This window comes from Commensalibacter sp. M0268, from assembly GCF_016101925.1.
GTDB lineage: Bacteria > Pseudomonadota > Alphaproteobacteria > Acetobacterales > Acetobacteraceae > Commensalibacter > Commensalibacter melissae.
Genome location: NZ_JACFPQ010000002.1, coordinates 1 through 115,343, shown reverse-complemented (window position 1 = coordinate 115,343; position 115,343 = coordinate 1). Strand labels below are relative to the sequence as shown.

Below are 115,343 nucleotides of genomic sequence, written 5' to 3'. Positions count from 1 at the left end.
AAAGACTAAATAATATACTTGCATATACATTCATAAATACATAAAAATCCGATAATATCTTAGTATTAAGAAGAATAGACAATAACATAAAAAATATAATTAAATTTATTTTTATAGTAGAAAGATTATTTATTCTTTCTTTGATTTTACCAAAATTTTTATTACTAGTAATTTTCCATGTTAATAATCCAAAGAATAAAGAATTTATTCTAAATAACCAAACATGATCAATAGTCCATAATTTATCCCATGAAAGCATTAAGGTTATAATTACCATTACTTTCCAAAAATATTTTCCAGAAAGATACAGTATAATTGGGAGTAAAATATAAAACTGAAATTCTAAACCTATTGACCACCAATAACCAAGACCATTTTCATATTGATAATTAAAAAAATTACCAATAAAGGTAATATTTGATAACACACTAGCTATAAGCCTATAATTATTCGGAAAAAGAGTATGTTTTAAGAAAAATACTCCAATAATTACTGTAAATATATTCCAAAATAAAACAGCAGGAAATAAACGCGATATGCGTTTTACGTAGAAATTATAAGCTGATTTCACGTCAAAATCTAAGATTGATATTTTTGCAATATATGTACTACCCATTAAAAATCCTGATATAACAAAAAATAAATCCACACCTCTACCAAAATCAAAAAGTTGATTGATATAAAGTATATATGGAAAAAAATAAGTGTGCGTTATAAGAACTAGAAAAATTGCTATACCACGTAAACATTCAATATTAAGATTTTTTCGCATAAAATTTCTTTGTCGAAATATAAGAATTAAATTATAACTAACTAACTATATTTTGTGGTCAGTTCAAGATATTAATAAGATTTTGCCAGCAACACGCGAGAGTAAGGTCAGTTGAATTGTTTCTTGAAATATCTAAGTAATCCAGTATTAATATTATCATCAACAGAAATACCATTTTTTTAAGACTCTGATATGATGTTCTTTTTAAGTGATTTTAGGAGCTATAATTGCATTTGCTCTTGGCGATGCTCAAGTAGGTTTAAAGGAGTTTTAAGACCGTCTATCGTCTCTTACTTATCTTGAACACGCCTTTTTTTTCAGCTTCTAGCTCGACTTTTACAAGTGATTATTTATGTTCTAGCTTTAAAAGACATTCATTGTCGTTTTTGTGAGCGACGCTGAATATAATAGGCTGTAACATTGTTGTGTTGCTGTCGCGCGACATTAATCAATATACTCGAATAAGCTCTGATATGTCTACTCCGACACGTCCTCCACTAGCGACGTATCTCTGTATGGTTCGTCGTGTTTTTTTGTTAATTTGGCAGCTTCGAAAATAGAAACAATCGGCATTTATTCGTTGTTTTCTTTTTGATATTTTTCTAACTTATTTATATAAACTGAAGGAGTATATAAAAGAATTATTAAAATAACAAAATTTATAACGATATACATAAATACAAGTAAAAAACACAAAAATAAATTTAACTTTTTTATTAAAACTTAAAATGATAAAATAAGTGAAACGTTTTATTTGAAAATAATTATCTTTTTGTAAATAAAAAAGCCAGCAATCACTTCATCATGCTGGCTTTTTTGCATTGAAAAGAAAACAAAGGAACGGTTAGCTTATAAATTTCATCAACTTTCAATTTTGGACATAAAATAATCCATAACCTGATTGTTTTCCGTCAATTCGGGATGAAAAGAACAAACTAGAATATTGCCCTGTTCCGCCATAACGATTTTTTTATCATATTCCGCCAGGACATTGACATCTTCACCAACTGAAGCAATATAGGGGGCGCGAATAAAAACGGAAGGAATATTTTTTCCTATATTCCCTATATCCAAATCAACTTCAAAACTGTCAATCTGACGACCGAAACCATTACGTGTTACGGCAATGTCGATCAAATTTAAAGGTTTTAATTTCTCTCCACCATCTGTAATAGAGGAACCACACAAAATTAAGCCTGCACAAGTACCAAAAACCGGATTTTTTCTTGCAAAATCACGTATTGGTTCATAAAGTCCAACTTCTTGTATCAAACGGCTGATTGCTGTTGATTCACCACCAGGTATAATCAATCCCTTCACCCGCTTAAGATCTTCTGCTGTTTTGATCTCAATTCCCAAAGCACCCAATCCCTGCAACTGGGCAATATGCTCACTCACTGCTCCTTGTAACGCAAGAACCCCAATTTTTTTATGCATAATGGTTCATATATACCTTTTTAATCAACATTATAAAAATTCCTATAAAGGGGAAATTCAAATTTCCCCTTTCCAAAACCTAGTGGGACCGTTCTTGCATTCGTTCATCCACTGATAATTTGCTCATTTCAATACCCTTCATTGGCACACCCAACCCCTTGGATAATTCGGCAATCAATCTGTAATCTTCATAATGAGTTGTGGCCTGAACAATTGCACGGGCAAATTTTTCGGGATTTTCTGATTTGAAGATACCGGATCCAACAAAAACGCCATCAGCACCCAATGACATCATCAAGGCCGCATCCGCAGGTGTTGCCACACCGCCCGCAGCAAAATTTACAACAGGTAATTTGCCAAGTTGTTTAACCTGTTTAACCAATTCGTAAGGTGCACCAAGATCACGTGCATATACCATCAATTCATCGTCTTTCAATCCCTTTACATGATGAATTTGTAACTGAACCTTGCGCATATGACGTACAGCTTCAACAATATTACCTGTGCCCGGTTCCCCTTTGGTCCTTAACATAGAGGCACCCTCTCCGATACGGCGCAATGCTTCACCTAAATCACGGCATCCACACACAAAAGGCACTGTATATTCACTTTTCAGCAAATGATATTCATCATCAGCAGGTGTAAGAACCTCGCTTTCATCAATATAATCAACACCCATCGCTTCAAGTACGCGAGCTTCGGCAATGTGACCAATCCGGGCTTTTGCCATTACAGGAATAGTCACCGCTTTCATAACAGCCTCAACAATAGTTGGATCAGCCATACGAGCCACCCCTCCAGCAGCACGGATATCAGAAGGAACCCGTTCCAGAGCCATCACGGCAACTGCACCCGCTGCTTCTGCTACCTTTGCCTGTTCTGCATTCACAACATCCATAATGACCCCACCCTTTTGCATTTGGGCCATACCACGTTTTACTCTTTCAGATCCTACTTTTTTATTCATTAATATATTCTCCGGTTTAAATTAAGATTATCATGCATAAACATTCAGGGAATTAAAACATCCAATTGGTATGATTCAAACCCATCCAATTTATATATAATCTTTAAATTTATAAGCTCACTTGAAAAGTGCCATGACTAATAACCAATGCCTGATCAACTGGAATTATAAATTTGACAAAAATTGTTCCATTTGTTGGAGGGATAGTAGTAGGATCGTTCGACGCCTTTACAACAAATACAATTGGCAATTTTGCAAGGGATATGTTTTATAATCAAGATCCTAGCTTAATAATATCCAATAATAGAAATAATTCCACAATGATTATGAAAAAATAAGATAGAAAAAATATATTTATATTATATCATGACTCTGTATTCAGGATTTGATCATCATGTGGACTTTGTCTTCCTCTTCCAATAAACCGTTATATCAGCAACTTATTCATCTTATTCAGCAAGCCATTATCAATGGTACCCTGGGTCCTGGTGAACGATTGCCTTCTGAAAGGCAGTTAAGCCATCTCCTGAACATCAATCGTTCAACTGTTATCCGTGCATTGAACGAATTGACAGATCGAAAATTATTAATTCGAAAAATAGGCAGTGGATCGTATGTAAATCCGCTCAAACATGAAATAAATCTTTATCCATCAATGAATTGGTATCCTGTCAAATCGGTATATACCCAATATCAGCGAGATCCCTATCAGATTCATATACAAGAATTACGTAAAAAGGCCCAAGAAAAGCATATCAACCTTATTGATATGGCAACTGGTGACCTTGCACCTTCCCTTTTACCAAAAATTGATCCTACCGATTTACCCTGGCAACATGTTCTATCGTTAGAACAAGATGATGAAACTACACTTCTAGGTCTTTATTCTTTTCGCCAGGCCGTTCAATATCATATGAAAAAACGTATAGGTATATCAGTTGACCTATCCGAAATTCTAATTACAACTGGAACTCAGCAGGCCCTTTTTTTATTGACTCAAACCTTGTTAGGGCCAGGCGATCATATTGCGATAGAAACCCCTTCCTCTTTTTTCCGACTTCCCATTTTTCAAGCTTCCGGTTTACGTGTTCATCCTGCTACACTGGATCAAAACGGGGTGAACCCAGAAATACTCCAGAAATTGATTCGTAAACATCCCGTAAAAATGATTTTTTTAAATCCAGTTTTTCAAAATCCAACCGGTTCAATCCTTTCATCTTTTCGTAAAAAAGAAATCCTACGGCTTTGTCATGATAATCAAATTCCTCTTATTGAAGATGATGCATATAGCCTACTTTCGTTTGATGAGAATACCGATTGTAGATCCATCAAAATGTATGACAAATACAAACAGGTTATATATCTTGGTTCTTTATCTAAATATATTGGTAAAGCAATCCGTGTTGGTTGGATTATAGCCCCTCGTCCCATTATCCATCAACTTGCCAATGTTAGACGTCAAATCGAGGGTGGAATAAGTGTTTTACCACAATTACTTGCCCAGTATTATTTAACCCATCAAATGGATAATCATTTCAATTTTTTACAGAAAAAACTTTCGAAAAAAGCAAAAAATCTATGTCATTGGTTAGATCAAAATTACCAATCTCTGTTCCAATTTCAACCTCCAAAAGGTGGACTTTATCTCTATTCAAAATGTCCTCCAGACAAAAACAAGGAATTGTTCACCCTTTTACAGAAATGGTTAAAACAAAAAATAATTATTGCAAAGGGTGAAGAATTTGGAGGGTCTCAAGGAGAGATACGATTTAATTTCTCTCATTTTTCTTCAAAAACAATCAAAAGATTAAAAAATTCATTGTGAAAAGGCAATATCAATTCTAACCTATTTTATACAAATCAAGTAATTTTATAAGGAAATAAACATGTTATTCAGTCACATCTGCGTCGGCACCAACAATATAGAAAAAGCAAAGAAATTCTATGATGCTATTTTCAAGGTTATGAATCTTTCCGATTCAGGATTTGATAAAAAGGGGCGCCCTTTTTATGCAAAGGATGGTCAAAAACTGATTATTTGCAAGCCAATCAACGGACAGGCTGCAACTTATTCCAATGGTGGAACTATCGGATTTCAAATGAACTCTCCCGAACAGGTCAATCAATTCCATGCCGCAGGAATAGCCAATGGTGGTGTGTCAATTGAGGACCCTCCAGGTTTACGCAAAGGAACAAATAAATATCTGGCTTATCTTCGTGATCCTGATGGAAACAAACTTTGCGCTTTTTATGAAGAATAGAATAGTTTCTTGAATGATTCAAAGTTTGTTACATATTATTTACAATCAATGTTCAATAATAATGAACATTGATCAAACATAAATCAATAATTTATTAATATTTTTAATAAACAGTTAATAGTACATTCCCATATCCCAATACATTTAAAATCAAAATATTTAAACTATATAATACATTGATCATTAATTTTTAATGGAAGCTAATCATCAATGTTCAATAACAATTTAACTTTAAAGGAATGTAAAAGATTAATAAGTCTGGTAACCAATTTAAATGTTAGAAACCGATCATTTGTAATCGCTATGATCCTTTGGTTTTTTTTGGGTTTCTTCGGGGTGCATCGTATCTATATCAACAAATTTTTTACCGGTATCCTGATGGCTTTCCTTATGGTTTTAGGATTAGTTACAAAAATATTCCTGATAGGTTATGTTTTTTGCGGAATTGTCTGGCTGTGGTGGATATATGATTTATTTATGCTCTTAATACAAACAAGCAAACCCAAAACCTTTTATCGAGCCTAACTATATTGACAGCTTTCTGAATTTATCTGCCAAAATTGCGCTGATTGCACGTCTCAAACCCAATATTCTGATTTGATGTGAGCGATACAAATATAAATGTGCAATTTTTGCAACCCACCCTCTTATTGCAATATGATGACCAAAAACACCAAAAGATTGATAACGTCCAACGCTGACAAGTGAACCATAATCTTTATAATCAAAAGGGTTGACCGAAGCAGGATCTTGAATCAGTTTTAAAAAATTACGACTTAAATAGTAGGCCTGTTGCGTAGCCACCTGCGAGGTTGGTGGTAAAGAGTTATCCTGAACAGAAGAGCAATCTCCCATTGCAAATACATAGGGAAACCCAATGACTTGTAATCGTGGGGTCACAACAATCTGGGATCGTTTGGAATATTCGACACCATCAATTTCCTGCAATAAATTATCACCTTTTATTCCGGTTGTCCAAGCAACCTGATCTGCAGGAATTACAGCACCATTTTCGAGATATACGTGATCCTTGGTTACTTCCTTTACGCGCGCTGATAACAAAGTATTTATGCCAATTTTATTCATGGTCACTTTGACAGCATTACCAATTTCTTTCTCAAAAGTGGGTAAGATCTGATCCCCCGATTGCACAACTGTCAAATGCAAATAATCGGTAAAATCATACCCAACATACTGTGAAGACTGTTTAAGCTGATAGATAATTTCACCGCTTAACTCAACTCCAGTCGCTCCGGCCCCAACAATGACAACATGATGCTTTTCCTTCAAAATTGCAGCTTGTATTATAAAATTCCTTAAATCATTGTAAAAATCAAGGGCATGATCCAGATCATCAATTGGATAGGCATATTCTTTTACACCTTTAATGTTAAAATCATTGGTTTTGCTGCCCATTGAAATAACCAAGTAATCAAATTCAATATTCCGTTCCGGAAGTATTTCTTTATTGGTTTTGTCATATAATGCGTCTAAAGTGATTTTTCTCTGTTTCAAGTCAATTTTTGAAACATTTCCCGGATTAAAGATATAACCATCACGTTTGGCCTGTGTAAGAAAGTTAATCCCCTGTTCATTGGGTTTCGCACTTCCTGCAGCAAATGTATGCAGCATCGGTTTCCAAATATGATATTCGCTTTTATCAATTAACATTAATTCATATTGTTCAGATTTCAATAAAGAGGATAATCGGGTCACGAATTCCATTCCCGCAATTCCACCTCCTAATACAACAATACGTTTTTTCTGCATTTTTACTTGCCCCTTTACGTGATCTTAATTGAATACTTATAAAGTTTATGATTTAAAAAAAACCGTACAATTGTTTAATTGATAAACTGAATTTTTATTTGAATTATTACTTTTCTTAAAACAACAACTTATTATTTGTTCTTTAATTATGACGTTACAATTTTTAAATAATTAGGTCAATTGCAAATAAAACTATATAATCATGACCTATTTCTATATTTATTTACATGACAATAAAAATCATGTCTCTTGATATTTTTCATTTTAAGAATGTTTTCTACACTTAAAGAAAACTTGTTTGAATATACAAACCTATTCTATAAAATAGATAATCTGAATTACAATTGATGTAGTTATATATTCATATCTTCATGCTACCTAAAAATTTTTCCAAACTTATTCAAAAAAAAGCGATTGAATTGGGATTTGATCAATGTGGCATTTGTGAAGCATCTCTACCACCAGAAAAAACGGTTTTGCTTAAAGAATTTATTTCTCTCAAACGGCATGGAACCATGCAGTGGTTGGAAGATCGTCTATATTATCGTTCCAGTCCCCACCATTTATGGCCGGAAGTGAAAACGGCAATTGTCTTGGGAGTAAATTATGGCCCCAGAGAAAATCCCCTGGAAAATCTTAAACATCCTGAATGTGCTAATGTATCTGTTTACGCCCGTAATCGGGACTATCATGATATAATCAAGGGATGGCTGAAACATTTAGCCCAATTTATATTAAAAGAGACAAAATATTATTCAAATAATGAACAGGTTAAGGTTTTTGTCGATACGGCACCTATCATGGAAAAACCTCTTGCGCAAAAGGCAGGTTTAGGTTGGCAGGGAAAACATACAAATCTGGTTTCCCGTCAATTTGGCAGTTGGCTTTTTTTAGGTGAGATATTGACCACCCTTCATATTCCCCCTCTACCTGCAAGCAAATCACATTGTGGTTCCTGTAAAAAATGCTTGGTTTCCTGTCCAACTCAAGCTTTTCCCGAGCCTTTTAAACTGGATGCAAAACGCTGTATTTCATATCTCACTATAGAATATGCCGGCAGTATCCCCATTGAATTTCGTAAGGCTATGCAAAATCGAATTTACGGTTGTGATGATTGTCTGGCTGTCTGTCCATGGAATAGTTTCGCCAGTCAAAGCCGTCACATCAAGTTACAGGCTCGAACCGAACTTGTTTCACCCCCACTTGCAAAATTTCTTCAATTCAATGAGGAAGATTTCAGAAGTTTTTTCACTGGATCTCCTGTAAAGCGTATTGGTCATTTACGATTTATCAGGAATATCCTGATTGCGGCAGGTAATTCAAATATAGAAAATCTTTTACCACTAATAATAAATTGGAAAAATCATGATAATGCTATTATCAAGGAAACAGCCCAATGGGCATTTGATCAATTTATGATATCCGTATAATTGCAAGCCAATCAAAAATCATGTCACGACATTATTTAAAAAAACGCAGTTTTCAAATTTCTGGCCATCGCACAAGCATCGCTCTGGAACAGGACTTTTGGGATATTTTAGATCAAATGGCGGTATCAAAAAATCTTACCCTGCTTCATTTGATTACTGAAATTGATGCAAAACGGTGTGCAAATCATCCGCTATCCTCTATGCTAAGATTAACAGCGTTACATTTTATATTAAAAAAAATATAGTTATTTGATTTTTCCAACTTTTTTTTCAATAAAAATCATTGACTGTAATTAAATAAATAGATTATCCCTCATATTACAGATAATATATGCCACGAAAACTTTTAAAATAAATTTGCCTTTTAACAAAAGAATAATAGAATGAAGCAAGTTTAATTCTATTATATTAATTCAATGCCTGTTTTTGGAAAAATTTTTGGAACAATCGCCGGCTTCGCAACAAGTGGTCCTCTTGGAGCATTACTAGGTGCTGCCATTGGTCATGCTGCAGATAAAAACAAGCTGTTAAATCCACCTTTGGGAGGATGGGTTGAACAATGGAAACATAAGATCTCTCCCGATCTTGTGGGTGCCAGCACCTATATTGCTGTGCAAATGGCCTCAAATGCCGGTAAAAAAGAGCAAGTTATGGCATTATGTCTCATCATTTTATCTGCCAAGCTTGCCAAATGTGATGGTCCGGTCAACCGAAGTGAGGTTGATTATTTTAAACATCATCTTCATATTCCACCACAGCAAGAAAAGCAAATAGGTATGCTTTTTGATCGGGCCCGTTCAAGAGTTGATGATTATCCAAAATTTGCAAAAATTCTTAAACACAATTTCCAAGAAGAAAAAGGCAAACTTGAAAATGTTTTTATCCTTCTATATATGCTGGCCCGTTCTGATTTAAAAAAATCGGAACCTCTTCATCCGCTTGAAGAAAAATATTTGCGACATATCCAGCATATATTCGGTCTCTCAGAACGAGTATGGGATTATGCAGCCCAAGGAGGCAGTCCCCGTTCTGTTTCTGACGAACCTGATGCATACGTAATACTTGGTGTTGATCCTAAAACGGATACCGAAACTATCCGCAACCGTTGGCGTGAACTTGTTCGCATCTATCATCCTGACCTTATTGCAGCAAAAGGGGGAAATCCACAGGAAATTGAAAAGGCAAACCAAAAAATCGTAAAAATTAATGCTGCATGGGATTATATTAAACATAATCGTGGAATTTAATTTCAACAATTTTCTATATAATCGTTTGGATCAGATTCTTAATTTTGAGACATGAGCATAACATAAAAGATCTTTCGTTATTTGTTGTTTTATTATCACAATCAGATCTTTCATGTCTCAATTTTAATTAATACAAATTCTTTTTTCTGTTGTTTAATGATGAATCTGCTATGTTCTGAATTGTTATTGCCTAAATTGTTATGATTATTTATTTAATTCATTTAAATTGTATGATCAAAATTTAAAATTGTTATAACGAATTAAAAGTTAACAAAGGTTGCCATGAATTTCACCCCATTTTCTTTCTTTAATTTTCCAAAATCATCCGAACTGAAAAAAAAGAATTTTTTATTACCTTGCTTAACTTTTCTGGGCTGTCTTGGCATTTTTCTGAATGGATGCAGTAATCCGCCACCAAAAGATCCTGAAGCCCTGGCTGAATATAAACATAATAATGACAAATATGAGCCAACCAATCGTAAAATGTACAATTTTACAATGAAAATGGATAAATATACGCTGAAACCTGTGGCCAAAGCGTATGTATGGGCGGTGCCAAAAGTGGTCCGGAAATCACTCAGCAATATGATACGCACCATGGATGAACCCGTTGTCTTTTTCTCAGATGTCGGGGCAGGTAAATCAAGACGCGCTGGAGATGCTTTTGCCCGTTGGTGTATAAACATGGTGGCCGGAATTGGAGGATTAATAGATGTAGCCGAAATGGCTGGATATAAACATCATGACACCACCCCCGGTATGACTCTGGCCAGTTGGGGCGTGAAATCAGGTCCCTATCTATTCGTTCCCTTCATGGGACCAACCTCTCTACGTGAAGGTGGAGGATCCATCATTGCGGTTGGTCTGTCACCATGGAATTATGTCCCAAGGGGATATGGCTTGATAACTTTTAACTGGGCATATAATATTTTAGGTGTAATAAGTTCGAGGGCTGATTATCTTGATGCGATGAATCAATTGCAACAGGATTCTTTGGATCCTTACGCAACCATACGAAGTGCCTATCAACAACAGCAAGACGCTGAAATCAAAGCACTTATCGAGGATCATAGAGCAACTGTCCCTGCATGGTATGTTAAATAATTTAGGAGCTATATTTTGAAAATTCACCCTTGTAAAATCTTTTTTCCTGCACTTGCGATTAGCGGTATTCTCCTTGCTGGGAACGTTGTTTCAAAACAAGCGATTTTCCCTCTTATAACCCAAGTTCATGCTTCAGAAGCCACCTATTCCGACAATCAGTTGAAAGAGTGGCTGCGATCCACCGGGAATGAAATGGTTGCCATTGTAAATGCAGATTATTCGAAGACTGAACAAAAAGAAAAATTTCTGCCTATTTTGAATAAATATGTTGATGTCGATGGTATCGCGAAATTCTGTCTGGGGCGTTTTTGGAGAGTCGCCACTTCAGACCAGCAACAAGAATATACCCAGCTTTTTCATCAGGTACTAGTTAATTCAATTACCAATCGGCTTGGAGAATATAAAGGGGTTTCGTTTACCATTGGCGAAATTACGTCAACAGAGGGAAACAAAAAATCCATTCAGACTACCTTGAAACGTCCAAAACAGCCAGATGTCGTCATTCAGTGGATTATTGAAATTAAAAATGGCTCCCCAATGGTTGTTGATATTATTGGTGAAAATGCGTCACTTGCCGTAACTCAAAGAGGAGATTACACATCTTTTATTGCACGTCATCAAAATGATGTATCCGCTTTGATTGCAGCTCTAAAACGCCAACTTCAAAACCACTCCTAAATTAAATTGACCATCATAAAATATTTTATGATGGCATAATAATTATCCTGCCAGTAATCATGATTAAAGAGCGTTTTTCAGATCATTTTATAAATGAACTTGAACAACTATTCACTTGGCGAAGGGATGTCAGGCATTTTAAACCAGATCCTATACCTGACGAAATAATGGATCAATTATTGTCTTTTGCATGTAAGGCACCTTCTGTTGGATTGAGTGAACCTTGGTACTTTATCAAAATTAACAGGCCCGAATTGCGACAGAAAATCCATAATGTTTTTAAAAAAAATAATTTACAGGCAAGCCGTGATTACAGTTCCGATAAACAAAAGCTTTACAATTCTTTAAAACTATCCGGAATGGATGACGCTCCACATCATATTGCTGTTTTTTCCGAACGCAATCCCGATCAGGGCAAAGGCCTGGGACGCAAGACAATGCCGCAAACCACCGCTTACTCAACTGTTATGGCCATATATAGCTTCTGGTTAGCTGCCAGAGCCTATGGTATAGGCGTTGGATGGGTTTCCATCATAACACCAAAGGATATACATAAGATTCTTGAAATACCGGAAACCCTTGAATTTATCGCTTACCTCTGTGTTGGATATCCACAAACGATCCGGGATAAACCAGAGCTTGAAGAAAAAGGTTGGGAAAAACGTAATTCGCAAAAAAATAAATGGATCATCAAATAGCAATTCAAGATTAAGAATTTCATGGAATTTTTTACGGTTTAATTAAAAAAACTTTTGAACAGACACTTTTTATGCTTTGCTATAATTTATGAGTTCTTGTTAAATAAATATTGCTTTTCTATATTTACCTTAAAAAAGAAACCATCTTGATATAAAATATAACCCTAAATAACAAGGGAATTAAGTTTATGAGTCATTCTTCAAATGAAGCGTCAACCATAACAACTCAAGACAATAAATTTACCAATTACCCTATTGCCTTAAGTGTTATTTCAATCGTGTTTTTCATGTGGGGTTTCTTAACCTGTCTAAACAACATTTTAATTCCACATCTCAAAACCGTCTTTAACCTTAATTACACACAAGCGATGCTGGTGCAATTCACGTTTTTTGGAGCATATTTTTTAATGTCTGTTCCAGGAGGCAAAATTGTATCCAGGCTTGGCTATAAAAAAGGAATCATTACCGGATTGATTATTGCCGCCATTGGAACATTTTTATTCTGGCCGGCAGCAACAATTGCCAATTACTACTTTTTCCTTCTTGCCCTATTTATTTTGGCAACCGGCATTACCATCCTGCAAGTTTCAGCCAATCCTTATGTCACACTTTTAGGGCCACAAAAAACAAGTTCTAGCCGCCTTAACATGGCCCAGGCCTTGAATGCCCTTGGAACGACTGTTGCTCCTTATCTTGGCAGTATTCTAATCTTAACCGGTGCCGCTTATACAATACCCAACAGGATTGCATCCGATCCACAGACCATCCAGTTAATTTCAACTCTTGAAAATAATCCAACAAATGATATAGAGGCAATTTTTGCAAAGGCCTCCAATGAAAATGTTGCTTATGCTTTGAAAAACATACCTCCTTATGTATACGAAAAGCTTCCGGATTCCCTAATCCAACAAGAATTACAAAAATTTTCACCCGAATTAATTGGAACAACACTAAACAATATACCAACTGAAAAAAAATTAAGCTTATTAAGTCATTTCACCGCTGAACAAATTGACCAAATTCCAACTGGATCCTTGGTTGAAGCTCTTGAAAGCTTTTCAACCCTGAAATTGCAACCAATTGATCAGGAAAATCTCACACAGCTCAAACAACATATTTCTGATTCAACCAATACTAAAATTGAACAGTATCGTAAAGAACAAGCTAAATCTGTTCAAACACCTTATGCAGTGCTTGGAATTATCCTTGTTTTACTGGCTGGCTTTGTAGCAATCTTTAAATTACCTACCAACAAAGACGACAATCAAAACCAACAGAAACAAAACTATAAACTTTCTGACGTGTTCAAACATCCTCATGCAGTCTTGGGCGCTATAGGAATCTTCTGTTATGTTGGTGCCGAAGTCGCATTGGGCAGTTTTATGATAAATTATCTGACCTTGCCAGAAATAGGCAGAATGTCTGAACAGCAAGCTGCACAATATGTTACTTTATTCTGGGGAGGCACCATGGTTGGCAGGATTGTTGGATCAGCCGTGATGGTCAAAAGTTCGCCAAGTAAAATGCTAAGTTGGTGTGCAATTATCAATCTCTGTCTTTTATTGACAACCATATTTAGCACAGGGTACGTTGCGGTTTATTCCATTGTGGCGATTGGGTTGTTCAACTCTATAATGTTCCCAACCATATTCTCACTTGGTATTGCAGAAATGGGCCCTCTAACAGAACAGGCATCGAGTTTGTTAGTTATGGCTATTGTTGGTGGTGCAGTCGTGCCGTTCATTCAGGGAATGCTAAGCGATGCCATTGGAATTCAGCATGCATTCTTTCTAACCCTGATTTGTTACGCATTTATTCTATATTACGGTGCCAAAGGTTCCAAACCAAAAAAGGTAACAGCATAATTTATTCATAAGTATAATTCTTTAAAAAATCTGAAATCTGGAATACGGATGTGCCTTTAACTGAAAAATTTTTTTTGTCCGTATTCTGGATTTTTCATGTCTGCATAAAAATTACAATATACATTGTATCTTTTTAAATTTTGGTTGAACTATACAGTCATTCTCTCTACGATAATACACTGACATAGGTTAGCATCTTGTATCCATGACGCATGAATTGCTCTTCAACATTCATGCCAATACTTCCAAGAATACGACGAGAGGCTATATTTCTTTCTTTGGTAACCGCCACTATCCGTTGATACCCACGCTCATGGGCGGCCAACAACACAGCAAATGCTGCCTCACGGGCATATCCTTTCCCTTGCGCCCATCCCCATAGTGCAAATCTCAATGCATGCCCACGGTTATCATTGCGCAAGTGTATCCCTGTTATTCCCAAAAATTGACCTGTTCTATTTTGAATATGCTTGCGGACAGTATATATGCCAATCCTATGTGATCCCCAATAAAGAATATCCTCAGCCATTTCCTTTTGCACTTGCCATGAAGATCGAACACCACCCAACATACTACTAAAGGTTAAAACATCCGTTTTTAAAGCCAAAATATCCGGCATATCCTGCCAATTTACCGGCGATAAAATCAAACGTGAAGTTCTTAAATCCAACCAGTTCACAGATATCAAAACTTACATAAAAAGCCCATCATGACAAAAATCATATGGGCTTTTTCAATTTAAATCAATAATAACCGAAATTATCGTGAAATTGGACGATATTTGATACGACTAGGTTCTGTTGCATCAGGACCCAGACGCCGTCGCTTATCCTCTTCATACGCTTCAAAATTGCCTTCAAACCATTCGACGTGGCTATCCCCTTCAAATGCAAGGATATGAGTTGCAAGACGATCCAGAAACCATCGGTCATGGCTGATGACTACAGCGCAACCGGGGAATTCCTCCAAAGCCTCTTCAAGAACACGCAAAGTGTCGAGATCAAGATCATTGGTTGGTTCATCCAGCAGGATTACATTGCTTTCCTGTTTTAACATTTTGGCAAGATGAACGCGGTTTCGTTCACCACCGGATAGAACACCAACCTTTTTCTGCTGATCCGAACCCTTGAAATTAAATGTTCCAACATAGGCTCTCGAAGGAATTGCCCGCTTACCCAGATAAAGGACATCCGTCCCACCGGAAATTTCTTCCCATACGGTTTTATTGGGATCCAATTCATGACGGGACTGGTCAACATATCCCAACTTTACCGTATCACCAATACGTATCTCACCTTCATCAGGTTTATCAGCACCTATAATCATTTTGAACAGGGTTGATTTACCCGCACCATTTGGACCGATTACTCCTACAATCCCTCCAGGAGGCAATTTGAAGTTCAATTTATCAATTAATAAACGGTCACCAAATCCTTTGCTGAGATTATCCGCTTCAATAACAACATTACCTAAACGGGGGCCAGGGGCAATATATATATCCGCAACACCTGTTGCCTTTTCCTGGCTTTGAGAAAGCATTTCCTCATATTTTGCAATACGGGCCTGGCTTTTCGCCTGACGTGCCTTTGGTGAGGAATTGATCCATTGCTGTTCTGCCGCCAGGGCCCGTTGACGTGCACTTTCCTCTTTTTCTTCCTGAGCCAGACGTTTGCGCTTTTGTTCAAGCCATGAAGAATAATTACCCTCGAATGGATAACCACGGCCACGCTCAATTTCCAAAATCCAGTTCGTAACGTTATCCAGGAAGTATCGATCATGGGTAATCAGAATAACGGTACCAGCATATTCCCGTAATGTCTGTTCTAACCATGCAACACTTTCCGCATCAAGATGATTTGTCGGCTCATCCAATAAAAGAATATCTGGTTTTTCCAGCAACAGACGACACAGAGCAACACGACGTCGCTCACCTCCTGATAATTTATCGACTCTTGCTTCAGCTGGTGGGCAACGCAACGCATCAAGGGCAATTTCAATTTGACGATCAAGTTCCCAACCATTACCGGCATCAATTTTTTCTTGCAGATCAGCCTGTTCTGCCAACAAGGCATTCATGGTGTCTTCATCCATCGGCTCGGCAAATTTCATTGAAATTTCGTTAAACCGATCAACAGCCTTTTTTAAAGGGCCAAAACCTTCGGCAACATTTTCACCAACCGTTTTAGTTTCATCCAGCTGCGGTTCTTGTTCTAAATATCCAACCCTGATTCCATCAGCTGCCCAGGCTTCCCCGCCAAATTCTTTATCCTTTCCTGCCATAATGCGTAATAGAGTTGATTTACCCGCACCATTGACCCCAAGAACACCAATCTTTACCCCAGGCAGAAAAGACAAAGTTATGCCTTTAAACACTTCACGACCACCGGGATAAGCCTTTGTCAAATCTTTCATCACATATACATATTGAGGCCCAGCCATCGTTAAGAAGCTCCTTATATCATCTATCTAGTATTAAATATTTAGGGGGAAGAACCTGAGACACTCACCGTTATCTTTTATTGCCCTCAGGCTGGATAAAAAGCGTCTGCGCCTGGCAGGACTCGAACCTGCAACCAGGCCGTTATGAGCGGTCGGCTCTAACCAATTGAGCTACAGGCGCGTTGACGCAGCTCATATTTGCCGCAAAACAATCATTTTTGCAAGCGTTTTCTTTACGTTTATCCGAAAAAACTTTGATTATTACCCATTCCATTCAATTTCATTTATCCATAATCCTGATATCATCAAAAGTTTTGGGATATATTTTTATAATTTTTCCAAAATGTTAGGATCAAGTCCAGATATGACTATCAGGTCATCCCTGTTTAGCAATTTAACCCGTTTCAATATTGATAAATCAACGGCAATTCGCTAGTATTTCTGTTTTAAATAATAATGGAACATGATTATGGATCTTTCTAAGATTGCACCGGGCAAAGACGTGCCTAATGATATTAATGTTGTTATTGAAATTCCCAAGGATTCAAAAGTAAAGTATGAAGTTGACAAAGAAAGCGGTGCTGTTTTTGTTGACCGTATTGTCTTTACCCCCATGGCTTATCCTGCTGCCTATGGATTTATTCCCAACACCCTTGCAGCTGATGGTGACCCTATTGACATGCTGGTTTTGATTCCGGAAGCGGTGGTTCCAGGTTGTGTTATTCGTTCCCGTCCAATCGGTGTTTTAAAAATGGAGGATGAATCAGGCATGGATGAAAAAGTGATCTGTGTTCCACACGATAAAATCCATCCTCTATACTCGAAAATTCATGAAGTTTCAGAGCTTCCAGAAATTACCCGCCAAGAAATCGAACATTTCTTTACCCATTATAAAGATTTGGAAAAGGGTAAATGGGTTAAAATCCAAGGCTGGGACAATAAGGCAAAAGCTTGTGAATTAATTGAAACCGCAATTAAAAAGTATAAAAAATAAATGCTATAAAGAGCGGCAATAATATTATTGCCGCTCTTTAATAGTAAAACGTAGATTTGATAAGTTATCTAGTAAAAATTAATTAGTAATTTTTTTATCCCATGCAGATTCTATCAATAAACGTTGTATAACCTTGTAAACTGGTTCATTAAATTTTTTAGCCATCGCCAAAATTATTTCTCTTGAACGTCTATCACAATTTAACATGCCACGTTTAGGATCTTTATTTCTTGTTCTTATACCTCTTAAGGCAATTTTAATTTGATCCAGAGGAACATTAAGTTTTTGAGATATTTTTTCAAACTCCAAGCAAAACGGTGGTAATCTCAAACGTCGAGCATGAATATATTGATCATGAGACAAACTTGTATGAGATCGATATTTTTCTGTGATTTTATTAACTTTTCCAGCATGAGATGGAATTGAAAGACTAAATCTCAATTGATTTTTATCATTTTTTTGCATTATTTACTCCTTTGCAAAAAATTAAAAAAAATAATTATTTTCAAATCACTCTTTACAATGGGTCTAAATAATGCAAAATAGGAACAATGGTTGTATAACTTTAACATTATGATAATGACATATAACCTTCTTATAAAGAGTGATAAATAATTAATAAATGTTAAATTAATATTAAGACTGCCCGTCACGTATTAATTTTTAACATTTATCACTCTTTTTTATATTAATTCCACCAAGTATGTCAATTGTTTTTCTATAGTAATGTCTATATTTAGTATGTTTTTTTTCAATATCATACTATATCAAGTGATTAATATGAAATTATGTAATATAAATTATATTTTTAATCCATTACCAATCAGATTGATGACCCAAAAGATAAAATATATCTTTACGAATTCTAATCAGTTCTTCCGAGTCTCTATGTCTTGGATAATCCATATTGAGCCGAAATTCACCTATGATATGTGCTGGACGTTGTCGCATGACAATGATGCGCGTTGCCAGTAACAATGCCTCCTCAATATCATGGGTTACCATAATTGCCGTGAATTTTCTTTGTTGCCATAAATGAACCAACTCATTTTGCATTGTAATGCGAGTCAGGCTGTCCAATTTTCCCAATGGTTCATCCAAAATAAGAATGCCTGGATCATTAACCAGGGCTCTGGCCAACGCCACCCTTTGTGCCATGCCACCCGATAATTGTCGAGGGTAGGCATTTTTAAAACTATTCAACCCGATCAGTTCAAGCATCAGTTGAACGGCATGATCGTTCTTTACCTTACGGATTTTGAAACCCAAATTGACATTATCCCAGACTGTCAACCATGGATATAGGGTCGGATCCTGAAAAACAACCACTCTTGATGGATCGGCCTCAGAAATTTCCTGTCCATTTGCCTGAATCGATCCATTCAAAGGTTGCTCAAGCCCCGCTATCATTCGTAACAATGTTGATTTACCACATCCTGATGGGCCCAGTATGACAACAAATTCCTGTGGTTCAATTGTCAGATTAATATCATCCAATACCGGTAAATCATCATTATCCAGACTATAACCATGACTTAAATGTGCAATGTCAATCCTTTGTTTTTCTGCCATACATCCCTACCATTTAATACTTTCTTTTTGCCAACGCAGTAAACGATTCCTAATTTTAAAAAGTAGAGTCATGAAGCTTGTGCACATTACCGCCATGATGATTAAAGCCGCATACATATTTGGATAGGCAGCCCATCCCTGCGCCCATTGCATATAGAACCCGAGACCTGCTTTAACCCCCAGGATTTCCGCTACGACAAGCATATAGAAACAGGAACCCAAAGCCATGAACATCCCTACAAAAACAAAAGGTAAAGCCGCAGGAATGGCAACATGACGAATCAAGAAGGATGAGCTTGCCCCCATCGTTCGGGCAACATCATAATATCCCGGATTGACCCCTGCGATTCCTGACCATGTCAATACTGCAACAGGAAAAGCGGCGGCAAATGCCATTAACAGTTCACCCGCCAACCAACTGGATGGTATAACGGCAAAAAGTAAAGGTAAAAAAGCTACAGGTGGCAAAGGTCCAAAAAACCTCAATACAGGATGGGCCCAATAGCCAAAACGTAAAGACCATCCCATTCCTATTCCGATTAAAAAGCCAATAAGACAACCAAAAATATATCCTCCCAACAGCAACGTTAGGGAATGTAACAGGGAATCCAGTAGACGATACCAATCTGTTATGAATACATCCAACAATTCCTGTGGTGCACCAAAAAAAGGACGCGGCAGTAATAACCACTTTGCCTGTACAATTTCCCATCCTCCTGTAATAAGAGCCAGAGCCAGCAACCATGGTCCATAATATCTAACTTTATTAAATGGAAGCGTTACTACACAAAAAACTGCTATAATGATACATAGACAGGCAAATTCAGTTGTTCTGGGAAAATCATCAGCATTTTTGATAAAATAGGTAAGAAAAGCAGTCCCAAACCACATTATAAAAGCTGCCAATTGCGGCCAATATGCCATTTTTACTTTTTGAATCATAAAGCAAAAATGTCCTCGGTAACTTTATCGGCATACGCATTTATATCGAGAGAAAGAGGAAAAACACCTATTTGTTTTAATTGCTGTGCATAAAAAGATACATTTTGCCGGAGATTGCTGCCAATAACCTGTTGATGAGTTCCTTCTGATTCAAGAATTTCAGTTAACTGCCCAACAGTTGCCTTGGGCGCATAGGGTTTAAAAATTTCAGCCGCCTCTTCCTTATTATGATGCACCCATTGACCTGCTTCCAGAATTGCCTGAGTAAGTGCCTTACCTACCAATGGATCTTTTCTTATCAATGACCCTCTTAAACCGACAACACAGCAGGCGATTTTTTCCCATACACCTGACATATTGGAATCTATAGTGACAAGATGATGTTCCTGCTTAAGTAAATAAGCCAAGGGATCATCCAGTCCTGCAGCCTGGACCGCCTGATGTTTTATAGCCAAAGGTAGAATGTCAGATGGAAACTGACGCCAATTTACGTCTTTTTCAGGATCTATCCCGATTTCCCTGAAACGCATGCTGAAAAAATTTTTTGCTGGTCCACCAATATCTCCAACACCGATTGTCTTACCTTTCAGATCTGCCAGATTCTTTATGGAACTTGTACCAGAAGCCAATAAATGCAAACAGCCAGAATGTAACCCCGCAACAAGTTTAACATCAAATCCCTGCTGTAAAGGTTTCAACCAACGCAGGGCCATACCTGACGCACCATCAGCCTTACCTGTCGACATTGTTTCCAGCATTTGGTCGACAGATCCTGCAAAATCAATAAAATTTACATCCAGATTATATTTACTAAAAAAACCCTTGGCTTGTGCAACTGGAAAGGCAACCGTACATATTGAATCCGCACTCCAAGCAAGTGTTATTTTTCTTGCAGCACCCTGAAGTTTTTGCACTGTTCCCAAATCAGGAAAATGACTATCTCCAGTTTGAGATTGCTCTTCAGCGAAGGCCTGATTTCCACAACGACCGGCGATTAAAGCGGCACCAGAAGCCATTAGAAAGGAACGCGTAAATTTACGACGGTTGATGCGATCAAAATCCATAAGGTTTTTCCTTATTATAAATCAGAGAATTTGGCAAAAAACGTATATATCAGTATTTTTCAATAAAATACAATTTTAATATAACTTAATTTAAAAAAAATTGTAATATACAATAATTTAACGTATTTAAATTCCCTTTTACGGATATGATCTACAGCTCCTCTCCAATCATGGCAGGGGATTTACCCAGACTTAGATCTGGCGTTCGATGATTTATAAGATCATCGATTAATGTATTATAATTATTTAAATAAATATCCATTGAAAGAGATCGTTCAGCCTCTTCCCGAGAAAAATGTCTGATTTTACTTGAAAGATCATTATTTTCAAGAACCTCCAAAACATTATCAGCAAGTTTTTCTTTATCAAAAAAAGGTGTCAGAATTCCAGTTTTCTGATGAACTATAAATTCTTTGACTGGGTCAGTATCACTTGCAATAATCGGACAACCCATCGCCATCGCTTCTCGTAAAGACCACGATAAGACAAAAGGATAGGTCATATACACATGCGCATCTGACCGTTTTAAAAGTTTGCAAAAAACGGGATAAGACAAAAGCCCGGCAAAATAAATTCTAGTGGGATCCAGCTGATTACCCAACTGTTGAAGAAAATAGTGTTTCCAGGTCAATTTACCGGGAAGCGCAGCACCATAACTGACTTGATCCCCACCAACTATAACGATTTTTGCGTCTGGACGTTCTTTTAAAATTTTGGGTAAGGAGCGCATAAGAATATGAAACCCTCGATAGGGTTCCAATCCACGGGCAACATAGGTGACCAATTTATCTTTGGGGTGGATGATGAAATCCTCGAATTTCATTGTATGATTATATATATCTGCATCAGGACTGCAAATCTTTAAATCAACCCCTTCTCTCAACACTGTAATTTGTCCACGCGCCCATTCAGGATAGGTTTTCCACTGAAACAACGTAGGGGTCTGTCCCCAACCTGGATTATTCGCAGAGATTAAATTAATGGTATTCTTGATTCTGACCCGTGACGGAAGCAGTTCATCAGATAAAAATTCCGGATCAAATTTAACATCCAATCCATCTGAATGATAATAGAACTCACAATATTTCAATATTGGAACATCAGGATAAATATCCTGAACATTCAACATCTCCCCCCATCCCTGATGACCAATAATGATATCAGGGACAAAACCTAGCTGTTTTAATTTTTTAAGAGTTTGGTAAACTTCCTCTCCTCTTTTAACGGCCTGATGCAATTCGTTCAAGGAAGAGTGCAATTCATTTACGGGATCAATTTTACCGTAAAAGACATTCCGAATTCCCCCAATTGTTCGCCTCGTCACTTGACTGACAAAAACAATTTCATTATCAGGCTTTCCCGCAAGATATTTTATTATATGTAAATACTGACCAGGGAAATTTTGATGTATGAATAAATATTTCACAATTTTAACGAGATAATTCAATAATTATTAATTAAACATAATTAATTTTGGTAATCAATATTGGTTAAAATCAGCTTTCAGTTTTTTTCTGATTAGATGAAGATTTATGTTTAGCATTTTTAACCTTGATATTAGTTCTTGGTTTTATACTCTTCACATTACTGGAACTAACATGAGTTTCAGGGACTTCCTTGCTATTTTTTCCCTTGTCATGATCAATCAAATCCAGGCTAAATGCCTCTAGAGGCGCAATGGTTTCCGATGAAAGAATGGTATCATCATCGACAGGACCTAATTTAGTTCCATCTATAAAGGTTGCTTTCACGGATAAGGTATATTTTTTCGCGGCATCACCATTCAATCTAACACGCAAACCGCACAAGGGAAGTGACATTCCTCTACTTCCACAAAATTCATTACCCTTATACCAGGGAGAAAACCACCCTTTTCCCAATACAGCCTGATATTCAATATCTTCTGGCTGTATACGATCATCTAATGACAAACCGAATCCTTCAATCCATGTTTTACTGTCTGGAATACCAATCCAATCTCCAAGTTCGACACTAACGTCACCAAGACGTTGAACATGGGCGACAACACGCATTTTGCCTTCTTTTTCAATTTCATTCTGTTGTTGAGCGACCGCACGCTTTGACTGTCTGGCTATTTTTTCATTGATACCCGAATTTTGATTGCCCAATCCATTTGTCAAATTATTTGAATTATCATTTTCAGAAGCATCATTAAGTCGAATAACCTGTAATTGAGGTGCGGGATAATTATTTGATGGATTCCGATAAACTGTTACAAGAACCAAACCAGCATCTCCCGAAATACGTACTAGAACAGCATTTTTTTCAGCGCCTAGCCACCCATCATTTTCAAAAGTCTTGATCTCAACTGTAGCGTTCTGTTTGAAGGGAGGAACAGAAATACGCAGGCCAGGCAAACCAAATTCATCAGCTGGAATTTGATTGGCAACATGATAAATACAATATAATCCAGTGTCCAAACTCATTAAATGACCATTTACATTTAAATCAATAATTCGTTGTTGATACTGATTATTATTTGATTGATCATCAGACTTTGACATTAATATATTTCCTTTTTAAAAGATGGCTAGGTATAGCAAAGTTAAAATAACTAAATAATATTTTATTAAAACTAATAAAAAATTAATAATTTCTCAAAACAAATTTTAATTTTTATTTAATGACCAACATATTTACATTCTTTTAATAAAAAATCATTCTGTTTGGCAATAGATAAATTTAACGAAATGACATTTCCTCGTCCAGTTCGCTTAATTCTTTCAGCAATAGCACCAATATCGTAACTTATTGTCCTCAATCCAGCCCGCCAAGCAATGCTTAGTGAATAACACCAGGTTTCCGGACAAATTGACGGAAAAAATGCAAGATCAGCCTTTTGTTCCCGCACCATGGAAATTGCCTCTTCCTCCTTATATTCTCCTGTTACAAATATGCGACCGGAACGCATTAGCAAATCATCATCCACGGAACGACCAACCAATACAAACTCAATCGGCAAATCACGCTTATCAGCATCTTGAAGTAAGGCAAGAATGACATCAAACCCTTTTTCCACTCCAATCGCACCTATTAAGCAAATACGGAAACGGTTTGAACTATTATCTCTAACTTTGATCTTTCCATTCAACTGGCAGGGTTTTTGAGAAAAGAATGTTAATTGTTTCATAGTGAGATCAGGACGATCGTCTTCGAGAAATTTTAACGCCAACTGTCCCAATTCTGGAAAATGTTTTGAAACACGTTTAAATGCATCATTGGAAGGCACATAAACAGCCCTTGCCTGTTTTAATTCCTTCCATGAATCATGCCACCATTTTTCCATATCAATGAAATTAGGGCTTTTTTCTTCCTTCCACAAACTATTTACACAATTTTGACAAATCTGCAAATCATTCGGATCGCCACAATAATGCATGGTTTCATTTAACAAAACGGTTCTCGGACAAAAAATCAGATAGTCATGAATATATACATCATAAGGTTTATTTATTTTAAGTAATAAATCTGTCATCAATTTATGATGTTTTTTCAAATGATGTATTTCACACGAATCTACAGAAAGAAATTGTAGAAAATTTAGGCATTTTTCTAATTCATGAGGAAAATAAAAAATTAGATTGGGAAAAATCAGGTTTATTTCTTTTTCCAAATTTCTTTTTGATTTAAATTGAATTTCAATCTGACAGCCATCCCCCAAAATTGTCGGTCTGATCAATACTGGAATAAAACCTTGGGAACGTAAAATATCTGTTCTTTCTTGAACCGCCCTTTCCACCCCTCCACCAAATTGATGCGTAACCAGTAAAACAAATTGATACTTCTCATGACGTTTCTTTTGAGCATCAAGCAGGATTTGAATTCTATATAGATCAATATTTCGACGGAATGGCAATAACGGATCATCACGTATGAAATCCTGTACCATTTCATCATATCCTGGATAAAGCCGATTGAGAATTTCCGTATTTCTTTTCCCTAATAGTTTTTTTGCATACGCAAATGAAACACCCCCTTTATGTCCTATAAAACAATCAGCTGCCAAAACATGTTTCCAACCCAAATGCCGTGCACGCATGCAAAAATCATTTTCCTCACCATATCCCTGGGCAAATAAATCCTCACGAAACAATCCTGTTTGCGCCAGACAGTCATGTCGGATAAACATGCAAAAACCATGTGCCGTAGGTATCTCTATTAATTGATGCTCGTTTATTTTTTTAAATATTTTTGAAAAATGAAAAATTGTTTGATTATCAGGCATCAAATTTTTCTTATCGTGATAAGGATAAGAATAAATACCCGCATCATTTGAAAAAGGAGTTACCGTTCCAATATTTTCTTCCTGATAAGCGGCCCGACAAAGCGTTTCGGTCCATTTCCCTCCTACAAAGGTATCACTATTTAACAAGATAATATCGTATCCAGGCCAAGCCTTCATACCACTGTTAACAGCAGTGGGAAAACCCTTATTTACCTTATGATTAATGCAAAAAACTTGCTGGTCATCTATGAATTTCTTTAATGAAACAACCAGTTCCAGATCAGGAGAAGCATCATTAACCAATTGAATCTTTACATTTTCCGGTACACTATTCAATACGCTCTGAAGTGCATCCAATGTTATCTGTTTTCCCTTATAAACAGGTATGACAATAACTATGCCCTCTGATGATTTTTTATCTATTACTGGGTCATATCCTTTATAAACTGCTTGAACAGGAAAAAAATGAGCTACATTTGAAATTTTAATATTTTTCTTATGATATGTAGGGGTTTGCATATGGATTAAAAAAGTTTTTGCCCTGAATTCCAAGCTAGGATCCAAAGGACTACCAATTAAATGACGCAAAAACTCATCTTGAACAGAATACATTCCGGCAGAAAAATCATGGATGGGAATTCTAAAAGATTTTGCCTGTAATAAAGGTGTTTCAAGAGTAACAACCTCAATATCATCCTTGGGTTGAAATTGATGATAAATCTTTCCCTTATAATCTTTTATAGTGATCAAAGGTATTCGACTGGGCTCGGCTGGACACCAAACCCACCCGATTAATGTTTCATTCTTAACTTCTACAAACCCAATTGTTAGATTAATTGACTCCAAATCAACAGGACTGCCTACAAAAGGAACACCATCTTGTTCAATACGTAATTTTTTATATTTTTTCTGCCAGCCTGAAGGCAGGATAATTTTTGGCTGATTTGTTTTAATAAATAATTGATTATCCAAATAAATACTGACTGGATAATCATTAAATGAATCTATCCATATTTCATTTAATGAGCCCTTGATACAACAACAGCCAACAATATTTGAAACCTGTTTCAAGAGATTAATAGTCAATAACCATGTTTCCGGGGATGGACTGTAATGAGAAAGAAAATAATTCAAAATTTCAATTAATTGTTTTGAGGATTTGCGAGAAGAATAAATAACTGCTTGTGCTATCCAGCCTTCATAGAAATCATATTGCTTCAATAAAGGCTGCAATAAATCATGGGCACCCTCTAAATTACCAGTTTTTAGATTTAAAACTGCCAAATCAAAGATAATGTTCGGATTGCCTCGTGTTAAATGATGCGCTCTACGCATCCATTGAAGTGCAATCTCAATTTGTCCATTTTGCTTAGCTTCTTGGGCATTTGAATATGCAATCTGTGCATTCTTTCTTAGTTTTTCGAGCCCTTCTGCTTTTTTTCTAGCGTAAACCACTAATTGTGCTTTATTTTTTCCTGACACAACGCCTCACAATTAAGCAATTAAATATAAATTAGCTATGTGTCTTGAAATATAAACAAACCAGGAGCCACTTCCACTTGTTTATTTTTAACAGGTTTCAAATCTTGCTGATTTATTTCCTCATCTAGTGCATTCAATACCAACCCTGCTTCTTTTTCCCCATTATCTTTTGCTTTTTCAAACCAATAACGCGCTTTAGCTATATCTTTATTTCCCGCTAAACCGTCATATAAATAACGTCCCAACATCAGCTGAGCTTTTGAATGACCCAATTCAGCAGCTTTTTCAAACCATTTTTGAGCTTCCTGCCTATTTTCTCTTAAATGATTTCCACCCCCATAAATTGCACCCAATGAAAACATGCCCGATGCATCACCTTTTTCAGCAGCCTTTTTAAAGAATTCTAAAGCTTCCTGAATATGAATTTTTCCATCTTCCGTTTTCCCTTCCGACAAAAGGGAAGCCCATAATAATTGCGCTTTGACTATCCCATGCTCCGCTGAAGACTTGATCCATTTACAAGCTTCTTTAAGATTTTTTTCCCCAGCAATTCCCTGCAACAACATGCGCCCATACCAATATTGAGCTTCTGCATCTTCATCACAACAGATTTGCAACCACTTTTTTGCTTCTTTTTCTTTGTTTAAATCAACTTCAGAATTTTTATTGTTTGTCAATGCCATAGCTAATTTTAGCATAATTTTCTTGTTGCCTTTTTCCGCTTGGGGACGCAAATAATTATCGACGACTTCTTCTACAGAAATATATTGAGAATTTGTAAGAGCGATTTCGGCAAGAATATCTAACGCTGGCAAATATCCTTTATCAGCAGCAAATTTATAAAGATCAATTGCCTTATCTACAGCCTTAACAACTCCTAAACCATTAAAATATAAATATCCCAAGGCAAAAGCGGCACCAACATGCTGTTTTTCTAAAAACGCAAACTGATACCATTTTATAGCCTCAGTATAATTAGGTGGTATATCCTTATTACCTGATGCCAGCATATCGGCCAATACCGAAGCAGCCTCTACATCCCCACCTATGGCAGCACGTCTTAACCAAGTTTCAGCTTCAACGAAATTCCGCTCAACCCCATTTCCTTTTCGTAAGGCAATGCCATATAATGCTTGCGCCTGTCGAATACCCAATTCCGCAGCCTGTTTATACAACTGAACAGCATATTCATGATTAATTTCAACCCCCTTTCCAGTTTCATACATAATAGCCAAGGTATAAATCGCCGTACCAAGTCCATTTTCAGCTGCAACTTGCAATAGTGCAGCCGCTTTGGAAAAATCATCCTGGGTTTTGCTAATTTTTAATAAAAATAATCCTTTCCCCATATAACCTTGCGGTGAACCTTGGGAAATTGACTTATCATACCATTTTATTATTTCATCAAATTGATTTTGTTCAGATGTGATTTCTGATAAGAGGTAAGCATAGAGGGCCTGACCATCAGCAGACCCATTTTCAGCTACTTTTTGAGCCCAATAACGAGCTTTTTCATAATCGGTTTTTAAGTCATCGGAAACTTTAGCCTGTTTTAGGGTAAATATATCATGTCCCGTTACTGCATTAAGTTCGGGAAGTCCACGCATATATAATAATGCAAGCATATATTCAGCGTCATTATAGCCAGCTGATGCTGCACTTTCAAACCATAAAGACGCTTCTTGCAGGCTAAAAGCAACTCCATGCCCATTTAAATAACATAAAGCCAGGTAATATTGAGCTTCAGGGGATTTTAAAGATGCGCCCTGTGAAAAACAATTATATGCTGAAACATATTCTTTTCTTTCATAATGTTTTTTCCCCTTATTCAAAAGTTTTTGAATTTTCTTTTTTCTGACTTTATTCAAGGGATTAAAAAAAACACGCATCATAAATTTCCCAATTCAATTTCACCTTATGTTTTACATTACTGTGGATCACGCATTCCTTCTGTTAACTTAGGTACAATACCATTCATTAAATACTGAGCCGCTGTCCTTTTACCAACATGAACATCAGCCGTAACAGTAAGTCCAGGGGTTGGATGAAAAAAATTCGGTATACTGTGCAAAGTGTATTTATTGATTTTCAATCTTACACGATAAAAAGGTTTTTCTCGAAATTGTAAAGGTGCTGCACCCCGACGATTACTCATATCCTGACCTGTATCACCAGGCTGAAAGACATCGGCACTAACATTTGTTACAACTGCTTCCGCTCCACCATATTGTGTATAGGGAAAAGTATCAAATTTTATAATCGCTTTATCACCCAACTTCATATATCCAACATCCGCATCTTGTACAGCAGCTTCAACCTCCAAACCTGTACCAACAGGTACTAGAGTCATAAACGGCATTCCAGAATTTAGTATAGAACCAACAGAACCTTTTGAAATTGATAGTACGATTGCATCCTGTTCGGCCCTCATCAAAACTTTTTTACGACGAAGTTTTGCCTTTTCATACTCTCCCTTATCTTTTGCCAATTGTCTTTGAATTAAAGTTAGATTTTTATAAACTTCACCCTTCCAACTTTCAATGTAGGCCTGTTTATCAGCCAATAAAGATGCTATTTTCTTTTGCGTGGCATTCGCTGATTGTTGTGCCGTTATTAATTTATCCTCAACATCCATTAAAGTATCTTGCGAACCCAAAGTTGATAAGCGACTTCCCACTTGTTGTTCCTGCAATTTTTTCCGCATCAAATGAATATCAGATGCAACTTGCAATCTCCCTTTCAATACAGCAGTAGTTGCAAGAAAGTTTTTAAGTTGAAACGATTGTTCGTTGATTTTCTGGTTGAAACCATCAACTTTCGCATCATACTCAAGTTTTCTTTTTATAAAACTATTCCCCTGTTCTACCGAATAAGGATTAGATGGGTCCACTGTATAGTTTTTATTAGCAGCTTCGGCCTGCAAACGGTCAAATTCAGCCTGTCCACTTTCAACTTGTAAACGTTGATTATCAATATCAGCCTGTTGAATTGTCGGATCCAAATGAGCCAAAACCTGTCCTTTCGTTACAAAATCCCCCTCTTTAACATCAATTGATTTAATAATACTCTCTTCCATTGGTTGGATTAACAAAGGTGGATCCACTGAAACCAGTCGACCTTGAGCTGAAACCACTTTGTCAAGTGGAAACACACATAATGCGATAATGGAAAAAAGCGCCAAAGCTCCAATAACCCAAGTAATATACTGGGCAGAAGCCGTTGGCGGCATATTGATAATAGCTGCAGTAGGTGAAGTAAACTCTAGTAAAGCTATCGGCATATCAGCTTGAGATTCTGTCTCATTATCTGCTGCAGGCAAATATCCTTCTGGTATGCTTGTCTGTTCATCAGTCGATGAAACATCTTTTTTTTCTGAAGTTTTTTTTATTTTTTTTTCAGTAGTATCTGTCAATTCATTAGAAATATTAGACTTTTCATTGTTATTTTCAGAATTCACATTTCCTGGCAACTGATTTTTATGATTATCATCCACCATTTTATGTTCCTTCCGTAATTACAGGTTTCTGGGCTTCATTCTTTTTTGAATGCTTTCTCTCATCAACATGTCGATTTTGCTGCAACCATAAAGTACGATAAATTTCGCAGGTTTCTAATAATTGTTCATGTGTTCCAATTGCCTGCATTTCACCCTGATCCATAACCAGTATTTGATCACAATTAACTAATGATGATAATCGATGTGAAACAATAACCATCGTTCTTCCCTTGGCAATTCGCTCCAAATTGGCATTAACCAACGCTTCACTTTCAGGATCAAGAGCGGATGTTGCCTCATCTAGAATCATTAGTTTTGGGTCTAGAATAACAGCTCTTGCAATTGCAAGACGTTGCCTTTGTCCTCCTGAAATATTCGTTGAACCCTCTTCGATAAAAGTGTCATATCCAGCGGGCATACGTTCTATAAATTCTTCAGCGCCAGCCATTCGTGCTGCCCAGATAACCTTTTCCATCGTCAATCCGGGACGTCCAGCGGTAATATTATCCCTAATTGTTCCACGAAACAAAAAGTTGTCCTGTAAAACAACACCAAAAGAGCGTCTTAAATGGGTAAGATTGATTTCACGCAAATCTACACCATCCAGCCTTAGAAAACCTTCATAATTTCGGCTAACGCCTTGTAAAAGACGCGTTATAGTGGATTTACCGGACCCACTTCGTCCCACCAAACCCAACATCGTACCTGCTGGAATTGAAAAATTTAAATCCTTTAACGCCCGACTACTTCCCCCAGGATATGTAAAATTAATATTTTCAAAGGATAGCGCACCAATAATCTTTGGTCTTAATCCTGTAGTCAACGCTTTTGTTTCCGTTGGATTATTTAATATTTCCCCCGCTTGAAATAATGAGGTTTCTACTTCTGTTATTACGGTCATTAATTTAGCCAACCCAACGAGAGGAGCCGCGACACGACCTCCCAGCATCATAAAAGCGACAATTGCACCGGCATCAACTCCCGCTGTTGGATTGGTTATACAAATAAAGGCACCAATAAGAATAATCCCTCGATTGATAAAGAAATCCAACGGCATAACCAATGTTTCAGGCCAATTTTGCATACGCGTTGTTGATAACCGCCATTTACAAACCTCAGCAACGATATTATCCCATTCACGACGACGGGAAGGTTCCAAAGCTAAAGTTTTAACAGTTCGTATACCCGCAACGGTTTCATACATTGCTGATCCACGTGTCATTTCCGCTTCAATACGGTTACTATAATAATATGTTAAGGGTTTAATAAAAATAACCACAATTAAACCGATCAAACCTGCCGCAACAACGGTCAGCCATGCTAAAATAACACTAATGTAAAATAAGAATGGTAAAATAACAACTAATGTAAACAAATCCAGGAAAGTTGTCATTAAACGGCCCGTGATAAAATCTCGCACCTGATATATCTGAGAAACCTTTCCGATCAAACGACCAGTCTGTTGTCGTTCAAAAAATTCCAATGGCAAAGAAAGCAAACGATTATAGGTATGAATTGAAATACGAGCATCCAAACGTGTTGCCATAACGTTGGTAATCTCTCGTCTGGCATAACTAATTAAAATTTCATAAAAACTTAAGACAATCAACAATCCACTAATCGATACCAGTGTCGCCATTGATTGAAAAGCAACCACCCGATTTACAACCTGCATCACTATAAAAGCAGGAAAAATTTGCAAAACGCTGATTATCATCGAACTTATTGAAATATCACGCAAGGAGGCACGTTCACGCAATACCATTTTGAAAAGCCATTTAAAATCAAGCTTATCTTCACTTTCAGACAGGTTTTTATTTTGCTTTACAAGAAGAATATCACCTGTCCATGCCTGCCTTAAACGGACTTCTTCAACAGGAATAGGAGGTTCACCCTCTCCCTTCAACGGATCTCTTAAAAAAACAATCCTTTTTTCAGGATTGACACCCACCATCAATCCTGCGGAACCATCCTTAAACATTAGTACTATGGGAGGTGAATTGTACAAGCGTATCAAATATCGCCATTTCAAACGCATCCCTTTAGCAATCAGCCCCTGACTATTCAGCCAGCGTGCCAAGGTTGCCGGGGATGGAGAGTCTTCACCAGGCTCAGCTGCAAAATCACGTATATCAAGATCAACCCCATGATATTTTGCAGCTGCCATTGTTGCCCGTAAACGAATCATCATTGGGGAAAGCTTCTGTGTTTTCCCTTGATTATTGCTTTGCCCTGCTCCTGACTGTATGGAGCCCTTATCTGGTTGATCCACCGATCATCCTTTATCAATTAAATTAACAAAATATTTTACAAATTTTTAATAAGAACAGCTTTTTTTAATATGCAGTCTTCATTATCATAAATTCATTTGACCATTAAAATAAACAATAAAATCATTTCCTTAATTAACTATATCAATTAATGTTTTGTAATTTTTCTGCCAAAATATCATTATCATTTTAATAATTCAATTCTTTTCATGCTGAATATGCAATAAATACTATAATAGATTTTACCCTATCATTCTTTTCACATATCTTCAAACCGGGCTTGGAGTATCAAAATTTATTAAATAATTAAAATGCAAAATGAAATCCCATTTTTTGTTTATTTATTTAATAAATTTCATTTTATTATAATTATGGTAGATATTTCAATTGAGTATCCTGATTTTAATAAATAAAAAATTCTAACATCAAGGTTTTCTATGTCCAAACAAAGTCAGCTTTTGAATCAACTTCATGAACAGATTCTTTTATGTGATGGAGGAATGGGATCCATCATTCAAGCACTTGATCTCGATATTAACAAAGATTTTTGGGGAAAGGAAAACTGTACAGAAATCCTTAATTTATCTAGACCCGATTTGATTAGGGATATTCATAAACGCTATTTTGCAGCAGGTGCAGATATGGTGGAAACAAATTCTTTCGGAGGATCTTCCATCACCCTATCCGAATTTGACCTTCAAGACCAAACAAGAGAAATCAACAAACGTGCCGCTGAAATTGCCAATGAAGCCGCAAATTCATTTGCTGATAAAAAAAGTAGATATATCCTTGGATCAATAGGACCCGGGACTAGACTACCCTCCTTGGGAAATATTGATTATGATTCACTTGAAGATGCAATTACAGAGCAATGTAGAGGTTTGATTGAAGGCGGTGTTCACGCTTTTTTAATTGAAACATGCCAAGATCCACTTCAAATCAAGGCTGCTGTAAACGCAACCAAGATAGCATTAAAAGAAGCTGACATTTTTTTACCAATCTTTGTACAAGTAACCATTGAGACAACAGGCACCCTTCTTGTTGGAAGTGATATCGCTGCCGCAGCGACCGTCATTGAAGCGTTGGATGTTCAAATGATGGGAATGAATTGCGGAACAGGTCCTCGGGAAATGGCCGAGGGTATCAAATGGCTTTCTCAATACTGGCCGCATTTAATTTCGATGCAACCTAACGCAGGATTGCCAGAACTCGTCAACGGTAAAACGCACTACCCACTCTCTCCAGAAGAAATGGCCGTTTGGATGTCCCGTTATATAAAAGAACAGAAAATAAATATGATCGGTGGTTGCTGTGGAACTAATCCTAATCATATTGCTGCATTTGATCAGATGCTCAAAAACGAAGCGGCTTTGGGGGGATGCTTCACAGACCGACCAGCCTGTATACCCAGAAGTTCAATATGGATTCCCTCGGTTTCAAGTCTTTTTACCCCCACACCTTTAAGACAGGAAAATAGTCTGTTTTCGATTGGGGAACGCTGTAATGCCAATGGCTCTAAGAAATGGCGTGATTTACAGGATCAACAAGATTGGGATGGATGCGTTACAATCGGTCGTGAGCAACTGAAAGAAGGATCAAACGCCCTGGATGTTTGTATGGCCTTTGTAGGTCATGATGAGAAAAAGGATATGAAGGAAATTATTCCTCGCCTCACGTCATCTATCAATGTTCCTCTCGTTATAGATTCTACTAGTACGGAAGTGATTGAAACTTGTCTTAAACTTCATGGTGGAAAACCCATCATTAATTCAATCAATTTTGAGGATGGTGAAGAAATAGCGGCTCATCGTTTAAAACTGGCCCGTAAATTTGGTGCCGCTGTTGTTGCATTAACCATTGATGAACAAGGAATGGCACGAACACCTGAAGACAAATTACGAATAACCCGCCGATTAGTTGATTTTGCCTGTAACAAATATGGCCTGCCCCACTCCGATTTGATGATTGACCCTCTTACCTTTACTATTGCCACTGGAGTAGAAGATGACCGTAAACTGGGTTTATGGACTTTACAAGGGATCAAAGCCATCCACGATGAATTTCCTGACATTCAAATCGTGCTCGGATTATCCAATATATCATTCGGACTTAATCCAGCCGCCAGAGCAGTTTTGAATTCTGTTTTTCTTTATCATGCCCAGAAAATGGGAATGACAGCTGCCATTGTTCATGTTTCTAAAATACGCCCCATGCACCTTTTGGACAAAGATGAAGTTAAAGTCATTGAAGATTTGATTTTTGATCGAAGAACTGATGATTATGACCCACTCAAAAAAGTTTTAGAAATTTTTGCCGATCGTAAAGCCACACAAGTGGCAACTCGCGCTGTTGCTACCACCATTGAAGAACAATTGCATAACCGAATTGTAGATGGAAATCGCAAAGATTTGGAGGATGATTTAAAAAAGGCGATGGAAACCTATGCCCCCCTGGAAATAATCAATTCCCTTTTACTTAATGGCATGAAAACGGTAGGGGAATTATTTGGATCTGGGAAAATGCAGCTTCCTTTTGTCTTGCAATCTGCCGAAACAATGAAGGCAGCCGTATCCTTTCTTGAACCTTTTATGGAAAAGAAAAATAATGAAACCAAAGGTACGATGATCTTGGCAACGGTGAAAGGGGATGTACATGATATTGGCAAAAATCTTGTCGATATCATTTTAAGCAACAACGGTTTCAAGGTTGTCAATCTAGGCATTAAAGTACCTGTAGCAGACATGATTAAGGCAGCAAAGGAACATAATGCTGACGCGATCGGCATGTCTGGATTATTGGTCAAATCAACTGTTATCATGAAAGAAAACCTTGAAGAAATGGCGCAACAAGGCCTCAGCATACCTGTTCTACTCGGAGGAGCAGCTTTAACACGTGCCTACGTTGAAGAAGATTGTGCGGAAATCTATAAAAAAAATAACGGGATGGTTGCCTATGCCAGGGATGCCTTTGATGGTTTGACACTTATGGAACAATTAACCCATGGTGATTTAGATAATTATCTTGCTGCCCAAAAAATCAAAAATAAAAAACCCAAACGTCCCGAAAAAAAGGAAAAAACCATTGTAGCTCCTTTTTCCATGGAAGAATCATCCTTGCGAAGAAATAAAATGACTTCTCACGAACCTCCCCTCAATCCACCATTTTGGGGGGCGCGAAAGTTAGAAACCAGTTTAAAAGCTGTTTTACCCTTCCTAAACGAACGTTCTTTATATCAATTGCAGTGGGGAATGAAAAAGCAGGGAAAAACGCTGGAAGAATTCCTGCAAGATGCGAAAACAAATTTACGACCAATCCTATATAAATTGATCCAACAATGTGAGCAGAAAAAAATCCTTCAACCACAAGCCGTTTATGGTTACTGGAAAGCCGCTGCGAGCGCTGAGGACCTAATCCTCTTCGATAGGGATGGGAAAACCGAATTGTGCCGATTTACCCTTCCAAGACAGCCTGGCAATCAACGCATTTGCATCACTGACTATATCCGGGATTATAATGATCCCATTCGTGACGTAATTGGCTTGCAAATTGTCACTGTAGGTCAAAAAGCTTCAGACACAGCCAGAATCTGGTTTGAAGAAAACCGTTACCAGGATTATTTATATTTGCATGGTTTATCTGTTGAAATAACCGAGGCAATGGCTGAATATACGCATCAACGAATGAGGGCAGAGCTAGGTTTCAGTAGTGAAGATGATCCTGATATGAACAAGCTGTTGATGCAAAATTACCGCGGGTCCAGATATTCGTTTGGCTATCCCGCTTGCCCTAATCTTGAGGATCAAAAATATATATTGAATCTTCTTGACGCAAAGCAGATTGGAATCTCCCTATCTGAAGAATGGCAATTGCATCCAGAGCAGTCAACGTCAGCTTTGGTAATTTTTCATCCTAAAGCAAAATATTTTATTGTATGACAATAAAAATATGAATTTTCATTGACGCAATAAACATTCACATTTAATTTAGGTGACAAAATTTAAATTAGGTTAAAAACTTTTTTAACTATGTCACTTAAAAATTTTATAATCTGCAGAACTGAAGAAGAATCTTCTTTATGCTATCTAAACCATCACCTCTATATGGTTCAGAAAAAAAACAATCACCACCCTGTTTATTTGTCCACAACTGATATGAAAACAGGATTCATCCATGATAAAAAAAACCTGTTTGATCATGTTATTATAAAACATCGATTTCCCGGAAATTACTCTTTTATTTCCCGACGATTAAACTGTTATTATTATAATATTCCCATTACAACACATCATCATCAAACATTATTTCAAACTGTACAGCTAAAAAATAAACAATGGAAGAAATTCAAGCTTCAAAAAGCATATAAAATAAAATTTGATATAAACCAATTCAACACTTTGATTAACAAAAAAATGAACAATTCTGTTAATCTGTATTGGTGGCGCAACAAACAGTTCACAAATATAGGTGATGAACTAAATTTATATATTATTGGATATTTAAGTAAAAAAATAATATGTAGAACCAATTTAAAAAACACAGACTTAATCGGAATAGGCAGCATTTTAAACTGGGCAACACCAAGAAACAGAATTTATCCTGTATGGGGGAGCGGAACTCTTTCACCTTCCTCATTACCTACTGAATTATTCAAGATTTCTTTATTACGTGGACCATTGACCCATGAATCCTTCACTTCACATAAATGTAAATTACCTTATGGGGATCCTGGATTAATATGTGACCGTATATATAACCCCAACAAAGAAAAAAAATATGACTGGGGTCTTATTGTTCATCACAGTCAATATAAAAAGAGCTGGGTAGAGCAAATATTACAAAATACACCCAACACTCTTTTTATTGATATCACCGATCCTGATATTAACGTTTTTATTGACCAGATAAAATCCTGCAAATATATTGCATCCAGCAGTTTACATGGACTTGTTATTGCAGACAGCTATCATATCCCAAATATTTGGTTGTGGGATAATAAATTGCATGATGGCGGAAAATGGAAATTCTTTGATTATTTCGCAGGCATACATCGTACAGAAATAAATTTTTATAACCCCGTTTTATTCAAAAATTTAAATCATATTCCGTTAAGACAACTTAATTTAAGCTATTTTGATAAACTCGAAAACACCAAGAACCAAATTATTGATAGTTTTCCGTTATAAATCATTCCATAATAAAATTTAAAATTAGCAAAACGGTATTTATTAAAAAATATAATCAATTATTCAATTCACAATAATAAATAATTAATTTAAATCTTATATTTATATTCAATAACATTGTGATAAGGTTAGAATAATTTATAATTTACATAACAATAACATAGTGATGGCTTTATCACCTTTTACTATTTAAAAAATTAATCCCTTACCACAATTTTTTTAAAACATATAATCCCTTATCATCCTCAACCCCAGTTTATCTTAATTTATCTAAGTGTTTTTCCAGATAAGGATAAAAGTCTGCATGTTTTAGCATTTTTGACTTTGTTTCATCCTTATAGGCTTGACCAAGTTTTTTCAATTCAACCCGATTTTCATGCGTTTGAGATTTATGATATTTTTTTAAAATATAATTCAATTCATCATCTTGTGAAAAATTGATATAATCATGATCCGATACTGACATATTTATATTCTCCTTTATATGGAAATAGTAATTGTTTCAATTTATGATATAAATGATGAAAAAGCAATTTTCTTCCTGAAAAATATCAAAAAAATCAATATATTATCAAAATATCCCAATTAACGAAAACCGATACCAATAATATTTCCAAAATTTAAATCCGACAGTTTCGAGAATTAAATTGGAAAGTTTAATTTCAAGCGCATAAAATTATGCTATATTCACCTTTTGACAAGGAATTTTTCAATTATTTATATAATTTTAATTTATAACTTTTTTTATTTAAAAAACTTTTTTCTTCTAACTTCAATAACTTAAAACTTTAAAAGAGGATATTCCTTGAATTTTGTTACTGTAATTGATCTTGCTGGTAGTGTCGCCCTGCTTTTATGGGGTGTTCATATGGTTCAAACCGGTGTGCAACGAGCGTTTGGCGCACGGTTAAATCATTTCCTGTCAACCATGTTACGAAACAGATTCCAATCTTTTATCGCAGGTGCAGGTATCACTGCAATCTTGCAATCCTCAACTGCAACGGGACTTATGATCACTGGATTTGCCGCCAATGGGGTAATCGGACTACCTTCTGCATTGGCGGTTATGCTGGGGGCAAATGTTGGAACCACCCTAATTGTCCAGCTATTATCATTTGACGTGTCCCGTATCGCACCCCTTTTTGTTTTGATAGGCGTCATCATGTTTCGCCGGGGTCTTAATCATATCCGTGATTTTGGACGCGTCTTCATCGGATTAGGCCTGATTCTGATCTCCCTACATCAATTTCTGGTAATCCTTCATCCCTATACCAACCAACCAGCGCTTCGTACAGTATTGGGCAACATTACAGATATGCCTTTTATTACAATTTTATTATCAATGATCCTGACCTGGATTATGCATTCTTCCGTGGCGATTGTATTGCTAATAGCGTCCTTCGCCTCTCACAATGTCATACCTGCTGAAACAGCCTTTATCATGGTTTTGGGCGCCAATATCGGTACCGCTCTCAATCCCGTGATAGAGGGAACAGGAAAAAACGTGATTGCCAAACGTTTACCTATGGGAAATTTAATAAACCGTGTTATCGGTGCGGCCATTGTCTTTATCTTTATTCATCCACTCACCCATTGGTTCACATATTACTATCCTGATATCAACCGATCTATCGCCAATTTTCACACATTATTTAATATTGCAACGGCACTTCTATTCTTGCCTTTCCTAACCCCCTACGCCAATTTACTAAAAAAAATATTTCCACGCACAAAAGAGGAAACTGTTCAGGATCCCTCAAAACCGGTCTATCTTGATAAATCCGTCATACAATCACCTATTCTTGCCCTTGGCAATGCAACCCGGGAATCATTGCGTTTATGTGATATTTTGGAAAAAATGCTGAATGGTGTTGACGATAGTTTTAAAAATCAAACACCTCAAATTGCCAGCGCCGCACGACGTTTTGATAATACGCTAGATAAATTAACAAACTCAATACAAAGTTACGTCACCGGTTTGGATCCCGAAGCTTTGAATCAAAATGAATTGAATCAGGTGGAAAAAATCCTAACCTTCTGTACACAAATTGCCAATGCGGGTGATGTCCTGGACAGGAATGTTCTTTCAACCGTACAGAAAATGGTTAAACAAAGAATCATTTTACCAAAACCCATGATGGATCCATTGCAAAAAATGATGCGACGCATCCATAAAAATCTGCATACAACAGCAACCTTGCTGATTAATGAAGACGAGAATATTGCCCGTAAACTTGCCGAAGAGAAGGATATATTCCGTGAAATTGAAAGCAAAGTTATCGCTATCTATTATGAAAATCTTCGACAAAGCACAGACAATAAAAAAAACCAGATTCAGTATGGTTCATTCATGATTGAATTGGCCCGTGATTTAAAACGTACAAACACTCATGTTGTAGCTTCAGCCGCCTACCCTGTTCTGGATCAGAATGGAATGCTATTACCCAGCCGTCTGCAACCTGAAGAAGATACAGAAAATTACGACAATGATCCAATCAAGATTTTACAACGTGAAGATAATATATTAACCCGTGATTGAAAAACTCTGAAAAATAATTTCTATTTATGATATAGTTCAACCATCTTCATAATTGAGATCCATGATTATCAAACAATTTACAGTTATTTGTTTTTTGTAATTAAAAATTATAAAAATATTTTTTATTTACCCATTGCGGTAAATGAATTGTTTATTTACTAATACCGCTTTATAATCTTATTAAAGGGAATAAGTTAATCAAGTGCTTAATTCTATGAACTGGATTGATCTTGTTTGTCTTGGTGTAATTATCCTTGGTGCCTTATCCGGTCTTACGCGAGGGTTTACTCGTGAATGTATAGGTCTATTTGGATGGATTATTGCAGCCAGCCTGGCCAATCGCTGGTATCCCGATCTTGCCCCCAAGCTATCGCCTTACGTAAACTCTGAAAATTTGGCAAATATTGCCTCCTTCATTGTTATATTTGCCTTGACCTGTATTGTCATTAATGCGCTGGCAAATGCCGTTGTCGGTCAAAATTCTGCACGAATCTCCCTTTTGGGTCGTCTGGACAGATTACTTGGTGCAATATGTGGTGGGGTTAAGGGATATGCAGGGTTGGCCATTCTCTATCTGATTGGCGGAATAATTTTTCCTGCCGCACAATGGCCTGAACCTCTTCAAGAAAGTCAAATGGTTCCCTATATATATCAGGGAGCTGTCCTGATTAATAATCTTCTCCCAAGCTCAATGCAACGGGATGTTGTTGTCCCCCAAACAAAGACACCAAGAGTATCAATACCTGACGGAACTGGATTACATAATGGAATATCTCATCAATCCTCTTCGACAGATCAATCGCATAATGATGAGCCTTCTACTGTTCAACCAGAGGGGGGGTATTCCTCAATTGCTCCCTCACAATAAACATGGCCATTTTTAACTCATAAAACCCTTATCTATTCATTTATTTTCGGAATTGCGATGAATAAATCTAGCGAATCAATATCCTATTCAACAATACATACATCCCCAGATCATGAAGATGATAAATTTCATGAGGAATGTGGCGTGGTAGGCGTCTGGACAACACAAGATGCCGCATCATTGACTGCATTGGGATTACATGCCTTACAACATAGAGGTCAGGAAGCGACAGGTATTGTTACTTACGATGGAAATTTTCATATTCATCGTGGTTTGGGGCTGGTCGGTGAAGTATTTGCCGATCCCCAGGTTATCGCCAAATTACCAGGTGGAATTGCGATTGGTCACAATCGCTATGCTACAACAGGTGCCACGCAGCTTCGTAATGTACAACCTTTATATGGTGATTTTGAATTTGGTGGATTTGCTGTTGCCCATAATGGAAATCTTACCAATGCACAACTCCTTAGACAATCCCTGGTACGCAGAGGATGCCTATTCCAATCCAGTACAGACAGCGAAGTCTTTATCCATTTGATTGCCATTTCCCTGTACAGCAATGTTATTGACCGCTTTATTGATGCCTTAAAACAGGTTCAGGGTGCATATTCTCTGGTGGCCCTTTCCAAGGATATGTTAATTGCCGCTCGTGATCCGTTAGGTGTTCGTCCCCTGATACTCGGCAAACTCAACCAGAATAAGGAAAAAGAATGCTGGGTTGTTGCCAGTGAAACCTGTGCACTTTCCAGCATGGGCGCGGAATTTGTCCGTGATATCGAGCCTGGTGAAGTCATCATCATTAATGATGAGGGTATCCGTTCCATTAAACCTTTTCATAATATTTCTCATCGCTTTTGCATTTTCGAATATGTTTATTTTGCCCGTCCCGATTCCATTATTGAAAATAAATCCGTATATATAGCACGTCAAAAAATTGGAGCCGAACTCGCGCTTGAAAATCCCGTTGCGGCAGATATTGTTGTTCCTGTTCCCGATTCCGGTGTGCCTGCTGCGCTCGGCTATGCAAAAGCCAGCAATATTCCATTTGAGTTAGGCATAATCCGTAGTCATTATATAGGAAGGACTTTTATTGAACCGACTGATCAAATCCGTAATCTTGGAGTAAAACTCAAACACTCCACAAACGGTTCAATTTTAAAAGACAAACGCGTCATTTTAATTGATGATTCCATCGTCCGTGGAACAACATCCAAAAAAATCGTTGAAATGGTCAGAGCTGCAGGAGCAGCCGAAGTTCATCTGCGTATTGCCTCTCCCCCCACACGGTTTTCCTGTTATTACGGAATTGATACTCCATCAAAAGAAAAACTACTGGCACACACACATGATATTGATGAAATGTGCAAATTGATTGGGGCAGATTCACTGGGATTCATTTCATGCAATGGATTATACAAAGCTCTGGAAGAAAAGGAAAGAAATTACGAAAAACCGCAATATTGTGATGCATGTTTTACAGGAGACTATCCTATTCAACTTACAGATCATGACATGAACCTAACACAAAATAAATAATGAAACTGTCATGTCATCCTTAGTTACTCTCCCTTTTAAAAACAAGGTAGCTTTCATTACTGGTGCAAGTCGTGGCATAGGTCAGGCTTGTGCCATAGCATTGGCCGAGGCTGGTGCACACTGCGTTCTCAGCGCAAGAACGCAGGGAGGATTAATACAGACAGATAATATAATCCGCCAAAAAGGTGGTAAAGCCACCTTATTTCCATTTGATTTGCAACCCAAAAATCCATTCGATACAACAATTGATAATATTGGCCCTTCCATTGCCCAGCAATTCCATCGACTTGACATTTTCATTCATGCAGCCTTTCATTACACGCCACTTACACCTGTTGACCAAATAACGGATCAAGACTGGTCAAAAAATATTTCCATCAATCTTACAAGCTGTATGAAACTTGTTCGAACTTTGTCCCCCTTGTTATGCGCCACACCAAATTCTCAAGCTCTTTTTCTTCAGGGGATAACGAAACCCGGTGCATTTTGGGGATCAGTCACCTCTGTTCAGGCAGCTATTCAAAATCTTATAAATTGTTGGAAAGAAGAAATAAAGGATATCTCTGCAGTTCATGTTCAAACCATTACCCCTCCGCCAACCAAAACCTTATTGAGACAATCCTTTTTTCCTGCGGAAGATAAAGATAAACTTAATTCGCCAGAAAAAACGGCAAAAATAATTCTTGCTTTTTTACTAAAAAAACAAAATCCATAACGTTAATAAGTCAAAATTAATTGATATAACCACTTTATTAAATTGATTTTTTTTATAATTTTCAATATAATGGTAAACTTACTTGAAATAATGGAATATTACGAATGTAAAAATCATATCCTGTGAAAGGAGGAAGGAGCATGTTAAAATTTAACCGTATCATTTATGGTATTTTGTTTAGCAGTATTATCGCTTGGACAATTTATATTCTCACTATTGATTTTTATGCCCTTACACTTTTAACCTATGGACCTCAATCTGTTACTACAGGCCCCATTCCTATAAAATTATCGCATCTTTCCTCTCTAACCTCGATAAATTTATTTACCTTGCTGATTATTACGTTATCAATTCTGTTTAGTAAAATAAAATGTCAAAACCTTTTTGACTGATATCTTATTAAAATTTAATAAAATATTTTGAGATAATACCACTGTACAAAATAACCGTAAAATCCTATCTAAATACACTGCCTAATCTTCAAATTATTCATCTATTTACTATGAAAAATTAAAATATTGTTGACTCTCATAAATGAACACAAAAGATTTGAAAAAATACACTTTTAAAAAATAACATGTTTAAATTGGCAAGTTAATTTTTATAGTGCAAATTTCTATATTAATAAAACATTTCACGAAACACTCAATACAAGCTTAGAGTTGTAAATTAATTAATAATTAAAGAATTGAATTGCATGTATATCTTATCTATCATTATACGGGCTGTAACTGCATAATTCTTTATCACTTTTATAACAATCATAATATAAACCGACTATTTTAAGGTTGATCTCTTTTTCCATTCATTTTACGATTATAGGCATATATTAATTTATTATACATTTTTTACATGTATATAATTTTATTATGAATTATTAACGTAAGGATAATCATGGATATCGAAAAATTTGCACTCCGTCGCTTTACCGCTAAAAGATATGATCCAACAAAAAAAATTCCTGATCATATTATAAATCAGTTAGTTGACCTTTTACGCTACACACCTACTTCAATTAATTCACAACCTTATCACTTCATTGTCGCTTCCACGGAAAATGGTATTAAGCGCGTTGCCTCATCAATGGTAAGGGAAGAATTCCTTTATAATAAACACAAGGTTGACCGTGCTTCACATACAATTGTTATTTGTTCAAAAACAGATATGGATGAAGCCTATATTCGCAAAATTATTGAACAAGAAATTAAGGATGGCCGTCATAACCCAAATTTAAACAAGGAAGAATTTATCAATCTTTATATCGGATATATGAATCTGCATAAAAAAATTCTAAAGGATCTTCCCAATTGGACAGCAAAACAAGGTTATATTGCTCTTGGAAACTTATTACTAGGTGCCTCGTTAGCAAATATAGATGCCAGTCCCATTGAAGGATTTGATGCAGATATTTTAGACAAAGAATTCCACCTAAAAGAAAAAGGATTTACAAGTATTCTTGTAATTACTTTGGGTTATCATGATAAAACTGATTATAACGCCAAACAACCTAAATCACGTTTCCCCAAAGAGGAACTCTTTACATTCTGTTAATCAGGATAACTGACTTTTAACGATTACAATATTGTGTAACAATAATAGGTTATTGATTCACCTTTTTGAACCATAAAATCGGTTCCCCATCTCTGGAAAACCTATCATACCGCCATTATGCCAATATAGTGCCAACGTTGAAAAAAACAGATTGGCATCTTGTTCATATTGGCAGTAGATTAAATCTGGAACTGTTTTTTTTTATCAAGGCAACAGCTGTTTCACTTAAAAGAAAAACTTGTCCTCATTGTGTCGAATTATGGCCTGAAGAAGCAAACAAACTAAAAATGGTCTTGAGTTCTATATACAACGTTAATCATCAATGTCAGTCGCCATTCAACTGGTCTATGCTGATTGAAAAGTTTCAACTCATATTCCATGGAAAATCCATAACCAAAGATATGCATCCTATTCTTCCATCTTGACCTATATGGCTGGCAAACCACTGTTCCTTCAGCCATTTTTTCTGGTTTCTCCTGTGCCAACGGGAACGACCATCAAGGGGTAATCAAAAAAACAAATCTGGATTTTATTAATTAATTAGCAACGAAAAAATAATCGGTTTGAATGACATCGACATTCATATGGTTAATGAATATTACTTCATGCTTTTCTTTTTCTACCATCTAATCTCAGATCAGATTAATAAAAAAAAACTCACTTAACCACATACATTTCCCTTTAAAGGTTTATTAAGCCGTAAGAAAGAAATTTCTACCAACATTCTTGTTTGGGCAAAAATTTCCGCTATTGATTAAGTCAAAATTGGATAAAATCTGGAAGAATACATCTTGTTCTGCAAGAAATCGGAAAAACTAGGTTTTACTGTTATTCACGTTTCATCTGCAATCTTGACCTTGGTCTGCTGATTCCTGCCAACCAGGTTTTAAGCTTTTTTGCAGAGAAAATAAAGCAACAAACAGACATTACAACTATTACTGTTGTTGTAATATCCTTTCCATTGAAAGCCAAAACTATTTTGACAAGTCATACAAGCTGATACCATTGCAACTGGAAGAACAATTATGCATAATCCATACTGATCATGAATTGCAGTAGAACAGTTGAACCGTAAGATTATAACAGACCTTCAATTTTTTCGGGCAATAACTGAACCCAAATTGCAGATATTCACAATTTAATTTTTAATAAAAGCGAACTAGACATATAATTATTTGGCACGCTTTTAATATTAGCTAATGAATTAAATTTTAGAATCATTAACTATTGGATGGTTTTACCATGATGCAAGCAGTTAGTTTTTTACAGGCCATCTGGGCAGCATTTAAACTTAATCCTGTCACCCTAGCGCGATATATCTTGCTTTTACCTTTTTGAACGACTTGTACCTGTTGCTTACCTGAAAAAAGAGAAGCTCGATTTTTTGCAATACCAATAGCATTTTTCGCCTGACTTGATGAAGCAAAAGCTCCGACCTGAATTCCCCAGTTTCCTGATAATAACGACACATTTTCTTTTTTAGTTAAATTCATACCTCTTTTACGATTATAATTTACAGAAGCCTCTGCAGCTGGAAATTGGTAGGAAATGGGTCTATAATATTGTTTCCGTTCTGATCTTGATGGCAAAGCTGCCGGAGCTGATGCAACCTGAACAGGCATTGGACGCGATTGCATTGCTGGTGCCTGGGTTGATTGATATCCCCTAGCCAACCATGCTGATTTAACATCTTGACGCGTAACGACTGATGGTGCAGTTGAAGAAGCAACTGGATGAGTGTCAAAATTCTTCCATTTAACTGGATAGGTTGATACAGCAGGCTGTGAAGGCAATGGTGATGCCATAGCAACTTGTGTCACTGCTGAGCCCGCTCCTTGTAAACTTTGCCTGTTCAAACTATCAGTTGTTGCAGAGCTTGTCCCATTAAGACTGGCCTGATTAAGCGTTTCTGTCGTCTGGCGATTTTGCCATGCATTCTGCACTGCCTGAGCTTGAGACGATAATGCCATTCTTTGAAATCCGGGTTGCGTTGCCGCAGCATATTGAACTGCACTGACACCCATACCATTTTCATGACCCTCTACCATCAAATCAGCTTGCGATTGTCGGTTTGGTTTTATACCCTGAATTTGAGGGCCAATTGAGGCAACATACCGTCGGGTTTCCAAAGGTAATGTACGATTATGTGTTAAGAAATCATCCAATCTGCCAGGGCCCCCATTATATGCAGCCAAAAAACCTGGAGAGCCATAAATATCATACATTTGACGAATATATGCCGTTCCAGCCATGATATTATCATGAGGATCATAAGCATCATCCCCTAGATTATAAGCAATTTTCATTTCATCATATGTTGGGGGCATTAACTGCATCAACCCCATCGCACCGGGACCAGAAGTTACCAATTGCCCATTATGGTATAAACTTCCACCAGACTCCTGCTGCATAACCGCCCGAATCCATATTTCAGGCACATCAAACCGAGCAGATGCCTCCTGAATATATGGCCCCCATGGATCCTCTGGAGGCCCTGGTGGAGTATAGTAAGAACGGGCATTCGCTTTATAATGCGCAACTTCCTGAGCAATAGGTATTTGTTGCTGACGGGGTGCATTGTTTGCACATGCAGCCAACATTCCAATAATACATCCGAGCACAACAAAACGAACCAGGGATAAATAAAGAGATTTATCATGAAGTTGTTTTTCGTTTTGTCTGGAAATAATAAACTTCATTGAACCAGATTTGAGTTTTTCGCCAGATCCTGTAAAATCTTCTGATCGCTTCATTATACCTTTACCCTTATCTACATTCCATAAAGAATTTATTTCCAAATAAATCCATTTTTTTCAGTGTTATCTTACGAAGCTGTTCGGATTGCAAAGACTTGTACGAATCAGATAAACACTTTAAGAATTCTATCTAAGGTGTACATTATAAAGCATTTATTTACAATAGAGTAAGAAAACTTATTATTAAAAGTATAAGAATAAAAAAATCCCCGTCATTTTTTGAAGAATAATTTGTGTATATTTTATTCTTTGTGATAAACCATGACTAAATATTTTATTTCAACAAGAATTGATGTCTAATCTTTAAAATGTCCACGCAAATACGAACCAGTAATCAGAATTTTTATTATCGACATTTACAATGTTGGATCGATATCAAAGAAAGTTTAAAATTGTGGAAACTGGCTTATTCAATGGCATGGCTAGATATCAAGTTACGTTATAAGGGTTCCCTTTTAGGGCCTATATGGATGACATTCTCATCAGCGACGATGATGTTGGCAATTGGTCTCATATACGGTTCCCTATTTAAAATCCATACAGAAACCTACCTACCTTATCTTTCTTTTTCCCTAATTTTTTGGCAAAATGGTATTGCCAATATGATTGTTGATGCATGTCAATGCTTTCTACAAACAGATACTTTCATCCACTCATTAAAGCTTCCTTTTTTCTTGCAAGCAATCCGTACTGTTATCAGGAATTTTCTGATTACCCTTTTAAACTGCATTACTCCCTTTCTTGTATTTATTTATTATCATAAATGGCCTGGGACGATTATTTTATTATCCATACCAGGATTTATTATTTGGATTATCAATAGTCTCGCCATCAGTATTTTACTGGGAAGTATTTGTGCACGTTTTCGGGACATTCCACAAATAATCAACAGTCTGATACAAATCGTATATTATATTACCCCGATCATGTGGATGCCATCTCAGATTCATAATTTTCAATCATTACTTTTGCTTAATCCAATATACAGCACGATGCAGATCATCAAGGGACCTATTCTAGGTGAAATCCCTACCATTTCTGTTTATCTAAGTGCTTTAGTTTATAGTTTTGTATTATGGGGACTTGCTTGGATAATGTTTATACGGTCGAGAACAAGGCTGGCTTTTTGGATATAAAATTTAAACTATTTATTTATAAGATATACAAAGCGATTGAACCATGAATATTAAAGAAAATTGTTCTATTTTTACTTTTCGCCCGCCTGGCATATTGAAAAGCTCAGTTAATCATTCAAAACGTTTGCGTCATCCCTTGATCCCGGCTTACGAAGGGCAAAATTTAAATGATTTAGGATTTGAGATTGATCCGCACAATAACAATTTAAATGATATTCTAACCTATAACCCTGAAGGAAATCTCTTTTTATCAATTCTTGAAAATGCTTATTTTATTGTTCAAGAGGGATTCGATGGTGTAGTTATAACAAATGATCTACAATTAATTGATGAAACTCTTCATTTTTGTAAAAATCAGTCTTTAGATCAAATAGAGATTGATTTGAATGATGCACAATTATTAGAAGAAATTTTTCTCGCTTTTGATCCCAAATGGATGCAATACGACCACTGGATGGGATATTGTCTGTCAAAATCTTATCTGGCAAATTTATATACACCTACAACAATGAAAATTGCCATTCCTGAATATAGAAACAATAATATATTCATTGGTAATTCAATATCTCGTGAATTATATGATAACACATTAGAAAAAGCTAAGCTAAACTCTCGTACAATATTTTTGAAGGACGGTATATATAAAGCGAAAAAACTAGCATTATTCCATCCAAACAGTCATTATCCTTACGATTATTTCAATTTTCATGACACTAGAAAAATCTTCAATTTCATTAACAAAAATTCCCGATATAAAAATAACCTTCCCACAAATTTCTTGATTGCAACGAACCAGAAAAATCAATCCTGTTTTTTTGATCATTTTCAATCAATCTTGACCCAGGCTTGTAATGAATTGAATTTACCCATTATCCATTTAGAGAATATGGACTGGGAATCACAAATCGCACTTTTTTCACAGGCTGAATTTATCATAGCCCCACATTGTCCTGAACTGATTAATCTATATTTCTGTCAAAAAGACACAACCTTATTGGAATTGACCTCTTTTAACAAAAATAAATCCAGCATATCATGCTGGCCTTTTTTAATAGCCTCCACAAACAATATCAACTACTGCTTTATTGACATGCTAAAAGAAAATATCAATATAGAATTTTTTAAAAATACTGTTCGTAATGTAAGAGCGTTATAAAATCCAATCAATGAATCAATCAAGTTTTATAAAATTAGAGGAACTTTCATTACAATTCCCTCTTTATCATAGCAATCATCGTTCCTTAAAAAAAACATTATTTTCTAAGGCAGGAAAGTTCATCTCTAAGCAACAATCCTTAAACCAGAAAACAGGTGCTGATATTCTGGTTGACAATGCTAACCGTATAACGGTTCAAGCATTGCGAAATATCAATCTATCAATAAAAGCGGGAGAGCGTGTTGGATTGATAGGCCACAATGGGGCAGGAAAATCAACCCTGCTCCGTGCAATCACTGGAATATACGAACCCAATTCTGGAAAAATCATTACTAACGGTAAAATAGAATCTTTATTGGATACAAATGCTGGCATGAACCGTATCCTCTCTGGTAGGGAAAATATTTATTTAAGGGGTAAACGTCTTAAATACAATAATGAACAGATCAAAGCCCTGGAAAAAGATGTTGAGGAATTCGCACAATTACATGAATTTCTCGATTTGCCAATCAAGACATATTCTGCAGGTATGATGATGCGATTAAGCTTTGGTCTGGCAACATCTGTAACCCCAGATATTTTGCTAATGGATGAATGGTTCATGGCTGGAGATAACAATTTTCAGGGTAAAGCAAGACAACGATTGGAAAATATAATCAATAAGGCAGAAATTGTTGTTTTAACAACACATTCCATGCCAATCATCAGGCAATGGTGTACCCGTGTAATATGGCTAAAAGCTGGAGAAATATACGCTGACGGATCAGTGGAAGAGACAGTCAGCCATTATGAAAAAAGCATGCGTGAAAATTCTTTCTAAAAACTCAACATGATATTATTTAACTATTGAATTATCACAACAATCATCGCATGATGGATCATATTCATAATATTATAAATATATAATAAAATGTCTCCTAATTCTAATTCAGAACAACCAACCCAACAGGAACAGCTCTATTCCCTTCTTCAAATTGTCATCTTGCTGACCGTAGGGGTTATAGCAGTCTGGCTTATTGGCGATTTGATGATGATTATTTTTGCGGCAACACTAACCGCCATAATTCTGAAGGGACTTGCAACGATCGTTCGCAAACATACACATCTTCCCCACTGGCTAGCTCTGACCATAGTTTTAATTTTAATTGTTGGCATTATTAGTGCAGTCATCCTAACCAGCGGACCGCAGATTAATGAACAAATTATCAAATTAAAACATGCTCTTGGAACTCAAGTCGGGACTTTCAGGGATCGTTTGCATAATAATCCCTTGGGAGACATGATTATGAATTATCTTCCCAATTCTATTGGCGGGGGTTCTAATAATAGCAATGCTCATTTTACCCTTGGCTCTAGAATTGCAGGTTCAATGACCGGTTTCATTACATCTGTATTTGGGGTTCTTGGCACCATATTTGTTGTATTCATAGCGGGTTTATATTTTGCTGCCTCACCAAATTTATACGGTAATGGCCTACTCCGTCTTTTCCCAGGTCGTCAACGTCCAAAAATCCGTAAGTTATTAATGGTTGGCGGACATGCCTTATGGTCCTGGACAGCTGGACAATCTCTGGACATGCTAGTCGTCGGGATTTGCTCTTTCATTGGTTTAAGCATTATTGGGGTACCCCTGGCCCTTGCATTGGGTTTTGTTGCCGGCATGGCGAATTTTATCCCTTATATCGGAGCAATCATAGGGGCTGTTCCTGCTGTTTTAATTGGTTTTTCTCAAGGGAATAAAGAAGGTATATTAGTCATAATCTTATATTGTATCATCCAGTTTTTAGAAGGAAATGTCTTATCACCTCTTATCCAAAAACATACTGTAAAAATGCCTCCTGCTATCACTATCTTATCTCAAACTGTTTTTGGTACAATTTTAGGCATGCCAGGACTGATCCTTGCTTCACCTCTGACAGCTGCAATACTAGCCATTATGGATGCCAGTACTCCGAAACTGAAATCAGATGAAGAACTGCCCCCCATTGAATGATTCAGCAATAAAACTGTAGAAGCATAAATAAAAATTTTATTTACTACTATTATTACTAAATATTCATTTATATGGATTAATGAAAAATTAAGTATTAATATCTTTACTACTAATATTTAAATAATAATTACGCGCAAAATATAAATCATGATAAACTTATTATTGATATTAATATTTAAGTCTTATAAGGAGGGATCATGACTAATCAACACGACACAATCAAAATCCACAATATTGATAAAACAATCGTTCGAATTGCTCTAGGAACATGGGCAATCGGCGGATCATCATGGGGAGGACCCGATGACGACAATGCTATCAAAACCATTCATGCAGCACTAGACAATGGTATCAATATGATTGATACAGCGCCAGTTTACGGTTTTGGCCATGCAGAAGAAGTCGTAGGTAAAGCCTTAAAAGGGAAAAGAGATAATATTGTATTGGCCACTAAAGTCGGATTAAATTGGGATAATTCTGGTAAAATGTTTAGAGATTCCAGCCCAAAACGTATTCAAAAAGAAATTGAGGATTCTTTACGCAGACTGAATACAGATTATATTGACCTTTATCAAATTCATTGGCCAGATGATAAAACCCCAATTAAAGAAACGGCACAGGCTATGGAAAAATTGAGAAAAGAGGGTAAGATCAAAGCAATCGGTGTCAGCAATTTTTCAACCAAACAAATTGAAGAATTCAGCCAATATGCCAATTTGGCCGCTATTCAACCTCCATATAACATGTTCGAAAGAAGTATCGAGAATGATATTCTTCCTTGCGCAGAAAAACATAAATTAGCCACCCTTTGTTACGGTTCAATTTGCCGTGGCTTGTTAAGTGGAAAAATGAACAAAGACACTAAATTCACGGGGGATGATTTGAGAAAATCTGATCCTAAATTTCAACCACCCCTTTTCGAACATTATTTGGCAGCGACTAGAGATTTGGAAGAATATGCACAAAAAAACTACAATAAAAGTTTGCTAGCCTTGGCTGTTCGCTGGGTCATTGATCGTTATAAAGGCAATATTGCACTTTGGGGAGCTAGAAAACCCCAACAGATAAATGGTGTTCAAGATGCCTTGGGCTGGCAATTGACAAAAGAGGACTATAAAGAACTTGATGAAATTCTTGCCAAACATATTAAGAAAAATATAGAACCTTCTTTTATGGCTCCACCAAGCCGATAAAATAAATTGGGGCGTTTATTCTATAATCATTAAATGGAATCAACGCTTCCAATTAATTCCTAATGAGAATTTTGTCCTAAATTAATAATCAAAACTCCTATAATTATAAATAATATTCCCATAATTGAAGTCATAGTTAATTTTTGTTGGTAAATCACCCATCCAATCATGCAAATTCCTACTGTTCCCACCCCAGACCAAATTGCATAGGCTATTCCAACAGGAATGATCCTTAATGCGATCGATAATGAATAAAATGATATGGCATATCCTATCAGGGAAACAATCGTAAATCCCAAATTTGTAAAACCATTTGATGCTTTTAAACTGCTTGTCGCAATAATTTCAATACAGATAGCCATTGTTAAATATAAATAAGGCATTAACAATCAAACCATTTCAACATATAATAAATTAGATTTTTTAAAGGAGGAAGATTATGGGTATTTTTGGCACTATGATTATTATTGACATTATCATTGGCCTGTTGATTTTATTTATATTGAAAATTATCGGCTCCACATTAAAAACCAAAAAAACAGTTGAAGAACGAATTTCCCAAGATACAAATGAATTCAATCAATTTTAATATTATTTTTCGTGAATATCAAATTGAATAGATGTATGATTATTAATAACCTTACCAATAATTGGTGTTATTGTTACTTTTATATTTGCTTTTTTATATTCTTTCGCAATTTTAAACATTGATTGCATTATTTTTGTTTCATTTACATTACTTCTTTGATGAAGTGGAATAACATGTAATAATTTTTCAGAACTTATTTTTTTATTTCCGGTTAATAAAATTGAATCTATAACAGGGTTGTCGTTATCTGATTTGTCAGGGTGAGATACAATTGAAGAAATAGTTTTTATAGAGATTTTCTGATGCTCAACCAAAGCCGAAACATTTGTTGATGGTAAAATAAAACTGAAACCTATAATAAACAAATAATAAAATTTATTGCGTATTCTATATATATTTTGCATAATCTTTCTCATTCCTTAAGCTAAAATCATTTATTTCAATATTTCATCAAAATAATCAGATATTTAAATCCACCCCCGCAATTCTTCATTAATCAAGCCCTCAAGCATATCAATTCCTATTTCCCCATCGTTTAGACAGGGGATATAAATGAATTTTTTACCTCCTTCTTTTAAAAATAAAGCTTTATATTGATGACCGATTTCTTCAATTGTCTCAAGACAATCTGTTATAAAACCAGGCGCCATAACCGCTATATTTCTTACACCTTCCGTGACAAGTTTTTTAATAACATCAGTGATATTAGGTTCTAGCCACTTGCCGGGCCCAAAACGGGACTGATAAACCAACGGCATATATCGCTCATCTTTATTCATCATTTTTCGCAATGCCGTGGCGGTCTTTTGACATTCCTGTTCATAGGGGTCTCCTCTATCGACATAGGTTTGCGGCAGACCATGAAAAGATAAAATTATACGTTCGGGTTGTTCGGATAATGAGTTTAAGGTCGTTTCAATTTGTTTATATAAAGCTTGAATATAAACTGGATGATCCGCAAACGAAAACATCGTGCGTATTGCAGGTTGTTTGCGATATTTCTGCAAAATTCTAAATAGCTTATCATTGACACTTGCCGTGGTTGTCGCACTGTATTGCGGGTATAAGGGCAAGAGAAATAAATGATAAAATTGTTTTTTTAAGAAATGACTGATTTTTTGCTCAATGGATGGTTTTCCATATGACATTGCCCAATCAATTAATACAGGTTTGTTCTTGAACCGTGATTGCAACTTTTGAATTTGACGTTCTGTAATCACACTTAATGGACTTTTATTTTCTTGGTTATCCCAAATCATTCGGTAAGGTTTTACAATCCGGAATGGTCGAACTGTTAGAATGATCCCCTGTAAAATAGGTTGCCAAATCAAAGGATTCATTTCTATAACACGTCGATCCGAGAGAAACTCTGATAAATAACGTCGTATTGCGCCATAAGACGCTGCTTCCGGTGTTCCCAGATTAACCAATAAAATCCCAATTTTTTTCGGGCTTACGACAGTTTGCATATTTAAAACCACCTGTATTTATGTATCAATCAAAGCCCAGTTGAACAAGTTTTTTCATCAATGAAGAAAATGGAAGAAATTGTATGTCATCGAAATCATACCATAACTCATCTCGATTTCTAAACGATAAATCAATTTTTTCTATTCTTTTATAAAGTCTTAATTTAAGCACAAAATGTGTAAAAACATGTTTAATGCAACCTTTGTCCTCAAATAATCCTTTCACCCCAACGCTTTCTTTTGCATTATCCAGTGATATTGGCTTTAAATCCCATTGAGTGCCTGGCAATTCCAAGGTTCCGCCCAGCAATCCCTTTGCTGAACGTTTCCTAAATAAAATCCTGCCTTCCCGATCCTGAATAAAAAAAGCAATTCCATATCTTACAGGTCTTGAAGATTTTACAACCTTTCTTGGCAATGTTTCAGCTATTCCCTTTTTATATCCCAAACATTGTCTAGACAAAGGGCATGATAAACAGGAAGGTTTTTTTGGTTTGCAAATTGTTGCTCCCACATCAAATAACGCTTGGGAAAAATCACCGGCTCTTTGTTTAGCTATAAGATCATCATTTAAATGACCAGCTTTTTCATCAAGATATTTTTTTGCTTTTGGTAACTCTGCGTCGATAGTAAATAAACGTGCTGTCAGACGTTCGACATTACCATCAATTGGCACTACAGGAACATTATAGGCAATTGACGCTATCGCTGCCGCTGTGTAATTTCCAACACCTGATAAAGCCTTTAGTTCCTTGACCGTATCAGGAACTTCGCCATTTTTACGCATAATTTCCTGAGCACAACGGTGCAAATTCCTGGCTCGACTATAATATCCCAGTCCAGTCCATAGTGACATGATCGTATCACGATCTGCATTTGCCAGAATATTAATAGTTGGAAAATGTTCTATAAAACGGTAAAAATATGGAATAACCGTTGCAACTTGGGTTTGCTGAAGCATAATTTCACTTAACAGCACATAATAAGGATTTGGTTTTTCATCTTTTTTTGCTCGCCAAGGAAGATCTCGCCGATTATGATCATACCATTCTAATAATGACTGCGCACAAAAACCCTGTTTTGACATAAAATGACAAATATTCCCAAACAAAACCAAAAAAAACGCAATTTATCACAAACTTCAAAAGAACAGAATTCTCGACATCCTGACAGGCGCACCTTTACAATGAGTCAAATTGGCGGTACTGTTCATAGCCTTACGAAACAGGCTTTTCGCCAAAAATCCCTTGCCCACAGTCAGATCAGCATTAATTGGGTCGATATTATCGGCCCTATATACGGCAATAGAACATCTCCACGTCACTTAGCCAACGGGACGTTAACCATTGCATGTTCTAATACAACAGCAACCGAACTTCAATATTTTTCTGAACGTCTTATTGAAAAAATCAATCTTTATTTTGGCCAGAAAATTGTGGCTCGTTTAAAATTTGTTTACCAACGATACAACACTTACCCTTTGACAAAATCTATAAATCATTCATCTTTGGTGGAACCTGTAGAAATTCCGATATTACCGCCTGGTCCCCTTCAAAACGCACTGTCACGATTGGGGGGGCACATACAAATAAAAAAGAAAGGAAAAAATTGATCCATGTATAACCATCATCAAAAAATTATTGAAAAAGCAAAGGATAAATCCCCACCTTATTGTGCTGTATGTTATCCATGCGAAGCAACTGCTATCGAATCAGGGCTTGAAGCCTTTGAACTTGGTTTACTCACCCCAATTTTTGTTGGTCCCAAAAAACAAATCAAGCTTATCGCCGAACAATATAGATTGGATCTGAAAAACCATCAAATTATTGAGGCATCTTCAGAATCTGAGGCCGCCACACATAGTGTAAAATTAATTCGCGAGCAAAAAGCGCATTTATTGATGAAAGGCAGTCTGCATACGGACATTCTCTTGAAAGCTGTAATCAATAAAGAGACCGGTTTAAGAACAGGTAAACGCATTACCCATGTTTTCCTAATGGATGGTCCCAATTGGCATACCCCTTACATGATTACAGATGCAGCCATTAATATTGCACCGGATCTTGTCACTAAAATGCATATTATTCAAAATGCCATAGATCTGCATCATGCTTTAGGATATGGCGTTCCCAAGGTTGCAATTCTTTCAGCCGTAGAAATGGTAAATCCAGATATTAGTTCTACTCTTGAAGCCGCAGCCTTGTGCAAAATGGCAGATCGAAAACAAATTGTTAATGGTATTATTGATGGACCTCTTGCATTAGATAATGCCATCAGCCCTGAGGCAGCGGCGATGAAAGGTCTTGATACACCCGTAACTGGAAAGGCCCAAATTCTGGTTGTTCCCAATCTAGAGGCAGGAAACATTTTTTTCAAATCTCTATCATTCATTGGACAGGCAGACAGTGCTGGAATAGTACTAGGTGCGAAGGCCCCAATCATTTTAACCAGTCGTGCCAGCAGTTTGGATAGTCGTCTTGTTTCCTGTGCTATGGCAAAATTATCCTATCATCATAGTTTAACTCATTAATCAAAATTCCTAAGGCAGTTTTATCACTGCCTTCTAATATGATCCCTAATTCAAGATTTTTATCGCCAATAATATTTTAAGGTGTAGATATCCGTAAAGTGATCTGACTTAGACAGGTATCTTATTATTTAATCCGAACATATTTTGAATGAAATTTATTTGTTCATTGATTATCCATTTTCCTTTAAAGCCCAATTCTTTTTTTATCCAGAGAATGGCCTCATATCCTCTGGGCGTTTTTCTTGCCGTATGGAAAGACTGAAAACATCCATTTTTTGGAATAACCCTCTTTAATCTGAAATGATCATTTTCTATTCCCCGTTGTAAGAATTTCTTTGTTTCATGAAAGCAATGATCAGGGAGTATATTCTTATTCTTCATGGTTTGTATGGTTTTTGGAAAAGTTAATGCTTTATCTGTGCTTATATAGGTTGGAACGAACATACTATCTTCTTTAAAGGCTTTTCTAAAGAAACGCTGAGCTGCTTTGATATATTCTCTTGGCAGTTAGCAAAAAGTCAATCGCAGTGCCATCTTTATCAATAGCTCTGTATAGATACTTCCACTGACCTTTTACTTTAATATAAGTCTCATCAACCTATTAAAATGACGGTCTTTAAAATCATCTTTAGATCTTAATATAAACTTCCTTATTAATTCAATAGACATAAATCGTTCTTAAACATGAATATTTAATTCATATCTATAACAGATTAAAATCCATACTCTAAATTTGCGACATAACCAGAAATTGTAATTTTAGTTATTGCTGTGGGAAAACGTGAAGATAAAAAAGTCTATGGAACAACCAATACTCAATTAAATAGTAAGTGAGAGTTATCTAAAAACTTATACGATATGAAGAATTTACGTAAACTCGTTTAATTAAATAGTTTATAAACTAAATTCTATTTTTAATTAAGTAGACGTTCTTTAAAAGAAATTATCATGCACATAAAAATGGCTAATTTACAAATTTAAATAGATGATGATTTTAGAAACCAAACCCAACAAATCGCACAAGATTTAGGGATTGAATTTACAACAGCGGTCAGAGTGTTTTTAAAGCAAATAGTTCATAATCATAGATTACCTTTTAAACCTGAGTTAGATCCATTTTATATGACACATAATAAAATAGCTTTGATGGATTCAATGCAACAATTAAATAAAGGTAAGCTTATTCAAAAATCATTAAAAGGTTTACAGGCTATGAAAAATAAATTTTGCTTTTACGACACAAAGTTGGAATGAATATATTGATTGGCAAACTCAAAATAAGAAAATCACTAAAAAAATTAATGAGCTTTTAAAAGATATATTTCGTCATCCATATGAAGACATAGAAAAGCCAGAAGCTCTCAAGAATAATTTATCAGGATATTGGAGCTGTCGTATTAATGATAAACATAGACTAGTGGATCAAATTATTGATAATCAATGTCAGATCATCCAATGTAAAGGGCACTATTATGATACATAATATTGTTTTATCAACAATAAATAAGACGATGGATTTATAGCATCGCCAATTAATTATAAAATTGTGACTTTGTTTTATAATATATTTAAATCTTTTAGATTTAAGTTTATATCATCTTTCAATAATGAATATAATAACTTGGTAAAATCACTCATAGCCTGCTTATCTTTTAACAATAATGAGGCAGCTTGTTGATGAGATATAAATGCTGTAAAAACAGCATTCTTTACAGAGGTTTGTAAATTACCTTTTAATGCTGTCTCTTCGCTATTATTTTTAATTTGAGCCATTACAACACTATCTTTACGCACAATAGAGATTAAATGGTTGATAAAAATAATATGCTCTGCACTCGTTGATATATCTCCAAAAATAGCAGAAATTTTATCTATAATTTCTTTCAGGTATATCAGATTTGAAGGTTGCTTTTCTTTATTGTTATTCGATATGATCGGCACCAATGGTGAAGATTGATCTTTTTCATCTTCCGTAGGATCTTCTTTTGTATTTTTAAAAATACCATACCCTGTTAACACTAATCCTGAGATATCAACCTCTTGCACTCCAAGACCATTTAAACGTTTAGCAACTAATTTACTAAAGGCTGCAAAGTTTTCTAATGCAGGATCACCAAAATCAATTAACTGAGCAACGTAAGTATAAATACGTCCAAATTTACCTAAATTACTTTTGAAATCTGTTAACTTTTGCAACTCTACATCTAATGATTTTCGTTCGAACTCCGCTTTATCAGCACCATCCTTATTGCCCTCTTTAACAGCATTGTCAAACTCATCCCTTAAAAAAGCTATATCTTCTTTAAGTTTTTTCAGTCTTTCATTATATAAACGTACAATATGATCTGTCGATTTAAATAAATCAGGATGTTTAATGGCAAAAAAATTATTGTTATTAATATCTTTTATTGTTTTAAACCGTGCAATTTTAAATTTTTCTAGATCGTCTTTGGTATAAAGATTAACCTCATCCAAGTGATCCTTAATTGTATAAACAATATTTGGATCTTGGATATTAAGTATTTCTGCCCCACTATCATATTTTTTAAAACACTTTTCTATCCACTCAGCATCATTAACAAAATCTATGATATAGATTTGATCCTTACCTGTTGTTGTGCGATTTAAACGGGATAAAGTCTGAACCACCTCAACTTCATTTGCAATTTTCTTATCAAGATACATGGCACAGAGTTTTGGTTGATCAAAGCCTGTTTGCAATTTATTTGCAACAACCATCAAGCGATATTCAGGACGATCAAAAGTAACTCTTAAATCTGAATTAGGAATATTGAGATTCATACTTGCTTCTGTAAATTCTGCATCTTCCCCCCCTATATTAAAAATTTCTCCACCTTGCACTTCCCCATCATCATCATGACTAATTTGCTTTCCTGTTAAACTACCAGAAAACGCAACCAACACATGATATTGACTATATTCTGGATTATCTTGGATATATTTATCTAAAGCGAGTTTATACCGTGCTGCTGCTGGGCGTGAGCTTGTCACAATCATTGCTTTTGCTTGCCCATTTAATAGATTTGCAACATTATTATGAAAATGTTCAATGATAAATTTTACTTTTTGCGTTACATTCGTCGCATGTAAGCTCATCCATTTTGCAAGGGCTTTTTTTGCAGCTTTACTATCAATACGTTTATCATCATCAATAGCATCCCCTCCTAGTCGATATGCTGTTTGATAAGAAACATATCCTTTTAGTACGTCTAAGATAAACCCTTCTTCAATAGCTTGACGCTGTGTATATAAATGGAATGATTGAGGAAGATTTGTGTCTGTTGCTGGCTGACCATTTTTAGTGCGACCAAATAACATTTTGGTAGAATGTTTGGGCGTTGCTGTAAATGCAAAATGACTAATAGATTTAGATTGCACTCTGGATTGTTGGATTTTCTCTAATAATTCTTCAATCGTTAAAGATTCCATATCCTTTTCAGATTTAAGGGCAAGCGTTGCTTGTAATTTTGATGCGGTTGCCCCTGTTTGTGAGGTATGCGCTTCATCAATCACAATGCCATAGTTACGATCACTCAAACTTGTGTTTGTTAAAATGGCTTCCATAACATGGGGAAAAGTTTGGATAGTGACAATAATAATCGGTTTATCAGATAATAACGCTTTTTCAAGCTGTTTGCTTTTAGACTTTCCTGCCTGTTCTTTACTGTCTCGATTAATTGCTGCAATTAAGCCCTGTTGATGGTCAATTTGTTGAATAGCCTCTTGTAATTGATTATCAAGAACTGTTCTATCAGTAACAACAATCACTGAATTATAAAAAGGGGTTCCATTCTTTTCACGCAGACGAATAAGCGAATGACATAACCAAGATATTGTTGAAGTTTTCCCAGAACCTGCACTATGCTCACATAAATAGTTTAATCCAACACCATTTTGTTTAACATCAGCAATTATTTTATTGACCGCATCAAACTGATGATAACGAGGAAAAATTAACCGTTCCTGCTTTTTCCAATTATTAAATAAATCAACTTTATTCTTCGTTTCAATGTAAACAAAATGATGAAATATACTTAACCAATAGTCCCTTTTGAGAATATAATCCCAGAAATAAGCGATGGGATAATCTTCACCTTTATCCGTCTCTGCTGGTTGGTTGCCTGCATGACCATGATTACCTCTATTAAAAGGTAAGAAAAATGTGCTTTCTCCACATAATTCTGTGGTCATAAAGATTAAAGATTCTGTTAAAGCAAAATGAACAATTGCGCCACGTCCTTTGGTAAGTAACGGTTCTTTACGTTTTGTTTTGGGATCAATGGGCTGACGATCATTCTTATACTGCCAAATCGCATCCTCTATGGTTTGATTAAATTCTGTTTTAATCTCAACCGTTGCCATTGGTAAGCCGTTAATAAAGAAAACAAGATCTATAATTCCTGAATCTTTTGAGGGATGGTATTTTAACTGTGGCACAACCCGCAAAATATTGGCCTGGTATTTATCAATTACGGTTTGGTTACGCTGATCCTCAGGGGCACTTTCGCTGATGTCAATGGTTCCTGCCCCTGCAATCTTAAATCCCTCACGAAAGACTTTCATTGTGCCTTTTGCATTTAACTCTGTATCCAAACGATCTAAAATGATTTTTTCAGTATTTGCACCATTTAAGTCAGATAGTTTTTGCCATTTTTGGGGTTGGCTTGCTTTGATCCATGCAAATAAATCCTCTGGATAAAGTGCATACTCCATATGATAGTGATTGCTTTGACCAACAACCCAACCATTTGCTTGCAGTTTATTGACAATATAGCTTTCAAGATGTTTTTCGTAATGATCTTGATCTGATAACATACTCATGCCACCAACTCCCTTACATCAATCTTACCTGTTACCGCATGAGAAATAACCGAAGCACGATATTCCTTTAATTTCTCAATTAAAAGGTTTTGTTTTTCAATCATGGCATCAATCTTGCCTGTTTCTTTGTCTAGATAACTAGCTATCTGATTTTGTTCTGATATAGATGGTAATGGAATTTTTATATCTGCTAATTCGCTCGATGTAATTGCTGGATAACTAATTCCCTTAGATTTTACAATTACCTCTGTGATAAACTGGTCAGAAAGAAAAGCATATTTAGTATAAAAAGGATTTATTATTGATTTAATAGGAGTTATTACAGCAAAACCTGTTGAACAAACTAAGTTTTTAGAAGGGTTTTCAATGTATGCAATAGCTTTTAAATATGTTCTAACAGTTGAGATAATAATATCATGATTTTTTATAATTCGTCTTGCTCGTGAGGGAGCATCCTTAAATAAGAATTTTTCAACTTTTTCTATACCCTTATTCAAAGAAACGCTTCCTATATCAACATAATCTATTTCTAAAAATAAATTTGTATTTTCAGTTAAAGATAATCTATTAATTTTTGAAAAATGCTTTATTGGTTTTAATCCCCAATGCGCAGGCACTTCTCCTAGCCACTCTATACCACTATTTTTCATGGGTGCATTAGGATCCAGCCCTTTAGTCACGACATGAGAAATAATAGATTTACGCTGTTCTTCCAATAGTTCAATTAACTTCTCTTGCTTGGCAATCAAGGTATCAATCTTGGCTGTTTCTTTATCTAGGTAATTAGCTATTTGGGTTTGTTCTGATAGTGGTAGAAAAACCAAATAAACATTTCTTGATGTATGCCATCTAAACTCAGTAGAACGCACACGAATGCCCTTGGCTAAACTATTTATAAATCCAACTCTAGCCATAACTCTAAAAAAATCAGCATAAAAATAATGATTTATTTGATTATTTTTTGAAAAACAAACCGTATAAACAGGTGTTGATTTGCCACTAGAATCAGACACACCTATTGCACCAGCAAAAGCATCCATCTCATGAATAACCAAATCGCCTTTATGAATATGTTGGTATCCATGTTCTTTTAATGAATTTGTAAAACCATCTGTACGTCTATTCTTTCGCAAAGTTACTTGTCCATCACGAAATGCCGTAATAATCTCATCATTTTCCAAAGCAAATTCTTGTCGATAATCAAAAATATATTTTGTTCTAACAGTTTCCCAATGCTCAGGCACTTCGCCCAACCATTCCACATCGCTATCTTTATATTTTGGATAGGCTTTGAATTGTGCCATTAAATCTCTCCCAACAGTTTTGCCACTTCTGTCGAAAGCTCTTTAATTTCAGCCATGATGTCATTGGGATGTCTTGGTTGTTCAAACACATAGAAATAACGATTAAAGTTGATCTCATAACCCACTACGCCCACTTGATTATCTTTGCTATCAATATAGCTTGTATCAATCACAGCATCAGGTGCATGGGGTAACACTTCTTTTTCCATATAGGCTTGGATATCTTGTTTTAATGGAATGTTTTCATAATCTGTTAAATCATTATCCATCTGCACGACATTATTAATTTCCACTATCTCAGCCTCAGGATTTTTTATTCCAAAAGCAGCAATCAAAGCGTTTTTAAGCCCTTTATTGACTTTCTTGACGGGGATCTTCTTTAAAAACTCATTCTCAAACCAAAGGTAATCTTTGTTTTGACCCAATTGTTGATCAATATAAACGGAAAGTTGTTTTTGATCCTCATCAGAAAGTTTTCCGTAATCTTTACTTTCTTTAAATAATGCAAGTTTTTCCTTATCAAATTGTAAATCAATACGTAAGGGTCTTAGAACCTTGACCTTACGATACCCAAAATCCGTATAATCAAAAATCTTGCTGACAGGACTTTCTTCAAAGTCAGCATAAATCCTTGTAATGTCATCAATTGCATTTTGATCAATAAATTTATTCTTATTCCCTTCATTCTTACGCATAGAAGCCCCCATATTGGTGGCATCAATCAGTTGAACTTTTCCTTTACGCTGTTCAGATTTGCGGTTTGAGATTAACCAAATATAGGTGCCAATTCCTGTTCTAAAGAAAATATTCGTAGGCAAGGCAATGATTGCTTCTAATAAATCATTCTCTAAAATAAAGCGTCTTATTTCTGATTCACCAGAACCTGCACCCCCATTAAATAAAGGTGATCCAGATAAAACAATTGCCCCTCTTCCCCCTCCATTATTGGGTAACTCCAACTTAGAAATAAGGTTTTGTAGGAATAACATCGAACCATCGCTGATTTTAGGCAATCCTGCACCAAAACGACCTAATAATCCTTTTTCATCATGTTCTTGTTGAACAAGATTGGCATCTTTTGCCCAGCTCATTCCAAAAGGAGGGTTAGAACATTGATAATGAAAATGCTGTCCCGAGAATTGATCGTTACTTAACGTGCTTCCTAATTTAATGTTTTTTGACAGGTCACGACTGGGATCAGTCTCAAGTTTTTTTAATAACATTGATCCAAGTGCCACAGCATGGGTTTCTGGTTGTATCTCTTGACCATAAGGAATTAATACAGGAGCAACCTCATAACGATCCTTATAACCTTCTACATAATTCATCATATCTGTTAAAAACCCACCTGTTCCACAGGTTTGGTCATAAATAGTGCGAATTAATCCCTGTTTTTGCTCAAACAATTCATTGTCAGGATCCAACAGTAACGTTGCTGCTAGATGGACAATATCACGAGGGGTCATAAAATCTTCTGACCCCGTTCCGACTTCGGCACCAAATCTTGCGATTAAATGTTCGTAGACATTACTCATTGTACGATCAGAAACAACATTTGGATGTAAATCTATCGCAGCAAAGTTATTGCAAATACGCAATAGTAATTTTTGTTTTGATAGTTTATTAATGGTTGTTGAAAAATCAAATTGTTCAAAGATGACACGCACATTATCAGAGAATTTAGCAATATAATCCTCCAGATTGGCTTTAGTTTTGGTTCCCCCCAAATTAGAAAGATTATAATTAGAAAGATTAAAAAATGGATTGCCACTGACATTTGTTAAAATATCATCCATATTTAACCCTTGATCTTTAAATTGGTCATAACTGTTAAGAACAGCGTCTTTTGTGGGTTCTAAAACACATTCTAACCGTCTTAATACGGTTAATGGTAAAATGATCCTTCCAAACTCTGTGTGAGAGAAATCTCCCCAAAGATCATCAGCATTTTTCCAGATAAAACTTGCTAATGTCGTATCAGAACCATTTTGTATAGAAGACATTTTTATAACCATATATAATGAAAATTAATTTTGTGCTTAAAATATTAACTTATTAAGAATATTGTAATTTAATTTATCCGTTTGGAATAATCATATACAGTTTTCTACAGTTAAACCTTTTACTCTTTTAAACTCTTTCACATTATTGGTAACCAACATTACATTCAATGCTAGAGCATAAGCAGCAATTAACATATCCAAACTCACGATAATTTTTCCTTTTGATTCTAACTGATGTCTTAATTCGGCGTAATATCCAATAAATTGCTCATCATAAGGAAATATCTCTAAAGGTACTAAAAACTTATTAAAAGCCTGTTTATTTCTTTGTGATCCAGATTTCTCAACACCAAAAGCTAGCTCTGAAGCCGTAATACTGGAAATTCCAAACTGTCCTAATTGAAACTGCCTAAACTTCTCAAAGACATAAGGTGGCTTATTATTAATAATAATATAAATACAAATATTGGTATCTAGTAAATAAATCACTTTAAATCCTCATGAATTTGATCTTCTTGAGGTTCTCTTATTAATTGGAAATCCCTTTCAAACTCATTGACAGCTTCCTGCATTAATAGCCACGGATTATATTTGGTGATAACAATACACCATTTCCAAATGCTTTTACGATGACTTCATCTTCATTAAACCGGAATTCTTCAGACAGTCTAACAGCTTGACTTCTTCCATTTTGAAATATTTTTGCTATCTGCATATTATTAATCCTCCATGATATATATATCAATAATTTATATTGTGAGTCACATTCTACTTACAACTAATAAAAAATCCTCATTCATAATGAGAGGGTTTTATTTATTGATTTTTCCTTGATTTTCCAAACACGCACATAAAGCCTTCAGAAAGCATCTCTGATGTGTGATAATATTTTCCTGTAGGTAATTTTAACAAGAAAAGTAGTTAACAATATTCTAGGGCAAATCTATGACTATTAAAATAGGTATTTATAGATTAATTTTATTAAATAATACTTTATAAAGATAATTAAATTATAGACTATATTCTATAAATACAAATCGTAACTACTACCATAAATAATGAATTTGTTAAGTAATTTTCTATCATTTATTTTAATAAGTTATTAATTTTTATATATTTTATCGATATAATATATAAAAATTAATCAGCCATAAATTTGGTTTGATTTTTTACTGAACAGACGATTATCAGCGTCCAGTATTATGGCTATAAAGATTAAAACATTACCCGCATAATTAATTAAATAAATTGACCAGATCCATGCGTTTACACTCGTTTTGTATTTAGTTTGTGTGATTTTATGCATTTGAAAGGAAATTAATGAAAATTATTATGATAAAAAAATATAATTTATATGAAGACTACTGCTTATATTGGTAAGAAGAGTGCTCAAACCTTTTATTATATAGCTGAGGTTGCAAAATATATTCGCTTACCTTTAAATCATTTTATTACGATTAATTTTAGTGAGGCAGATATTTTATCATTACAGATTAATGATGCTTTTCTTAAGCTTAAAAGGCAACTTACTCGATGGTTATTATTTTCATCCAAACATAAAGAAGCTATTGAACCCACTTTTGCTTGAGTTTTTGAGAACTGTATTAATGGAGAAAGTTGTGATGATATTGATAGTTATCATTATATCCATGTTCATTGGGCAATGCATATTCCAGAGGGATATGAAAATGATGTTTTTTTAAATAAAATTATTTTTAAAAAAAATAATCGTTATTAATGAGAGAACAGTTCATCTTGCAGATACTAAAAAACATCCAACGTTAAGTTATTTCCTTAAAGATTGTCATCCAAATTATATCGATATTTACGGTAGAGATAAAGATGCTATCTAACAAGGAATTATTCCTGGAGATAGAAGGTCAAGCACAACAAGAAATATTGGTCCAGAAGCAAGAAAGAGGATGAATAAGGATTTAGGGATTAAAAGAGGTTTTCCTAAAGATTTTTTAAGTGCTAGAAGGGCTTGGTTTATTTGGATAATATTAGTTCATTATATGATGTTATTAAAGAAATATATAATACTATAAAGTGTTAATGTCTTTTTTTTGTTTTAATGTTTTAAAATTTAACATTAACAGAAATCTATTAAATCTTTCGCTAGAGACGATTAATATTTTTTATGATAATTTTAAACCAAGGCAGACAACTTTAATATTGCTTTTCAAAAAATATAAATTCTTGTATAGAAAATAATGACCAATGTTACCAATTTCTGAAAAAAAATGGTAAGAAAATTATTATCCAGCCAAAAGTAAGTGTCTTGATATTGGTGTTGATGCTTTGGAACAAGCATATTTGTTTTCTTGTTCCTATTGAAAATCCTAATGGTTCAAATATCTAAGTTAATTAATGAATAGTTAAATCAATAATAATTCCATTCATTATATCAAACATGTTCAATTTATTTGCAAAGATCTGATAAATTTTATGAATTATTAAGGTAGAAATAACAAAAAATTTAATGTTATATTACATGTCAGGATTTATTGTTAACCTTTATTTTTTAAATTATACTATTACGGATTTTAACCGTAATAGTATATGAATTTCAAATTCTATACCAAATTTAATGATTATATAAATTTCATAAAAATTATCATCTATCTGGATTTAGCAGGTGATCCCCATTTGTTTCTTTCAAATTTGGTATTTTTCAACATCCATATTAGAAATAATATTGAACCAATCATGGGAACAAAACTTATTAGAAGCCACCAACCCGAATGATTTATATCATGCATACGTCGAACGGTTACTGCGAATGAGGGAATTATAAAAACAATGACTAGTAATGAACTTGTAATATTTGTCAATATGCTCATTGTATAGTCATCAAGATTTCCAGCCATAAAACCAACAACCAGAAGTACAAAAACATTAGTAAAAATAGTTAATAAAAACAAAATCAACATATAAAACCAATATTCTTTTCTTCTTGCCCTTCCAGAAAAATTAAAAAGATTTCTTAAGCATTTCCAGAACCATTGAAACATATTATAAGTTGACTCTGTTTGATATAATTCATGCATGTTTGGATCGAATTGATCACTATTTTGTTCATGACTTGAACCATTCTGACTATCAAGAGCAAAGAAAACTGATTTGGCTTGTCCTGAGGCATCAACCTCAAAATCTAGACGCTCCCCTTTGGTTGGAATACGATTTTCTTTCCATTCATTTCCAGAAAATTGGTAACGTTGACCATTATCTCCAACAATATAGCCTTTATTATCTTGCACTATATAATTTAGTAATTGACCCTGCATAATAATCTTTCTAAAATTTCGAACTTAAATAAATTTTATTATAATTTTGATATTATTTGACTTCCATGTTACTTTCAATATATTTAAAAAATTATTAAGATTATTGCCATTTATCAATAAGCTGTAAATGATGAAATTTGTACAGGATGCTTGATAACCTTTTTATTCCACAAAAAATCAAGAAATTGTTGATATTTTGCTTTATCATAGATAACTGGATCTGTCGGTAATAAATTTAGGGTCACATTCCAAGCGGTTTTATTTAAGGGCGTATTCAATTCAGGATGATCTTTAATTGTCTTGTTAAACACTTCTAGAGAATGGCTTTTCAAATATACATTCCCCTCTTTTAAGGCCTGCATAAAACGGATAATTCGTGAATCTTTTACAAGTTCAGGACGAGTTACAAAAATCATTTCATCATAAATTGGAACACCATAATCTTCTGGATTATAAATATTGAATTGATAATGCTTCTGTTCAAGATCAATCACTTCATAGTTCCGTGATGCACCGATAACTGCGTCAACTGCCCCAGTCATTAATGCTTGTTCTAGCTGAAAATTAACGTTGATGATCTGTACATCGGATAACTGAACGTTTGTCTTTTCCAACATTGTTTTCAAAATCGCATGATCATCCCCGGCAACGGAAACACCGATTTTTTTTCCTTTTAAATCTTGTAAGGTCTTGATATTCCGCGAGGTAATCAATGTATTTAAGGGCTGATTTAAAAGAGATCCAATTCGTATTAACGGAATATGATGGTCAATCATCATGCCCAATTGAATAGGATAGGAAATCGCAATATCTGCCTGTCCCGCAGCTACCAATCTTGGTGGTGTACCAGGATCAGCGGGAGAGATCATCTCAACCTGGAGATTGTAACGTTTGAAAGCTCCACTATATTGAGCAGCCAGCAAAGATTCATGACTTGCATTGAGAAACCAGTCCAAAATTACGGTGACTTTATCCTCTGCATTTACCTGGGAAATGGAACACAAAATCGCAAAAAAGATAAATATTTTTGAAATTCTTATCATCATCCTGACTTTCATAAAGCGGACGTTAGCGTTAACATTGTGGCAAATCCTCCACCAATGTTATAATAAGGTGATGAACCCTTGATTACAGTCCCATTTTTTCCAACCGTATTATGAGCATTTGATGTTGGAGTACCTATTCCTGACAGATGTTTTTGATCAGTTATATTTATAAAATTAAGCCTGATTTCTGGATATTTTGCAAAAGAAATAGAATCAAAACGGTATCCAAGTGCAAGATTGCCAGTTGCATAAGACCCCATTGCTTCATCATTCATGAAGGTGGCATATTGCTTGCCTACCATTTTCATATTTCCATTGGCAAAAAAATGACCATCATCATAGGTTAGCCCTATTGCAAACTGCCAGGATGGACTTCTTACCGCTTTTTTTCCTCTGGTAGGCAAATAATCTCCACGTGTTTTAAAATCATTATCCATGGTTGCATTTAAATACTCCCCTGATATATAGGGGCTAAAATGATGCCAGGGTTTCAACCCTAATTCAGCATCTATTCCACGTGAGGTCTGTCCACCCGCATTAATTGAAGATCCTATCCAGGCATTGTTTTGTCGTAAAACTGTTTTGATCATGCGATTGGTATAATTATAGTTAAAAAATGTAACGGAACCAACCAATCGTGGACCATTATAGCGATAGCCAATCTCTTCCTCGATAGAATATTCTGTTTTCAAATGATTTGTCCCCTTCTTTGTCAATGTTCCAGAATTTGGATCATAGGTATCAAACAACGTTGATTGATGGGGAACAGAAAAATTTGTACTTGCGCTGACAAAAAGCTGGTGTTCTTTTGTAAATTGATAAACCATGCCAATTCTGGGCAATGGTTTGGCAACATTGTTACCGGTACGATATTGAGGTCCTGGAATACGATTATATCCAGCCTGTGATAGCATAACTTGCTTAAATCCCACATCAATATGCAGTTTGTTATGAAGAAAATTCATGCGATCCCCGATAAATACCGCATTTACTTGCGTAATTATACTTGTATCCCTTGCATAAAGTGGTTGACCGTCTGGTAAACGGATCGTCTTGCCTTTCCCCCCCCACAAGTCCCATGGTTTGCCATTTTCTGAAACTGGCGTAAAAGGTTCATTTATCAAGTTGTCTGAATAATCATACCAATATCCCAAGTATAAATGATGATGTTTTAATCTTAAATGTAATTCTGGAGTAAAACCTGAACGATAAGTTCGCTGGAACCAATCTCCCATAACCATTCCCTGACCGTTAACAGCCCCTGGAATGGAAACGCTCCCTTCCACAGGAAGCGTACCCTGCCATAATCCATGATCGGAAAGCATAGCTCCATATGGCGTATTTCCATAACCATATTGAAAATAGGGAGTTACTGTAAATTGCAATTTATCTGTCAGCGTGAATTGTCCGGGAGTTGCAAGATAAATTTGCTGAAAGGTTTGCTGATATAATTTCCAGTAATTACTATTGTCTATTCCATTATGATACCATGTGCCTGAATAATTATTACCGTTTTTTATCCCGTTCATTTTCCATTCATGCTTAGTGGGCGTATAATAGCTGCTCATCAAAGAGCGGTTCCAGTTACCAAGCAATGAAACCCGATTGTCACTCCCCCATTCTTTGGTAAATTTAAAATCAACATGTTGACGATGGTCATATCCGGCTCCACGCCAATTGTCCCCATCCGTATAAGAATAGGAAATAAAACCCTTAATACCCGTTTTGCCAATTTTTCCGGTATCCATACGGGCAAAAATCTTACCCGTATGATAAGAACCATATGAAAACTGGGTCATTCCACCCATATGATCAGATGGTTCACGAAACTTGATGTTGACAATGCCACCGGCTGCATTAAAAACAGGACTGTCAAGATCGGGGCTTCCCTGACTTAAACCTACCGATTCAAGATTTTCCATATCAACAAACTGATTCAAATAGCCACCGCCATCGGACACATCATTTAAAGGCATTCCCTCTAGAACATATCCTATAGAATCAGAAGTCATTCCCCTTACCGTCATGTCCGTTTGTGTGGCAAGTCCGAAAGGGTCCGATCCCGACACATTTGCACCTGGCAATAGACTTATAAGATTGTAAACATTGGACGTGGGTGCCTGTTTGTGAATAAAATCCGAAGAAACGGTACTAAGGGATCGAACGGAATCTTCTGGTCTAATCAATCCCCCACCAGCTTGCTTACCAATATATCCATTGGCAGAAGGATAACCACGGAAAGTTCCCTTGACTATAATCTGCTCACCAGGATCAGACTGCATTTCCTGTCGCGTTATCGAATGAGTTTCTGGTTGAGATTGAGTGATATGAATATCTTTTGCCTGAATAGAGGAAAGCCTCCCCAAAATAGGTATGAACAGTAAAAGATAACGTACAAAAGCAAATAAAATTGATCGCATTAAGTTCCTCCCTTCGCTGGCATGACCCAGATCAGGTTCTACGGGTTTATTCTCAGCCCCTAACGGACACCCCGGTGATTTATAACAAAATGATTTTTATCAATTTTTTAATTAATTACAAGTCTTTTATATGACACTATCCTCTTTTAGCAGGAAAGGATGAGTTACATCCAGAAAAGCCTTGTTTTTATCTAAGGAATCAGCAATGACAGTCAAACAAGATACGGCGGCAATAATCTCCATACGAAGGGCAAGATTTTTTTCACTTTTTTCACGCTCTCTCAATCTTTTTACAACCGCATGACAAACCGCAACTGTCCGACCATATTTACCGCTATATTTGGAGATACGTCTTAAAACAATTCTCAATAAGATCTTTATATCTTCAGTCACAACATCATGATCGATCATGGAGTGCAAACGAAGTATATTCAATCCGATCATCATCACTGCCACAGTACCCTGGCTATATGCATGAATCAATTTTGTATTGGACTCACCACTCAACTGTCGTACCATATTAACCAACAAAGCGGCTGTTTGAAAAAGCCATATCCGGGGACTTCTTTTATAAAAAGATACAGAAGCGAGTGCATGCATTTTTTTCAATAGCATTTGCCGTAAATGCAAACGGGTTTTAAGAGGACTATAGGGATATATTATTCGGAAAGAAGCAATCGCGAAAAATATCCCCATTAGCAAAGCTAGGGAATTATTGAAAAATGTTGATTCATTCAACCTGACCTGGTTATCCAGCTGCAACATATAGGGTAAATATGCGGCATAGGAAGCGGATACAGGAAGCGTTTTCAAATTGGCAATTCCCAATCCACCCAACATTGTAGGAATAAAAAGTGCCATACAAAGAGATTCGAAATTACCCAACGGTGGAATGAGATAAAGCGTCAAAATACTTCCTGCCAATAAAGCCCAAAATGTACCTTTAAACCATCCAAAAGTAACTTGGGCAGGATTTTCAAACAAACAGAAACGTGCACATCCCATTCCAGTCAGGGAGACCATGGTTCCCCCCATATTCCAGCCTGTCATATACCACATCAAACTGGCAGATATCATTGCAACAAAAGTTCGCAAACCATTTTTCCAAGCCAGATCAAAATTTAAAGGTGCAGAAACATGAAACTTAAAATGATCATTTTTAATAGGATGACTGCTTTTATGATATTCCTCTAAAGTAACTTCTATCTCACCCAGTAATTCACTTAACTTACGAAAAAGAATACGGTCGTTAAAAACAATTTCCCTCTGTTTTTCCCCCTTATCGGGAGTTTCAGTATCAATTTTCTTGTAAAAACTATCTGTAATATGCTGTCGACATTCCCATCTCAGTTTATTCAAATAAGATTGGTCCAAATTAAAATCATGATCATTTTCAATGGAATCTAAAATTCTTTTTAAACATTCCTGAACATTGGGAATGATACTAGCAAAGTCAGCTGTTACATTCTTGAAATGCTGCATTCGTATGGATAGACCCATACTTCGCGCCAAAACAGCTGTCACTGAAAATAAAGCCGCATGTGCATGATCCCCTGTATGATCATTACCATTCATTTCAATCTGCCTGAATTCAATTGAATTATCAAAACTTATAACCGAAGTCAGCAATTCCTGTGAATGCAAAACCATCTTTTCATCTTTTGACAGCATATTGACAACAGACTGAATCGTTTCACAGATTGCAAATTTAAGATTATTGTTTAATTGGGTCCGAGCATTTTTATCGATATTAACATCAAAAAAACGACCCACGAAACTATCACACCAAACCCCGAGAAGAATATAGGTGGTTCTGGCCATTGCCATCATAAATGTTCCATGTGGATCGTTTATGGAACTAAAGGCAATTATCGCACAGGTATAACCTGATAAAACCATGGCATACGCCTTGAAACTCTGCATGCATGTTCCACACCAAACACAAAGGGCGACAAACGAGGCAACTGTAATGTTAAATAACCATGGCTGTTGAGGAAAAACCGCAACAAAAACAACAGCGGCAATAGCTCCAAAAACGGTTCCAACACCACGCCAATATGCCTTTGATATCGTTTCCCCACGTGATGTGTTCCTTGCACAAACCCAAACTGTCATGGGAGCCCATTTTGGACTATCCAATTCCAGCCACAAAGCGATTGCCAATGCCAAAAAAGAAGCAATGGTAGTTCTAAGGGCAAAAATAAATGCTGACCAGCCTGGGGCATAAATCCAACGGTAATTTTCTAAGAAATTTTTTCTGGACCATGAATATTTTTTATACCACGGCACATTGGCGGATCCGATCACCTAATCACAAAAACCTTTTTATTTTTTAATCACATAAATATGATGACAGTTTCCAAACTATTCTTTTTTTTGAAAAATGAAAAGGGATTACTGGCAATTTGGTAATGTTCAATAGCTACAACCGTAAGAAAGATCCGTTTTTATCCAAGGCATATGAAATAATTATTAGGGAAGAAATAGCGGCACTGATTTCTATACGGATTGCCAGATTTTTTTCATGACTTTCCCTTTCCCGAAACCTAGAAATGGCACGATGGGCAATCACAACAGTTCTTGCATGTGGACCATATTTGGCATGACGGCCATCAAATTTCGCAATACGTCTTAAAACAACTTTTAGAATATTTTTAATATCTTCCGTCATGATGTCATGGGCAGCCATCGCTCTCAACCGAATGATATTGACACCAATCAATGTCACGGCCATCGTTCCATGACGATAGGTTTGCACCAGTGTCGTATTTCTGTCCTCATCAAGCTGACGCATTAACACGACAAAAGCTTCAATTACATAACTAATCCACTCTCTAGGTAATGGAACAACAATAGCATTCGCCAAATGATGCATACCATGCAGCAATTTCTGTCTTAACTGAAACCTCAATTTACGAGGTTGGTAAGGAAAAACCAACCGATATGCGGTAAAGGCGAATAATCCACTCATGAAAATAGCCATTGAATCATTAAAAAAGGTTATTTCATCCATTCTACCAACATTAGTAAATCCAATCATATAACAGAAAAAAAACATGCATGCCGAAGCGATCGCAGCATATTTTGGCACCGCCATTGCTAACCCCCCGATCATGAACGGGATCAAAAGCACAAAATAGAGAACCTCTATACTCGTAATGATAGGCAAGAAAAGAAAATTATAAATAAATCCGCCAAATATAGCCCAACACGCCCCCTTGAACCAACCCTTACAGGCAAGCGAAGCATTCTCAAATATACAGAACCGTGCACATCCCATACATAAAAATGCAAGAAAAAGCGGACCGTAGCTCCAACCAGTAATTTCCCAGGCAATACAACCAAATGTTATTGCCACAAAAGCCCTGATCGCATTTCTCCAAGCCCTTTTGAAATCATAACTATTTTTGACAATAAAACGAAAATGGTCTTTCAAGGTCATATCTCGACTTTTAGCAAATTCTTTCAGAGTAACTTCTAATTCTGCCAAAATTTCACGTAAACCTTGATATAATATACGATCATTTAAAGTTTTTTCTGCATATTCATCATCCGAAATTTTTTTTTCTTTTAATACACGGTAAAAACTATCAGCAATACGTTGTCGGCATTCCCATCTTAGTGAATTCAAAGCTTTTAAGGATGCTTCAATGGAAACACCCGACTTAAGATGATTTAGCAGTTCCTGCAAATAGATTTGTGTAAGGGGTAAAATGCTTGAAAATTGTAAATTTTTCCCTTCTGTCTGTTTCATTAAAATGGATAAACCCGAAGCTTTGATAATCAAACTCAAAACTGAAGATAGTACAGCCCTGGCATGATCCCCTGTATGACCTGTACCCTGCATCTCCTTTTCACGAAACTCAATATTATTATTTAATGAAATAACGGATGCCAAAAATTGATCTGATCGTTGAACCGCCCAATCATCTCCATTCATCATATTAATAACGGATTTAACAGCCTCTTCAATTGACAATTGTAAATCCTCTGTCAATTTTCTATGGGCCTGATGATGCAAATTGAGATCAAATAGGCGAGCGGTAAAATTTTCTGCGAGTATGCCCAAAATAAAATAACTTCCCCTTGCCATTGCGAGCATGAAAACATTATTTAAATTATCAACGGCACCATATAAAACAATGGCACAACTATATCCTGCCATCACCATACCCAGAGCCCTGAAATTTCTTGTGCAACTGCCAATCCAGCAACAAAATGATACCCAAATGGCAACTGAAATTTCAAAAATAAAAGGCTGTTGTGGAAAACAGCCCGCAATAACCAATGCCATGATAATACCAATGACATTTCCGGTAATGATCCAATAAGCTTTTGAAAGAATTTCCCCACGGGATGAATTCTGGGCTACAATCCATACAGCCATAATTGCCCAACGCGGACTATCCAATTCCATCCATAGGGCAATGACCAATACAATATAAGAGGCAATGATGGTTCTAAGCGCAAATATCAAGGCTGTTTTTTGTGGGGCAAATAACCAGCTAAATGACGGTAATGTAAAATCGCTAAGACGCATCTGAATGCCTGATCTTCAATATACAGCTTTAGAAAAGGGATATATCAGAGATCAGGACAAATAGCATCAATTAAATATTCATAAACGCCAATGATAACATTTACTTGACTTTGTTATGATAGGAAAAATACATCATGATTTAACTTTAAAAATATTCCCTCACCGATTAAAATTATAAATTCTCAAATTTTTATCAGAATAAACACTGGTTAAATCTGTATAAGGCATATAGCTCCAAACCGGATCATAACGTGTAACAATTATTGCATTACACTGAAACTGTTTAATCAAGGCCAGATCCTTATCATTGGCCTTACCGTTATAAAACTGTCTGATCGCATGATCCATCAATTCAACCTTGTCACCCCAGTTAGGCCCAAAAGTTTTGACATAGCTAATATTTTGAAAACAAAATTTTCTGTTAACCATTACAGGTGGCAATAGATTGCCCCCCCATGGTTCAAAAGTCTCGTTTTGATGAATATTAATTAGTAATCTATCCTGTTTATGGGTTTGGTGAGTTATTTTGTTTAATTCTTTTAAACTTGGTCTGGGTCTATAATAATCCGCACCGAATATCAACATTTTACTGAAATTTAATGGTTCAATAATACCAATTAGAGCAATAAATATAAAAATTGCTTTTTTGAAACTGGAACAATATTCATTGACATAAAAAGTGACAATCGTTGTTCCTGTCAAAACAAATAATAAAATTGCACGCCAACCCAAATCGTCATTATATATACTACTGTGAATGAATAAAGAAACAAAAATTGACCCTAAACAGATAAATAATATTACCCTAAAAGATGGATCAATCTTTATTCTTTTTAATAAAATCTCAAATATCAAACAATATAATCCAATTATTATTACCGGAAACCATAAAATCATTGCCCCAGTGAAAAAGAAAATAAAATCTATAAACTGTTTATAAACTGATGAATTATATATAAATATACGTATTGGAAAACCGGATTCCCTTACAGGGACGGTAATGACATTATACATAATCGGTAAAATGATTATAAAAGACCCCAGAACCAGCCATAACCAGTTAATTAACACATTTTTTTTATTTTTTTTCCCAACTATTTGTTCAACAAAAATCATTAATGATGTTACGGCAAATGTAAGCCCCCCAACCCATACCGAAAAGCTGAATCCGGCACCAACCAAAATAATAATTGAAAATAAAATTATTTTATTATTTAAATTTCTTGCGCCAATTAAAAATAAGGCCAAAACTGAACATGATGCAGCCAAGAGATGTTGTGGCACCCAAGCGGCTTGAACAATCCATGATTCTAGGGGATGAACATTTGATAGAATTTTAAAAAGTTTATAACCAGTCAATAAATCGACAAAAGGAACAATCGAACCAGAAAATAAAAAGAAACAAAATAAGTATTGGCCTTTTTTTTTATTAATAGATTTCGAAAATAATTTACTTAATAAATAGAAACAAGTAAATATAGAAATAAATGCAGAAATAAAAGCAAGAATAATATCGGCATTTAAACCTGAACAATGGAAAAATACAACAATATTTGCTGACAATAAATAAAAAAGATAATAATAATGAAACAATTCCCCTGCAGATGGATCAATACAGAAAGGATTTATTATAGGGAAGCCATCCCTAACAATTGAATTAACCAAGGCTATTTTAATATGGTCAAATAAGGGTGTAGAAATCCCAACATCAGATCCATTTATTTTGATAAAAACACCTGATACTGCTATAAATGACAAAATCAGAGGTAAAATAATAATCGGTTTGTCGGAAAAACCTTTTTTATAACACTCAATACTCGGTTTATTGATCCAAAACGTCAGACCCAGAGGAAATAAAAATATTATAGCGGCCTGAAATGTTCCAATATTAAATAAATTATTGATCCATAATGCAGTTATTCCCAAAATAGCGATACCCAAAGGGAAAGATAATTCAAAAGATCCGTATTTATTTACTTTTCTGGCAAATGGATATCCGACAACATAACTGTAAAACAGTAAAATTACGGTAATAATCATTAAAAATAAAAGATTGGAAACAATAAACATAAATTATACCATTCAAATAATTTTATTTATTCTATTCAATAATTAAAATTATTAATCATAACAGGGGCACATTAATTATCACTGTATGATAAATTGAAAAATGTAAGATTTTTTTCCAATGCATAATGTATTGGTATTAAACATGCAATTGCCGTACCGATTTCAAGTCTTTGTGCAAGGTTCTTTTCATGACTTTCCCTGTACTGTAAACGTCGAATAGCACTTTTAATGATCAAGACAGTCCTGACATGATGCCCTCCTTTAAAATGACTTATTCTTCTAATAACAACACGCAATTGATTTTTGACATCCTCAGGTAAAATGTCATGAATGATCATTTTTCTCATTTCAATAATATTAATCCCGATAACCATTACCGCCAATGCACCTTGATTATACCGTCTAATCAGTGTTAGCTCCTTAGCGGGGTCAAACTGCCTCATCAATGAAACAAACCAGTCCGTCGTTACCGCAAGCCATTTTCTTGCCGGAGGAATGGTCAATAATACTGGCAGGGTATGAATATCTTTTATCATTCTTTGACGAATTGATTTTCGCACCTGAATTGGTGAATATGGTGCGATATATCGGAATGAAAAAATAGCAATCGCTGCCACTGCCACAGTGGCAAAAGCCGTATTGAAAAAAGTCAGTTCGTTCATTTTATCCTGATTATCAACAACCAGCATCAATGATAAAAAGATTGTGAAACTCATCCCTATACCACGGGTTGGCAAATTATAAATCGCCAATCCCCCGATAAAAGCTGGAATGAAAAAAGCGATACAGAGCAACTCAATCGTATTTGCTGACGCAATTAAAGTAACATTCATAATACCACTGACAATCATGGCCAAAACTGTGCCTTTTAGAAAATCCAATGAAAATTTATAACTATTTTCAAAAAGGCATAGGCGGCCACAAATCATACAGGAAAATCCAAGAGCATTTGTAAAATTAGGCCAGGCAGTAACTTCCCAAATCAGACAACACAAAATCACCACCAAAAAAACACGCAATCCATTCGACCAGGCCAATCTGAAATTAAGCAGTGGAGGCATTCTAAATGTAAAACGGTCATGCAGGGGAGGATTGTGAACCATTCTGTATTCCCTTAAAACCACTTCCAACTCGCCCAATAATTCACTTAAAGCCCGATATAAAATTCTTTGATGTAGAAAAGACTGTTTTTCAATAGATTCACGATCTGAATAGTTTAAAGCCGTATCATGAAAAATATGATTGGCAATAATCTGTCGACATTCCCAACGAAGATCGGCAAGCTTTTGCATATGCGCTCTAAAATCCATATTCTTATTTATAAATTGAATCAGAGATTGAACATAAGTATGAACTTGCGAAAAAATACTATGGAAGTCATTTCCTGCCTCTTTGAATTCCCGCATGTAAAGCACTAGATTCATCAATCTAGTCAAAACAATGACTACAGAAAACAAAGTGGCATGAACATGGTCAATCATATGATCGTTACCAGTCATTTCAGCTTTTCTGAATTCTAGGGTATTTCTTGTTGCAGCAATAGCAGAAAAGGTTTCCCTTACCCGGTAGACAGCCTGATAATCACCATTAAAAACATCCTTGATAACATTAAGGGCTCCTGTTATGGCCATTAACATATTCTTCTCAATATTAGATCGAGCCTGTTTCTCCTGGTTATAAGCAAAAATACGTTCAACTAAATCCTGACACAATACAGCTAAAATGATATAAGTGCCCCTGGACATTGCCAGCATAAACACATTTTCAGGATCAGAACTTGCTGTAAAAGCGATAATTGTACAGGTATATCCTGCCAATACAACGCTATAGGAACTGGAGCTACGGATTAGGCTTGCAAAAAAACAGCAGCCCCCTATCCAGCAAGCCAGACATATTTCAAATAAAAATGGTTGCTGAGGGAATGCGGCAACAATCAAAACCGAAACAACAACTCCGACTATGGTTCCCACAATACGCCATTTTGATTTGGTTATCGTCTCTCCCCGAGAGGTTTGAGAAATAATCCATACTGTCATAACAGCCCATTTGGGGCTGTCCATTTCCATCCATAAGGAAATTGCCAAAGCAAGAAAAGAGGCAATGATTGTTCGCAATGAGAAAAAAATGGCTTCTTTTTTAGGAGCGTATAACCATTTAAAAGATTGTATATTTGGTAAAAAAACGTTGAATTTAAACCAATTCAACTTTAAACGAATATTCTCCATCTATACAACCTTGTTCTTTAGCCCTTTAGTTAATTATTTCCCCCCTCGAGAGGAATTTGCCTGCTACTCCTGTAAAAATACAAATAAGTGACAAACAAAAAGGAATAAAACGATGTCCCAACGAAAACAACGTAAAGGACAAAGCTCCTGGTAACGCAACCGCCCTTACTCCTTTGACGCCCCAGTCAATCTGGCTTATTTTTCTTCCATAAGAATCATAAACTGCTGATATTCCCGTATTTGCTACACGCACAATTGGAATTCCTTCCTCCACGGCACGCAATCTTGCCGCAGCAAGATGTTGTCTAGGACCGGCAGAATTTCCATACCACGCATCATTTGTTAAATTCAATATCCATTTTGGTCTATTTTTATAATCAAGAATCTGTCCCGAAAAAATAACTTCATAACATATTAATGGTGCAAAAGAACTTACTCTTGATAAATTCAATGTGACATTTCCCTCACCTGGTGTTAAAACCTGTCCAGGTACAACATGAAATGGAATATACCAAGGTTGGGATTCACCAAAAGGTACCAATTTCACTTTATTATATACATGATCAATCGCTCCATCCGGTTGCCTTAAAACTACCAAACTATTGTAAAGAATATTTGGTTCTTGCTGGGTGATGGCCCCTATAATACCGAAAGAGGCATCTGGATTATTTTGCATCATAACTTTTCTGGCTGCGTCATCATATTGAATACTTCCCGGAAAAGAGCTTTCAGGCCAGGCATAAATGATAGGTCTTTCAAACTGCCCCAATTCTTGACGCAAGGTTACCGCCTGAACAACCGCATCCGAAGTAAGTTGCATGTATTTCTGGAAAATTCGGCGAGGATCTGTATTCGCTATCTTGTCATCTTCAGCTATATTTCCCTGAATTAAGGCAACAATGGGTGTATTATTATCTGTAATAGGCGGTTTTTCTACCAAACGGTAAGAACCAAATAAAGCCAAACCACAAATAGTTCCAGCGATAATCATCCATCCTTTTTTTCCATATAATGGAAGCAAGACGAGAATAACCGTTATCAATGTCAATCCATCCACTCCAATAAGGGAAGCGGTCTGGATAAAAATATCCCCTATCCTGCCAGGGATCTCCCAGGTACTGGCCAAAGGATTCCATGGGAAACCTGTCAAAACAGGATTCCACCAATTAGGCGGCAACATCACCGCTCTGGACATATCACAAACGGTCCATAAACCAGCGAAAACAAAAATTTTTAATTTTTTTGAAGGTTTTATCCAATAATAGAAAAGCGTAGGCAAACCCGTCCATAATGCAAGTAATATCGCACATAATGGAGATACAATTGGAACAAGCCACCAAAAGTCCTGTGCCCGTATCAGTATAGCATTTACAAGCCACGATAATCCGATTGTATGCAAACCAAAACCAAACCAGTACCCTTTCATCAGGGCACATTTCCAATTTTTGGAATGATCAATTGAATGCAGAAGTAACGGAAATGAAAAAAATAAAATAAATATAAAATAGGTGGGTGGAAAAGCCAAGGCAGATATTCCTCCCAAACCTGTGAGATACAATGCCCCTTGCCATCCTTTTAAGTCATGCCATTTATACAAATGAAAATCCATTTTCTTAATGTATGAAATAACTTTATAAAATAGTTTATAAATTTTCAAACTTCATGAATAATTCAAAATTCCAATGCGTCTCTCAAACGTCGTTCATAATGACGATAGTATTTATCTGCAATGAGTTCAGTTTTAAGAATTATTGCAACATCCATGGTATTAAATTGCTGATCGATAACAGCACCATCCCCAACATATCCTCCCAGTCTTAAATAACCCTTAATTAAAGGAGGAAGTTCCAATCGGCAACGAAAATGATCCAAATGATGCGGATCGACACGCAACATTTCCACACGACGCTCTGGCAAAGCCTTGACTAACAAAGCTGGGGGTGCCAATTGAGTTTGATAAAGATAGGTTAAGATTTCGGCATATTGATCGGGGTCTGTTCCCGGGAAACTGGCACAACCAAATAAGATATCTATTCGATAATAAAAAATATAGGCAGCAATTCCCTCCCACAATAACTGCATTGCGGATCGATTACGATATTGCGGATGGACACAAGAGCGACCGACCTCCAAAAGATTGCCAGGATATTCCTGTAATACGGAAAGATCATATTCTGCACGACTGTAAAAACCACCCGCCTTGTCGGCATTTTCCTTTCGAATTAATCGATAGGTTCCCACGACCCGCTCATGATCAGATATTTTATTATAGTCAATTACCAGTAAATAATCTGAAAATTCATCATATTCATCAAAATCTCTTTTAAGATTACGAATATTTTCGTTAGGAATCGCTCCCATCTCTTCATAAAACACTCGATAACGTAAAGCTCGGGCTGCATCCTTTTCCGATTCTGTCTCGGCCAACCTGACTCCTAGGCTACCTGAACGTAATTCAACAAATTTATCTCTTCTCAATTCTAAAGTTGATAAAGAACCGCTTCTCTTTTCCCTATGCATATTTTCTTTCTATATAAATCATAAACCAAAATAATTTATATATATCTTGTAAAAATTACGAATCTTGTTCTGTCTTAATACGGCGCCCAAACAGTTCCAACCGATGCTGAACCAGTTCGAACCCTAATTTTTTCGCCATGATCTCGATCATCTTGATATGCTCAGGATCTTCAAATTCAATCACTTTTCCAGTATCAACATCGATTAAATGATAATGCGTTCCCTGTTCAGTCACTTCATAACGGGCACGTCCCCCACCAAAATCATGTTTTTCCAGAATACCCTTTTCTTCCAACAAACGAACAGTACGATAGACCGTGGCTACAGAGATATTATTATCCAATTTTGAGGCCCGTCGATATAACTCTTCAACATCGGGATGATCATGGGCATGCGAAAGAACATGGGCAATAACACGTCGCTGCCCGGTCATTTTCAGACCTTTCTTAATACATAACCGTTCTATATGAGATAAATTATTCATTTTTTCACGTGTCATACAATTCATTCAATTATTACAAAGAAGCCTATATGCGCCCTAACTGGAATACGGACAATTGCCAAGTCAATTTTCAACAAAAATTATAACTTCAAAAGATAGCTTTCTTCAAACTATTTATAACTTAATTCAAATCATTAAAAAAGATATATTTCTCTATTTACCAAGAGTCGTTCTAGGACAAAGACTTCAGCATAAGATAAGCATTCTTATTTTTACCATAATAATCAACCCTTTTTGTTTGAACTTCAAAATTATAATTACAATAAAGCTGATATGCCTTTTTATTATCTTCAGCAACTTCTAAAAAAACTGATTTGATGTTTTCCATTTTCATTTTTTTTATAAATTGCTCAAGAATGGCCTTGCCTATCCCTCTTCCCTGAAAGGGGGGGGAAACAGCAAAAGTAACTATTTCCGCTTCATCAATAATTTTGGAGTAAAATAGAAAACCCAGCATTACATTTTCTTTATCCATATAGACACATGCAGAATGTGTAGGTAAAGCCATCAGTGTTTTGAAATCTTCAGGTTTCCAATATTCATGTTCTGGAAAAGCGGATTGATGTAATAATGCCAATGGATATTCTAAACCATTTCCCTCTGTAATAAATTGTATCGGCATCACTTCATTCTCTCGGCATTTTTATTTTGGTGCTTTTCGCAGTCCACCAGCAGGTAAACTCGCTTTGGGAGGATCTATATATAAAGGATAGAGTTTATTCGTAACTTTATCAACCTGATCATAATGATCCGCAATCTTGGCCATCATAACTGCATCCGCCTCATTTATAGAGGATTTGCGCCAATTGACTTTTGTTGGAATAAGAGGTTCTATAATTGGAAACGCTTCACCTGACAAAATAACTTCTTCTTCCGGCCATGGTATATCAACAAAATCGAAAGCTTTTATTTCAGATTTTTGATTGGTTTCAATAAATACCCTATTTCTTCGGGCCAGGGTCATATGCCAAACTAATTTATCAGAATAGTCTTTTTCGATATATGGAAAAATTGCCTCACCACGGCGTAAAGGGACAACCGGACAATGTAACCCTGTTTGCAATCCCAATGAGAATGCAATGGAAGCCCTCAATCCTGTAAAAGATCCAGGTCCAATAATAATAGAAATAAGATCAATCTTATTAGCGACTAAATAACCATTCCGTACAAATTCATTGAAATAGATTGGAAATCTTTCTGGGGCACCTCGTTCAAAGGATTTTTTTTCACATTCCAACCTATATATTTGATCCTTAACAACAACAGAAATAAAATTAGGTGCCTGCTCAGATGCAGAGGCACCATTAATGACTAAAATTGTTTTATCGTTTTTCATAGATTTACAACATTAAGCAGGCTTCCTCAAACGCAAGCCTTTCATTTCGTTCCCCAATATTTTCTTTATTTCCATATCCCAAACATATCAAAAAATTGGAATGCCAACCCTGCTCTTCAAAAAACAGTCGATCCACCATTGTATTGTCAAAACCCGATAGGGGAGCAACATCAAGCCCCAATGAGCGAGCTGCAACAATCATATATCCTCCCTGCAAAGTAGAATTGCGCAAAGCCGTCTCTTCAGCAAATGGCATGTCTCCCGCATACCATGATCTCAATTCAACCGTTGGATATAAAATCGGTAATTTTTCATAAAATATTGGATCATATGCTACAATAACAATAACAGGAGCGGATAGTGCCAGATCAATATTCCCGTCTGTAAGGGCGGGTCTCAATTTTTCCTTACTTACTGGATGACTAAGAAAAGTAAACCGAGCCGGCTGGCAATTTGCAGAAGTTGGACCCATTTTTACCAAATCATAAAGCTGATACAAGACGGAAGATTCCACATCCCTATTTAACCAAGACCTGGGAGTCCGTGCCAAATTAAAAAGACGATCCAGACATTCCATAGGCAAGGAAGATTTTTCATCCATTTCTTTTTCCAATTCATTCATCCGAATTGATTCGAGACGTAGATCTCTTTAATATTTTCTTTAGCAAATAAAATTAAATTCTTACTTGCTCCACAGTAATAACCTCAGAAAGATATCGCTGCAGGATCACTTCCACCCCATGTTTCAAAGTCATTGCTGAAGAGGGACACCCCTGACAGGATCCCTGCATTCTTAAATAAACACATCCATCCTTATAACCGTAAAATATGATATCGCCACCATCTTTGGCTACAGAGGGACGAATTTCCGTATCTAATATCCATTTTATTTGCTCAACAACCGCTTGATCCTCAGGTGCAACTTCCATCTCGATCACATTGACTTTTGAAGTTTTATCGAGAACGGGTCTTTTCATCAAGAGAAAATCCATGATGATAGCACTTAACGCTGATTTCAGCCCATACCAAGAAACTTTCTCATCTTTGGTTACAACAATAAAATTGTGACCAAAAAAAACACGTTTCACTCCCTCAACATCAAACAGGCTCAATGCGAGTGGCGACATATTTGCAGCCTCTTTATTCGTAAAATCAATTGTCTGGTTCGAATCAAGGATCGGTTTACCCAAAATGAATTTCAATGCATGATTGTTTGGTGTTTCTTCCGTATGAATAAGCATTCCCAGTTCCTTAATCCCTCCACCTTAAATAAACAGGTTTTACCCAAATAAAAACCTATCAAGAAATATGCCTTTTAAGTGGATTTATCAAAATAGACAAATAAATAAACAATTGTTAAAAATATCGCAAACTATCCTCTTCACGAAAAAGCATATTATTATTAATTACTTAGTATTTCAATATATCCTATTTCAAGATTTAGGATTTTGTCTGTAATTTAATCAGCCATAAATCAGCAATTTCTTTTATAACTCCCTGTGCTTGGATAGATTTTAGATTTTGAATTGATTGATTTTTCTGGTTAACTTGTAGTTGTGCCATAGCATAATGAAGCAACGCCTCATTAGAATCTTTCAATGTTTTTTTCAGTGCTTCCTTCATCAATAGTAGACCTGACTGACCTTTACCGTCCATAACCTGATCATATCCAAGCATCAACATATCATCACCATTTGGTGCCTTTTCGAAAGCTTCCAATTTTGCAGGTAACGCTGATTTATTCTCGTTAATTTTATCCTGAATAAATTTCCTAAGTCTCATAACACGTGTCGAGTTATGATCCGTACCCAATACTCCCTTGTCATAACCAGCCGCAAGGATTTTCAATGCGAAATGCGGCATATTGGCTTGCATTGCCACTTCCGCCATTTCCATATATTCTTCACTGGTCCTCATTAAATTCATGTTAAAACGCAAATTGAGTATTTCAAGTTTGACAGAGGGTGATAAATCACGGCTGGATGATAGTGCCGCCATAATATGCCCCCAATATTCGGCTTTGGGATAATGCATAGCCAATTGCGTGTAACTATGTCGCAAACCATCCTGATCTCCAAGTTTTTCTTGGCAATTAGCCATAATTTGCCACTGGGATTCAGCTGGTACCTGACCATTTTTTATTTCTTCATCTATTTGTTTTTGCTGAGCTGTCATTGCTTCCTTATAGTTATTGTTGAGAAAATATGACTGGATCAGCAATGTTTTCATGTGTGTGTTGGTACCACCAACCAAAAAATACTGTTTAATATATTCTATTGCCTTCACATATTGTCGAGCTCGATAGGCAAGGCTGGCCTGCGCCATTCTTATTTGAATTTTTTCGGATGCAGACGTACGTGTGGAATTAATCAATTCATCATATCCGGTAAAGGCTGCATCAAGATTATTCTGCTTGATTGCCAAAGCAATCCGCAAATGTTCAATAATATTTTTTTCATAGGTGGAAGGATTTGGAATTGTCTGAACTTCCTTAAGCGCAGCATTGGCCTGGACAATCTTTCCCTGTTTCATAAGATGTTCTATGTTTTTTAAAGGAGCAGCCATTTTTTGGCTTACTACTTCTTTGGATTCAATAGAAACTGAATATAAACCTCCAGCAGTTCCCAATAAAGCCACCATCCATAAATTTCGCAATAAAGAAACAGGTTTCATAGTTTAATATCCCGATCTATCCTCATCCATTACTGTTGATTGGCAATTGTTATCTTTTTTATTCCTAACCGTTGGGCATCAGCCAAAACAATGGCAACATTTTTATAATTGGCCAATCGATTGGGCTTTACGACAACAACTGGCTGGTCAGAGTTAGCAGCTATTTCACGAAAACAATCAAGTAACGCATCCTCATTGGAAATAGCAGTATCATCAATCGACAAACTATTATCAAAATCAATACCGATTGTCACCGTTTTTGGAAGTTCTGTTTCATTTACTGGAACTGCTCTTCCCAAGGCCAATTGTACGGATTGCGTCTGTAGGGGAATAGTTATGATCAACATTACCAATAAAACCAGCATTACATCAATCAAGGGGGTCGTGTTAATATTTACCATGACCTCTTCTTCCTTTTCACCTTGCTGAATCATGATTCTGCGAGCATGTCCAGAACGTAATGAACGCATTATACTATATCCTTTTCAATCATATAATCTGGCTTAACCCTATACCGTATTACTATTTCCTAATGGGTTTCGTAATAAAATCAACCCGACTGATCCCGGCTTGCTGACAATCCTGGATAACCTGACCAACTTTCTCAAATTTTGCCTGTATGTCTCCCCAAACTTGAATTTGGGGCTGAGGATGTAAAGATGCTACCGAAGCCAATTTTGCCTTTAATGCATTCTCATCAGGTAATAGCTGTTCATTCCAAAATACCTGACCATCCGCCTTAATGACAAGGGCTATATTTCCTACCTTGGTTTGAGTTAAATGACTGTTACGTTCTGGAATATCAACCTTTACAGCGTGTGTGGCAACAGGAATAGTGATTAAAAAGATAATCAGTAGTACAAGCATGATATCAACCAAGGGGGTTGTATTGATTTCGGATACCACCTCATCATTATCCCCTTCCGCGCTGATAAAATCCCCTACACCACGATTACCATTCAAATTAAAGCTCATGAGCCTCTCTTTCCTTGCTCGGGGATCACTTTTTTATTATTCAGGTTTCCCCCAAGTAAGACTGTTTGAACATCTGCAGCAAAATTGCGAGTTTGATCCATAATCACTTTATTGCGACGAACCAGGAAATTATATCCCAGAACAGCTGGAACAGCCGTAGCCAAACCAATTGCTGTCATAATTAAAGCCTCGCCTACAGGACCGGCAACCTTATCCAATGTAGCCTGTCCAGCGATACTAATGGCGGTCAAGGCATGATGAATACCCCAGACTGTTCCGAACAATCCTACAAAAGGGGCAGTGGATCCAACCGTTCCCAAAAAAGCCAGACCGCCTTGCAATTGTCCCTGTATCTTGTCAAGCGCTCTATGTAAGGCCATGGACACCCAGCTGTATAAATCAATCGTTTCCTGCAAGGAGCCTTCATAATGCATCAATGCATCAATACCATTTTCAGAAATATATCGATAGGAAGAGTTACTACCTAAACTCTCCGTACCCTTTTTTAAAGTGTTTTGTTGCCAGAACTGTTTTTCACGCACTTCTTTTCCAGCACGCGTCACACGATTTTGGACAACAATTTTTGCAACGATTACATACCAGCTCCCTACTGACATTATTGCCAACACAAGCAATGTTATCCTTGAAACAATATCACCCGCTTTCCACAAAGCTTTTAAACCATATGGATTTTCTGATGATTGAGGAACAGCTTCCGGTTTTACTGGGTTGTCTATGGTCGAAGAAACGACTGGATTTACGTTGCTACCCGCTGAATTTTGCATTGGTTGAGAAGCGGAGTTATCATGTGCAGTTGATGTTGGTATATTTTGCTGAGGCTGCTGTGCAAAACCATTGTTTATACCTGACAGGCAAAGCATTCCAGAAAATGCGGCAATCACAGTGAATTTAAAACGAATCAATCGAAATAAACTTTTATTTTTATCCATATTTAACACATTCCTTCGTTAATTTTACTGGGCAGTAATTTCTTTAAACAACCTCAGACAACATAAACATATTCATTGTTATTTATTTTTATATTGATATGAATAACCATCAACTTATAATTGATTCTAGGTTCATTTCAAACCTATATACCATATCTGTTATCGAATTGGTGACGCTCTGGGATTGATTTTTGATAACCCAATAACGTGACGATCATGTTCCTTAAATATATTTTTACAAATATTTAAAGCGTCAACTAAACCATCCCTAAAATTTTTGTCATAAAAATTTATATCATGAAAGCACAGATTATCAATGTTGGTCTGCCCAATATATTGTTTGGTAAACTTATTCATATTTTTCGACATTATCGTAACTAAATTTAAAGAAATTTTATCTTTATTTGCATTTAAGGTGATTGCTTGACATATCCAATCCAAAATAAATGAACCATTTATCCAGCACCTAATTTAAAACTGATTGTAAGACGATGGTTTTTCTCTTTTACTGGCATACCGTTGCGTGTGGCTGGACGATAACGGGCAGAAGCCACATAACGTAGAGCCTCTTCTTTAAACGAATTTCCTCCCTTGGCTTCAATTACATTACAATTATTGGTATGACCATCCGCTTCAATATCACAGGATAGTATAACCCGACCTTCCTTACCCGCCGCTTCCATATCAGGAGGATAATTCATTTTAACACCATTAAGTGCACGGCTGCCAGCACTTCTGTCAGGAGGACCATCATTTGGAGTATTCGACATCCCCTCACCAGATGTACCATTCATATTCCCTTGATTTTGACTATCGGATGCCGAGCTTTTTGCAGGTTGGGCAGCCGGTTCCCTTTTTTTGACTTGTTTTTTTACAATTTTCGGCGGTTTAGGTTGTACAGGGGCTTCTGTATTGATTGGGGGGGGCTCAATCTCTGGTGGAGGTGGAACAATCATTTCCGGTGCAGGTGGTTGTGAAACCTGTGCGGAAGCTGAGGATGCGGCGGAAGATACATCTACAACCCTTATTTCTAATGGAGCAGGCATATCTTCTTTTTTATTGGAATGCATCAGAAACAATAATCCAAGAATTCCAAAAATATGAAACAAAATAACAAGAATTAAAATACCAATAGATTCAATAGGATGACGTTGATTAAGATTAACCATGAATCACTTTCCATTTCCTGTGAAATTACTCATCTTCAATACTTATCCACTGATAAATCATTATTAGTCAAAGTTTTTAACAAAGCCTTTTTATCATGTTGCTTTCGCACTTGCTTCTGAACGTGTTGCCCCCACCCTTAAAGCCAGTGCCGCTGCCATGAAATCATCCAGATCACCGTCCAGAACAGCATCTGGATTGGTTTTTTCCACATCCGTTCGCAAATCTTTCACCAATTGATAGGGTGCCAAAACATAAGAACGGATTTGATGACCCCAACCTATATCAGTTTTATTGGCTTCTGTCTGTGCCGCCTCTTCCTCGCGTTTTTTTAATTCCAATTCATATAGACGGGCCTTCAACATTTCCATTGCTGTTGCCCGATTACGATGTTGTGATCGATCCGTTTGACAAGCGACAATAATTCCTGTTGGAACATGGGTAATTCTTATGGCTGATTCCGTTTTATTGATATGCTGTCCACCAGCACCCGATGCACGATACGTATCGATTTTCAAATCTGATTCATTTACTTCAATATCAATTGAATCATCTATAACTGGATAAACCCAAACAGAGGCAAAAGATGTATGACGTCTTTTAGCTGAATCAAAAGGCGAAATACGAACCAAGCGATGAACTCCCGCTTCAGTTTTCAGCCACCCATAGGCATTTATCCCGCTTATTTGCAATGTTGCCGATTTTATACCCGCCTGTTCCCCTTCAGTACTTTCCAACATGGTTACCTTATAACCATGTTGTTCGGCCCAACGTGTATACATTCTTAACATCATCTCAGCCCAATCCTGCGCTTCCGTGCCTCCTGCCCCGGAATTCACTTCCAGATAACAGTCATTCCGATCGGCTTCACCAGAAAGTAAACTTTCCAATTCAAGACGTTTAACTTCTTTTTCCATTGATTGCAATTGTTGCAAGGCATCCTGAACAATTTCCATGTCATTGTCCTGTTCAGCCAACGCAATTAGGTCAAGATTTTCCTTGCAATCCTGCTCCAACCGTTCAACCCGCTCAATTTGATTGGCAAGCCCTGTTCTTTCCTGCATAATCTTTTGCGCATTTTCCGCATCATCCCATAGATTGGGATCTTCAATGCGGTTATTTAACTCGGCTAGACGATCTTTAGCTGTATCCCAGTCAAAGATGCCTCCTCAGCAGTTCTAAAGACTGCTCTATTGTTTGTTGGAGTGTATCACTCTCCGCAGACATACTCGTTTCCTTTATTTACCTTAAATGCAATTAATTATTAATCCAATTAACAAGATTTTAATAAAAATACAAGGTCAACCTTAATATAATCCACCCATACCTATATCTTCCCCTTCACCTGAAGATGAAGATTGACCTGTTTTTTCACCAATCTTTTTTTCACTTCCTTCATTAGATGGAGATACAATCCCCTCATTACTATCCATGGACTCTTCAGAATCAGGTATATTTTCAGCTCCTGTATCCTGGGCTGTCAACTCACCCGTTGCTGCCCCCTTATTCAAATTGATGCTAATTCCCGGGGTTTGTCCTTCCTTGAAAGCATCGGTTACACTTCCTTTACTCGTATCATAACTTGCTAGAAAAACACCTTCTGGTTTTGCAAAATCAAGTTTGGGACGATTAGCCAGGATGTTTTTCATGAATTCATTCCAAACTGGCGCGGCAACAACAGCGCCAGACATACCTTTTCCCAATGTTTTTGGCTGATCAAACCCAAACCATACTACTGTCACGACATCCGGTGAAAATCCTGCAAACCACGCATCATTAAAATCCTGACTGGTTCCTGTCTTGCCGGCAAGTGGACGATCTATGCCACGCGCTGCCGACATACCGGTTCCACGTTTCATCACGTCTTCCATCATGGTTATAATTTGATAGGAACTTTGAGCTGATGCAACACGTTTACGATGATCAATAATAAGGGGAAGCCTATCTGGATCTTCCGAATGTTCCAACTTCAAGACATCTGAATGCCAGATTACCTTTCCATTCCGATCCTGAATATAGTCAATTAAGGTTGGTTTTGTTAACAACCCCTCTGCCGCAATACTTGCATAGGCACCAGCATGACGGAAAACCGTTGTCTCCACAGCACCCAAAACGGCAGGTAAAACCTTAGGCATTGAATCTACTTCACCTAATGCAATTGCCAAATTTGAAATAGCATTCATCCCGACTTGAGCGGCCAAACGAATGGTGACCAAATTCCTTGAATAACGTAAGCCATTATGTAACGCTGTTGGTCCCCAGAATGTTTTTTCATAATTGTTTGGATGCCAGCTACCTGCTGAAAAAGGGGAATCCATAAAAATCTGAGATGGCGGAATATTTTGTTCCATCCCCGCCAGATAAGCTATGGGTTTGAAAGAAGAGCCTGGTTGTCGTTGAGCTTGTGTTGCTCGATTAAACTGTGACTCAGCAAATGACCATCCACCAAACATGGATAAAACGCGGCCTGTCTGAACATCAACAGAAATTAACGCACCTTCTATCAGAGGAACCTGACGCAAGGCGACTTTACCATTATCAGCCAAAGGCTCAATTAAAACAACATCGCCCATTTTTAATGGATGGGGAGAACGCTTTGTCCAACTTACATCCTTATTTTCCAATAAAGCCAATTTCTCATTCTTATTCTCCAACCATCCAACTTTTCCCGTACTACTATTCAAAACAATGGCAACACGCCATGCATCCAATATACCGGCAGGATTTTTTTGTCTGGCTAGCAAATCACTCCATTCTTTTCCATCTTCAATATTTAAATGATTTATTGCACCTCGCCAACCATGTTGCCGATCATATTTCATTAATGCCTGCTGCATTAACCTTGTTGCTAGATTTTGATTTTTTAGATCCAAACTCGTATGAACTTCCAAACCACCCTGCATTGTTTTATCCATTCCATAGCGATCTATCAGATCACGCCTTACAGCCTCGGAAAACCATTGTGTTCCTGCCAAAGGTCCACGTCTTATAACAGATTGTGTCACTTGCAGAGGTTCATCCATTGCCTGTTTCAGGACTTCTTTGCTGATTGCACCAGTTTCTAGCATACGGCTCAAAACGAAATTACGACGTTCCAGCCCTGCTTTTGGATGATGATAAAGATCATAATTATAAGGAGACTTCGGCAATCCACCGAGATAGGCCGCTTCTGCCACGGTCAGCTGATCAAGATTTTTATGAAAATAAGTTTGTGCGGCCGCAGCAACCCCGTAGGCACCATCACCAAGATAAATTTCATTTAAATAAATTTCCAGAATTTGATCTTTGGTCAGGGATTGTTCAATTCGAATTGCCAAGATAGCTTCCTTAATCTTGCGATTCAAATTCCGCTTATTGTTAAGCAACATATTACGCGCAACCTGTTGCGTAATCGTTGAGGCCCCCACCAGACGCTTACCTGACGTTTTACGAAACATATCTTGTACAACCGCACGTACAATTGCCAAGGGGTCTATCCCGCCATGAGAATAGAAATTCTTGTCCTCTGTCGAGATAAAAGCGTTCTTGACCCGATCCGGAATAAGGGTAATGGGAACAAATAATCTCCGCTCTGATGCCAATTCTGCCATGACACGATCATTATTGGCATATATCCGGCTCATAACAGGCGGGGCATAATTTTTCAACCCCTCAACAGTAGGCAAATCCTGTACGGCTCCCTCATATTTTATCCAGGCAAATAATCCACCTCCCGCAAGAATAAAAAGGAACAAGCCTGCAAGTATTCCAACCAACATCCGCCATATACGGTATCTGGGGCGTTTTATAATTGAATTACTATATTTATTACCAGTATTAGACGGATCAGAATTTTTCGAAGACATAAAAAAAACTCTACATCAATTGTGAAAACTCGATTATTAGGAGTTATTCTTATATAACATTTTTAATATGAGTAAAAAACAACTATGTTGTTATTCCAAGAATATGTCGATCTTTTATTCGGTTTACAAATATAATTTTGCAGATTTTTTTTGTTTATCCCAAATCTTTTTCCCCTCCAAATCAAGTTTTGTCCATTCATCATCCGTCAAATTAACATTCACCGCTGCTGTATTTTCCTCTAAATGTTGAACGGAACCCGTTCCGGGAATGGGAACAATGATTTTTGAACGTTTTAATAGCCAGGCCAACGCTATCTGACGGGCTGAGGCGTGTTTTTTGTTCATAATTTCTTCAAGAACAGGACCAGTGAATTTCACCCCCTGTTCCAAAGGTGCATAAGGTATGAAAGCGATATTATTTTCATCACAAAAATCAACAACGGCTTCTGATTCCCGATTAACCAGATTATATTTGTTCTGAACGGAAGCAACCTTGAAAAATTTTGACGCACGTTTAATCATCCCTACAGATACGGCAGATAACCCAATATGACCGATTAATCCCTCCTGCTGCATTTTGGCGATAGCTTCAAACTGTAATTCCGGAAAAGTATCTTCCCCCACACGATGCAATTGCCATAAACGGATTTGATCCAGTTTTAGACGACGCATACTCATTAAAACACATTGACGTAAATAATCTGGACTGCCAATGGGTCGCCAAATATCCGGCCCATGCCGGGTGTGCCCCCCTTTTGTGCCAATCAATAAATTTTTCGGATAAGGATAAAGTGCTTCGCAAATTAATTCTTCGCTGATAAAAGGACCATAGCTATCTGCCGTGTCGATAAAATTAATCCCCAATTCTAGCGTACGATATAAAGTTGCAATAACTTCCTTACGATTTTCAGGTTCCCCCCATACACCTTTACCAACAATACGCATCGCACCAAATCCCATTCGATTGATCTTGATTTGGTGATCAAATTGAAAATTACCCGCTAAAGCCGCATCAATTGACTGCATTCTTTTTTCCTATCATAGATCATTCATTAATTATTAAAAATAATTGTCGCAATAAATCTTGAGATATTATTTTATTGTACATTAAATCATAACCTTATATTTATTCTAATTTTAAACAAATTATTATGGCATTATAATTTAATCAGAGATAATTCTCATTTAAACATATTTAATTTTTGAATGATGAAAGAATTTAAATGTTTTCGCTTCCACCTAAAATTATTCCTGATACAGAACTTGTTCTCGCCACCCATAATCCAGGCAAGGTAAAGGAAATTCATCAATTACTTTCCAATTTTTCATTAAGAATTCATTCGGCAGGTGAACTTAATCTGACAGAACCTGAAGAAACAGGGACAACTTTTCATGAAAATGCCCGTTTGAAAGCTTTACAAGCCAGTTATGCCTCAAACATGATTGCATTGGCAGATGATTCCGGTTTTTGCCTTAATGGATTGAATGGGGATCCTGGTTTATATTCTGCTCGTTGGGCGGGACCCCGTAAGAATTATTCTATGGCCATGCAAAAAATGCATGATAAATTACAGTCCATTCCTGATAAATCGGCTTATTTTATCTGTGTGTTATCCCTTGCATATCCAAACGGTAAAACATATGAATTTGAAGGAAAAGTTGACGGTAATTTTATTTGGCCTCCACGTGGACAATACGGTCATGGATATGATCCCGTTTTTCAACCATTAAATAACCCGTTAACTTTTGCAGAAATGACTGATTCGAAAAAAAATTCAATTAGTCACCGTGCTCTAGCTTTTCAAAAATTCATTCAGGCTTGTTTCTAACCCTTACCTCTATATAATCTATTGGAATGAAACATTCCAATAGATTTATTCCCTATCGATATCCCGTTTGGGTAATAACGCAGGAACAAATATTAATGTCGCCACCAATGTACATCCTAGGGATATCAATAGTAATAACCCCATACTCGCTGTTCCAGGATGGGCTGAGGCTGCCAAAGATCCAAAAGCCGTTCCAGTTGTTAAAGCTGAAAATAGAACCGCTCTAGCAGTTGGCGATGATAAGGGATTCGATAGTCCTTCACGCCAATTCATTACAAAATAGATATTAAAGGATACACCAACTCCAAGTAAAAGCGGTAATGTAATGATATTGGCAAAATTCAAAGGCTGATCGATTAAGACAATCACAATAATTGTCATAAGTCCTGACAATATCAAAGGCATTAATACAAGACACATATCCAATATTCGACGTAATGCGATAAATATAATGATGGCCAAAGTTATTATCGCCATAACCGCCGCGATAATAAAAGCATGAACCACTGTATTTGCACTTTCTATGATATCAACGGAAGTTCCGGCCGCTTCAGGAGCAACGGAACGAATTTGTTTAACAAACGTTGCAATTTGCTCATTATCAAGATTTGTGCCTTTTGGATAAATCTCTATCCTGTATAATCCATCTTTTGTTCGATATTCATTTGCCAACTCTTTGGGAACATCAGTTAAAGAAACGGCTGATGGCGTTAACATAATTTCCAGATGGTGCAATTGAAAACCAAGAAAACGAACCAGATCATCATTGATTTTCATGAGGTCATTATCAGACATATTGACAATTTTTTGCAATGCAAGACGTATTCTTTCCAATGGACTATCAGACGTCAGTATATTTTGCACCGAATTGAGTTTATCCAACATTTTCTGCATAGACTGACGTAATTCCAATGCTGATGGTCTGGATTTGATTGATGTGTTTGACAAAGTGTTTAACAAGACCGACGCTGCATCCCTGATCATTGGAATTTTAATTTTTTGATCCTCCGGAACAAAAGATCCAAGCCAAATAACATTTTGCACTGAAGAAAGCTGACCAATCTGATCTACGAGTTTTTTTGCCTCTTCAGGAGATTTAGCCATTACATCTGCTGTATAAGGATTAGTATTCGGATCATTCATCAATAGCTGTAAAGCCTTCATCCCTTCAGAATGGGTATCCTTGGTATGAAATGGGTCTGCATCAAAGCTGACCTTTTGATCAACCAGAAAGAAAATGCCGATAACAGCAATCACTGCATAAACAGCAAGGATATACCAACGATAATGTCGAAATTTATTATCCAAACTTTTCAATCTGGGAAAACCAGCCATAGCTTGAACTATTTTTGGCTGTAAAATTGTTAACATGGCTGGCAAAAGTGTTAACGTGCAGATCAAGGCAATAATCATACCCGTGCCAGCAATTAAGCCAAGCTGCTTAACCCCAACAAAATTTGTCGGAGTAAACGCCAGAAAACCTGCTGCTGCTGCAACAGAAGCTGTAAATATCTGATGACCTGTATCATATCCTGTTTTAGACAATGCCAATAAAGTTGATTGCCTTTTATTGGTATTGTCATCCGCTTGAATATCTTGCCCCCTGAAACGAACAGAAAACTGGATTGCGAAATCAACAGCAATACTGACAAACAAAATTGCGAAAGAAACGGATATAAGGTTTAACGTGCCCACCGCAATTGAAGCAAAACCTGTTGTAAGAATCAAACCGATCAATAACACATATAGTATGGGTAAAATAATACGCCAGGTTTTTACCGCAAGGAATAACCAGCCCGCAACCAATACAAAAGAGGCAAAAAGACCGAGAACCATGCCATCCATGACCGTGGAAAATTCCTCATCATTGATTTTTGCATCTCCTGTAATATGAATCTTCACATCTCCTCTTTGAACATATGATATGGAAGAAATTGCTTTTTTTAATGACGCAACAGCCTCCCATGAAGGTTGCAAGGAGGTTAAATCCATTTTTGGTTTTGCCACTACGATTTGATATCGACCAGCCAAACTTGAAAGTTCTCCAGAAAGACTTTTCTCCCATGAAAAAGGTTCAAAATCTCTTTGTGATGCTTTCTCTAATGTTTTAGCAAATCCATTTAATTCATTTTTATACTGTTCCAGATCAACCTGATTTTCCTTAATACCTTCTACAACCATACCCAACGTATCAAATAATCCTCGTGCAGAAGTATCCGCGGCAAGACTACTCAAAAAAGGTTGTGCACGAATTATTGTATTCAATGTTTGATCCAACACTGGAGGATCAAGGAACATCAATCCGTTTTTAACAAGAAAAGGATTATTTTCTGGTGAACTAGCAAAATAAAAATGTTTTTTATCCTGATTTAACTGATTAACAAGAATTTCTGCACTTAATTCCCTTTCTTCCGGAATTTTGGCCTCAATAATCGCAACTAAAATTCCCTCTCGATTTGGGAAATTCTTTCCCATCCAGTCCGATCGCTGCTTCCAAGGCATTTTCGTGGAAAACATCTTGGTAGTATCAGTAGTTATATCCAGTTTCTTACTTGTTACAAAAATAGATACAATTGCCAGCAACAGATAAACTATAAAAACAAGCCATGCATGACGTGAGCAAAATTCAACAATCCGTCTAATCAATGCAGAAACCATTCCGGCAACACATCCTTTTCGTACAATACAGAAGAATTCAAAACTCTATAGATTTATAAATATGTTATATCTTTTAATTGATACAATAGAAGAAAATAGCTTTCATCTAAAAGCATTCAACATCCATTATATAAATCAATTTTGTAACAACTTATAAAAAAGGAATAACAATTCAGAAATTTTCATTATGGTTCGATTTCAATATTCTGAATTTTGGATTATTAACTTTTCCATATGACGAATTCTTCTGGCAGTTTAATTTTTTTAAAACTGAAAAACATAACTACTCCTTTTTTTTATATATTTAAATCCCAAAAATAATAAAAATTCATTCAAGATACAATCAATATTATGCAATTAATAATTATTCTCAATTAAAATATAAAAAATAATGCAGCTTTTTCTTTCTCGATAATTGATCAAGCGAATTACCAAGAAAAATTAAATGCTTGAGAAATTTAAATTTTTTGTAATAAAGCCAAACTTTCAATACAGGCTGCCACAGCCTCGCGACCCTTATTCTCCTTATTTTCTTCAGAACGGATTTGTGCCTGTTCCGAAGTATAAGTGGTTAAAACACCAAAACTGATAGGAACTTCTGTATGCAAACTGGCCTGCATCAATCCGATAGTTGCACCCAGACTGATAAATTCAAAATGCGCTGTATCTCCCTTAATGACACACCCCAAACATACAACACCATCATATTTACCTGACTTGGCCAGTTTTTGTGCGATTAAAGGCAATTCAAAAGCTCCAGGTGCATAATATAAATCTTCTTGATAAAAAGGAATTTGATGTTCAGACAACCATTCCTGTGCTCCTTGACACAATCCATTCGTTACTGTTTGATTAAACCGGCTAACAACTATTGCGATCCGTGGTGGCTTGGAAAATGAAAATTTCTGTATTGATTGAGGAACTTGTTTTATCATGTAAAAACCTTTATTCACTAGTTATAAACTCTAACTGAAATTTATATTTCAGATAAATGGGTTAAAAGATGCCCCATACGATCTCGTTTTGTTTTTAAATATTGACTGTTAAAAGGGTTAGCATCAATTTCCAATGAAACACGATGACGAATTTCAAAACCCTGTTTTTTCATCATTTCAACCTTGTTCTTGTTATTCGTCATTAAATTTAAAGATTTGATACCAAGTTTTCTTAAAATGGCACCAGCAACTTTCCAGTCACGCATATCAGTCAAAAAACCCAATTGATGATTCGCTTCGACCGTATCAAACCCTTTTTCCTGTAATGCGTAAGCCTCAATCTTATTAAAAAGCCCTATTCCACGGCCTTCATGACCGCATAAATATAACAGAACACCACATTCAGATTCACCAATCATTTTCAAGGCCTGATGTAATTGGGGACCACAATCACATCGCAAAGAACCAAACACATCCCCTGTCAAACACTCTGAATGCAGACGAACCAAGGGAATTTGTTCATTGGTTTGATGAAATGGAAAGTCTCCTTTCATAACGGCCAGATGTTCATTACCCTTCAAGTCTATGAATGCCTGAACCTTAAAATCCTCTCCACCATAACAATTGGGTAAATGGGCTCTTGTTCCCGCTTTCACCAATGAAGATACGGAATCCAATTTTTTCGCGTCATACAGTTCACGCCAACGTATAATTTCAGCAATTGTAACGATTGGAATACCATATTTTTCAGCAAACTGACGAAGCTCCGGCATTCTTGCCATTGATCCATCATCTTTGACAATCTCACAAATCGCGGCAATAGGCTTCAATCCAGCGATTTTTAATAGATCAATTGAACCTTCCGTATGTCCATTTCTGGATAAAACACCATTAGGATCGGCAATTAAGGGGAAAACATGACCGGGACAAATAAGATCCTGCGCAGTGACGTCATCCCTTGCAACCACTTCAAAGGTTTTTGCACGATCCGAAGCAGAAATACCTGTTGTAATGCCCTCTTTTGCTTCTATAGAGACTGTAAAAGCTGTCTCATGTGGTGAGGTATTATGTTGAACCATTAATGGTAAACGAAGTTTCTGCGCCAGTTCACGTTGTAAAGGCATACAAAGCAAACCTTTGGCATTCGTAATCATAAAATTAATGATCTCAGACGTTACAAATTGCCCGGCAGCAACTAGGTCACCTTCGTTTTCACGTCCCTCATCATCAACCAACAAAACCATCTGCCCATTTTGCAAGGCAGAAACAGCACGTTTCAATTCCGCACTTAAAGTTTGATTCACTTTTGAACTTGACATAGATTTTCCACGTATTTTGAAATGATATCAACCTCGATATTGACAATGTCATCAACCTTTAACAAACCGAGCCGTGTATGGTTCCAAGTATGCGGAATAATCATCAAATCAATCAGGAACTCATTTATTCCGTGATTTTCTTCGGCTGTTTCTTTTATCCCGTTAATAGTTAAACTGACACCATCTATGGCTATTGAACCTTTTTCCACAACATACTTACGTAATGAAGAAGGTAAAGCGACAAATAATTGATGTGCCTCACCTTTCTGTTCAATTTTGAAAATACGGCCAGTTGCATCTACATGCCCCTGAACAATGTGACCAGAAAGCCGGGTGGAAGGTGTTACGGCCCGTTCCAGATTTACTTTCATATTTTCAATTAAAACATATAGATTCGTACGATCTAAAGTTTCTGAACTGATAAAAAAGGAAGCTTCATCATTCGTACCTAGTTTTGTCACCGTCAAGCATACACCATTTACGGCAACACTTTCACCAAGAATCAAATCTGGTATACCAGTTTTAATCTTAATTTCCATAGCTTGAATTTTTAAATCCTGCTTTTCATATTTAACAGCTGAAACAACACCAAGAAACTCTATGATACCAGAGAACATAATGCGCCCTCCTTTCTTTTCGAAAAGTCAACAAAATTGAAATGGGATAAAAGTAATCGCGTAGGTGAAGCAAGATGGTTAGAAATTAACTTTAACTGATCATCCCCTTTATTTTGCTTTCGAAATATAAGCCATTCATCCCAAAGTTTCTTTTGACGAATGACTTGCAATAACTGTGGCCCTCCTTCAACCATTCCCCATAATATATTATGATTATGTAATAAATATGGTAAATCATCAATTTTTGAACATGTAACAAGAGAAAAATTATTTTTTTCAGCATTTTTGATATAATTTACAGGGACAATTTCCTCTAGAGGCTTTTGCTGTTTAGTGCAAATAATCAACAAGCGTTTTCGATCCGGGTGATCAGGGACATAGCGCACGGTGAAAGAGGGATTATCCTCTTTAATTGTATTCACACCTGTTATAATCGCCTCAGTTCCACGCCGCAATTGATGAGCCTGACATAGGGATGTAAAAGAGGTGAATGTCTTTTTCCCTATTGGTGGGATCATGGAGCCTGCAACATCAAGAGCTTGTTTAACCGTTATCCAGGCTTTCCCTCTTGTCACAGATTGAATAAACGGAGCAATAAGATCCTCACATTTTTTTTGCCAGTAAAGAGATTTTTTACCGCAAAGATCTCTTAACAAAAAAACTTCTTTGCCGCCTTGTCTTAACCGTTCATTACCAGCACCACAAACATTAGGATTGGGATCAGCAACTCCCACCCATATACGACGGGCCGGAGTTCGCAATAATGATTCAGAACAAGGTGGCGTACGCCCTATATGGTTGCAGGGTTCTAACGTTACTATAACATCATGAATTTTATCCCAAACACCTGCAACACGACATTGCCGCAATGCCAACGCCTCGGCATGTAGCTTACCTGCCTCATGATGGGCTGCAGTAGCAAGGATTTTACCCTGTTGATCTAAAATTACACATCCAACAGGAGGATTAGGCGCTGTCTGCCCAACATAAAGTAAAGCTTCGCGTATAGCATATGAAAAAGCATTAGAGATTGCTTCGGGTAAATCAATTCCCTCATTCATTTTTAATTGTTCAGCCTGTGAAACCGAACCTAAGCGTGCTTGCATTTCTAGTTCCTATCTCTAGACGCACGCGGGCACTCCATAACATACCTTCTTCACGTTATTAACGAAACGTAAAAGGTAAATTATATCGTTCTTTCTCATCCGGACTGTAACCGTCGGCTTTGGAATCGCACCAAAATCTGCTTGACCCTGCATTATTACAATACAGGCGCTCACGGGCTTAAGAACATGATATTCTCTTACCGTCGGTGAGGAATTTCACCTCGCCCCAAGAACGTCGTTATTTAATTATCATCCATTTACTGGACATCATTAAGATAAGCATTTTCATTCTTGTAATCAAGTTTTTTCAGAATAAACACCCATTTCCTCAATGATAAATATTTTTTGATACTTAATTTTAAACATATTGTCTTTCCGAAACCCTAGCCCATTGTTGATACTGACCGTATATCCGTTCGTATTGTTCAGATAAATGCAAATCAGGTTTATAGATCTTGGATATAGGACTGGACATATGGTGCTGAGCTTCCAAAACTGAAGAATACACCTTTGCAGCTACGGCCCCTAAAATGGCGCCCCCCAAAGCACAACACTGTTCAGAGTCTGACACTTTTATTTCACGTTTCATAATATCGGCACATGTCTGCATTATGACTGATGATTTTTTAGCAATTCCGCCAATTGCAATAATTGTGTTAATAGGTATATCCTGTTCTACAAAACATTCCATAATAGCCTTTGCACCACAAGCAGTGGAAACTATCAAACTTCCAAAAACCGCAACTGCATCAGTGGCCAATGTTAATCCTGTAATTGTTCCTTTTAAACGCTGATTGGCATAAGGTGTGCGACGCCCATTAAACCAGTCAACTGCAATCGGTAAATATTCTAGATTCTTATTTTTATACCATTCTTCAGCTAGATTATTTAGTAAATCATGCTCAATTTCATAAAATTCTTGCAAATGTATAAAATTATTACGTGCATAGAATTGCAAGGGCCAGCCTAAAAAACGTTGAAACCACGCAAAAATATCACCAAAAGCGGATTGTCCCGCCTCGAAACCGATATATCCCGGGACAATACTACCATTAACCTGTCCGCATATCCCCTTGATAAACCTACCTTTTACCTGCTCACTTTCAGCCGTTAACATATCACAAGTTGAAGTTCCGATGACCTTTACCAGACTATAGGGTTTAACACCCGCACCTATTGCACCGACATGGGAATCAATTGCCCCGCCTGAAACCGTCACATTTTCGTTTAAACCAAGTTTTTCCGTCCACTCCTTTGTTAACTTGCCAACAGCCATATCAGCAGTATAAGTCTCTTTAAATAACGGATAGGGTAATTCTTCAACCAGTACAGGGTCTAGGTCTTTAAAAAACTCATAGGAAGGTAAACCGCCCCATTGTTCATTCCAAAGGCATTTATGACCAGCCGCACATCTGTTTCTTTTAATTATATGGGGTAAGGTTGTGCCTGTCAGCAACGCGGGAATCCAATCTGAACATTCAACCCAAGATACTGTGGCTTTTTTAACAGCCTCGTCATTTCTGAAACTATGCAAAATTTTTGACCAAAACCATTCTGATGAATAAACCCCTCCACATCCTTTTAAAAAAACAGAATATGCTGGTTTTTGACATAATCGATTAATTTCCTCCGCCTCTTCAATAGCGGTATGATCTTTCCATAAAATAAACATTGCATTTGGATTTTCTGAAAAATCAGGCCGTAACGCAAGAATTTGACCATGCCTATCTAATGGTGCAGGACTGGATCCTGTCGCATCAACTCCAATAGCAACAATATTTTTAGCAACACCACCCAATTGTTTTACGACTGAGCAAACAACCTCTGTTAATGATTCCATAAAATCCAGAGGATGTTGCCGAAATTGATTTAAAATAGGATTACAGAACAACCCCTTTTTCCAGCGTGGATAATATGTGATACTTGCTGCAAGCTCTTCACCATTTTGACAATCTACAGCCAGAGCGCGAACGGAATCGCTACCAAAATCAAGACCTATTGCAATTTTATGAGGCATATATTGTATATCCATGGAAAATAATTCGAAAACAAAACTGTTTTCATATAATCCCCCTTCACTTCATGATTATCAATTTAATTTCAAGCAATCAAAAAAAATTGATTTTTTATTATAAAAATTAAAAATATTAACTTTTTTGTATTTTTTTCTTGAAATTAAATCTAAAATCAGGCATAGAACTGCACGTATTGATTATATATTGCCGGATTAGCACAGTGGTAGTGCAGCGGTTTTGTAAACCGAAGGTCGGGGGTTCAAATCCCTCATCCGGCACCACAAACATAACAAAATCGATATGTGGAAATTTAATATAGTGTGATCAATTATAATTCACCTAATAATTTATTATAGAAATAAGTTATTATTTCAACGTGTAAAAAATTATTGATCAATATAAACAGCCAATAATTTTCTATATCTTTTATTCGCTACCAAATTTAATAATAATAAATAAGCATTGTATAATTGATTAATCATAATTTACAGTTATATTTACATGTTTTGTGAACATTTTATCCATTGTTCAAAACAATATTCTATTAAAAAATTATAATTTCATTTAACATGAATTAGAATTATTATTTATTCAAATAAATATATATTTATTCTTTATTATTGTCATAAAAATTAATTATTATTAAGTAATAAATATAACGATATATAAATTATTGACTATTAGTATTGATATTCACAATTAATTTTGCTAGATTGATTTAGGTAAGGTAAAAAAGGCCTTTATTTCTAAATAAAAATTATTTAAAACCTTTTGAAATTTTTAGTTAGATGTTGTGTCAATAATAAAGGAGGTAATTCTTTTTTTACCTTACCTTATTGATTATATACATTTTATATAAAAAAATCTATAAAAATCATACATAAAATAATTATTTTTAAATTATTAATCTAATAATTTCTTTTATATTATTTAATGAATATTACATATTTTATGTTTTATATTCATAAATTATTTTTGATCTATTTTAACAGTTTATGGCTTATTGAAAATGGTCATAATTCTTCAAATTACTTTACCTAAATTGATACTATAGTATTTTTTATGATACTGAGCCATTGCTACAGTAATTCCCTAATTCAAATATAAAAATACGACATATTGCCACAACAAAAAATGATTACCTATTAATATATCAGGTTTCGGTAATCCCTGACTATCTAAATTAAAATTTTCTGCAATGTATATTAATAAATATATTAAAGATTGGCGTTTAGCATTGTTTAAAAAAATATTGCAAATGTCATAATAAGTTGCTGGTTCCATCTGACAAATACTTAATGCTGGTCCATTACCCATTTGTTTTAAATAAGTAAAATTACCTGAATACCCTTCAAAAACAATTACCAGTAACCTATGATTATCAGCGCGTTATTTTCAAAGACCAAAATAATTTAAAATTGACATAACAACACAATATTTAAGGTGATTTAAACAAATACCTCCCGTTGTTTTTAATATAAAAATTTACCTTTAAAAATAAAAAAAGCCCACCATTAAGGTGGGATAAAATTATTATAAAAATTTAATGTATGATTTTATAAAATAAAATCATAATTAATTGATTGTCTAAAAATCTGACAAAGCGACACGTTTCCATTTATTCGATTCTACACAAACATAATGATAGTTTGAATCATCTTTTATATCTCCCGCTTTACAAGGCGCGGATGATGAAGATGGTGTTGAAAGCATAACATGCAAGTTATTTGCGGTAATATTACCAGTTGTAATAACATTGCCCACAAATTTATAATTATTACCACCATGATGATCTGTAAAATAAAATGTATTTTTCTCTAGATGGTTACCCCATGGGTCAATATTCGCATATCTGTTGTAATAAAAATTAATATCTGTATTATCTGGATTACTATCACCTGTTAGAAAACGAATGGAACCCGTATTTGGCAATAACATAAATGGTGTATATATCGTTTGGCTATTATTATTAGCTGTTACTTCTTTATTACTGTTTAATCCCGCCACTCCATTAGCTGCATTTATTTGTGACCTAGTCACATAATCTTCCGCATAACTAAGGTTACATAAATTTATCAATGGATATGATAATATCCCCAATGTGAATATCGTTTTAAAATTCATATTTTTTACTTTTTAAATATTTCCAAATAGGTTTTTTTAAATTATCAATACAAAATTTTACTTTCTATAGATCCGTAATTTTAAGAAATTTTAGATTAAGTATTTTATTAATGAAAATTATAAAATTGATAATTATAGTATAAAATTAATATCAAGAGAATTAATCACGATTTATTTTTAATATAACTTCTTTATTATTATAAAGATTGATTTTTATATAATTATTTAATATCATGTATTTTTAATTATAAAAGCCTATCATTAAGATAGACTTTTATAAATATTTATTATTCAACTGTTTAATATAATTATTTAAAAATTAGATAATGCAACACGTTTCCATTTATTTGGCGCAACGCATACATAGTGATAATTTGCATCATCTGCAAACTCTCCTGATACACATGGAGCTGATGATGAAGATGGCGTGGACAATACACCAATAAACCTTGGTGATGAAATGGAACCGTTTGCAGTAAACTGATCACTTTCCATACTATTTGCCTTAACAGTGCCATTAAATCTATAATTATTACCATATCTATTATTCGTGAAATAAAATGTATTGGCATCTAATAGATTGCCCAAGTCATCTCTATTACCAACATCACGGTTATAAAACATATCAATCATGTTATTATTCGTATCAGGGCTATTAGTTACGAAACGTAAAATATTGTTTTTATTATTAAGCTGAAGAAAATTAGTATTAATACTATTGTTATTAGATTGACCAGTTACCGATAAATTTTTATTTATAAACACATTAGCATCCTTGTCTACAACCAATCCTAATTTAGCTTTATCTCCATGACCAGAACCTAATCCAATACCACCTATATAACCCAACGGATCAAAAAATATCTGACCTAAAACAGCACATTCTTTATTCTCGTTACAAGTTGGTGATTGATTCCAGGCTAGGTTCTGAAGGGGATCAGTAGAATTTTGCTTTGTTAAACCCAAATGCAATGAATTATTCTGCTTGTTATCTACATTACCATCATTAGACATAAATGTCATAAGTTGATATGAAGCCTGATTGGTTTTTATTTGTCCCAAACCTGATATGCTCATAACATCATTAATATTTTGCAGATAGGGAGATGCTCCTAACATAGTCCATTTATACAAAAAGAAACCTGCATCAGTTTCAAAAGACTTACCACCATATGGCCAAATACCATCAATTTTCAACCCCAATGACATATGATTGAATCCAGCCATACGCAACATATAGCTTCCTTGAGCCAATGGGTGTCCACCTCCGGAAAAGACCATGGTAAGTCCACGCACAGATGCTTGTCCATCATGATCTTGATTCATAGGAAAATCCCATTCATTATCAAATTCACGGGTAATTGAATCAGGACTTTTATTGAATGATTGTTGAGTGTAAAGATTAAAATTCTTTTGAACCATTCCTAAAAACAGGGCGGGTTTTTGATAGCGATGATAATTACTATTATAAATATAATTTATATTATTTATTTGTTCCGGTCTTACAACTGAAGGAATATTAACTTTATCAAAACAATTTGGTCGATTACCAATATGCAATCTCTTTTGTAGTTCCTCATTATCATTTAACTGGTTTTTTGTTAAACAAGCGTAGGAAAGTTTATAATCCAACTGATCGTAAGCATTTAAGCCTGGAGATTTTATATTGGGATCATCATTAAGCGGATGCTTGTTATTCTTCCATTTTACTAAGTCACCAGCTAAACCTGGATAACTAAAAGATCTCATAAATATCTTGGTTACTTTATTTTGTCTTATGGCAAGATCTTTTTCTTCATCTGTTTTTGTTTTATCTGCTTTAATAGCGTCAATATTGGCTTGATTTAAAACAGTATCGTTAAACCCATCAGCATATCCATAATAATAACCGGGCATGTCTGTATTACCACTGTCTTCATTGGTTCCATTTTCAACACTGGCCATCCCATTGGCGATATTAGTCCATACAGCCATACGCGCGTGCGTAAGATTTCTTTCTTTTTCTGATAAAGATGGATAAATTGCCGCATATTGAGAACCATTATCATCTTCAGAAAAATCAATAGCATATGCTGTACCATCAGAAGCATAATATATAATTTCTAATTTTTTATCTGGAGTTAAAATATCCTTCAAAGCATAACCATCATTAATATTCACTTCTGTCGTATTGTTTGAAGGGTTATAAAAACCGGGGGTAACTTTTACAGAATTTGATATTTTCCCTGCATTATTTACAAAATTGATACCCCTCAATTCACAACGTGATCTGCTTTCACCCAACCCACATCCAAAGGTTCCTTTGATAACAAATTTTGTTGCGCCAGCAGGAACATTCGATATTACCGAATATTCATTACCTTTAACAATATATGAACCATCGCTATTTTTAACCAATGTATTCCCGCCTATTGAATCCATAGGAGAATTATCCATTGTTCGCATATCCATATTAATGCCATCAGTCACTCCAGAACCACTACGATGGTATGCTTGTGGACCGCTCATATTTGTAAATTGATAGCAAGACCCACCTTGATCTCCTTGTCCGGTATTTTGGCAGGTAGCTTTTATTCCAACTACAGAATTGCGACTACGCCCTCCAACCATTAACGTATTGGGTTTAATATTTCCCCAATCATACCCTTGTTGACTCAAAAATATTAAATTGGCATTATTCCTATCATCATTATACGGATCAACTGGTTCAATCCCCCCTGGAATTGGTTTATTTAATACATGTCCATTAATCTCAATACCACCAGCTTTAACCGTTCCATTGAATCGGTAATTATTACCATATTTATTATTCGTGAAATAAAATGTATTCCCTTCTAATGGATTACCAAAATCATCCTTATTATTACCATCCCAATTATAAAACATATCAATCTCATTATTATTAGTATCAGGACTGTTGGTAATAAAACGCAAACGATCACCATGTCTTGGGAGTTCAAAATGTCCACTGTTGAACGATGAAGCCTTGACTGTTCCGTTAAACCGGTAATTATTGCCATATTTATTATTCGTGAAATAAAATGTATTCCCGTCTAATGGATTACCAAAATCATCCTTATTATCACCATCCGCATTATAAAACATATCAATCTCATTATTATTAGTATCAGGACTGTTGGTAATAAAACGTAAACGATCATTTTTTTTATTTAACTGAATAAAATTACTATTTATTGAATTATTATTTATTCTATCATTATTTACATTGGCCGTTATTTCTCCATTCTTGTTTAAACCAGCCACTCCATTGGCTACATTTATTTGAGATTTGGCCACATAATCTTCTGCATATGTAATATGAGAAAAATTTATAATAGGGGAAGATACAACCCCCAGCATTAAAAGAAATTTTAAATTCATTTTTTTGACTTTGTAATATATTAATAAATAATTTTTGTGATATTATTATTTTTTAATGTTTAAAATTTTACATAAAATAAATGCTAGAAATTAAATAATTTCAAATATTTACTGTAAAATCTCTACACATTTAATATATTATAATTTAAGAATAATACATTCAATATTAATTTTATTTAAGAAATAATTTTATTAAATTAATATTTTTTATTTTTTACACAAAATTCTTATAATAACACATATCATCCGTATAATCATACTTAATGAAATAGATATAGCTATTACAGGAATAACCCATGGATCATGTAATCTAATCCCTTCAACATTATTTTGCCACCACCATTTAATTAATTCATAAATTGTATTCATAAACCTGCTCTACTCCTGACAATATACGTGCCAGAGCGTAAAGGTTAATCAAAGCAAATATTCCCCAAGCAAATAAACAAAAATACGATTGTGATCCATAAACAAAATTGTTTAATGTTTCCCAAATAAACAAGATTGATGCAAAAAAAGCTGAAGTGGCCCGTCCCAACTGGCTTTCATATGATAAAGCTGCAAATTGGACAAATCCTATAAAAATAAATAAACTATACCAAACTTGGTTGGATATAATTTTTAAATAACCCTGGATAAAAAATGGATGAAGAATTTCACTTTCCGGTATTATAATCACATAAATACCAGCACTTAAAAGTAAGATCGCACTCCACCATTCTGCAAACCAATGTTCATGATGATAAAGAGATCTATATAATTTTCTTTTCATCATTTTTTCCTGATATTCGCATGTTTTTTTTAGAAAACTTAAAAGATGCCAGAAAATTGATAAATGACCATAATTTATGTAATCTATTCTTGTTATCTGGCTCTTTCCAAAATCTAGTAATCAATTTGCATAACGTTACACTAAACGTAAGTAAGACTATCAAGTTGAAAGTTACATTGCCCGGTAAAATATTCATGAAATATTGTAATGCTTGTGATAAAAAATCGGTTGCAACCATTTGCTCAAACCTTGAAAATTTTGATAATCACCTTTTCAGGTGATTATTGAATAAAATTAAGTTTTCAACTTGCTTCTAACATTTCTTGCTGACATAAAGGTCCAACAAATAACGAAGGATCTAGCTATTAATTTAAAAAAGATTATCAGCAATCAGAAATTTCGAATTAGAATTGATAAAAAACAATTTAACATTATAAATATCTTATCTGGCAAATAACACGGAATTCTATCGAGAATAATGTGCAAGTTATTCTGATTGGCATATAATGTTTTACTAATCTTTTTGTTTTTAAATTGTTACTAATTGTTTTTATCATCCAATACATAATAATATAAAAGATTTATAATTTTATATTAAATTTAATGTAGTTCTAACTTTATTTAATCCTAAAGGAAACGATGAAAATTCCTGAATTTGTGAAAACCAATAACCCAACAATTTTATTCTGTCCCCCTTTTTTACAATTCTTTTCAATTGACCTTTAATATTATTAGTCGCAATAACGGGTTGTGGTTCAATAGCTATCTCTTTAAAATTATATGATAATTCATCAAGAACATTTATCGAACCTTGATAAAAAAATGAAATGGAAGGATTTATTAATTTTCCACCTCTTAAGTCTAAACTCGCTACTGATTTTTTAGTGCCACCTATTGTAATATAAAAAATTTTACTATTATCACTTTTACCTTGCGTTATTTTTTTCACGTTGCTGTCATAATAGATTATATCACGATCAAATAACGAAATTGGAAATTTGGTTTCATTTATATCATAAAAACAATCATTTTCAGAAATTGAATATATATTATAATAAACATCTCCTGAAGAGATATAATAATTATTACTTGATCGACTCATTGTATCATTATATAGACTGTATCCATATATTTCAGAATTTTTTATTCCGCAATTTTTTTCCAGATACAATCCCGTGCTATTATCTTCTTCATATTGATAAGTTCTAAAAATAATTATATCATCTAAAACCGCTCCGTTTTTTAATCTTATCTTATTCCAATTGACTAAATTTAAGGGTTCATTTCCTCTGTATATCTCATCACCATTATCCACACGATAAACATTAACCAAGACAAGATATCCTTCTTTATCAAGAACAATATTTTCAGAGCTATCTTTTACTTCCTCAACATCTATTACTAAATTGTTGTTGGTTGAGTCTCCTAAATACATCAATGTTTTATTAGAAATAAATCTTTGTTTACTATGTTCCTTAACCCATGAAACTATTTCATCTGTATCCATTGCATTATTATATAAACATTTACTTTTATCTTTAAATAACCAATAAGATGGATGAGATACTGGACTATCTTCTGACAATAATGGAACAATTGGACAAATAAATTCAGCGTTATTGTAACCTTTTAATCCTATAGGATACCCATCAGTTCCAAACCAAAAAGAATTATCTCCCGAGGCATAATCCTTTGTGCTTGTACACGTTTTGCTTGTTGAACAAAATTTAGCTTTTACTTCTCCCACAACTATCAAGGTATCTTTTAAAGATATTGCATTATTATACAATTCAACCATACTACTTGAATACGTGTTATGATATGATTTTCCCCTTGATATCACATTTCTATAAAATATATTTGAATATGAAATTTTTGCATTTTCCTCAATGACCAAAACATATGGTTCTTCTCTTTTATTATTTACATTCGTTAATAAACTGATCCCTGACACTTCGGTACCAGATGATATTGTCACATCTACATCAATCAAAACTACTGGCCCTGCATAAGCTTCCACAATTTCTTCTGTAAAAACGTAATCATTAGAATTAATAACTTTTTTTAAATACTTATTAGAAATTGTATCAAACCAGGCAATTTTACCTTTATTGATACCTTGCGTGATTTTGACAGTCTTCCAATTGCCTGAATCTATAATTGGATGTGCACGTTTGAGAAAAAAGAATTCTAAATCTGTTTTATTATCCACCTTTATTTGATTATCTTTTGTTTCTTCATAAACTAAGTCTAAATTTTCTTTAAGAGGTTTAATGTAAGAAGTGATTTTCTGCTGATCAACCACTTCTATAATTTCATTAACTTTATTCAGCTCATTGTTGATTGCCATATCAATGTTAAAAAAATTTTCCGCTTCTACTATAGGAATATATTTTTTTCCTGACATATCACCAAAAGAAATATCATAATTAATATCCAAAATCCCGTCTTCAGGAACAACCCATTCACCAGTTTCTTTATCGAAACACTTAATCCCGTTTCCATCAATTCTACTATTTTTATCAAAAAGAGGTGTCCAATTATCAATTGCTTTTTCACGATCAGATCCAATTGCAATACATTTAACGTCTAAATCATTATTTTCTTTTTTTTCTTGATAAATATTTGTAAATGTTGAAAAGGATACATTATTTAAAACTTTATCGACGACTTTACCCAAAGAGGCATCCTGATGGGATGGAGTTGGGACTTTTATGGTATAATCCAACATTTCAGCGGATAATTTACCCGCGCCATCTGTTCCGACCTTTCCGCCATCTGACTGAATTGACTTGACGTTGAGTTCAGTTGATCCGTCATTCGTATAGCTGTCCCCCTTTTCTCCCTTGGGAATGCTGAACTGCAGGATCGCGTCATGTTCATCGCCAATATTTTTGATGGTTGCCGCCTCATCGGGTCTTAAAGGCCGCACCT

General features: G+C 35.7%; 92 protein-coding genes, 2 tRNA genes, 1 pseudogene and 2 riboswitches (1 of these 97 running past the window's edge). Of the genes and pseudogenes, 33 read left to right on the top strand and 62 right to left on the bottom strand.

Going from position 1 to position 115,343, the window contains the following annotated elements:
* The 3 genes from H3R28_RS03925 to pdxS form a co-directional block, all read right to left on the bottom strand.
* Positions 1–772, bottom strand: the 5' portion of a protein-coding gene (locus tag H3R28_RS03925; protein ID WP_198209667.1) for an acyltransferase. The gene continues 263 nt to the left of window position 1, outside the view; the window shows 772 of its 1,035 coding nt (coding positions 1–772); its start codon is at positions 770–772; its stop codon lies beyond the left edge, outside the window.
* An 861-nt stretch (positions 773–1,633) separates the two neighbouring features.
* Positions 1,634–2,209, bottom strand: coding sequence for a pyridoxal 5'-phosphate synthase glutaminase subunit PdxT (pdxT, locus tag H3R28_RS03920; protein ID WP_198209665.1), 576 nt, complete (start codon positions 2,207–2,209; stop codon positions 1,634–1,636).
* Between the two features lie 79 nt (positions 2,210–2,288).
* Positions 2,289–3,176 carry a pyridoxal 5'-phosphate synthase lyase subunit PdxS gene (gene pdxS, locus H3R28_RS03915; protein WP_198209663.1) on the bottom strand — a complete coding sequence of 296 codons (888 nt, stop codon included), beginning with the start codon at positions 3,174–3,176 and terminating at the stop codon, positions 2,289–2,291.
* Positions 3,177–3,570: 394 nt separating this feature from the next.
* Between pdxS and H3R28_RS03910 the strand changes: the two genes are divergently transcribed.
* The 3 genes from H3R28_RS03910 to H3R28_RS09040 all read left to right on the top strand — a co-directional run bounded on the left by H3R28_RS03910 (position 3,571) and on the right by H3R28_RS09040 (position 5,962).
* Positions 3,571–5,001, top strand: a complete 1,431-nt coding sequence (locus tag H3R28_RS03910) for a PLP-dependent aminotransferase family protein (RefSeq protein ID WP_198209662.1) — start codon at positions 3,571–3,573, stop codon at positions 4,999–5,001.
* A gap of 61 nt (positions 5,002–5,062) precedes the next feature.
* The gene (locus tag H3R28_RS03905) at positions 5,063–5,437 is read left to right on the top strand and encodes a VOC family protein (protein WP_122123280.1); all 375 of its coding nucleotides are present in this window, start codon (positions 5,063–5,065) and stop codon (positions 5,435–5,437) included.
* A 210-nt stretch (positions 5,438–5,647) separates the two neighbouring features.
* Positions 5,648–5,962 (top strand): NINE protein, encoded by a 315-nt coding sequence (locus tag H3R28_RS09040; protein WP_122123279.1) that lies wholly within the window; start codon positions 5,648–5,650, stop codon positions 5,960–5,962.
* Here H3R28_RS09040 and H3R28_RS03895 read toward each other — a convergent pair whose 3' ends face one another.
* The gene (locus H3R28_RS03895) at positions 5,963–7,207 is read right to left on the bottom strand and encodes an NAD(P)/FAD-dependent oxidoreductase (RefSeq protein ID WP_198209660.1); all 1,245 of its coding nucleotides are present in this window, start codon (positions 7,205–7,207) and stop codon (positions 5,963–5,965) included. It lies immediately after the preceding gene.
* 371 nt (positions 7,208–7,578) lie between these two features.
* Here H3R28_RS03895 and queG point away from each other — a divergent pair, with 371 nt between their 5' ends.
* The 7 genes from queG (at position 7,579) to H3R28_RS03860 (ending at position 14,229) form a co-directional block, all read left to right on the top strand.
* On the top strand, positions 7,579–8,637 hold the full coding sequence (gene queG, locus H3R28_RS03890) for a tRNA epoxyqueuosine(34) reductase QueG (RefSeq protein WP_198209658.1): 1,059 nt from the start codon (positions 7,579–7,581) through the stop codon (positions 8,635–8,637).
* 20 nt (positions 8,638–8,657) lie between these two features.
* Positions 8,658–8,882, top strand: a complete 225-nt coding sequence (locus tag H3R28_RS03885; RefSeq protein WP_155565136.1) for a ribbon-helix-helix domain-containing protein — start codon at positions 8,658–8,660, stop codon at positions 8,880–8,882.
* Positions 8,883–9,053: 171 nt separating this feature from the next.
* Positions 9,054–9,884 carry a TerB family tellurite resistance protein gene (locus H3R28_RS03880; protein ID WP_110438695.1) on the top strand — a complete coding sequence of 277 codons (831 nt, stop codon included), beginning with the start codon at positions 9,054–9,056 and terminating at the stop codon, positions 9,882–9,884.
* A 282-nt stretch (positions 9,885–10,166) separates the two neighbouring features.
* Entirely contained in the window at positions 10,167–10,988 is an 822-nt protein-coding gene (locus H3R28_RS03875; protein WP_198209656.1) for a VacJ family lipoprotein, read from the top strand.
* 15 nt (positions 10,989–11,003) lie between these two features.
* On the top strand, positions 11,004–11,666 hold the full coding sequence (locus tag H3R28_RS03870; protein WP_110438693.1) for a phospholipid-binding protein MlaC: 663 nt from the start codon (positions 11,004–11,006) through the stop codon (positions 11,664–11,666).
* Between the two features lie 59 nt (positions 11,667–11,725).
* Entirely contained in the window at positions 11,726–12,364 is a 639-nt protein-coding gene (gene bluB / locus H3R28_RS03865; RefSeq protein ID WP_198209654.1) for a 5,6-dimethylbenzimidazole synthase, read from the top strand.
* 188 nt (positions 12,365–12,552) lie between these two features.
* Positions 12,553–14,229, top strand: coding sequence for a sugar MFS transporter (locus tag H3R28_RS03860; RefSeq protein ID WP_232351215.1), 1,677 nt, complete (start codon positions 12,553–12,555; stop codon positions 14,227–14,229).
* 166 nt (positions 14,230–14,395) lie between these two features.
* Here H3R28_RS03860 and H3R28_RS03855 read toward each other — a convergent pair whose 3' ends face one another.
* The 3 genes from H3R28_RS03855 to H3R28_RS03845 form a co-directional block, all read right to left on the bottom strand.
* Positions 14,396–14,908 (bottom strand): GNAT family N-acetyltransferase, encoded by a 513-nt coding sequence (locus tag H3R28_RS03855; protein ID WP_198193405.1) that lies wholly within the window; start codon positions 14,906–14,908, stop codon positions 14,396–14,398.
* A gap of 80 nt (positions 14,909–14,988) precedes the next feature.
* Positions 14,989–16,668: an energy-dependent translational throttle protein EttA gene (gene ettA / locus H3R28_RS03850; RefSeq protein ID WP_198209646.1), complete on the bottom strand. Its 1,680-nt coding sequence runs from the start codon at positions 16,666–16,668 to the stop codon at positions 14,989–14,991.
* Between the two features lie 107 nt (positions 16,669–16,775).
* Positions 16,776–16,849: transfer RNA gene (locus H3R28_RS03845), tRNA-Ile, on the bottom strand.
* 288 nt (positions 16,850–17,137) lie between these two features.
* Between H3R28_RS03845 and ppa the strand changes: the two genes are divergently transcribed.
* Positions 17,138–17,662 carry an inorganic diphosphatase gene (gene ppa / locus H3R28_RS03840; protein ID WP_198209644.1) on the top strand — a complete coding sequence of 175 codons (525 nt, stop codon included), beginning with the start codon at positions 17,138–17,140 and terminating at the stop codon, positions 17,660–17,662.
* Between the two features lie 78 nt (positions 17,663–17,740).
* On the opposite strand, the gene H3R28_RS03835 is transcribed toward ppa, so the two are convergent.
* From H3R28_RS03835 to H3R28_RS03790, 10 genes are all read right to left on the bottom strand, one after another.
* Positions 17,741–18,127 (bottom strand): hypothetical protein, encoded by a 387-nt coding sequence (locus H3R28_RS03835; protein WP_110438687.1) that lies wholly within the window; start codon positions 18,125–18,127, stop codon positions 17,741–17,743.
* Positions 18,128–18,478: 351 nt separating this feature from the next.
* Entirely contained in the window at positions 18,479–19,234 is a 756-nt protein-coding gene (locus H3R28_RS03830; RefSeq protein WP_198209642.1) for an ABC transporter ATP-binding protein, read from the bottom strand.
* 6 nt (positions 19,235–19,240) lie between these two features.
* Positions 19,241–20,176, bottom strand: a complete 936-nt coding sequence (locus H3R28_RS03825) for an ABC transporter permease (RefSeq protein WP_198209640.1) — start codon at positions 20,174–20,176, stop codon at positions 19,241–19,243.
* A complete protein-coding gene (locus tag H3R28_RS03820) occupies positions 20,173–21,240 on the bottom strand; it encodes an ABC transporter substrate-binding protein (protein WP_198209638.1) in 1,068 nt (355 codons plus the stop codon). The genes H3R28_RS03825 and H3R28_RS03820 overlap by 4 nt, the downstream gene beginning before the upstream one ends.
* A gap of 151 nt (positions 21,241–21,391) precedes the next feature.
* Positions 21,392–22,666, bottom strand: coding sequence for a glycosyltransferase (locus H3R28_RS03815; RefSeq protein WP_198184755.1), 1,275 nt, complete (start codon positions 22,664–22,666; stop codon positions 21,392–21,394).
* 70 nt (positions 22,667–22,736) lie between these two features.
* Complete coding sequence (locus H3R28_RS03810; RefSeq protein ID WP_155565127.1) at positions 22,737–23,765, bottom strand: hypothetical protein; 1,029 nt, start codon at positions 23,763–23,765, stop codon at positions 22,737–22,739.
* A gap of 116 nt (positions 23,766–23,881) precedes the next feature.
* Positions 23,882–26,968, bottom strand: a complete 3,087-nt coding sequence (locus H3R28_RS03805; protein WP_198209636.1) for a glycosyltransferase — start codon at positions 26,966–26,968, stop codon at positions 23,882–23,884.
* Positions 26,969–27,003: 35 nt separating this feature from the next.
* The gene (locus tag H3R28_RS03800) at positions 27,004–28,860 is read right to left on the bottom strand and encodes a tetratricopeptide repeat protein (protein ID WP_198209634.1); all 1,857 of its coding nucleotides are present in this window, start codon (positions 28,858–28,860) and stop codon (positions 27,004–27,006) included.
* 35 nt (positions 28,861–28,895) lie between these two features.
* On the bottom strand, positions 28,896–30,464 hold the full coding sequence (locus H3R28_RS03795) for an HlyD family type I secretion periplasmic adaptor subunit (RefSeq protein ID WP_198184751.1): 1,569 nt from the start codon (positions 30,462–30,464) through the stop codon (positions 28,896–28,898).
* 1 nt (position 30,465) lies between these two features.
* Positions 30,466–32,736, bottom strand: a complete 2,271-nt coding sequence (locus H3R28_RS03790; RefSeq protein WP_370552685.1) for a peptidase domain-containing ABC transporter — start codon at positions 32,734–32,736, stop codon at positions 30,466–30,468.
* Between the two features lie 435 nt (positions 32,737–33,171).
* Here H3R28_RS03790 and metH point away from each other — a divergent pair, with 435 nt between their 5' ends.
* Together metH and H3R28_RS03780 are read left to right on the top strand one after the other, a co-directional pair.
* Entirely contained in the window at positions 33,172–36,669 is a 3,498-nt protein-coding gene (gene metH / locus H3R28_RS03785; protein ID WP_198209632.1) for a methionine synthase, read from the top strand.
* A 90-nt stretch (positions 36,670–36,759) separates the two neighbouring features.
* On the top strand, positions 36,760–37,917 hold the full coding sequence (locus H3R28_RS03780; protein WP_198209630.1) for a polysaccharide pyruvyl transferase family protein: 1,158 nt from the start codon (positions 36,760–36,762) through the stop codon (positions 37,915–37,917).
* Positions 37,918–38,173: 256 nt separating this feature from the next.
* On the opposite strand, the gene H3R28_RS03775 is transcribed toward H3R28_RS03780, so the two are convergent.
* Positions 38,174–38,383, bottom strand: a complete 210-nt coding sequence (locus tag H3R28_RS03775; protein ID WP_198209628.1) for a hypothetical protein — start codon at positions 38,381–38,383, stop codon at positions 38,174–38,176.
* 339 nt (positions 38,384–38,722) lie between these two features.
* Here H3R28_RS03775 and H3R28_RS03770 point away from each other — a divergent pair, with 339 nt between their 5' ends.
* The 7 genes from H3R28_RS03770 (at position 38,723) to H3R28_RS03740 (ending at position 45,551) form a co-directional block, all read left to right on the top strand.
* Entirely contained in the window at positions 38,723–40,456 is a 1,734-nt protein-coding gene (locus tag H3R28_RS03770) for a Na/Pi cotransporter family protein (RefSeq protein WP_198209626.1), read from the top strand.
* Between the two features lie 202 nt (positions 40,457–40,658).
* Positions 40,659–41,324, top strand: a complete 666-nt coding sequence (locus tag H3R28_RS03765) for a CvpA family protein (protein ID WP_198209624.1) — start codon at positions 40,659–40,661, stop codon at positions 41,322–41,324.
* A gap of 57 nt (positions 41,325–41,381) precedes the next feature.
* Complete coding sequence (purF, locus tag H3R28_RS03760; RefSeq protein ID WP_198209622.1) at positions 41,382–42,860, top strand: amidophosphoribosyltransferase; 1,479 nt, start codon at positions 41,382–41,384, stop codon at positions 42,858–42,860.
* A 10-nt stretch (positions 42,861–42,870) separates the two neighbouring features.
* Positions 42,871–43,575, top strand: a complete 705-nt coding sequence (locus H3R28_RS03755) for an SDR family oxidoreductase (protein ID WP_198209620.1) — start codon at positions 42,871–42,873, stop codon at positions 43,573–43,575.
* A 140-nt stretch (positions 43,576–43,715) separates the two neighbouring features.
* Complete coding sequence (locus H3R28_RS03750) at positions 43,716–43,967, top strand: hypothetical protein (protein WP_110438671.1); 252 nt, start codon at positions 43,716–43,718, stop codon at positions 43,965–43,967.
* Positions 43,968–44,469: 502 nt separating this feature from the next.
* Positions 44,470–45,126, top strand: coding sequence for an oxygen-insensitive NAD(P)H nitroreductase (nfsB, locus tag H3R28_RS03745; RefSeq protein WP_198196505.1), 657 nt, complete (start codon positions 44,470–44,472; stop codon positions 45,124–45,126).
* Positions 45,127–45,191: 65 nt separating this feature from the next.
* The gene (locus H3R28_RS03740; RefSeq protein WP_198209618.1) at positions 45,192–45,551 is read left to right on the top strand and encodes a hypothetical protein; all 360 of its coding nucleotides are present in this window, start codon (positions 45,192–45,194) and stop codon (positions 45,549–45,551) included.
* Between the two features lie 795 nt (positions 45,552–46,346).
* On the opposite strand, the gene H3R28_RS03735 is transcribed toward H3R28_RS03740, so the two are convergent.
* Complete coding sequence (locus tag H3R28_RS03735; RefSeq protein WP_232351213.1) at positions 46,347–47,879, bottom strand: lytic transglycosylase domain-containing protein; 1,533 nt, start codon at positions 47,877–47,879, stop codon at positions 46,347–46,349.
* A 311-nt stretch (positions 47,880–48,190) separates the two neighbouring features.
* On the opposite strand from H3R28_RS03735, the gene H3R28_RS03730 reads away from it, so the two are divergent.
* From H3R28_RS03730 to H3R28_RS03710, 5 genes are all read left to right on the top strand, one after another.
* On the top strand, positions 48,191–49,018 hold the full coding sequence (locus tag H3R28_RS03730; RefSeq protein ID WP_198209616.1) for an ABC transporter permease: 828 nt from the start codon (positions 48,191–48,193) through the stop codon (positions 49,016–49,018).
* A gap of 43 nt (positions 49,019–49,061) precedes the next feature.
* Complete coding sequence (locus H3R28_RS03725) at positions 49,062–50,174, top strand: glycosyltransferase 61 family protein (RefSeq protein WP_198209614.1); 1,113 nt, start codon at positions 49,062–49,064, stop codon at positions 50,172–50,174.
* 10 nt (positions 50,175–50,184) lie between these two features.
* The gene (locus H3R28_RS03720; RefSeq protein WP_198209612.1) at positions 50,185–50,994 is read left to right on the top strand and encodes an ABC transporter ATP-binding protein; all 810 of its coding nucleotides are present in this window, start codon (positions 50,185–50,187) and stop codon (positions 50,992–50,994) included.
* A 90-nt stretch (positions 50,995–51,084) separates the two neighbouring features.
* Positions 51,085–52,167 (top strand): AI-2E family transporter, encoded by a 1,083-nt coding sequence (locus H3R28_RS03715; RefSeq protein ID WP_155571718.1) that lies wholly within the window; start codon positions 51,085–51,087, stop codon positions 52,165–52,167.
* 197 nt (positions 52,168–52,364) lie between these two features.
* A complete protein-coding gene (locus H3R28_RS03710) occupies positions 52,365–53,360 on the top strand; it encodes an aldo/keto reductase (protein ID WP_198209610.1) in 996 nt (331 codons plus the stop codon).
* Positions 53,361–53,419: 59 nt separating this feature from the next.
* On the opposite strand, the gene H3R28_RS03705 is transcribed toward H3R28_RS03710, so the two are convergent.
* Positions 53,420–53,743 (bottom strand): multidrug efflux SMR transporter, encoded by a 324-nt coding sequence (locus H3R28_RS03705; RefSeq protein WP_110438663.1) that lies wholly within the window; start codon positions 53,741–53,743, stop codon positions 53,420–53,422.
* A gap of 56 nt (positions 53,744–53,799) precedes the next feature.
* Here H3R28_RS03705 and H3R28_RS03700 point away from each other — a divergent pair, with 56 nt between their 5' ends.
* The gene (locus tag H3R28_RS03700; RefSeq protein WP_155565110.1) at positions 53,800–53,949 is read left to right on the top strand and encodes a hypothetical protein; all 150 of its coding nucleotides are present in this window, start codon (positions 53,800–53,802) and stop codon (positions 53,947–53,949) included.
* 2 nt (positions 53,950–53,951) lie between these two features.
* On the opposite strand, the gene H3R28_RS03695 is transcribed toward H3R28_RS03700, so the two are convergent.
* The 3 genes from H3R28_RS03695 to mutY all read right to left on the bottom strand — a co-directional run bounded on the left by H3R28_RS03695 (position 53,952) and on the right by mutY (position 56,505).
* A complete protein-coding gene (locus tag H3R28_RS03695; RefSeq protein WP_198209608.1) occupies positions 53,952–54,353 on the bottom strand; it encodes a POTRA domain-containing protein in 402 nt (133 codons plus the stop codon).
* A 63-nt stretch (positions 54,354–54,416) separates the two neighbouring features.
* Positions 54,417–55,418: a ferrochelatase gene (hemH, locus tag H3R28_RS03690; RefSeq protein ID WP_122123248.1), complete on the bottom strand. Its 1,002-nt coding sequence runs from the start codon at positions 55,416–55,418 to the stop codon at positions 54,417–54,419.
* Positions 55,419–55,443: 25 nt separating this feature from the next.
* Complete coding sequence (gene mutY / locus H3R28_RS03685; protein ID WP_198209606.1) at positions 55,444–56,505, bottom strand: A/G-specific adenine glycosylase; 1,062 nt, start codon at positions 56,503–56,505, stop codon at positions 55,444–55,446.
* Between the two features lie 3 nt (positions 56,506–56,508).
* On the opposite strand from mutY, the gene H3R28_RS03680 reads away from it, so the two are divergent.
* Complete coding sequence (locus H3R28_RS03680; RefSeq protein WP_155565106.1) at positions 56,509–57,030, top strand: DUF721 domain-containing protein; 522 nt, start codon at positions 56,509–56,511, stop codon at positions 57,028–57,030.
* Between the two features lie 3 nt (positions 57,031–57,033).
* The gene (locus H3R28_RS03675; protein ID WP_198209604.1) at positions 57,034–57,948 is read left to right on the top strand and encodes a bifunctional enoyl-CoA hydratase/phosphate acetyltransferase; all 915 of its coding nucleotides are present in this window, start codon (positions 57,034–57,036) and stop codon (positions 57,946–57,948) included.
* Between the two features lie 108 nt (positions 57,949–58,056).
* Here the strand turns inward: H3R28_RS03675 and H3R28_RS03670 are convergent, their stop codons facing one another.
* Together H3R28_RS03670 and H3R28_RS09035 are read right to left on the bottom strand one after the other, a co-directional pair.
* Positions 58,057–58,440, bottom strand: coding sequence for a DDE-type integrase/transposase/recombinase (locus H3R28_RS03670; RefSeq protein WP_370552898.1), 384 nt, complete (start codon positions 58,438–58,440; stop codon positions 58,057–58,059).
* Positions 58,415–58,534, bottom strand: a pseudogene (locus H3R28_RS09035) (DDE-type integrase/transposase/recombinase); the annotation flags it as partial. The pseudogene H3R28_RS09035 and the gene H3R28_RS03670, both read right to left, overlap by 26 nt.
* A 395-nt stretch (positions 58,535–58,929) precedes the next feature.
* On the opposite strand from H3R28_RS09035, the gene H3R28_RS09030 reads away from it, so the two are divergent.
* Complete coding sequence (locus H3R28_RS09030) at positions 58,930–59,202, top strand: type II toxin-antitoxin system RelB/DinJ family antitoxin (protein ID WP_198210032.1); 273 nt, start codon at positions 58,930–58,932, stop codon at positions 59,200–59,202.
* Positions 59,168–59,431 (top strand): Txe/YoeB family addiction module toxin, encoded by a 264-nt coding sequence (locus H3R28_RS03655; protein ID WP_198210030.1) that lies wholly within the window; start codon positions 59,168–59,170, stop codon positions 59,429–59,431. The genes H3R28_RS09030 and H3R28_RS03655 overlap by 35 nt, the downstream gene beginning before the upstream one ends.
* Before the next feature lie 74 nt (positions 59,432–59,505).
* Here the strand turns inward: H3R28_RS03655 and H3R28_RS03650 are convergent, their stop codons facing one another.
* The 5 genes from H3R28_RS03650 to H3R28_RS03630 all read right to left on the bottom strand — a co-directional run bounded on the left by H3R28_RS03650 (position 59,506) and on the right by H3R28_RS03630 (position 66,812).
* Positions 59,506–62,790 (bottom strand): type I restriction endonuclease subunit R, encoded by a 3,285-nt coding sequence (locus H3R28_RS03650; RefSeq protein WP_198209600.1) that lies wholly within the window; start codon positions 62,788–62,790, stop codon positions 59,506–59,508.
* Positions 62,787–64,094: a restriction endonuclease subunit S gene (locus tag H3R28_RS03645; RefSeq protein WP_198209598.1), complete on the bottom strand. Its 1,308-nt coding sequence runs from the start codon at positions 64,092–64,094 to the stop codon at positions 62,787–62,789. The genes H3R28_RS03650 and H3R28_RS03645 overlap by 4 nt, the downstream gene beginning before the upstream one ends.
* Positions 64,094–66,097 (bottom strand): class I SAM-dependent DNA methyltransferase, encoded by a 2,004-nt coding sequence (locus H3R28_RS03640; protein ID WP_198209597.1) that lies wholly within the window; start codon positions 66,095–66,097, stop codon positions 64,094–64,096. The genes H3R28_RS03645 and H3R28_RS03640 overlap by 1 nt, the downstream gene beginning before the upstream one ends.
* A 90-nt stretch (positions 66,098–66,187) precedes the next feature.
* Positions 66,188–66,586 (bottom strand): type II toxin-antitoxin system VapC family toxin, encoded by a 399-nt coding sequence (locus H3R28_RS03635; RefSeq protein ID WP_198209595.1) that lies wholly within the window; start codon positions 66,584–66,586, stop codon positions 66,188–66,190.
* 82 nt (positions 66,587–66,668) lie between these two features.
* Positions 66,669–66,812, bottom strand: coding sequence for an antitoxin (locus tag H3R28_RS03630; protein ID WP_196424211.1), 144 nt, complete (start codon positions 66,810–66,812; stop codon positions 66,669–66,671).
* Between the two features lie 639 nt (positions 66,813–67,451).
* Between H3R28_RS03630 and H3R28_RS03625 the strand changes: the two genes are divergently transcribed.
* A complete protein-coding gene (locus H3R28_RS03625; RefSeq protein WP_198209593.1) occupies positions 67,452–67,685 on the top strand; it encodes a hypothetical protein in 234 nt (77 codons plus the stop codon).
* A gap of 1,033 nt (positions 67,686–68,718) precedes the next feature.
* On the opposite strand, the gene H3R28_RS03620 is transcribed toward H3R28_RS03625, so the two are convergent.
* The 22 genes from H3R28_RS03620 to H3R28_RS03515 form a co-directional block, all read right to left on the bottom strand.
* Entirely contained in the window at positions 68,719–69,384 is a 666-nt protein-coding gene (locus H3R28_RS03620; protein ID WP_198209592.1) for a DUF805 domain-containing protein, read from the bottom strand.
* 113 nt (positions 69,385–69,497) lie between these two features.
* Positions 69,498–70,430: an ABC transporter substrate-binding protein gene (locus H3R28_RS03615; RefSeq protein ID WP_232351212.1), complete on the bottom strand. Its 933-nt coding sequence runs from the start codon at positions 70,428–70,430 to the stop codon at positions 69,498–69,500.
* 8 nt (positions 70,431–70,438) lie between these two features.
* On the bottom strand, positions 70,439–72,850 hold the full coding sequence (locus tag H3R28_RS03610; RefSeq protein WP_198209590.1) for a TonB-dependent receptor: 2,412 nt from the start codon (positions 72,848–72,850) through the stop codon (positions 70,439–70,441).
* Positions 72,842–72,934, bottom strand: a riboswitch (TPP riboswitch). It overlaps the preceding gene by 9 nt.
* 42 nt (positions 72,935–72,976) lie before the next feature.
* Entirely contained in the window at positions 72,977–75,157 is a 2,181-nt protein-coding gene (locus H3R28_RS03605) for an FUSC family protein (RefSeq protein WP_155567813.1), read from the bottom strand.
* 115 nt (positions 75,158–75,272) lie between these two features.
* Positions 75,273–77,390, bottom strand: coding sequence for an FUSC family protein (locus H3R28_RS03600; protein WP_198209588.1), 2,118 nt, complete (start codon positions 77,388–77,390; stop codon positions 75,273–75,275).
* A gap of 159 nt (positions 77,391–77,549) precedes the next feature.
* A complete protein-coding gene (locus H3R28_RS03595; RefSeq protein ID WP_198209586.1) occupies positions 77,550–79,460 on the bottom strand; it encodes a hypothetical protein in 1,911 nt (636 codons plus the stop codon).
* 71 nt (positions 79,461–79,531) lie between these two features.
* Positions 79,532–81,685 carry an FUSC family protein gene (locus tag H3R28_RS03590; protein ID WP_155567811.1) on the bottom strand — a complete coding sequence of 718 codons (2,154 nt, stop codon included), beginning with the start codon at positions 81,683–81,685 and terminating at the stop codon, positions 79,532–79,534.
* Between the two features lie 25 nt (positions 81,686–81,710).
* On the bottom strand, positions 81,711–83,294 hold the full coding sequence (gene lnt / locus H3R28_RS03585; protein ID WP_198209584.1) for an apolipoprotein N-acyltransferase: 1,584 nt from the start codon (positions 83,292–83,294) through the stop codon (positions 81,711–81,713).
* A 62-nt stretch (positions 83,295–83,356) separates the two neighbouring features.
* The gene (locus H3R28_RS03580; RefSeq protein WP_198209582.1) at positions 83,357–84,205 is read right to left on the bottom strand and encodes a GNAT family N-acetyltransferase; all 849 of its coding nucleotides are present in this window, start codon (positions 84,203–84,205) and stop codon (positions 83,357–83,359) included.
* A 55-nt stretch (positions 84,206–84,260) separates the two neighbouring features.
* Positions 84,261–84,704, bottom strand: coding sequence for a Fur family transcriptional regulator (locus H3R28_RS03575; RefSeq protein WP_110438649.1), 444 nt, complete (start codon positions 84,702–84,704; stop codon positions 84,261–84,263).
* A 175-nt stretch (positions 84,705–84,879) separates the two neighbouring features.
* A complete protein-coding gene (gene rimI, locus H3R28_RS03570) occupies positions 84,880–85,329 on the bottom strand; it encodes a ribosomal protein S18-alanine N-acetyltransferase (RefSeq protein ID WP_198184729.1) in 450 nt (149 codons plus the stop codon).
* 21 nt (positions 85,330–85,350) lie between these two features.
* Positions 85,351–86,043 (bottom strand): tRNA (adenosine(37)-N6)-threonylcarbamoyltransferase complex dimerization subunit type 1 TsaB, encoded by a 693-nt coding sequence (locus H3R28_RS03565; protein WP_198209580.1) that lies wholly within the window; start codon positions 86,041–86,043, stop codon positions 85,351–85,353.
* Positions 86,044–86,047: 4 nt separating this feature from the next.
* Entirely contained in the window at positions 86,048–86,665 is a 618-nt protein-coding gene (locus H3R28_RS03560) for a malonic semialdehyde reductase (protein ID WP_232351211.1), read from the bottom strand.
* Between the two features lie 52 nt (positions 86,666–86,717).
* Positions 86,718–87,284, bottom strand: a complete 567-nt coding sequence (locus H3R28_RS03555) for a NifU family protein (protein ID WP_174795615.1) — start codon at positions 87,282–87,284, stop codon at positions 86,718–86,720.
* 199 nt (positions 87,285–87,483) lie between these two features.
* Entirely contained in the window at positions 87,484–88,716 is a 1,233-nt protein-coding gene (locus tag H3R28_RS03550) for a lipopolysaccharide assembly protein LapB (protein ID WP_198209579.1), read from the bottom strand.
* A 29-nt stretch (positions 88,717–88,745) separates the two neighbouring features.
* Positions 88,746–89,186: a biopolymer transporter ExbD gene (locus H3R28_RS03545; protein WP_232349737.1), complete on the bottom strand. Its 441-nt coding sequence runs from the start codon at positions 89,184–89,186 to the stop codon at positions 88,746–88,748.
* 52 nt (positions 89,187–89,238) lie between these two features.
* On the bottom strand, positions 89,239–89,691 hold the full coding sequence (locus H3R28_RS03540) for a biopolymer transporter ExbD (RefSeq protein ID WP_155566485.1): 453 nt from the start codon (positions 89,689–89,691) through the stop codon (positions 89,239–89,241).
* Positions 89,688–90,641, bottom strand: a complete 954-nt coding sequence (locus tag H3R28_RS03535; protein WP_198193431.1) for a MotA/TolQ/ExbB proton channel family protein — start codon at positions 90,639–90,641, stop codon at positions 89,688–89,690. Before H3R28_RS03535 ends, H3R28_RS03540 begins: the two co-directional genes overlap by 4 nt.
* Positions 90,642–91,096: 455 nt before the next feature.
* On the bottom strand, positions 91,097–91,810 hold the full coding sequence (locus H3R28_RS03530; RefSeq protein ID WP_122123220.1) for an energy transducer TonB: 714 nt from the start codon (positions 91,808–91,810) through the stop codon (positions 91,097–91,099).
* Between the two features lie 93 nt (positions 91,811–91,903).
* Positions 91,904–93,035 (bottom strand): peptide chain release factor 2 gene (gene prfB, locus H3R28_RS03525; RefSeq protein WP_110438641.1). Its coding sequence is split into 2 segments (ribosomal slippage): positions 91,904–92,965 and positions 92,967–93,035, totalling 1,131 coding nucleotides; the frame shifts between segments, so codons are not numbered across the junction.
* Positions 93,036–93,115: 80 nt separating this feature from the next.
* Positions 93,116–95,653 carry a penicillin-binding protein 1A gene (locus H3R28_RS03520; RefSeq protein ID WP_198209577.1) on the bottom strand — a complete coding sequence of 846 codons (2,538 nt, stop codon included), beginning with the start codon at positions 95,651–95,653 and terminating at the stop codon, positions 93,116–93,118.
* A gap of 123 nt (positions 95,654–95,776) precedes the next feature.
* A complete protein-coding gene (locus H3R28_RS03515) occupies positions 95,777–96,679 on the bottom strand; it encodes an aldo/keto reductase (protein ID WP_110438640.1) in 903 nt (300 codons plus the stop codon).
* A 197-nt stretch (positions 96,680–96,876) separates the two neighbouring features.
* Here H3R28_RS03515 and rdgB point away from each other — a divergent pair, with 197 nt between their 5' ends.
* Entirely contained in the window at positions 96,877–97,482 is a 606-nt protein-coding gene (rdgB, locus tag H3R28_RS03510) for an RdgB/HAM1 family non-canonical purine NTP pyrophosphatase (protein WP_198209575.1), read from the top strand.
* A gap of 45 nt (positions 97,483–97,527) precedes the next feature.
* Here the strand turns inward: rdgB and H3R28_RS03505 are convergent, their stop codons facing one another.
* From H3R28_RS03505 to H3R28_RS03480, 6 genes are all read right to left on the bottom strand, one after another.
* Positions 97,528–100,140: an MMPL family transporter gene (locus H3R28_RS03505; RefSeq protein ID WP_198209573.1), complete on the bottom strand. Its 2,613-nt coding sequence runs from the start codon at positions 100,138–100,140 to the stop codon at positions 97,528–97,530.
* 458 nt (positions 100,141–100,598) lie between these two features.
* Positions 100,599–101,075, bottom strand: a complete 477-nt coding sequence (gene ribH / locus H3R28_RS03500) for a 6,7-dimethyl-8-ribityllumazine synthase (protein WP_198209566.1) — start codon at positions 101,073–101,075, stop codon at positions 100,599–100,601.
* Between the two features lie 41 nt (positions 101,076–101,116).
* On the bottom strand, positions 101,117–102,394 hold the full coding sequence (ribB, locus tag H3R28_RS03495) for a 3,4-dihydroxy-2-butanone-4-phosphate synthase (RefSeq protein ID WP_198209564.1): 1,278 nt from the start codon (positions 102,392–102,394) through the stop codon (positions 101,117–101,119).
* The gene (locus tag H3R28_RS03490; protein WP_110438635.1) at positions 102,376–103,011 is read right to left on the bottom strand and encodes a riboflavin synthase; all 636 of its coding nucleotides are present in this window, start codon (positions 103,009–103,011) and stop codon (positions 102,376–102,378) included. Before H3R28_RS03490 ends, ribB begins: the two co-directional genes overlap by 19 nt.
* A complete protein-coding gene (gene ribD, locus H3R28_RS03485; RefSeq protein ID WP_232351210.1) occupies positions 102,993–104,117 on the bottom strand; it encodes a bifunctional diaminohydroxyphosphoribosylaminopyrimidine deaminase/5-amino-6-(5-phosphoribosylamino)uracil reductase RibD in 1,125 nt (374 codons plus the stop codon). The genes H3R28_RS03490 and ribD overlap by 19 nt, the downstream gene beginning before the upstream one ends.
* Positions 104,118–104,200: 83 nt before the next feature.
* Positions 104,201–104,355: riboswitch (FMN riboswitch) on the bottom strand.
* Positions 104,356–104,475: 120 nt separating this feature from the next.
* Positions 104,476–106,134: a ribulokinase gene (locus H3R28_RS03480; protein WP_198209562.1), complete on the bottom strand. Its 1,659-nt coding sequence runs from the start codon at positions 106,132–106,134 to the stop codon at positions 104,476–104,478.
* 204 nt (positions 106,135–106,338) lie between these two features.
* Between H3R28_RS03480 and H3R28_RS03475 the strand changes: the two genes are divergently transcribed.
* A tRNA-Thr gene (locus H3R28_RS03475) sits at positions 106,339–106,413 on the top strand.
* Positions 106,414–107,719: 1,306 nt separating this feature from the next.
* Here H3R28_RS03475 and H3R28_RS03470 read toward each other — a convergent pair.
* The 4 genes from H3R28_RS03470 to H3R28_RS03455 form a co-directional block, all read right to left on the bottom strand.
* Complete coding sequence (locus H3R28_RS03470) at positions 107,720–108,172, bottom strand: hypothetical protein (RefSeq protein WP_198209560.1); 453 nt, start codon at positions 108,170–108,172, stop codon at positions 107,720–107,722.
* A gap of 396 nt (positions 108,173–108,568) precedes the next feature.
* Entirely contained in the window at positions 108,569–111,637 is a 3,069-nt protein-coding gene (locus H3R28_RS03465) for a hypothetical protein (protein WP_198209558.1), read from the bottom strand.
* A 352-nt stretch (positions 111,638–111,989) separates the two neighbouring features.
* Positions 111,990–112,412, bottom strand: a complete 423-nt coding sequence (locus tag H3R28_RS03460) for a hypothetical protein (RefSeq protein ID WP_232351209.1) — start codon at positions 112,410–112,412, stop codon at positions 111,990–111,992.
* Positions 112,413–112,998: 586 nt separating this feature from the next.
* Positions 112,999–115,343, bottom strand: a 2,345-nt coding sequence (locus tag H3R28_RS03455; protein ID WP_198209556.1) for a hypothetical protein, incomplete at its 5' end; no start/stop codon positions are given.

Bases quoted from the DNA above. Each gene is read 5' to 3' on its own strand.
- H3R28_RS03705 (WP_110438663.1), bottom strand. From the start codon at position 53,743: ATGCCTTATTTATATTTAACAATGGCTATCTGTATTGAAATTATTGCG.
- H3R28_RS03905 (WP_122123280.1), top strand. From the start codon at position 5,063: ATGTTATTCAGTCACATCTGCGTCGGCACCAACAATATAGAAAAAGCA.
- H3R28_RS03560 (WP_232351211.1), bottom strand. From the start codon at position 86,665: ATGAATGAATTGGAAAAAGAAATGGATGAAAAATCTTCCTTGCCTATG.
- H3R28_RS03505 (WP_198209573.1), bottom strand. From the start codon at position 100,140: ATGGTTTCTGCATTGATTAGACGGATTGTTGAATTTTGCTCACGTCAT.
- queG (WP_198209658.1), top strand. From the start codon at position 7,579: ATGCTACCTAAAAATTTTTCCAAACTTATTCAAAAAAAAGCGATTGAA.
- H3R28_RS03835 (WP_110438687.1), bottom strand. From the start codon at position 18,127: ATGCAAAAAAATGATAAAAATCAATTGAGATTTAGTCTTTCAATTCCA.
- ppa (WP_198209644.1), top strand. From the start codon at position 17,138: ATGGATCTTTCTAAGATTGCACCGGGCAAAGACGTGCCTAATGATATT.
- H3R28_RS03575 (WP_110438649.1), bottom strand. From the start codon at position 84,704: ATGACACGTGAAAAAATGAATAATTTATCTCATATAGAACGGTTATGT.
- H3R28_RS03680 (WP_155565106.1), top strand. From the start codon at position 56,509: ATGACAAATATTCCCAAACAAAACCAAAAAAAACGCAATTTATCACAA.
- H3R28_RS03830 (WP_198209642.1), bottom strand. From the start codon at position 19,234: ATGGCAGAAAAACAAAGGATTGACATTGCACATTTAAGTCATGGTTAT.
- nfsB (WP_198196505.1), top strand. From the start codon at position 44,470: ATGGATATCGAAAAATTTGCACTCCGTCGCTTTACCGCTAAAAGATAT.
- H3R28_RS03610 (WP_198209590.1), bottom strand. From the start codon at position 72,850: ATGCGATCAATTTTATTTGCTTTTGTACGTTATCTTTTACTGTTCATA.
- ribB (WP_198209564.1), bottom strand. From the start codon at position 102,394: ATGTCAAGTTCAAAAGTGAATCAAACTTTAAGTGCGGAATTGAAACGT.
- H3R28_RS03555 (WP_174795615.1), bottom strand. From the start codon at position 87,284: ATGCTTATTCATACGGAAGAAACACCAAACAATCATGCATTGAAATTC.
- H3R28_RS03795 (WP_198184751.1), bottom strand. From the start codon at position 30,464: ATGGTGGATGATAATCATAAAAATCAGTTGCCAGGAAATGTGAATTCT.
- H3R28_RS03625 (WP_198209593.1), top strand. From the start codon at position 67,452: ATGAAGACTACTGCTTATATTGGTAAGAAGAGTGCTCAAACCTTTTAT.
- H3R28_RS03530 (WP_122123220.1), bottom strand. From the start codon at position 91,810: ATGGTTAATCTTAATCAACGTCATCCTATTGAATCTATTGGTATTTTA.
- H3R28_RS03895 (WP_198209660.1), bottom strand. From the start codon at position 7,207: ATGCAGAAAAAACGTATTGTTGTATTAGGAGGTGGAATTGCGGGAATG.
- H3R28_RS03535 (WP_198193431.1), bottom strand. From the start codon at position 90,641: ATGGATAAAAATAAAAGTTTATTTCGATTGATTCGTTTTAAATTCACT.
- H3R28_RS09040 (WP_122123279.1), top strand. From the start codon at position 5,648: ATGTTCAATAACAATTTAACTTTAAAGGAATGTAAAAGATTAATAAGT.
- H3R28_RS03620 (WP_198209592.1), bottom strand. From the start codon at position 69,384: ATGCAGGGTCAATTACTAAATTATATAGTGCAAGATAATAAAGGCTAT.
- H3R28_RS03750 (WP_110438671.1), top strand. From the start codon at position 43,716: ATGTTAAAATTTAACCGTATCATTTATGGTATTTTGTTTAGCAGTATT.
- H3R28_RS03590 (WP_155567811.1), bottom strand. From the start codon at position 81,685: ATGGAGAATATTCGTTTAAAGTTGAATTGGTTTAAATTCAACGTTTTT.
- H3R28_RS03490 (WP_110438635.1), bottom strand. From the start codon at position 103,011: ATGTTCTCTGGTATCATAGAGTTTCTTGGTGTTGTTTCAGCTGTTAAA.
- H3R28_RS03550 (WP_198209579.1), bottom strand. From the start codon at position 88,716: ATGAAACCTGTTTCTTTATTGCGAAATTTATGGATGGTGGCTTTATTG.
- H3R28_RS03735 (WP_232351213.1), bottom strand. From the start codon at position 47,879: ATGAAGCGATCAGAAGATTTTACAGGATCTGGCGAAAAACTCAAATCT.
- bluB (WP_198209654.1), top strand. From the start codon at position 11,726: ATGATTAAAGAGCGTTTTTCAGATCATTTTATAAATGAACTTGAACAA.
- H3R28_RS03880 (WP_110438695.1), top strand. From the start codon at position 9,054: ATGCCTGTTTTTGGAAAAATTTTTGGAACAATCGCCGGCTTCGCAACA.
- H3R28_RS03465 (WP_198209558.1), bottom strand. From the start codon at position 111,637: ATGAATTTAAAATTTCTTTTAATGCTGGGGGTTGTATCTTCCCCTATT.
- rdgB (WP_198209575.1), top strand. From the start codon at position 96,877: ATGTTTTCGCTTCCACCTAAAATTATTCCTGATACAGAACTTGTTCTC.
- H3R28_RS03780 (WP_198209630.1), top strand. From the start codon at position 36,760: ATGTCACTTAAAAATTTTATAATCTGCAGAACTGAAGAAGAATCTTCT.
- H3R28_RS03860 (WP_232351215.1), top strand. From the start codon at position 12,553: ATGAGTCATTCTTCAAATGAAGCGTCAACCATAACAACTCAAGACAAT.
- H3R28_RS03650 (WP_198209600.1), bottom strand. From the start codon at position 62,790: ATGAGTATGTTATCAGATCAAGATCATTACGAAAAACATCTTGAAAGC.
- ribH (WP_198209566.1), bottom strand. From the start codon at position 101,075: ATGATAAAACAAGTTCCTCAATCAATACAGAAATTTTCATTTTCCAAG.
- H3R28_RS03775 (WP_198209628.1), bottom strand. From the start codon at position 38,383: ATGTCAGTATCGGATCATGATTATATCAATTTTTCACAAGATGATGAA.
- hemH (WP_122123248.1), bottom strand. From the start codon at position 55,418: ATGCAAACTGTCGTAAGCCCGAAAAAAATTGGGATTTTATTGGTTAAT.
- H3R28_RS03595 (WP_198209586.1), bottom strand. From the start codon at position 79,460: ATGTTTATTGTTTCCAATCTTTTATTTTTAATGATTATTACCGTAATT.
- H3R28_RS03645 (WP_198209598.1), bottom strand. From the start codon at position 64,094: ATGGCACAATTCAAAGCCTATCCAAAATATAAAGATAGCGATGTGGAA.
- H3R28_RS03540 (WP_155566485.1), bottom strand. From the start codon at position 89,691: ATGAGCTTTAATTTGAATGGTAATCGTGGTGTAGGGGATTTTATCAGC.
- H3R28_RS03720 (WP_198209612.1), top strand. From the start codon at position 50,185: ATGAATCAATCAAGTTTTATAAAATTAGAGGAACTTTCATTACAATTC.
- purF (WP_198209622.1), top strand. From the start codon at position 41,382: ATGAATAAATCTAGCGAATCAATATCCTATTCAACAATACATACATCC.
- H3R28_RS03600 (WP_198209588.1), bottom strand. From the start codon at position 77,390: ATGCGTCTTAGCGATTTTACATTACCGTCATTTAGCTGGTTATTTGCC.
- H3R28_RS03820 (WP_198209638.1), bottom strand. From the start codon at position 21,240: ATGGATTTTGATCGCATCAACCGTCGTAAATTTACGCGTTCCTTTCTA.
- pdxS (WP_198209663.1), bottom strand. From the start codon at position 3,176: ATGAATAAAAAAGTAGGATCTGAAAGAGTAAAACGTGGTATGGCCCAA.
- ettA (WP_198209646.1), bottom strand. From the start codon at position 16,668: ATGGCTGGGCCTCAATATGTATATGTGATGAAAGATTTGACAAAGGCT.
- H3R28_RS03710 (WP_198209610.1), top strand. From the start codon at position 52,365: ATGACTAATCAACACGACACAATCAAAATCCACAATATTGATAAAACA.
- H3R28_RS03885 (WP_155565136.1), top strand. From the start codon at position 8,658: ATGTCACGACATTATTTAAAAAAACGCAGTTTTCAAATTTCTGGCCAT.
- mutY (WP_198209606.1), bottom strand. From the start codon at position 56,505: ATGTCAAAACAGGGTTTTTGTGCGCAGTCATTATTAGAATGGTATGAT.
- H3R28_RS03725 (WP_198209614.1), top strand. From the start codon at position 49,062: ATGAATATTAAAGAAAATTGTTCTATTTTTACTTTTCGCCCGCCTGGC.
- H3R28_RS03700 (WP_155565110.1), top strand. From the start codon at position 53,800: ATGGGTATTTTTGGCACTATGATTATTATTGACATTATCATTGGCCTG.
- ribD (WP_232351210.1), bottom strand. From the start codon at position 104,117: ATGCAAGCACGCTTAGGTTCGGTTTCACAGGCTGAACAATTAAAAATG.
- H3R28_RS03640 (WP_198209597.1), bottom strand. From the start codon at position 66,097: ATGTCTTCTATACAAAATGGTTCTGATACGACATTAGCAAGTTTTATC.
- H3R28_RS03630 (WP_196424211.1), bottom strand. From the start codon at position 66,812: ATGCAGATAGCAAAAATATTTCAAAATGGAAGAAGTCAAGCTGTTAGA.
- H3R28_RS03480 (WP_198209562.1), bottom strand. From the start codon at position 106,134: ATGCCTCATAAAATTGCAATAGGTCTTGATTTTGGTAGCGATTCCGTT.
- H3R28_RS03810 (WP_155565127.1), bottom strand. From the start codon at position 23,765: ATGTCAAAGTCTGATGATCAATCAAATAATAATCAGTATCAACAACGA.
- H3R28_RS03615 (WP_232351212.1), bottom strand. From the start codon at position 70,430: ATGATGATAAGAATTTCAAAAATATTTATCTTTTTTGCGATTTTGTGT.
- pdxT (WP_198209665.1), bottom strand. From the start codon at position 2,209: ATGCATAAAAAAATTGGGGTTCTTGCGTTACAAGGAGCAGTGAGTGAG.
- H3R28_RS03910 (WP_198209662.1), top strand. From the start codon at position 3,571: ATGTGGACTTTGTCTTCCTCTTCCAATAAACCGTTATATCAGCAACTT.
- H3R28_RS03520 (WP_198209577.1), bottom strand. From the start codon at position 95,653: ATGTCTTCGAAAAATTCTGATCCGTCTAATACTGGTAATAAATATAGT.
- metH (WP_198209632.1), top strand. From the start codon at position 33,172: ATGTCCAAACAAAGTCAGCTTTTGAATCAACTTCATGAACAGATTCTT.
- H3R28_RS03730 (WP_198209616.1), top strand. From the start codon at position 48,191: ATGTCCACGCAAATACGAACCAGTAATCAGAATTTTTATTATCGACAT.
- H3R28_RS03695 (WP_198209608.1), bottom strand. From the start codon at position 54,353: ATGCAAAATATATATAGAATACGCAATAAATTTTATTATTTGTTTATT.
- H3R28_RS03825 (WP_198209640.1), bottom strand. From the start codon at position 20,176: ATGATTCAAAAAGTAAAAATGGCATATTGGCCGCAATTGGCAGCTTTT.
- H3R28_RS03580 (WP_198209582.1), bottom strand. From the start codon at position 84,205: ATGCATAGGGAAAAGAGAAGCGGTTCTTTATCAACTTTAGAATTGAGA.
- H3R28_RS03545 (WP_232349737.1), bottom strand. From the start codon at position 89,186: ATGCGTTCATTACGTTCTGGACATGCTCGCAGAATCATGATTCAGCAA.
- rimI (WP_198184729.1), bottom strand. From the start codon at position 85,329: ATGCCGATACAATTTATTACAGAGGGAAATGGTTTAGAATATCCATTG.
- H3R28_RS03460 (WP_232351209.1), bottom strand. From the start codon at position 112,412: ATGATGAAAAGAAAATTATATAGATCTCTTTATCATCATGAACATTGG.
- H3R28_RS03515 (WP_110438640.1), bottom strand. From the start codon at position 96,679: ATGCAGTCAATTGATGCGGCTTTAGCGGGTAATTTTCAATTTGATCAC.
- H3R28_RS03675 (WP_198209604.1), top strand. From the start codon at position 57,034: ATGTATAACCATCATCAAAAAATTATTGAAAAAGCAAAGGATAAATCC.
- H3R28_RS03800 (WP_198209634.1), bottom strand. From the start codon at position 28,860: ATGATGCGTGTTTTTTTTAATCCCTTGAATAAAGTCAGAAAAAAGAAA.
- H3R28_RS03715 (WP_155571718.1), top strand. From the start codon at position 51,085: ATGTCTCCTAATTCTAATTCAGAACAACCAACCCAACAGGAACAGCTC.
- lnt (WP_198209584.1), bottom strand. From the start codon at position 83,294: ATGGATTTTCATTTGTATAAATGGCATGACTTAAAAGGATGGCAAGGG.
- H3R28_RS03565 (WP_198209580.1), bottom strand. From the start codon at position 86,043: ATGAAAAACGATAAAACAATTTTAGTCATTAATGGTGCCTCTGCATCT.
- H3R28_RS03875 (WP_198209656.1), top strand. From the start codon at position 10,167: ATGAATTTCACCCCATTTTCTTTCTTTAATTTTCCAAAATCATCCGAA.
- H3R28_RS03755 (WP_198209620.1), top strand. From the start codon at position 42,871: ATGTCATCCTTAGTTACTCTCCCTTTTAAAAACAAGGTAGCTTTCATT.